Source organism: Pseudoglutamicibacter albus (genome assembly GCF_031458175.1).
Lineage (GTDB): Bacteria > Actinomycetota > Actinomycetes > Actinomycetales > Micrococcaceae > Pseudoglutamicibacter > Pseudoglutamicibacter albus.
The window spans coordinates 1,730,144-1,845,486 of the sequence record NZ_JAVDXX010000001.1; the positions used below are offsets into that span (position 1 = coordinate 1,730,144).

Below are 115,343 nucleotides of genomic sequence, written 5' to 3' on the forward strand. Positions count from 1 at the left end.
ATAACAACGCCCACGATTCCCTTGAGGCTACGATCGCTGAGCTTTTGCCTCGCTTGCGTGGCGCGTTCTCTCTTGTGTTCATGGATGAGCACACGCTGTATGCCGCGCGTGACCCGTGGGGTGTTCGCCCGCTGGTTTTGGGGCGTCTTGAGCGCGGCTGGGTTGTCGCGAGCGAGCAGGCCGCGCTGGCCACGGTGGGTGCCAGCGTGATCCGGGAGATCGAGCCGGGCGAGATGGTGGCGATTGACGCTAACGGTGTTCGCACGACCCGTTTCGCTGAAGCCGACCGTGCCGGTTGCATCTTCGAATACGTGTACCTCGCCCGCCCGGATGCGACCATCCAGGGGCGCAACGTGTATGAGTCCCGTGTTGAGATGGGCCGCGTTTTGGCGCGCGAGAACACCGCTGATGCCGACATCGTGATCCCGGTCCCGGACTCCGGAACCCCTGCCGCGATCGGTTACGCGGAAGCCTCCGGCATCCCGTTCGCGCACGGTTTTGTGAAGAACGCGTATGTGGGCCGGACTTTCATTCAGCCGACCCAGACGCTGCGTCAGCTGGGTATCAAGCTCAAGCTCAACGCGATGGAGTCTGTGATCCGCGGCAAACGCGTGGTGGTTGTGGATGATTCGATCGTGCGCGGCAACACACAACGCGCGGTGGTGCGTTCACTACGTGAAGCCGGTGCGGCGGAGGTCCACGTGAAGATCTCTTCCCCGCCGGTCAAGTGGCCGTGCTTCTACGGGATCGATTTCGCGACCCGCGCCGAGTTGATCGCGAACGGTGCCGATGAAAAACAGATCGCGCAATCGATCGGCGCTGACTCGCTAGCCTATATTTCAGAAGAAGGCATGATCGCCGCGACCGAACAGCCACGCGAACAGTTGTGCACCGCGTGCTTCACCGGCGAGTACCCCATCGCGCTTCCTGACTATAAAGACCTCGGCCCGGAGGTCAGCGAACGTGACCCGGGCCGCCACCCGGAAATCGCAGAGAAACGTGCGCAGGCTCGCGCGCAGGCCTAAGCCCTAGCCCTGAGCCCTACCCCAGAGCCCTAGCCGCCCTTCAAACAAAGGAACTGAAACCCCATGAGCTCCCTTGATCAGCAACCCATTACCTATGCCGATGCTGGTGTGGACGTTGAGGCCGGCGACCGTGCGGTCGAGCTGATGAAGGCCTCCGTCAAAGCGACCCACTCCCCTGCCGTAGTGGGCGGTGTAGGTGGTTTCGCGGGTATGTATGACGCCTCTGCTCTGTTGAAGTACAAGCGCCCACTGCTCGCTTCCTCGACCGACGGTGTGGGCACCAAGGTCGCTATCGCTCAGGCGATGGATAAGCATGACACGATCGGTTTCGACCTGGTCGGGATGGTTGTTGATGACATCGTGGTGGTCGGCGCTGAGCCGCTGGTCATGACTGATTACATCGCGTGCGGCAAGGTGGTTCCTGAGCGGATCGCGGCGATCGTATCCGGTATCGCGGAAGGCTGCCGCCTGGCTGGCACCTCGCTCGTGGGTGGCGAGACCGCTGAACATCCTGGCCTGCTGGGCCCGGATGAGTACGATGTGGCAGGTGCCGCAACCGGTGTTGTTGAGGCTGATGCGATGCTCGGCCCGGAACGGGTCAAGGCTGGCGACCGCGTGATCGCGATGGCTTCCTCCGGTATCCACTCCAACGGCTATTCGCTGGTACGCCGCGTGATCCACGCCGCTGGGTGGGACCTGAACCGTGAGGTCACCGAGCTCGGCCGCACCTTGGGCGAGGAGTTACTCGAGCCGACCCGTGTCTATGCCGGGGACTGCCTCTCGCTCATGCGTGCCCTCAACACCGAACCAGAGTCCCCAGAGGCGCCGTTGCGTGGCTTCTCCCACGTGACCGGCGGCGGCCTGGCAGCGAACCTCGCCCGTGTTCTACCAGCCGGGCTCGCCGCGACTGTGGACCGCGGGACGTGGCAGCTTCCGCCGATCTTCTCGCTCATCAGCGAGCTCGGCAAGGTTCCGCAGGATGACCTCGAACGCACCCTCAACGTCGGCGTCGGCATGGTCGCGATCGTCGCCCCCGACGCCGCGGCGGACGCGATCGCGCACCTCAACGCTCGCGGTGTGCAGGCGTGGGACACGGGTGAAGTCACCGAACTCACTGACGAGATCCGCGCGGATGAAGCCACCGTCCAGGGTGCTAAGGGCGTTGACGGCGGCGCAGTACGGCTCGTCGGCAACTACGCGGCCTGACTCACTCTTGTGAGCGCAACAGCCTAGCTTCGACCTCAAGCAAAGCCGGGGTGGCAAGCGTTCGCCACAGCACATCGACCTTGTCGTCGGCGCGGCCTGGGCCCGCGGTGATCGTCGCCGTGGGCTGGCCGCGCTTGATCGCATCAAGCACAAAACGGTATCCCGACATCACAGCCAGCGAGCTACCGACCACCAGCAACGCATCCGAGTCCGCTTTGAGCTCTTCAACCCGCTCGCGGCGCTCCTTCGGCACGTTCTCACCGAAATACACGACCGAAGGCTTCATCCTCTCCGCGCCGCACACAGCGCACGCAACCGTGGTGAAGCGAGCCACATCCGCATCGGACAACGTCACGTCACCGTCCGGGTTCACGTGCGCATCACGTACCGTGACCGTCTCCCGGTACCCAGGATTAGCCGCCTCCAAACGAACCTCATAGAGTTCGCGCGGCTCGGTGGCGCCACAGTCGAGGCATTCGACCTCGCTCATATCGCCGTGCAAAGCGATCACATCCGCGGCACCGGCTTGTTCGTGCAAGCCATCCACGTTCTGCGTCACGATCCCGGAGAGCAGACCACGGCGCTGCCATTCAGCTAGAACACGATGGCCCAGGTTCGGGCGGGCCTGATTCATCAAACGATGCCCAATGAAAGCCCTCGCCCAATACCGCTTCCGGGCCGCCGGGTCAGCGCGGAACTCCTGGACCGTCATAGGGCGGGTGCGGCGCAACGAACCCTGCGGGCCACGGTAATCCGGGATACCTGAATCAGTAGAGACACCAGCACCCGTCAGAACTAGGACCTTGCCGCCGCGGACCGTGCGCGTCACGGCCTCGCGGGCTTCAGCATCCGGGGTCGGCTCGGCGCTATGCCCCACGGCACGCTCAAGGGAACGCAACGCAGCCTTATGCGCATCCGCAACGCGAGGATTATCCGTAAACGCCGTCTGCTCCTCGCTCCAGCGAGGCAACGGCGTCACACCCCGAGGGCCAGCATGACCAGCGTTATCAGGCACTCAACCCTCCCTGCCTTTCAAACACGAAACGGGAACGCGAAAGGCCGCTGAACCCCAACGGGTTCCAGCGGCCTCTCACACGACGTGTACCCACTCACGAGCGGGAGCAACGATCAATATCGACGATCGTCCTCGTCTTCGTCATCATCATCAAAGGCGCCATAGCGGGCTGCAAGATCCGCGTATGGGTCATCCTCATACTGCTCTTCAAGCTCGTCCCGAGAGTTCTGAGAACCCCCGATACCTAGCTCGCGCTCGAGAGCACTCAAATCGGTGCCCGGGGTGAAGTACTTCATCTCCCGGGCCTGACGTGTTGCCTTAGCCTTCTGACGGCCGCGCCCCATGGCGTGACCCCCTCTTCCGCTCTTCACCTGGGGAAGTCCCGATAACTGGAAATCCAGCACGCGAGAGGCCCCAGTGGATGATCTACAAATGTTTCGTGAGACTGATTCTACACGTTCACCCCTATGCACTGCGAAGCGAGCCGCAGTGCATAGGGAGCGGGACGAAACAGTGCGGTTTAGCGTTCAGCCTCAACCGTGAGGCCATCGGCATCCTCAGCTGCACGATCCACGCGGACCGTCTCGCCATCGAGCACCTCACCGGCAAGGATCTTACGAGCCAACTGGTCGCCGATCTCCCGCTGAACCAAGCGGCGCAACGGGCGGGCACCATAAGCCGGGTCATAGCCCGTCAACGCAAGCCACTCACGAGCCGCAGGCGTGACATCGAGCGTCAAACGACGATCAGCCAACCGCTCATCCAACTGCCGCACCTGAAGATCAACAATCTTCGACAGATCCTCAAGCGAGAGCGGATCAAACATGATGACCTCATCAAGCCGGTTCAAGAACTCCGGCTTGAAGGAGGCCTCAACCACATCCATGACCGCCTTCTTCTGAGCCTCAGCCTCCATGGTCTGATCAACCAAGAACTGCGAACCCAGATTCGAGGTCATCACCAAGATCACGTTCCGGAAATCAACCGTGCGACCCTGGCCATCCGTGAGCCGGCCATCATCGAGGACCTGCAGCAAGATATCGAAAACCTCAGGGTGAGCCTTCTCAACCTCATCCAGCAAAACAACCGAATAAGGCCTACGGCGCACAGCCTCAGTCAGCTGGCCGCCCTCGTCATAGCCGACATAGCCAGGAGGAGCACCGACCAGGCGGGACACCGCATGCTTCTCGGAATACTCCGACATGTCGATGCGCACCATCGAACGCTCATCATCGAAGAGGAACTGAGCCAAAGACTTAGCAAGCTCAGTCTTACCCACACCCGTAGGCCCGAGGAACAAGAACGAACCCGTTGGACGGTTAGGGTCAGACAAGCCAGCACGGCTACGACGCACCGCATCAGAGACCACCGCGACAGCCTGCTTCTGGCCGATCAAACGCTTCCCAACGTTCTCTTCCATATGCAGCAGCTTCTGCGATTCACCCTCAAGCATGCGCCCGGCAGGAATACCGGTCCACGAAGAGATCACCTCAGCGACGTCATCGGCGGTAACCTCCTCAGAAACCATGCGGTCCTGACGGTCATGCTCAGCCTTCTCTTCGGCCTTGGCGAGCTTTGCCTCCAGTTGCGGGATCTCGCCGTAGAGAATCCGGGAGGCCTCCCCCAGATCCCCCTTACGTTGAGCCACGTCAGCCTGGCTGCGCAGATCATCGATCTGAGCGCGAATATCGCCCGCCTCGTTCAGGGAGGTCTTCTCCTCTTCCCATCGCAGAGTCAGCGCTTCGAGCTCTTCCTTCTGATCAGCCATCTCCTCACGCAGAGCAGCCAATCGTTCAACCGAGGCTGGGTCAGTCTCATCCTTGAGCGCCAGCTCCTCCATCGTCAAACGGTCAACCGAACGGCGCAGCACGTCGATCTCCTCCGGCGCGGAATCGATCTCCATACGCAGACGCGATGCCGCCTCATCCACAAGGTCGATCGCCTTATCAGGAAGGCGACGGCCCGTCAGATACCGGTCCGAAAGCGTTGCCGCGGCAACCAGCGCGGAGTCAGCGATCGCGACCTTATGGTGCGCCTCGTAGCGTTCCTTCAAGCCACGCAGGATCGCAATCGAATCATCAACCGACGGCTCACCCACGAAAACCTGCTGGAAGCGACGCTCCAGAGCAGCGTCCTTTTCGATGTTCTCGCGGTACTCATCCAGGGTCGTCGCACCGATCAAGCGCAACTCACCGCGGGCGAGCATCGGCTTGAGCATGTTGCCGGCGTCCATCGAGCCTTCGGAGGCACCAGCGCCGACCATCGTGTGAATCTCGTCGATGAACGTCACGATGCCGCCCTCAGCCTGCTTGATCTCCTCAAGCACAGCCTTGAGCCGCTCCTCGAACTCGCCACGGTACTTAGCGCCGGCGACCATCGCCCCAAGATCCAGGGAGATGAGCTTCTTGCCGCGCAAAGACTCCGGAACATCCCCGGCAACCATACGCAACGCAAGGCCTTCGACCACCGCGGTCTTACCCACGCCCGGTTCACCGATCAGAACCGGGTTGTTCTTGGTGCGGCGTGAAAGCACCTGAATCACGCGGCGGATCTCCTGGTCACGGCCAATCACCGGGTCAAGGTCACCCTTGCGGGCAACCTCCGTGAGGTCCGTACCGTACTTCTCAAGCGCCTGGAAGCTACCTTCCGGATCTTGGGAATCAACCTTCCGATCCCCGCGCACGCTCACCATCGCGGCCTTGAGCGCCTCAGTGGACGCGCCGTTATCACGCAACGCGACACCGGCCTCGCCAGCGTCCGCCGCCAAACCGAGCAACAGGTGCTCAGTCGAAACAAACTGATCCCCATTAGCCTGAGCCGCCTGCTGCGCCGCAGAAATAACCTGCAGCATCTGCCGCGAAGCCTGCGCCTGAGCAACCGAGGTGCCCGAGGCCTTCGGCAGCTTGCGGATCGCCGTCGATGCGGCAACCGAGACCGCATCAGGATCCGCCCCGGCCGACTTCAAAACGGCAACAGCCACCGAATCCCGCTGATCCATCAGCGCCTTCAAAAGGTGCACCGGCTCAAGATTCGGGTTACCGGCAGTCGCAGCGTTCATGCTCGCCGCAGAGACAGCCTCCTGGCTTTTAGTCGTCAAATTCGTGTCCATGCCCTACCCCTTTCCTACTCCTATAAGAGCCATTGAACTTAAAGTTGAGTCTACCTAACTCAACTTCTGTTGGGTAGAAATTATTCCCAGGGATGAACTCTTTTCTTGAATCTCTTGCTGTCCCCCAAGCAACAACCGGCCAGCGGGCCATTGCAACTGGCGCCCCCACTTGGTTTCGCACCTAACAGCGGCCGCAGATTAGGGTTAAAGACATGAGCCCCAAACCTCAGCCCCGCCCGGGCCTTGCAGAAACCGACCCAACGTACTTCCGCGCCGAACCCGTCTCATTCGTCCGCCGCGGAGAACGCATGACGAACGCCCAACAACGGGTTTGGGACACACTGCGCGAAACCATCCTGATTGACGTACCTCGCCACCACGCGGCAACCTCGATCCACCCGGACGCGACCATCGACGTCCCATCCCACTTCCCGCACCCTGAGCGCCCCCTCATCGTGGAGATCGGAACCGGGCTCGGCGAAGCCATCGCGCACGCGGCACACAACAACCCCGAGACGAACTTCCTCGCCGTAGAGGTCTACACCCCCGGGCTAGCCAAACTCATGGAACGGATCGAAAAACTCGAACTCACCAACGTTCGCGCAATCCAAGCGAACGCACCCGAAGTCCTCGATGTAGCGCTCACCCCGGAATCCGTGGACGAACTCTGGATCTTCTTCTCCGACCCGTGGCATAAAACCAAACACCACAAACGCCGCCTCATCACCGATGCTTTCGCCGAACGCGCCGCCCGCGTCCTCAAGCCAGGCGGAACCTGGCGGTTAGCGACCGACTGGTCCAACTACGCCGAACAAATGCGCGAGGTCATCGACAACAGCCCGCAGTTTGAAAACCTGCACGCCGGCGAGCGCAGCGGCGAAGAATCCCCGCTGACCGCGATCCGCCGCATCGATGCGGAAAAACACGAGGCAGATCCGGAGTTCACTGACACTCGCGGCGGGTGGGCTCCGCGTTTCGAAGGACGCACACTGACGAGCTTCGAAGCTAAAGCCCACAAGGTCGGACGCAAGATTTTCGACCTCGCCGCGCGCAAGATTTGATGACATTAACCACACATCGCGTCAGAATCGGGTAGCCTGTGAGGTTGCACATACGCAACCTAACTGAGGAACCGTTTTACGGATTTGGCATGAGTAATAAACCCAGCCCCGAAAATAACCAGCGTCCGAGTGAGGAAGCTTCCCCAGCGGACACTACCCAAACGGCCACCAAGAAAGCCCCGCAGAAACGAGGAAACCCCCTCACCCGCGGACGCTCCTCACACGTAGGCCTCTACCCTCACAACATCCACCCGGGGCTGGTTCCCGGAATCGGCGTTGACGAACAGCGTCACGTCTTCAAACTCGACAAGCTCGTCTTCGGCATCACCGCGGCCCTCATTGTCGCGTTCGTCGCGTGGGGCGTCATCAACCCGGCATCCGTTGGCGAGGTCTCCTCGGTAGCGTTCGCGTGGACCATGAAGAACATGGGCTGGCTGCTCAACATCACCGTCATGGTTTCGATCGGTGCGATGCTGTTCATCGCGTTCTCCCGCTACGGCCGCATTCGCCTCGGTAAAGACGGCGAAAAACCAGAGTTCAGCCGCTTCGCATGGGTCGCCATGATGTTCGGTGCCGGAATTGGCGTTGGTATCTTCTTCTTCGGTCCATCCGAGCCGCTCTACTACTTTGTGTCCCCGCCGCCGCAAACCGGTGTTGAAGCAGAAACCCCGGGCGCGATCCACATGGCCGTAGCCCAGTCCTCCTATCACTGGGGGCTCTCCGCGTGGGCGATGTACGCGCTCGTCGGCGGCGCTATGGCCTACTCGAGCTACCGCCGCGGCCGCGTAACCCTCATCTCAAGCGTGTTCCGTTCCCTGTTCGGCAAGCAGACTGACGGCTTCGCAGGACGCCTCGTGGACATGTTCGCGATCATCGCGACCCTCTTCGGTACCGCCGCTTCCCTCGGTCTTGCCGCGATCCAGCTCGGCAAAGGCGTGGAGATCGTATCCGGTGCTGGGCCCATCGCCAACAACGGGCTGATCATCATCCTCGCGATCCTGACCGCCGCGTTCATCATCTCCGCGGTCTCCGGTGTCTCCCGAGGCATCCGCTACCTCTCCACGACCAACATCGTGCTGACACTCAGCCTCGTATTGTTCGTGTTCTTCGCAGGACCAACCCTGTTCCTGCTGAACCTGTTGCCATCCGGTGTCACCGAATACGCCAACGAGTTCCTCGCCATGATGGGCAAGTCGCTGTCCTGGGGCGCTGACGTGGTTGAATTCCAGGCCGCATGGACCGCGTTCTACTTCGCATGGTGGGTCGCCTGGACCCCATTCGTTGGCGCGTTCATCGCCCGCATCTCCCGCGGCCGTACGCTGCGCGAATTCTGCCTCGTGGTGATCGCTGTTCCTACCGCGATCCTGATCTTCGCGTTCACGATCTTCGGTGGTGCCGCGATGTGGATGAAGCGCGCCGGTGTGGAAGGCATCAGCGCAGACGACTCGCCGCAGACGATTCTGTTCCACCTCTTCGACAAGTTACCGTTCGCTAACGTCACGCCGTTCCTCATCATGATCGCGCTCGCGATCTTCTTCGTGACCTCCGCGGATTCGGCATCCGTGATCATGGGTACGTTCTCCTCCCGCGGCAACCCAGCCCCAAGCAAGCTCATCGTGATCTTCTGGGGCCTGGCGATGATGGGCATCGCAACCGTGATGCTGCTCTCCGGCGGCGAGTCCTCGCTGACGGGCCTGCAGAACCTCACGATCCTGATTGCGATCCCGTTCTGCATCATCCTGTTGCTCATGATCGTCGCGTTCATCATGGACTTGCGCACCGACCCGGCCTCGATCCGCAGCGACTACGAATCCACGATGCTCTCCAACGCGGTGGTTCGCGGTATCGAGAAGTACGGCGACGACTTCGAGCTGACCGTGCGCCACTCCGGTGACGGACGCGGCGCAGGTGCGGACTTCGACTCCACCGCGGAGAAGGTCACCGAGTGGTATCAGCGCCACGACGAGACCGGCGCGGAAGTCGGCTACGACTACGAAACCGACACATGGGACGACGGCTACGAGCCAGAAACCCCAGGCCCAGTCACCGAGCCGAAGGTCGGCGAGCCAGGCGCTGGCGACAAAAAGCCTGCCGCCGATGCCGGCAAGAACGCTGACGGCGACGCTGAAGCCGACAAGGACACGGCACCGAAGGAATAGGCGCCTTGAGCAAGTGCGATTAAACGGTCGTGGGCCGGAGAAATGTTCTCCGGCCCACGACCGTTTAATCTCTCTGAAGCGGCTAGCCCCCAGTTGCACTAGCTCTCAGTTGGTCTAGTCCTCGGGTGGCATGAGCTGGAACTGTGCCCACGTCTGCATCGTGCGTTGTTGCAGACGGTCGGTATCGCGCCCCGTCCGGGTGATCGCGACCTCGCCTGACGCGCCGGCCGCGAAAATCCGCTGCGCCGCGATCGCGACACCTTCGGCACGGCCACGCCACCGCTCAACATCCTGCTCCAACTCAGCGACGCGTTCCATGAGCGTTTCTACACGTTTCTCCAAACCGATCATCCGGCGGATCCCCTCAAGTGAGACCCCCTCGGAAGACAGTTCCTGCACTCGCCGCAAACGGTCGATGTCCCGCTGCGAATAACGGCGATGCTTTCCCGCCTGACGCTTGGGCACAACCAAACCTAAACGGTCGTATTGCCTCAACGTCTGCGGATGCATCTGGGCAAGCTCAGCGGCAACGGAAATCACGAAAACAGGCGCGTCCCACTCGCCGTCCCGCCCGGAACCACGATCGAATCGTTTACTTGCTGATGCGTTCATCCACGCCTCCTTCCGTTACCTCGAAACATTCACCACAGCGCCGTGTTCAAAGCTGTGCCGTATCCAGGGCTTCGCAGTGTCTACAGTTTTGCTTGGGAAGCAATGCTAGCCCGCGGGTCCTCGCCGGCTGTAGCCTGCGCATAGTCCTCGATTGCTTTCTTCGCTTCCTCCGAGAGATCCTTAGGGACCACCACGTTGAGCACAACGTACATGTCGCCTGTGCGTTTAGACGTCTTCACGCCGCGGCCACGCAAACGCATCCGCTTGCCCGATGGGCTACCGGCTGGAACCTTCATCCGTACGTTCTCGCCGGAGATGGTTGGAACCGAGATCGTTGCACCTAAAGCGGCCTCGTTGAAGCTCACAGGGATCTCAACCGTGATGTCGTTGCCCTCACGCTTGAAGAACGGGTGTTCATTCACGCGCACCGTGACCATCAGGTCGCCGTTGCCGGCCGGGCCTGGTTCGCCCTTGCCTTTCGCGCGGATCGTCTGACCATCACGCACCCCGGCAGGTACGCGGATCTCGATCACTTCACCATCGCGGGTACGCAAACCGATCGTGGTGCCCTCAATGGATCCCTTGAAAGAAATCGTGGTCTCAGCCTTACGGTCGGCACCACGCTGCGGACGTTGCTGGAAGCCACCAAAGCCTCCGCCGCCGCCTCCGAACATGCCGCCGAGCAGATCCTCGAACCCGCCTGCGCCGCCACCGCCGGAGGAGTAACGGACTCGCTGCCCGCCACCGCCACCGAACACGTCCCCGAAGATGTCCTCGAATCCGCCGCCGGAACCACCGGCGCTAAAGCGAGCACCCGAGCCCATAGCGCGGATCGCATCGTACTCTTTACGCTGCTGCTCATCACTGAGCACCGCATAGGCTTCCGAGATGTCCTTGAACTTCTTCTCAGCCTCAGGGTTGTCCTTATTCGTATCCGGGTGATACTTGCGGGCCAACTTCCGGTAGGCCTTCTTAATATCGGCCTCACTGGCGTCCTTGGAGACGCCCAGCGCCGCGTAAAAGTCTTTTTCGACCCAGTCTTGACTGGCCATCGTGACGCCTCCTAGCCTCACTCAAAATCTATAAAAATCTATACCTACAACTATCGAAAACAGTCGACGGCGGGCTCAATAGACCTACCGTCTAGACCCGCCGCCGCACTGAATCATTTCACGCGATCATTTCCCGCGTTCACGTCACGTTTTATTCGCCGGTGGAAACCATGACCTGCGCTGCACGCAGAACACGGTCACCGCGTTTGAAACCGATCCTGAAGACCTGCCCCACGTGATCCTCCGGAACACCCTCAACGGGTTGGCGGAGCATCGCCTCGTGGATGGTTGGGTCAAACTCGACACCGGTTTGATCGATCCGTTCAAACCCGATGCTGGCCAGGGAACGCTCCAACTTATCGGCTATCGCCGCGAACGGTCCCTCTTCCAGATCACCGTGAGCACGAGCCGCATCGATATCATCCAGAACCGGAATCAAGCTAGCCACGGCCTTGTTGAGCCCCTCGTCGTGAGCGTTCTTCTTATCCCGCTCTACACGGCGGCGGTAGTTCGTGAACTCCGCCTGCAACCGTTGGAGGTCCTCTTTGTATTCGGCCGCGAGGCCCTCCGCATCCATGTCACCGGATGCGGAGGCCTCTTCGGCTCGTGCGGCGTCGTCGAGGATCTGCTGGGCTTGGCCCAATGCATCGGTGTCAGCGGTGCCTTCCTCCGGGGTGGCAGGGGCTTGTTCCTCGCCCGCTGCGTCTGGCCCGGTTTCTTCAGGCTGCTGATCGCCTAGGTTCTTCTCCTCGTTCGACATGTGCCACTACCTCACTTCTGGTCTTCGTCTTCGTCAACGACCTCGGCGTCTACAACGTCGTCATCATCCGAGCCGCCGGCGTCAGCCGCGCCTTCAGCGCCAGCCTCAGACTGAGCCTGTGCGTAGAGAGCCTCGCCCAGCTTGGTCTGGGACTGCTGCAGCTTCTCGAACTTGGCCTTGACCTCGTCGTCGTTGCCCTCAGGGGTTTCAAGTTCCTTCTTGAGCGCATCGACATCAGCCTGGACCTCGTTTTTGACGTCCTCCGGCAGCTTGTCAGCGTTGTCCTTGATGAGCTTGTCCACCGAGTAGGCCGCGGACTCTGCAGCGTTGCGGGTCTCGGCGGCCTCGCGGCGTGCCTTGTCCTCTGCAGCGTGCTCTTCAGCTTCCTTGACCATGCGGTCGATGTCCGACTGATCCAGCGAGGTGCCGCCGGTGATGGTCATGGACTGCTCGGTGCCGGTGCCCTTGTCCTTAGCGGAGACGTGCACGATGCCGTTGGCGTCGATGTCGAAGGTCACTTCGATCTGTGGCAGGCCGCGTGGTGCCGGGGCGATGCCGGTGAGTTCGAAGGTGCCCAGTGGTTTGTTGTCGCGAGTGAATTCGCGTTCGCCCTGGAAGACCTGAATCGACACGGATGGCTGGTTGTCTTCCGCGGTGGTGAAGGTCTCGGACCGCTTGGTTGGGATAGCGGTGTTGCGTTCGATCAGCTTGGTCATGACGCCGCCCTTGGTCTCGATACCGAGGGAGAGTGGGGTCACGTCGATCAGCAGAACGTCCTTACGTTCACCTGCGAGCACACCTGCCTGCAGTGCCGCGCCCATCGCGACAACCTCGTCTGGGTTGACGCCCTTGTTCGGCTCCTTGCCTGCCATTTCCTTCACGAGCTCTGCAACAGCTGGCATGCGGGTCGAGCCACCCACGAGAACGACGTGGGAGATGTCGCTGACCTTCACGCCGGCTTCCGCGATGACGTCATTGAATGGCTTGCGGGTCCGCTCAAGCAGATCTGCAGTCAGTTCCTGGAACCTAGCGCGGGAGAGGTGCTCGTCCAAGTGGACCGGACCCTCTGGGGTCACCGAGAGGTACTGCAGCGAGATATTGGTGCTGGTTGCCGAGGACAGCTCGCGCTTTGCCTGCTCTGCGGCTTCACGCAGACGCTGGAGAGCGATCTTGTCGTTGGACAGGTCAGCACCCTTGCTCTTGGCGGATTCGAGCAGCCAGTCGACGATGCGCTGGTCCCAGTCGTCACCACCGAGACGGTTGTCACCTGCGGTTGCGCGAACCTGAATGGTTGCGAAGCCGTCTTCATCCTTGCCAACTTCGAGCAGTGAGACGTCGAACGTACCGCCACCGAGGTCGTACACCAGAATGAGTTCGTCTTCCTTGCCCTTATCCAGGCCGTAAGCCAGGGCTGCCGCGGTTGGCTCGTTGACGATGCGGGACACCTTGAGGCCCGCGATCTCGCCGGCTTCCTTGGTTGCCTGACGCTCGGCGTCATTGAAGTATGCAGGGACCGTAATCACGGCGTCGGTGACCTTTTCACCGAGGTAATCTTCCGCATCGTGCTTGAGCTTCATCAAGATGCGTGCAGAGATTTCCTGCGCGGTGTACTTCTTGTCATCGATGTCGACGGTCCAGTCAGTGCCCATGTGGCGCTTGACGGAGAAGATGGTGCGGTCAACGTTGTTGACGGCCTGGCGCTTAGCAATGTCACCCACCAGGACCTCGCCACCCTTCGAGAAGGCAACCACAGATGGGGTGGTACGCGAACCTTCAGCGTTAGCGATCACGGTTGGCTCGCCAGCTTCAAGGATGGAGAGCACCGAGTTGGTAGTACCGAGGTCAATACCTACAGAACGTGCCATTGAATTCCTCTTTTCCGGCCGCTTGATCAACGGCCTTCATTTGTCTATTCGACTCAACGCTTGGGCTTCGTCCTTGATAGTTCACCGTCCGATGATTCACCAACCGAAGCCCCAAACCTGAGCCATCTGTACTCTAGTATGTAACATGAGCCGACTCTTGTCAACTTATCCTGAGTCACCTCAGCTCAACTTTGGTTTAGCTAGTCTGGACTCATGTTGGAAAACGACTCAACCACCGCCGGCCAGCCCGGCACCACAACGGAAAAGAACACCGCAGACCATGCCCCGTTCACAATCCTTGTGGTGTGCACCGGCAACATCTGCCGCTCCGCGATGGCCCACTACATGCTCCAAGACGCACTCGCCAACGCGGGCATCACCAACGTTCGCGTGGACTCTTGCGGCACATCGGATGAAGAAGCCGGCAACCCAGCCGACCCGCGCACCGAACAGATGCTCAACGAACTCGGCCTCACAGCGCAAGGGCACGTAGCCCGCCAACTCAACGACAACGACTGGGCAGCAACCGACCTGTTCCTCGCAGCCGACGTCCGCCACATCGAAACCCTGCGCGCACTCGCCCCGGCGGAAATCAACCGCTCCCGCATCCGCATGCTGCGCTCCTTCGAACCAGGCGCCACCCACCAAGACGAAACCAGCCTGCGCATGGCAGACCCCTGGTACGGCGACATCAGCGACTTCGAAATCACGCGCGAGCAAATCACCGCCGCGATCCCGGGAATCATCGAATGGGTACGCGAAGCAAGCCACTGATCCTCGCCCTCGACGGCCGCTCAGGGACAGGGAAAACACACCTGAGCTTGCGGTTGGCCGAATGGGCCCGGGACGCAGGGCTACACGGCGAGCGCCATAGCGTCGATGTGCTCCACCTCGACGAGCTCTACCCCGGCTGGGACGGCCTCGCCGCAGGCCTTGAAACCTACACGCAACAGGTCCTGCCCGCTCTCGTGCGCGACGGCAAGGCGATCTGGACACCCTGGAACTGGCACACCTCACGCCACGGTGCGCCCCGCACACTCGGGCCCGCGGACATCATCATCGTCGAAGGGGTCGGCGCCGGACACCCCGCCGCACGCCCCTTCCTCGCCGGAACACTCACACTCATGCTTGAGACCGCTGCCCGCAAAGAACGCGCACTCGCCCGCGACGGCGCAACCTACGCGCCCTACTGGGACACCTGGGCCGCTCAAGAAGAACAGCTACCCGCCGCAAGCGACGGCCCCAACGACATCAGCATCAGCGTCGATAACGGGAACGGCGACGTGCTCACCCAGGCCCGCACCTGGCTCACCGCGCTTACTGCACTCAGCTAACCAGCGCGCTACTGCACGACCGCAGTGAGGCGCGCTACGTTATCCAGCCAGCGTTCGATGCGTGAACGTGAAGCCCACGCTTCTTTCGTGAGTAGCTCCGATTCGGCTTTATACGAATCCATGATCTCGTTGAGAGAGGCCACACATTCACTGCCCAGCGTCAACACGGTGATCTCGTTGTTGAGACTGAAGGAGCGCATGTCCATGTTGGAGGAACCGAACACACCCACCGTGTCATCGACCGTGACGCACTTGGAGTGCAGGACATCCGGTGACGGGTACCGGTAAATCTCCACGCCCGCCTCCAACAGGGTGTCGTAGTAGGACTGTTGCGCGTGGTTGGTGATCTTGTTATCGCCCTCGCGGCACAGATACAGTTCCACATCCACCCCGGCTTGCGCGGCAGTCGTCAACGCATATAGCAACGAATCGTCCGGAACCAGGTATGGGGTCGTGATGCGCACCTGCCGTCTGGCGTTATAGATGAGCGTGTTGAACATGCGCAGATTGTTCTCCTGCGGATAGCCCGGCCCAGAAGGGATCATCTGCGCGAGCGTGTCCGCGGGGCGGTCGTGTTCGGCGAACTGGAGCTGATCGAACACTTTCTTACCGGATTCGAGATACCAGTCTGTAGCAAAGATGAGGTCGAGGTGGTCCACCATCGGGCCTTCGATGCGGGCCATCATGTCGATCCATTCGCGCCCCTTGCGGTGCGCGGAACGGCGCAGGTAACTTGGTTCGATCAGGTTGATCGAACCGGTCATGCCCACCCGGCCATCGACCACCAGGATCTTGCGGTGGTTACGTAGGTCCGGGCGGCGCCAACGCCACTTAGACGGCGCGATAGGCAGCATGCGGTACCACTCGACGCCCGCTTCCGTGAGGCGTTTCTTCATCTTCCGATAGCCAGGCAAACGCCAGCTGCCGATCTGGTCGAAGAGGAAACGCACCTTGACCCCACGAGCAGCAGCCCTCTCGAGCGCTTTGAACACCGGCTCCGTGTATTCCTGGTCAACACCGGCGATATAGAACTCGACGTGCACGTAGTCGTTGGCGGAGTCGATGTCCTCGGCCATCGTCTTCAGGATGTTCTTATAGTCGGCGTCGAAGCGGAAACGGTTACCACCAGCCAGGGGGTAGCCGGTCAGGTTCTGGTTGAGTTCGGAAACACTCGTGACCCAGCGCGGGAAATGGCCGGGAACTCTATCGAGCGGGTCCGGTCCGACCGCCGTCATGATCTCCCGGTTGACGGCCTCTTGGCGTTCACGCCTCGGCCTGTTGAGCCGGTGGGAGCCGAACAACAAGAAAATAATCAGGCCGACGTAGGGCAACAGGAAGATCGCAAGCAGCCACGCCATCGCGGTGGTGGGGCGGCGGCCACCAGGCACAATACCGAGCATCGCGATACGGATCAGCAAGTCCACCGTGAGCAACGTGTACGTGAGCCACTCAGGCCAATTCGCTGGCAAAAGCCAGATATCGCCCATCCGGGAGTCCTCTCGCGTTCGTTCCCTGTCGTCGCCGCATCAACCGGCCCGCATGTGAGCCGCCTCAATAAATACCGATACGTGTAACTCTATCTGTGAACGCGCTGTACACCGGTACGCTGAGACAATAATCCTTTGTGGCGGCCTACACGCGGAGGTCTCATGAGCCAGCAGAAGAAGCCGAATTCGATGGTCGCGGTGTGGATCGAACCCTGTACAGTAGCTGCGCCAGGGCGAGCAGCCTCCGATGCGCCGGCGGCTGTTGATGCGGGCGCGGGTTGGTCTGTTCGTTGCGTTGATCCTGCGGCGGGCTGGCTGCGGCTTGACGATGCGGGCGTGACCCGCGGTGACGGCGTATTCGAGACATTGCTGTACCGGCGCGGCAGGATCCGGTCTGTGATCGAACATTTGGCGCGGATGGAGCGCTCGGCAGCGGCGCTTGCTCTCGAGATTCCGCCGGCCGCAGTGTGGGAGCACGCAATCGCGCTGGGCCTGGATGCGTTCTTAGGTCAGGATGCGGATGGCGAACCCGAGGCGTCCATCCGTTGCGTCGCAACCCGCGGAGCTCCTGGCACAGGCCCCGCGTGCTTTGTGACTCTCTCCCCCGTCCCTGCGAGGGATCCGGACCCGAAACCGATCAAGGTTCTGACCCTTGATCGCGGATACGATTCGGGCGCGGCACAGCGCGCCCCGTGGCTGTTGTTGGGCGCTAAGACACTCTCTTATGCGGTCAATGTTGCCGCGTTGACGTACGCGAAGAAGCACGGCGCCGATGACGCGATCTTCGTGACCAGCGACGGTCTCGTCCTCGACGGCTTGACCGCCTCCGTGGTCGCCTCGTATCGCACCGACAACAGCAACGCTGGCCACACCATCGGCGGCAGCGGCAACAGCAACGATGGGGGCTCCGTAGTTCTCCGTACACCGAGCGTCGAGGCTGGTGGCCTCGCTGGCACAACGGTCGCGGCGGTTTCTGAGGCCGCCCGCGCCCTCGACTGGGAGGTCGAGGCGGTTCCGATGCGGCCTGCCGACCTGCTCACGGCGGATGCGTTGTGGCTTGCGAGCTCGGTCAAGATGCTACGCCCGGTCTCGCATGTGGATGGGGTTGAAGTCGGTGTGGATGCGCAATTACATCGGATTCTTTCCCACGCGCTCGAACAAACGCTGTAGTGTGGAACCCGTGAATGCTTTGAACAAGATTTTCGCGTCCATCTTTTCGCTCGTTGCGGGAATCGTGGGTTCCCGTGTTCTGGAGAACGTATGGGCCCAGGTCACTGGTGCCGACGCTCCAACGAAGAAGAACAAGGAAGCCCGCGAAGAAGCCTCCGCTACCCGCGTTGCCCTGTTTGCGGCGATCTCCGCTGGCATGATGGCTTTGATCCAGACCTCGATCGAGCAGGGCTCTAAGAAGGCCGCCAAGCGCTCTAAAGACAACCCGGAAGAAATCTAAACCCTCCCGGACAAAGATGCACTGCTCCCCATGAGTTGGGCTGTTGACACAGCCCAACTCATGGGGAGCAGTGCTCGTATCAGCGAAACCGCCGAGGCCCCAATACGTGTACGGAACGCCTAATTCGTCAGCAGTGACATCGACGCGAGGCCACTCAATATTGCTCTAGCGCTGTCAGTTGTGGCGGTCATATCCGCCTCGTGATCACTGCTCAACTCACTGATCACTGCCCTAGTGATGGCCGTCGACTTCCGCCTGGACAGCCGTCGGGTGATGCAACGCTTCACCTCGCGGCGTGCGGTGGTCTTCCGCGTCCTCGGCGGCCTTCACCACGGCCTCAAGGTCGTCCTCGATCAGCGTCGCCCGCTTCAGATGCTTAGAACGGTACGCGGCACGCCCCACCATGTGAGCCGAGACCGGGTTGGTCAGAAGCATCATGAGCCAGATCAACGCCAAAACCGGGATCCACTGCCACACCGTGGTCTTGATCGCTACCGCAAGCAGCATCATCAACAGCCCCAAAACCTGCGGTTTAGCCGCCGAGTGCATACGGGACAGCACGTCAGGGAACGTGAGCATACCGATCGCCGCAGACAAGCTCATGAGGCTACCGCCGATCATCAAGACCGCGGCGACGATGTCCCAAAACAGCATCCAGTTCACGCCGAATCACCCCGCTCAGCCGGCGCCTGCGCTGCCGGAGCCTGCGCTGCGCCCGGCGTCGCGTCCCCGGCGGCGTCCGTGCCCGTTCCTTCAACGGGCATCTGAGTCGCAGCAGAAGAGGCCGTGACGCGGGCGACCGTCACCGAACCTAAGAAGCCGATCACCGATGCCAAGAAGACCATCGGCAACGAAGAGAAATCACTCGATACTGCCATCCAAATCAACAGGCCGCACGAGATAATCACCAGCAAAACATCCGAGGCGATAATCCGGTCCAGAAGCGAAGGCCCCCGCACAATACGCACCACCGTCAAGATGGCGGCCAAACCCAATATGACCGCAGCCACCATCGCGGCCCAGCCGAACCAACCGTATTCAGTCCACCACATCATCGGGCGTCACCTCCCTTACCGCGCTGAGCATCGACTGCTACATCCACCGAATGCCAGCCATCAGCTTCACGACGCGCAGCGACCAGCTCACGCGCCACACGTAGCTCCTCTTTACGCAACAGATCCAGCTCCGCGCGCGAACCCATCACATAGATCAGCCGTCGCTCGATCTCCAGGACATCGGCCCGGAACCTGTTCGCGTCTTCCGTGTTCCTGATCCCCAAAACATGCAGGTACAGCGTCCCGTGGCGGCGATCAACATCCACCACGAGTGAGCCCGGGATCAGCGAAGCCACATGTCCCACCGCGGTCATCAGCAAGTCGTCACGGGTACGCAACGGAACCTCAACCACGGCGTTCGTGACGTCCTTGCCCTGCCTCCAGGAAACCCACGTGACCTGGAGCGAACCAGAGACAATCTGTCCCACAAACCAGCCGAGGAACGCTAACCCACGCACCGGCGAGAAACGGCCCGAAAGCACCACCGGCGGCAAACGGAAAACCCGGACGATCAGCAGCGAGAGCGCCAACCCGAACAGTATGTTCGCCAACGCGAAGGACTGCCACAGGATGCACCACAGCACCACGAGCCACACCAGCAGGGGTAGCTCGACCAGCAGGCGGCGCGTCATTTTCCCGAAACGCTTCACTTGCCTGCACCACCTTCACTGGATCGGTTGGCTTCACCGGACGGGTTCTCCAGCGTGCGCCGTTCACCATCTGTTGGGCCGCCGCGTTCCGGTTCGGCGCGATTCGAGGCCTCGTACACGGCCACGCGGTACTCCTTGCCCTCGAGCATCGCGGCTGATGCTTTATCAGTCAGCTGGAACAGTGGGCCCGCGAAGATCGTCAAAGACAACGATGCGCACACCAGCGCCGCTGTAGAACCGACCATGATGCCTGGCAGGACCTTGACATCGCCGCGGTCTGAATAACGCGAATCCGGGAACTGGGCTACCGCCTCGTAGGTGCGTACGCGGCGGAACTTCTTGTTCATCGCCTCAAGCAGCATCGGGTCCGCGTCCTCAGCGTCCTCAGCACGCCGCCAGAACGCACGGTTCCATACGCGAGCCACCGCGACCAGCGTCAGCAAGCTCGTCAGCAGCGAGGCAGCGATGTTGACCCACGCCATCGCCGTACCGTCCTCGACACCACCGATGACCAAGCCGACCTTGCCGATGAAGCCTGAGAACGGCGGGATACCGGCTAGGTTCATGGCTGGGATGAAATATAGGACCGCCAAGAACGGAGCGAGCTTAGCGAGCGAACCCAGCCTCTCGATGTTCGAGGTGCCGCCGCGCCGCTCAATCAACCCCACGACCATGAACAGCGAGGTCTGAACCAAAATATGGTGCGCCACATAATAGATTGCCGCCGCATAGCCGGTTTGTGTGCCCAGCGCGATACCGAAAACCATGTAGCCGATGTGGCTGGTGAGCGTAAACGAAAGCATACGTTTGATCTCGGTCTGGACCAGCGCACCCAGAATTCCGACGATCATCGTCAGCACCGCGACCCACATCAGAAGAGCCGAAAGATCGTTGTCCCGGAACAGCAGCGTCTCGGTACGCACAATCGCGTACACGCCCACCTTGGTGAGCAAGCCCGCGAACACCGCCGTGACCGGCGCCGGAGCGGTCGGATACGAGTCCGGCAGCCAGAAACTCAGCGGGAACACCGCCGCCTTGACACCGAACGCGATCAAAACCATCAGATGCAGCAACGTTTGGGTTGTCGGACCGAGCTGAGCGATCTTATCCGAAACATCCGCCATCGAAACCGTGCCCGTCGCGGCATAGATCACGCCGATCGAAATCAGGAACAGCATCGAAGACACAACCGAAACAACAACATAGGTTGTACCGGCGCGGACACGCTCAGCGGAACCACCCAGCGTGATCAACACGTAGGAGGCTGTCAGGAAGATCTCGAAACCCACATACAGGTTGAACAAGTCACCGGCGACAAACGCGTTAGAGACGCCCGCGACCAAGAACATGTAGGTCGGGTAGAAAACCGAGATCGGGCCATCACCGTTCTGGTCCGTATAGCCCTGTCCCGTCGCATAAATCAGCACCGCAAGCGAAACCACATTCGAGACCACCAGCATCAAGGCCGCGAACTCGTCCACCACCAGCGTGATGCCAAACGGTGGAGCCCAGCCACCCATCGTGACCGCGGCAGCACCCAACGAATAAGACCGCAACAGCAACACGAAACCGATCAGCAACGCAAGCGACAGCGTTGTGATCGAAACCAACCGTTGAGCACGCGGGGAACGCTGGAACACGAACGTCAACGCCGCGCCCAGGATCGGCAGCACAACCACCAGCGGAGTCAGCGAAACAACATCGAAAGGCAACGCTTCCCAATTCATCAGCGCTCACCCTTCTCTTGCTCTTCGCGTTCAGCTTCCCGCGCCTTCTCGGTCATGTATTCATCAACAACCCTGCGCGCCTCCGCACGTGTCCGCGCAGCCTGCGCCGGTGTGCAGTTCTCAGGGTCCTCACCCAGGCCGCCATCGTCATCGGAATCAACTTCATCCTGGGTCGCGAACTCCGAATCCTCAACGGGCATCTCGCCGTCCTCTTCAGGGTCGTGCACAATGCCTTCCTGCGAAACGCGCACGTCTTCGGCGTCGGCCTGGATCTCATCGGCACGCGAAAGCCACCACGAACGGTAGATCAAGCCCAGCAAGAAAGCCGTGACGGCGAAGGAAATCACGATCGCGGTGAGGATCATCGCTTGCGGGAGTGGATCCGAATAATCCTCCGCAGGCACTTCCCCACCTACCAGCGGGGCCAAGCCTCCCGGCCCGCCGGCCGTCAGAATCAAAACATTGACGCCATTGCCCAACAAGAGCGTGCCCAACAAAACCCGGGTCAGGGTGCGCTCAAGCATCAGATAGATGCCCGCGGAGACCAACACCGCGACCATCAACAGCATCGTCACATCGATCGTCATCGGGTCACCTCCGAACCTGCACCGGTACCCTCAGCTGAACCGTCGCCCAGCCCGCCTCGCATCATATTCTGGCCGCGGACCGCTTGCCCCTCGAAACCAACCAACGCTTGTTTCGCCTCACGTACGTGATGGATTTCGGCGTCCAAGCGCACATCGAGCTCCGAACCGAGGGATTCCACCACATCCAAAACCAAGCCCACCACGATGAGGTACACGCCGATATCGAAGACCGTTGAGGTCACAAAGTGGTGTTCACCGAAGAACGTGAAATCGATGACCGCGGATTGGAAGATCTGCCCGCCGAAGAACAGCGGCACAACGCCTGAGATGACCGCGAGCGTCAAACCCGTACCGAGCAGCGCGCCCGGACCCACACGGATCGCTTCTGCGAGCTCAACGCGGCCTCCGGCGAGGTAACGCAGCACGAGCGCAAGACCTGCGAGCAACCCGCCTGCGAAGCCACCGCCTGGCGAATTGTGGCCCGCGAACAGCAGATAGATCGAAAACAGAACGAACGCGTGGAAGATCAGGCGGGTGATGACCTCGATGATGATCGAGCGGCGCTCCGGCGCCAGCGTCCGGCCGGCCACGAGCCACGCCGAGGAGGATCCCGAGCGGTCATCGTCGAGGAACACGCTCGCGACACGCTGACGCACCGGCGAGGCATAGACCGTGCCGATCGAACCGGTGTCCACGCTGCCGACCCTCGTCCTATCCGCGCCGCGAGCCACCACGAAAATCAGCGATGCAACACCGGTTGCCGCGATCGCGAGCACCGTGATCTCACCAAAGGTATCCCACGCGCGAATGTCAACGAGCGTCACGTTCACGATGTTGTGGCCGTGCCCGCCATCGACTGCCAGCTGTGGATACTTCAACGAGATCGGGTCAGCGGTCCGGGCAGCCATCGCGAGCCCTCCGGCAACCGCAGTGAACACGCCGAACGCGACCGCAACCAGAAGTTGCATGCTGCGGCGTCTCCGCGGGCGAGCCTGCCACACCGAAGCCGGCAAAACACGCAAAGCGAGCAGGAACACGATCAACACGATCGTCTCAACCAAAAGCTGAGTCACAGCCAGGTCCGGTGCGCCGTGGAACGCGAACAAAGCAACCATGCCCGAGCCGGTCAGCGAAACCATGAGCACACCCATGAAACGCCGGCGAGACCGCATCGCAGCGACCGCGCCGACCGCCATCACAACAAGAATCAAAACGTTGACGAGCTTGGTTGTGAACACCAGGGTTGTGCTCTGTTCGCCGCGGTCGAAGGAGACGCCCCCGCCGATCAGGACCCCGACGGTCGGCACCAGTAGCGCAGTCGCGATGATCACGGTGAGGTAGTAGGAAAGCTGGCCGCGCTGCAGTGCGGCGGTCACGCGGTGAGCGGTCCAGTCGATCCCGCTGATGATGTAGCGGTAGGTGCGTTCACCGTCGATGAGCGCCGGTACGCGTGCCTGTAGCTTGGATACAGGTTCCCGGGCGAAGAACATGATCAAACCGAGCGCGACGATCCCTGCGGTGATCGCAAGCTCGATCGTGAACCCGTGCCATAGCTCAAGCGGCGCGGTGTGCGGTTCCGCTTCCGGGAAGACGTTGGCGGCTGGGCTCAGCAGCGCATCGGCAGGCCCTGGGAGGAACCCGAGTGCCGCGCTCGCAAGCGTCAAGACAGCGATGGGCACCGCCATGGTCGGTAGTGTCCAGCTGATCGGGGTTGGCTCAACCCCTGGCTTGGTAGCGAAGGAACCCCACACGAAGCGGGCGGCGTATGCGAAGGTGATGACCGCGCCAATCGCGAACACGAGGGTCACGAAAGTACTCGCGCTGGTTGGCGCATCGATGAGTGCGGCGAGCGCGGTTTCTTTAGCGATGAACCCGAACGTGACAGGAAGCCCAGCCATCGACCCCGCGGAGATCACGGCGCACACGAACAGGACGGGGCGTGCCTTCCACAGCCCGGAGAGGTTCCGTAGATCGCGGGTACCGGTTCCGTGGTCGATCGCACCGACAATGAGGAAGAGCGCGGATTTGAACAGACCGTGCCCGAGCATGAGGGCGAGCCCACCGAGCATCGCTGATGGGGTACCCATCCCGATGACCGCGATGATGAGGCCAAGCTGGGACACGGTCCCGTAGGCAAGGACGAGCTTGATGTCAGTTTGACGCAGTGCGCGCCAGCCACCCAGCAGCAACGTATAGAGACCGAAGCCGACGGTGAGCAGCGTCCAGCCCGGAACGTCCGAGAACCCGGGCGCCAATCGAGCCACTATATAGACGCCGGCTTTGACCATTGCGGCCGCGTGCAGGTAGGCAGAAACCGGGGTTGGAGCGGCCATAGCGCCCGGGAGCCAGAAGTGGAACGGGAACAGTGCGGACTTAGAGATCGCACCAACCAGGATCAGGATGATCGCCGCGGTGACTACAGCGTTGGATGGGGTGATGGGGTTGGGGCCGGTGAGGTCCCCGGTCATCATGAGGATCTCAGAGAGCCGGAAGGTTCCGGCCGTTACTCCGAGCATCACGAGCCCACCGAACATCGCAAGCCCACCAGCGGTGGTCACGATGAGCGCGGTGAGTGCGGAACGGCGTGCTGAGAGCCTCGAGCGGGCGTAACCGATCAGCAGATAGGACAAGATGGTGGTCATCTCCCAGAAAATAAAGAGGGAGATCAAGTCATCTGAGGTCACAAGGCCGAACATCGCGGCCGCGAACGCAGTCAGTTGGGCTGCGAACGGGCCGATCGAGGCGTCTTCAGATTTGAAATAGCGGGCGCAATACAACAACACGAGCGCGCCCACGCCGAGGATCAAAAAGCTCAGAACCGCAGCCAGCGGATCCAAGCGGAAAGCGAATTCCACATCGAACGTAGGAATCCACGTATATTCCTCTTGAGGAATAAGATCTTGCCCGACGGTTCCCGGGGCCAGCACCCCCAGTTTTCCGGGCATTCCACGCACAGCCACCACAGCGAGCCACACGAGGCCCGCTGCCGGAACAAGAGCCAAAAGATAGAAGGCATTCCTACCGATCCAGCGCACTAAAAACGGGGCTATAAACGCCGCTAGGAACAGTGCAAGCAGGACCGGAAGCACGGTTTCACCTTACATATAGAAGTGCGTTACACGCCGGGACTGCCCAACCAAACAATCCACAATGCTCTTTCATTCTACAGAACACCGCCATAGGCTCTTCACATGAACACAAGACCGGCTGCCCCATACACGTATGGCCAGGGGACTAAAAAACAGGTTTTCACGTGGTCCTTATGGGACTGGGGCGAGGGCGTCACCAACGCCATCATGCTCACGTTTGTGTTCACCGTTTACCTGACATCTTCGGCGTTTGGCGACCCGGATGCCAACGCGTCATCACTTGCGTTAGCGGTCGCGCTCACGGGCGCGGTGATCGCTCTCACGGCACCAGTCTTGGGGCAACGGGCCGACCGCAGCGGTAAACGCAAACACTGGCTTGGCTTCCACACTGCGGTAATTGTGCTCGCGACCGCCGCATGTTTCTTCATCAAGCCAGACCCTGCATACCTATGGCCGGGTATCTTCCTGATCTGTGTCGCGACGTTCTTCAGCGAGATCGCGAGCGTGAACTATTACGCAATCCTCCCCCAGATCGCACCGAAGGAAAAGATCGGCCGGATCTCCGGCATTGGCTGGGCTTTCGGCTACCTGGGCGGGATCGTATCCCTCGCCGTGGTCTTGTTCGTGTTCGTCCAGCCTGCGACCCCTTGGTTCGGTTCAAACCCCGACGAGGGCTTCAACATCCGCCTGGTCGCTGTATTTTGTGCCGTGTGGATGGCGGTGTTTTGCGCACCGATGTTCTTCACCATCCCGGAGATCCCCGCAACGCCGGGACCTAAAACGAGCTGGCGTGAGTCTTATGTATTACTGTGGCGCAGCATCAAGGGCTTGTGGCATAGGGACCGACCGACGTTGTGGTTCCTGTTGGCTTCTGCGGTGTACCGGGATGGTTTGGCGACTGTTTTCACGTTCGGCGGGATCATCGCGGGAACGGTGTTCGGGATGAGCACGGCCGAGGTGATCATGTTCGCGCTGGTTGGCAACATGGTCGCGGCAGCTGGCGCGTTCATTGGCGGTTGGCTCGACGACGTTGTGGGCCCGCGCGCGGTGATCATGACTGCGCTGTTCGGGCTGATCGGTGCCGGTCTGGGCGTGTTGTTCGCTCAGCACAGCTGGCAGTTCTGGATTTTCGGGCTCGTCCTGTGCCTCTTGGTAGGCCCGGCACAGTCCTCTTCCCGCGCGTTGCTCGCCCGCCGTACCACCGAACACACCGCGGGCGAACTCTTTGGTCTCTACGCGACCACGGGCCGCGCCGTCACTTTCCTCGGCCCGGCACTGTTCGGACTCTCAAGCTTCGTTGCGTCGAACATCATGGACAGCGCAGGTGTGACCGGTAGCGCTACCCGCTACGGCATCGTAGGCATCCTTGTGATTTTCGTGGTCGGGATCGTGTTGTTCTCGCTCGTGCCTGGCATCAAACGTGAAGACACCACTGTCCATGAGGACGCATCCGCGCGCGTTGCGAAATAGCCGGCACTAGGCGGCGCTAGGCGGCATGGAAACGCCGCGGGCTGCCTAGTATTCGATGCCGCCTAGTCTTCTATGTTGCCTAGTCTTCGATGCGGGTGCGGTGGAAGTTCAGGTGTGAACGCGAGGCTGTAGGGCCGCGCTGACCCTGGTAGCGGTTGAGGTATGGGCCGGTTCCGTATGCATGTTCGGCGGGTGAGGAGAGCTGGAAGAAGCACAGCTGCCCCACTTTGGAGCCGGGCCACAGCATGATCGGCAGGGTCGACATGTTGGATAGTTCCAAGGTGACGTGCCCGGAGAAGCCTGGGTCGATGAACCCTGCGGTCGAGTGGGTCAGCAGACCGAGCCTGCCGAGTGAGGATTTACCTTCGAGGCGGGCAGCGATATCGCCGGGGAGGGTCACTTTTTCGTACGTGGCGCCCAGCACGAATTCACCGGGGTGCAAGATGAACGGCTCGTCCGCATCAACTTCAACCAGGCGGGTCAGTTCCGCTTGCTCTGTTGAAGGGTCGATGTAGGGGTACTTGTGGTTGTCGAACAACCGGAAGTAGCGGTCCAGGCGCACATCCACGCTGGAAGGCTGGACCATGTCCTCGCCTCGTGGTTCGAGCGCGATCTTACCGGAATCTAGGGCCTTACGAATATCACCATCTGAGAGCAACACAGGCCCAGAATATCGCGTGTGCACGCTCCCCTGCGTGAGGGTTGCATTCCCGCGAGGAATTTCGGAACCTCGGCAACTGCATCGGCGGCATTAACCGGCGCCCTTTAATCTGACATAGTAAAGAGGTGCGTAGCGGGTGCGGCGTTTCCGACCGAACGCGTTCACGCTGCGCCCATTCAACCGGCACTAAACCAGCACTTAACCAGGAGGATCAGCTCGTGGTAGGCAGGCATGCTGCGGCGTCGACACAGCGCATCCCGCGCTGGGTTATTCCTGCGGGTGCGATGCTGGCTGTTCTCGCGCTGGTCTTGGTGTTCGTTCTCCCCCGCTTCACATCTGGCCCTACCAACGATGCTTCGGGCACCTCAACCGGGGCGTTCAGCGACACGAAGCAGCGGGCCGGAGCGAACGCATCGGGCACTGATAGTGATGGGCGTGGCGCTGACGATGATCGCGGCAGTATCGCAGGGCCGGAGGTCACCGCCCCGGCTTCAGAATCTGAGTCAAAAGAGCGCGAGAAGAAACAGAAGCGTTCAAAGAAGCCGAACGATAAGGACTCGAAAGACTCCGCGGGAGGCAGCCCGGAGATCCCGAGTGACCCCAAGAACATCGAGGTTCTGGCGAATAAGAAGCGCCCCATAGAGCCGTTGACGTACGCGCCGACCGACCTCGTGAGTATCGGTAGCGGGCAGAGCCTGCGTAGCGAGGCGGCGAAGGCGTATAAGAAGATGCGGGACGCCGCGGCAGCCACGGGCGTGAGGTTCCATCCCATCAGCGGTTACAGGTCATACAGCCAGCAGGCGGCCACATATAACCATTGGAAAGCGACATACGGGCAGCAACACGCGGATTCGGTTTCCGCAGCGCCCGGCACGAGCGAGCACCAACTAGGGCTGGCCGTGGACGTGACCGATGGGATCTGTAAACTGCGGCGATGCTTCGGCAACACCGAGGCCGGCCAGTGGGTCGCCAAAAACGCGCACAAATACGGTTTCGTGATTCGCTACCCGGAAGGTAAAACCGACATCACCGGTTACTGGCCCGAGCCGTGGCACCTGCGCTACGTAGGGGTGGACCTCGCTAAAGAGCTCACAACGAAAGGGCTAACACTCGAGGAACACTACAAATGGAAGCCTGATAAATAGTGCGTCGTTTGCTCACGGTGGGGTTGAGCTCCGGTAGGTTGGAACTATGAGCACACATGAGCCAGACTCACACGAGAACCAACAGCCTGAGCAGGTAGAACAGCCTGAACAGCTGGATCAGGTGACCCCGGCTGAACAGCCAGTGCAACAAGAAGAAGCCGAGCACGCTGAGGAAGCCGCGCAGACGGAAGAGTCCGTGCCAGCTGAAGCGGCCGCGCATGTTGAAGATGTTGAGCCGGTTGAGGATGCTGGGCTTGCTGAGGACACTGGGCTTGCTAAGGATGAGGAGCCGGCGGAGCAGCTCGAGGATACTGAGTCTGCCGAGCAGGCCGAACAGTTTCAGGGTGATGAGCACGCTGACGAGACGGAAGCTGCTGAACCTGAAGACGGTGAGCGTGTTCTGGATGCGAGCGAGCTTGAGCCGTTCAATGACATTGAGCGTGTGATTCTCGAGGGTTCTGAGGGCAAGCTGGCTAGCAACGAGGTGCTCTCCAAGATCGCCGCCGCGAACCTGTTCTTCCTCACCGAGGAAGAGGTTACGGATGAGCAGCAGGAAGTTCAGCCGCTGCTGTTGCAGGGCCCCGACGAGAAGACCGTGCTCGCGGTATTCACTCACCCTGCCCGTGTTGCCCAGCAGTTTGTTGACATGGCGCCGTACGCGGTCCGCATGCCGGGTTTGCAGGCGTTCCAGCAGGCTGTAGGCGTGGGTATCGCGATCAACCCTGGCCACCCCATCGGGCTCGTGCTGGATGCGGAGTCTGTTGAGAATATCCGCGAGGTCCTCAACAGCTAAGCGGCTACCGCAACACGTTTTGGAAAAACGACGTGTGGCGTGCCAGAATCGGAGAGTTCACCCAGCTGGGGTGAACACACGCGGGTGTAGCTTAATGGTAAAGCTCTTGCTTCCCAAGCAAGCGACGCGGGTTCGATTCCCGTCACCCGCTCTAGAAAACGCCGGCTTTTCAAAGCCGGCGTTTGCGTTAACGGATACTTCCTGCGGGAGGTAGTGTGTAGGTAATCGTTCAGCCCGCCTCGACTCCGGGTTAAGGGTCAAAATGTGTGTCTGGTTTGGGTGTGTTGCGGGGGTTAGATGTGGCCTTTTTGGATGCCGATTGAGTGTGTGTAGGTGGTGTCGATAGCGTTGTCGTAGAGGGCTGGTCGTCCTGTTTGGTGGTCGGCTTGGTTCTTGTTGTGGGTCAGGGCTGGTACTTTGGCGAGTTGGTTTTGGCCCCAGTTGGACTGCCTGGCGATTTCTGTTGGATCGTCAGGCAGTTCTGTTTTCTGGTAGAGCCACCATTCCAGCATTTTTCGTTGGTGTTCTCCGGTTCTGCCGCGGTGGGTGCGGGTGAGCAGTTTCAGTTCGGCGTTGATCGCGCCTTCAAGGCTGTTGGTGGTGGATTTGATGCGGTGCCGGTGCTGTAGTTCGGTCGGTGGGTTGAGGTAGGTGAACAGGAGGTTGTTACGCCATAGGTGTAGCAGGCTGTTGTAGGCCTTACGGGTGTTCGGGTGTGTCCAGGCCCAGTGGCGTTGTTGGGTGATTGGGTCTGTGGTGAAGGTTTTCTGGTTGAGCCATCTCCGGTAGAAGGTGCCGTATTCATGGAGTTGCCTCGCCCAGGTGGCTGCTTCATCCAGGGTGGTGATCCGGGTCAGGTTCCGTGCTAGTTGATAGATCGCTTTGCCCGCATCGGTACGCGGGTGTGAGGTGGTGTAGCGTCGTACAACTCGTTGTGCATGCACCAGGCAGCGTTGGATCACGGTGGCAGGCCAGCATTTCTTGATAGCGCTGGCGGCTCCTTGTCCTCCATCGATGACAGCGATCACTGGTGCGGGGATACGTTGAAGTAGTCGTTGGTAGTCCAGGCTGGTTTCACGCTTGCACCAGTGCCAGGCCAGGACATGATCGAAGGTGGCTGCCACGATAAGACACCCGGCACCGGTGTAGGTTCCATCGATAAAGATCTGGTCATAGATCGTCCCGGCGTGTTTGATCATCGGGTCGGGTACTTCAACCAGCCAGCACCAGCTAAACCGTCGCTTCAACGTCGAAGGGCTCACCCCGGCCTGTTGTGCGGTGTCTTTCAAGCTACGGGTCGAGGTGCAGTGAGCGATGAACTGCTTGAACACTGCTGCTTTGGTGATGTCAGTCCGGGTTTTGGTGCTTGAGGCTCCACAGAGTTTGCACCGCCACCTTGTCCTACCTTGTGTGGTGGTGCCATTGCGTTTCATATCGCCACCGCAGTGGCATCGTGGTCTGTTCTTCGGCATCCAGCCACCACACCACTAGCCGGTAGCACATCAAGGGCACCACACCGAGGAATGAACGCTCACACCACCGATATATGCCCAGCAGCCATATATATCCGCTGAAACCCGCGCCAACACAGCCGAAAACACCAACCCCAGACACACATTCTGACCCTTAACCCTCGACTCCGGTCGAGAGTGGGCTGGATCTTTTCTACCGAAAAGCCATCCCGGGACACGGTGGCGCGTTCCTTTAGGTCAGCTGTGTTTCTCCTCACGGTTTACTGCTAGCATTCTCGAAATACTCGTTCTTTTTCTTCTAGCCTCGAGGACGCACCATGGCTACACATCATGAGAATAGCGGCGACGCAGTTACCACCCCGGCGGGCAAGCCGCACCTGACAAAGGGCAACCTTACCGCGCTGATGGGCGCCATGTTCTTGATGGCGACCTCCGCCATCGGGCCAGGTTTCATCACTCAGACCACCAACTTCACGGTCCAACTGGGCGCTGCGTTCGCGTTCGCGATCCTCGTGTCCATCCTCGTGGACATCGCGGTGCAGTTGAACGTGTGGCGCATCATCGGCGTATCCGGCCTGCGCGCGCAAGAAATCGGCAACAAGGTCCTGCCCGGTGTGGGGTGGGTCCTCGCGATCCTCGTGTTCATCGGTGGACTCGTGTTCAACATCGGCAACATCGGCGGTACCGGCCTCGGCGTCAACGCGATGTTCGGCTGGGATCCGCGCATCGGCGGCGGGATTTCCGCGGCGATCGCGGTCCTCATCTTCCTCTCCAAGTGGGCCGGCATGGCCCTGGACCGCATCGTGGTGCTACTCGGCGCGATCATGATCCTGCTGATGCTCTACGTCGCGATCGTCTCCGCCCCACCCGTCGGCGAGGCCCTCAAGAACACCGTGATGCCTGAGCAAGTCGATTTCCTGGTCATCACCACTCTGATCGGCGGGACGGTGGGCGGCTACATCACGTTCTCGGGCGCGCACCGCATGATCGATTCCGGCATCAAAGGCCCCGACGCTGTACGGCAGATCTCCGTCAGCTCGGTGCTCGGCATCATCGTGACCGGTATTCTGCGCGTGCTGTTGTTCCTCGCGATCCTCGGCGTCGTCGCAACCGGCGTGACACTCGCGCAAGACAACACCGCGGCTGACGCGTTCTACCACGCGGCCGGGGAGATCGGTCTGCGGATGTTCGGCGTGATCCTGTGGGCGGCCGGCCTCACCTCCGTGATCGGCGCGTCCTACACCTCGGTCTCCTTCATCACCAAGCACGACTCCAGCCCGCGTCTACGCAACATCCTTACCGTCGCGTTCATCGCGGTGTGCGCGATCACCTACCTCATCATCAATCAGGCCCCACAAACCCTGCTGATCTTCGCTGGCGCGTTCAACGGCCTGATCCTCCCTATTTCGATGACGGTGCTGCTTTACGCTGTATGGCGCCGGAGCGATCTGCTCAACGGCTATAAATACCCGGCCTGGCTGTTAGCGACGGGCGTGGCCGCGTGGCTACTCACGCTGTTCCTCGGCTGGAATTCACTCGGCGGACTCGCGAAACTCTGGGCCTAAACAGCTAGGGCTTGATGCTTGACGCGCCGGGCCCTACGCGTGTAGCAAGCGGAGGAATAAGCAGGCGGACGAAGGAGAACACGATGAACCCCACGGCGGTGAACAGCGCTGACCCACACAACGGAGCCGGCGACGAAGTGGCACGCTTGACCCCGGTGGAAGCCCGCGCGCTCTTCCGCGAAGGTCTGCGGAGGCCAACCGCAGGTTTCAGTGACGGTTGGGCGCAAGCCAACCTGCTCATCGTGCCCAAGGACCTGGCGTTCGATGTTTTGCTGTTCGCGCAGCGCAACCCGAAGCCATGCCCTGTGCTCGGGGTTCTTGAGGCTGGCGCGACCACGGGGCCGCTGCTGGCCGGCGGCGATATCCGAACCGATGCGCCGTCCTACAGCGTGTACCGGGATGGCGAGCTCGTGGACACCCCGTCGGATGTTCTGGAGTATTGGCGCGATGACCTCGTGACGTTCATCATCGGGTGTTCGTTCACGTTCGAAGCGCCGCTTTTGGAGGCGGGAATCCCGGTGCAGCACATCGCGCAGGGCCGCAACGTGCCGATGTACCGCACGAACATCGCGTGCGAACCTGCAGGCCGGATGTCGGGGCCGCTCGTGGTTTCGATGCGACCTATCCCTGCGGACCGGGTGGCCGATGCGGTGCGGATCAGCTCCCGCTACCCGGGCGTGCACGGCGCGCCAGTGCACGTGGGGCATCCGGAAGCTATCGGTATCGAGGACCTTGGGGCGCCGGACTTCGGGGACCCCGTGGAGATCCCTGACGGCACGGTTCCGGTGTTCTGGGCGTGCGGTGTGACCCCGCAGGCGGCCGTGATGGCGTCGAAGCCGGAGTTCGCGATCGGCCACGGCCCAGGGCACATGCTCATCACCGACCTCAAGAACACAGACCTGCAAGTTCCCTAGTGGGCGGGGACCCGTAGTAGGCAGGAGTCCATCCGAGGCAGGAAACATAACCCCTGTCCCTCTGAGGACAAAAGTTTCGATCTCCAGTTTCGTCTCATTCATCCAATGGCTCATACGTTCTCAACGTACCGTGGATAAAACTGCACAACGTGCCCCTTGGACACCGCAGGCTTATGTTTGACACCGTTATATGCTCCTGAGTTCCACAACGCATGACGGATTGGCGGGGTCATTACATAAGTAGCTTGAGAACAGCTTGGGCTCCAACCACTCTCAGCCTCTGTTAGCTGGCAACCCAACAGGTCTAATAGTTATCCTTTCGCGGCGTAGCCCCGCTTCCAATACCCCATGAATGACACCTGATTTCTCGGAACTTGGCATTCCTTCACCAGTAGCCTCCGCATCCGAACCACCGCGGAAGATTCACCTGCAATCCAGAAGTAAGTCCCGGATAGCGTCGGATCTAGGGACTCTGTGTTGGCCTGGTCTTCACTTCTGCCATAGGAAATATCTTCACCGGACTGCGAAAAGCTTGGAGTCTCCCACACCAGAACGCTGGCGTCATTTTCGCCCGCCGGTATGGTGGTTGGCGATGCGTTCCTTTCGAGAACGTTTGACGGCGATTCTTGCGGGGCCTGGCTTGACGCATTGTCGACAATCTTCACCAGACTGGAGTACAGCTGCTCGCCCGAAGAGTCGCGCTCATCTTCCGCTCGCGCCAGCCACTGTACTGAGACTCCAGGCGGTACTTCTAGTTGCTGAGCATCGCTTGTACATGGAATCTCAACAAACACGTCTCCCTGTACTCCCTCAGGCCATTCCTCCAGAGTCTTGGCAATTGCCGGCAAGGCAGTTTCGTCTCCAAGCATCACGATGCGGCTACTAGTTCCAGGGGCGAATTCGATGCCGTGGCCGGACTCATCGTCTCGTGTCGGTGCGATGATGAGCAGCTCGTCACCGACCTGTGCCTTTGTAGCCCAAACAGACGCTGGTCCAGCGGCATGGGGGTGCAACACGAAATCGATGTCGAGTTCATCAGGAGTGTTGTTTGACAAGTCGCGTCGAAAAGCGCGGATTGAATACGTGCGGATATGACCGCGAGTTTGGGGGTCAAGGTCTTTCCATGCAGTGAGCCAGTTCTCCTCAGGCAGGTCTGGAAGCTGACCCTTGGTTGGGATAAGGACTTTGATACGGACGTCTCGAATCGTGTCCTTTGGCCCGACATTCTCCACGCCGTGAAGTGTTAAGCGCTGAAAGTGCGGGGAAATCTGTCGGGTGCGGGCAACGCGAACGCGATGTGGCTGGTATCCCATAGGAATCCTTAATCTGATGAGTTGTTTACGTCTACTGAGCTAGTTTTGAGTGATGTCGCCCAATGGGCGTAACCGTGGGTAGCCCTGAGACCGGATCGGTAATAATCCGCGATTCGAGGTCGAACGCTTCTCTGGTTAGCTCTTGTGTGAGCACGTCGACAGGCGCGCCTGCGGAATGCAGTCGGCCGTCGCGCATGGCGACGAGAACATCCGAATACCGGGCAGCCAGGTTGAGGTCGTGCAGCACCATGATGATGGTGGTGCCATGACGATGATTGAGATCAGTTAGTAAATCGAGGACTTCTAATTGGTGTTTTAGATCTAGGTAGGTTGTGGGTTCGTCGAGAAGCAGCACATCGGTTTGTTGCGCGAGTGCCATTGCGATCCATACACGCTGACGCTGGCCACCGGATAGCTCTTCGAGGCACCGCCCAGCGAGGTCTGAGACTCGGGTAGCTTCCATAGCTTCGGCGACGATGTCGTAGTCGGCTGAACTCCAGCGACCCAGAATTCCCTGGTACGGGGTTCGACCACGGCCGACTAAGTCTGCGACAGTGATGCCGTCAGGAGCGATGGGCGTCTGTGGAAGCAGCCCGAGCCGCTTTGCCAATTCCCGGGAGGAATAGGAACTTAGCTCCTTGCCATCCAGCTCAACGACTCCAGCTGATGGTCGAATCAATCGAGCTAGCGTCCGTAGAAACGTTGACTTGCCACAACCATTTGGCCCGACAATCGAAGTAATCTTTCCTGTCTCGAATGACAAAGTCAGGTCTTTCACGATGGGTTTTTCCCCATATCCAGAAGCAAGAGACTGAGCATTCAGTTGTGCGGCCACGGTGAGTGACTCCTTGATTTTTAGGTGATGCTGACAGGGATGGTTGCAGCCATCAATACGCCGGGAATGAAACGGTGTTCATGCAATGTGATGAACAAAGTAGAGCTATCGAGATGCTCTGACGAGCAGATAGATCAAAAAGGGGGCCCCGAATGCACCGGTAATAACGCCGACGGGGTAACGCGTACCGAAGAGGTATTGACCGGCTAAGTCCGCGGCAAGTACTAAGAGGGCTCCGACCAATCCTGATGGCACTATGAGGTTCGCGCCGGGCCTGAATATCCGAATCGCGATGGGGCCTGCCATGAATGCGACAAATGAGATTGGTCCGGTTGCGGATGTCGCCACTGCGATGAGCATGACGGCTCCGACAACTAGAGCCCCACGAAGCAAGTTCACGCGCAGTCCGAGTGAGGTGGCAACGTCGTCTCCAAGCTCCAAGATTGATAGCTTATGCGCGCCAATCAATAGCAACGGCGTCACGGCTAGAACCGTAATAACTAGCGGAAATCCGCGCTCCCAGGACATGTTATTCAACGACCCAGTCAACCAGCGTGTTGCCGTCGGCAGGTCCCACGCGGAAGCCTTCGACAGTACGTAGGTGGTCCACGCCTGCAACATCGCGGCAATGCCAATTCCCGTTAGAATCAGGCGGGTGCCAGTAAACCCCGATTTCAACGCCAGCAGGTAGGTCAGCGCAGCCACGCCTAACGACACCATTAGCGCCACCGTTGACACGGCCGCCTGAGAGGCATGAAATAGCACAATCATGGTCGAGCCGGCAGCGGCCGCACCAGCGGAAATACCGATAATGTCCGGTGAAGCTAACTGGTTTCGGAGCATCGTTTGGAAGATGATTCCTGATACGCCAAATGCAAAGCCGGCGACAATTGCAATCGTGGCGCGTGGTAGACGTAGTTCGCCCACTGCGAAGGATGCACCGGGAACAGTGTCACCCTTGATGACGCTGACGACGTCGGCAAGGGTATAGAAAGAATCTCCAAACATGAGACTCAGCATCCACAGCGCGGCCGTAACCGTTGCAAGAACCACTAATGTGAGCGTAAAACGAATTCGGGCTCTGCCACGTTGTTCTTGGATAGAGTTCGCTAGTTCGCTGACCCTATTCCGGGGGCACATGTCGGGAACGAGGTGTGTCATAGGTCCCGCATCCTTGTCTGTCGCACGATCCAAATAAACAGTGGGGCTCCGATGAGAGGCATGATGATGCCGACTGCGATTTCGGATTGGTCACCGACGAGGCGCCCAACAGTGTCAGCAAGCGTGAGTAATACTGCTCCTGTCAGGGCGCTTGCTGGGATGAGAACGCGGTGGCCGGTCCCAAGGACCATCCGTAGAACGTGGGGGACGATGAGACCGACGAAAGCAATCGGGCCAGTGACGGCAGTGGTGGTTGCGCAGAGCAGCACCGCCCCGAGTGTTGCCAGGACTCGCGTACGGGTTAAGTTGATGCCGAGGCTGGTGGCGACATCATCGCCAAGAGAGAGCGCGTTGAGCCCGCTGCTGGTTAAAGAGACGATGACGAATCCGAGACCAAGCAAAGGAAAGGCGATCTTCAGTGATTCCCACTGCGCACCGCTGACGGAGCCAATTTGCCAGTTGCGGAACGCGTCCATGACATCGGCTCGCGGCAACAGAATGGCACTGGTCAAGCTGGATAGGGCGGCGGCCGTGGCAGCTCCGGCAAGAGCTAGTTTGAGTGGAGTGGCTCCGCCGTGGCCGATTGATCCCACGCAGTAGACAAACACTGCAGCCGCGAATGCACCCATTGATGCAATCAGCATTGTCGGCATCGTGCGACTGATGTTGAAGAAGGTGATACCGATAACAACTGCTAATGAAGCGCCGGCAAGAACGCCGAATATTCCGGGGTCTGCGAGTGGGTTTCGAGTGACAGCTTGAAATGCTACGCCCGAGGTGGCCAGCGCTGCACCCGCGCACAGTGCTAGCACTGTGCGCGGGATGCGTGTCCATGCTGCTGCCTCTCCCGCGGTGTCGGTAGATCCACCTAAGGCGGAAAGCGCCTCGGTTAACGTAATACTGCGTACGCCAAACATCACCGAGACGACCACCGATATCAGTCCAAGTATCAGCAAAAAACCGAATACAGCTGACTTGGTGGTAATCGAAGGCCGGGGAACGGACTTTGCTGAAACAGCGTGGACAGAGGTTGGCACTGTTACTTCTTCAACCCTTCGTTAAGCGCTCCAAAGTAACGGTCGATGCCCCAAGGGATAGCGAGCGGTGAGGGGTTCGCGGAGGCTCCTAGTGGGCCATCTTCAAGGAAGGCAATGTTGCCGTTCTTCACCGCTGGAATCTTGGAAAGCAGTGGATCTGCCTGCATATCCTTGACCTTCTTTTCCTCCTCGGCTTTATCGCCCGAGGAGTAGGAGATGATGAGATCGACATCATCGAATTGCTCCGGGTTCTCAGTAGAGACTTCTACCCAGAAATTGTCGGCAGTCTTGGACTTTTCCTCGACGATCTTCGGCGCTGCAAGACCGTGGTCCATGAGGAATCCCATACGAGGATCTTCTGTGGAGTAGAAGCTAAGCTTGGATGGGTCTGAGCCGTTGCCGGGGGTGGCAAAGAGTGCCTTCTTACCCTTGAGGTTCGGGTATTTCTCAAGCGCGTCGGCGATAGTGGCATCCAGGTTCTCAGACAACTTCTTGCCTTCATCGGCCTTACCGATCGCCTTGGAGCTAATCAGAACCATGTCTTCCAATGATGTGCCCCATGCCATGTCTGGGTAGGCAATGACGGGTGCAATCTTGGAGAGTGTTTCGTAGTCCTCCTTCGAGATTCCGGAGTAAGTGGCAAGAATAATGTCGGGCTTTGTTTCTGCGACTTGTTCAAACGGAATGCCGTCGGTTTCATCGAAGAGCACCGGCTTCTTGTCGCCGGAGTCTGCGCCGAGTTCCTTCAGCTTGTCTTCAACCCATGGAAGGATGCCATTGTCGTCATCGTCGCCGTAGGTGGCCTTGGTCATACCAACGGGTACCTGTCCCAGAGCAAGTGGGACTTCTTGGTTCGCCCAGCCGACACACGCAATTCGCTGCGGAGCCTCTTTGATAGGGGTCTCCCCGAACCGGTGTTTGATGGTTATAGGGAACTGCGTGGTGGAATCCGAGGCGCTGACGCTACTGGTGTTGTTTTCGCTACTCGCCTCGTTGCTTCCGCAGGCTGTCATAGTGAATGCAATAGCACCGCTGGCCACCGCGGCCGTCAGGGTTTTAAAGATTTTCTTCACGTCGGTCCTTTGTTGTGTGCGGAGAGTTTCGGTGGGTGCCTCCGAGTCCAGCAGTTCGCTGTACTTCGGAAAGAGTAACATAAGGTTAGGCTAACCTAATAAGAGAAGCAACGTCGGACTTAAATTGTCGATATGTGTTGAAGTGACCCTTAGAGGTGCTGCAAAGCACGCCCACGTCAGACCTTCACCGCACGAACAACAAGTCTGAGCCTGCCTGGCGAAGGTCGGGGCCACTGGCTGTTTCGCTGCAAACAGATAGGTTTAGATGGGGCCTCCGCCGAGGCCTCACAGTGGATCTACCTGGCTGCCTGCGGAAGGAGACGCTGAATGGGCAACGTTTCGGCGATGCTTGGTGTACTGTCCGGCTTCACAGCTATCTGGGTTGTGATCGTGGTCGGCTACATTGCCGGAAGGCTCAACGTCTTGGGCCCCGAAGGCCGCTACGTCCTCAGCCGGCTCACGTTCCTCATCGCAAACCCTGCCCTACTGTTCCAAACGATCGCGCGAGCCGACATCTCCGTGATCTTCGGGCCGCAAGTGTTCATCGCCGCGATCGGCGCGTTCACCGTCATGGCCCTCTACGTGCTCATCGCACGCCTAGCCCTCAAACGAAAATCCGCTGAACTCACCGTCGGCGCGCTCTCAGCCTCCCAGGTGAACGCCGCTAACCTCGGCATCCCCATCGCGATCTTCGTGCTCGGCGACGCAACCTATTCAGTCCCCGTCCTGTTGTTCCAGCTCGCGATCCTTCAACCGCTGTCCCTCATATTCCTCGACGTTCAAACCCAACGGGTCAGCGCCGGAATCCTCGGTGTGCTCAAAGGCATCGCAACCAACCCGCTGATCCTCGCTTCACTCGCCGGTGTCATCGTAGCCACCACCGGAGTGAGCATCCCACAAACCGTGATGAACCCCATCGAAATCATCGGCGGAGCCGCCGTCCCGGCGATGCTCATGGCGTTCGGCATCTCCCTCGTGGGTTCCAAGCCGCTCCAGCACGGCAGCGGCCGCCGGGTCGACGTCGTGCTCGTGCTCACCTTCAAACTCATCGTGCACCCGTTGATCGCGTGGCTCCTGGCCGCCGTCGTGTTCCAGCTCGATTCCGCCGGCATCTTCATGGCCGTGATCCTCGGCGTGCTCCCCACCGCCCAGAATGTTCAGACCACCGATTTAGTAACGCCATGGTGAGGATCGAGTAACGCCCGGGTGAGTATCCAGTAACACCCGGGCGTTTGGGGGGTGGGCGGGGTTAGTGGGTTAGGCGCATGTTGTCTCCTTCTAGTGTGATGATCTCGGCGCCGAAGGCGAGCCGGTTGAGGATCGACTCAGCGATGACAGCGTCGGGGATGGACTTGCACCATTCGATGGGGGCGAACTGGGATGTCACGATGGTCGCTCCTCGGTTTTCTCGTTCCGCAATGATGGTCAACAGTTGGTGCGCGGTGGCTTCATTGATCGGGGTGGTGAGAAAGTCATCGAGTACGAGGACATCGGTGTTGTGAATGGCTTCGAGGAACTTCACGCGCTCAGGATCCGAGTGATGCAGCACGGCGAGTTGGTTGGCCAACGAGTCGGTGCGGAAGAACTTGGCGGAGTAATCCTTTCGGCACGCTGCATTGAGCAGTGCTTGGGCGAGGTAGGTCTTGCCAACGGAGGATTTGCCCAGGATGACGACGTTTTTCGAATCCTGGCACCATTGGCATTGAGCAAGTCGGGTGATTTGCTCTTTGTTGATGTTGCGGCTGGGCGTGTAAACGATGTCTTCAACACAAGCATCGGGGTTTGGCGATCGTGATGCTTTGAGCAGTTTGTTGACTCGTCTTTCGTGCCTGGCTGCGACTTCTTTATCGAGTGCGTAGAGGATTTTGTCTGAGAAGCTCCACTGGTCGAATGCTTGGTCCGCGGCAATGTCGATGACTGTGCGGCCGAAGGCGGTCATCCGTAGTTGTGTGAAGATGGGCAGTACTGATTCGTCTAAGAATCGTGCGGTTGTTGATGCTGGTTGTGGCGCATCCATGGGTTAGTTGTTTCCTTTCTTCGTGAGGTTTTCGATGCTGAACTGCTCCGCGCCGCCGAGGTACGCACCGCGCGTATCACGCGGGATAGGTGCTGCTGCAGTGTTGGTGGAGGTGGCAGCGGCATCTCGCGCGTTGGGGTCAGGCTGTGTGGTGGTGCGTACCGTGTCTTCTTTGCGTACGGCTGCCATCATGTTTTTCACGGCGGTGTAGGACACTGCCTGACGTCGGCCTTCAAGGTCGACGAGCCGCCGGCAAGCTTCTTCCAAGATGGGCTTGTTGTCGTGTTTTCCCATGGAAAGCACGTTGCGGCATGAGAAGAACGCTTGTGCTTTGATTGGGCGCGCATCCATAAGCTCAGCGATGACCCGGCGGGTGTGCGGCCCTACCCTGGCAGCTTCGCGTAGGAAGTATTCACAGGTCCAAAGCCCATGGGTGTTGGCCATCTGCGGCGGGATATGGTCGGTGTCGGTGACGAAGGTGCCGCGTTGGTGCGCAAGCGTATGTACTGCTTGTCGCTCGCCGGCATCGAAAACCGTAAGCGTGTTGCCGGTGATACGTACATCAACAGTGCGGCCGACAAGTGTGTAGGGCACGGAGTAATGCACGCTGCCGACGACGATATGGAAGTCGGGAGCGACTTTGGCCCGCTTCCATTCCGTGCGCTGCCACCGCTGTTTGGGAAGGTCAGTGAGCAAATCAGCCTCAAAGTCTTCAAACAGCTGCCGCCGACTGATGGTGTTGCCGCGAAACGGGGTGTGCGCATTAATCGCGTCAACTCGTTTGAGTATGCGACTGTTGAGCTCATCAAGGCTGACGCACTGGTGGTCGTCAAGGGCATGGATGACCTTTTGGGTCACAATCTTGACCGCTGCCTCAACATTGGCCTTGTCTTTCGGCCGTCTTGCCCGCGCTGGCAGCGCAGCGGTGTTGTAGTGCTCCAGAAACTCCTCGTACGTGGTGTTGACACGACGATTGCGATCGGCAGCGCTTATCGCGTTCGATGCCGTCGAGGCGTTGTCCGGGACGATGACCTCTGCCACCCCGCCGAAGTACTCAAACGCCTGCATATGCGCGTCCAGCCACGCTTGTTGGCGTTCATTGCTACACGCACAAGCAAACAGCATCCCGGAATACGGTAGCGAAGCGACAAACACACTGAGCTTGCTTGGACGGCCCCCGGTGGGGTCAAACAGGCGCATCTTCGTTCCTGCCCAGTCCACCTGCATTGTGTGAGCTGGTGCGTGCACGATCCGGGCGGTTACCCCGGTGGCATCAACATGCTGTGCGACAAGCTGGCGAAACCGCTCGTAGCTGTAGTACCGCTGCCCGGGCAGCGCTGGCGTTGAGGTGTACTTGCCCCACAGGACCTGCAGCGTGGTCTTATGTCTTCCGGTCCGTGCTTTCACCACGGAATCGAAATCGATCGGGACGAACACACCCTGACCTGTGGATCTTCCGTCATGAAACAGCACAGCTACGGCTTCATCATTAAGCCCAGCAATCTGGGCCGTGGTCGTGATCTGCTCTGCTTGCAGCACTTTACGAACTTTTTGCACCGTGGAATGCGAGCATCCCATCGTCGCTGTGATCTGGCGAACGGACCAGCCTTTGAGCACGAGGTCCATCACCGCCCTGTAGTCAGTCACAATCGGACTCCTTTGGCAATGCCGCGTGCCCTGAAGTCACGCGGTCACCAAAGAGTTTCCCCGAAAACAGCAGTGTTACTCGATACTCACCATCGCGTTACCCGATACTCACCACGGTGTTACTAAATGCACGCGCGCAATAGTCAAAGCGCGCGCAATCACAAGCAAGTCCCGGCCAGCGGCTGTTTTGGGTCGTTGTGTAGTGAACTGGGTGACCCGTCTTGAAGCATGCACCAAACAGCGTTGATGTTTCGTGTCAGGCCACTGAGTACGTAAAGCTTTCGCGAAACCAGTCCCGCCGTCAGACACGACCATATAAGGAGCCGCGATCCGCTTCATCAGCCCCTGGTACGCCCCGGAGTGCTCAGTCTTAGCGAGATACCAGCCGAGGACGTGCTGAGGTGCAGACGCAATCAAAACAACAGCTTGACGCCCCAGGTAAATACCATCGATAAACACCACAGGGTGAACTTCATCAACGGTTGGGAACACCGGCCACAAGTCCCAACACCAGGCAGTGTGACGACGGAAGGTACGTCCTCCGCCAGGCATATCCCGCATCAAAGTACGACCCAGCAGCCATTTCATGAATTGTTTGAACTGGTGCGTACGCTTGTCGATTTGTTGCACTTGAGAAATGCCACAAACCCGGCAACGCCAACGGGTTTTACCAGAACTGGTGTGACCGCCACGATGCAAACGACGACGACAAAAAGGGCAGTGAGGAACGTTCATTCAGCCAGACTGGCAAAAATGAAACCTTAAACACGGGTAATGCGCGTAAACACGGGCAACGAACGCTATTTATGCCACACATTTTGTCCAGGTAACAAGTTTTGTGGGTAAAAGATGAAACCCGATTCTGCCGCGTAAACACAGGGGAAAACCGGGATTTTTGCCACACATTCTGACCTATAACCCCAACAGGAGCATGACGGCTAGATCGAGAAAAACAAAGACCGGCCCTGGGCTCCCACCAAAATGGGTAGCGGTACCGGTCATGTTGGTATTCAGGCTAGGCGATGACACCTAGCTGTGCAACGGTGAGGGCTCGACAAGCCACTCGATAATGTTTTTGTGTTGGATCCCGTCGCGGCTCATGTCGAACTGGTCCATGCTCAGCACGGTTTTCGGGAAGTTGTCGGTAACCCCGCGAAGGGCACCGAACTCGCGGTCGACGGTGTTTTGGCTGCCGAGCAGGTAACTCACCTGGAAGTACTCGGTGTCGGAACCTTTGCGGGCGATGAAGTCAATCTCGCGCGCGCCGGCTCTTCCGACACTTACCTCGTACCCGCGCGCAAGCAGCTCCACGCACACGATGTTTTCGAGGGTCAGCTCAATGTCGGCCTGGTTCGAAAGGCCGAGCGTTTCACGAAAACCGTGATCCACCGCATAGTACTTCTCAGTTGCCCGAAGCCTCGCCTTCCCCGCAATCTCAAAGCGCGGAACCCGATAAATCAAGAAAGCGTTCACGCAAAACTCAAGGTAGTTCAACACGGTATCAACCGAAACGGTGCGCCCCTCGCTTTTGAAAAAACGCACCAGTGACTGCGCCGAGAAGGTTTTTCCAATATTTGCGAAGCAGTAACCGACGATGCGGTGAAAAATGTCGACGTCGCGGATCTGGTGATACTCAATCACGTCTTTGAGCACAACCGAGTTGTACACCGAGTCAAGGTAGTCGAGCGAGGGTTCCCGGTCGAGGTTGAAGTATTTCAACGCCGGGAAACCGCCGAACTGCACAAAGTGCTGGAAGTGTTCGCTCAGTGTGCGGTCGCTTTGGCGGTGCAGCTCGACAAATTCCGCAAACGAAAACGGTTGGATCAAGAACTCAACGTAGCGACCGGCAAGATGTGTGGCGAGATCACCGGAAAGCATGCGCGAATTCGACCCGGTGACATAGATATCTGCGTCATAGTCGACGCGGATCGCGTTGATGGCTTTCTCCCAGTCGGCGACCTGCTGAATTTCGTCAAAGAAGAAATACGCGCGGGTGTTTTTGTTGAGGTTTTCGGCTTCGATGCGCCGTAGCAGCGCCGCTGCGTCTGTGATGTGAAGCCCGTCAGCGGACTCAAAATTCATCGCAAACACTTGTGGATCAGCGCTGCCCGCGCGAATCACTTCTTGCAGCTGCTGCAGAATCGTAGATTTGCCGCAGCGACGCACACCGGTGAGCACCTTCACGAGGGGTTTGTCGATAAAGGGCTGGATCCGCGAAAAGTATCTCGGGCGTTCAATGATTCTGTCCACCACAAACCTCCCTGTTTTGTCGAGTATAGTCGACAAGCTGCTACTTTGCGGAGGTTTTGTCGATCTTAGTCGACAAGAATCGCGCTGGCTCGGGCACAAAACAGCGCACCGCGGGAAGGTTGCCGGCGTGTGCCAGCGTCCAACCCGCGGTGCGCTATTCGGACGGTGCGGCCCGAATCGAGCCGCTGAGCCCTCGAGCCGTTAAGCCCTTGAGCCTAGAAGTCCCAGTCGTCGTCGGTGGTGTCTTCGCCCTTACCGATGATGTAGCTCGATCCTGATCCACTGAAGAAGTCGTGGTTTTCGTTGCTGCCAGGTGACAGCGCCGCGAGAATCTCAGGGTTCACTTCGGTCTCTTCAGCGGTAAACCGCGACGGGTAACCGAGGTTCATCAGCGCCTTGTTCGCGTTGTAACGCACGAACACGGCAACGTCGTCCATCAGGCCGAGCGGCTCGTACAGCTCACCCGAGTACTGCAGCTCAAGCTCGTAGAGCTCTTCCAGCAGGTCGAAGGTGAACTTGCGCATCTCTTCCTGACGCTCTTTGCTCTGCGTCTCGAGTCCGCGCTGGTACTTGTAACCCGAGTAGTAACCATGCACTGCCTTGTCACGCAGAATCAGGCGGATCATGTCTGCGGTGTTCGTCAGCGTCGCGTGCACCGAGAAGTGCAGCGGCAGGTAGAACCCTGCGTACAGCAGCAGCGACGACAGCAGCGTCGAAGACACTTTACGCTTGAGCGGATCATCGCCGTAGTAGTGGTGCAGCACCTTCTTGCAGCGTTCCTGCAGCAGATCGTTGGCAACTGCCCAGCGGTAGGCGTCGTCGATTTCCGGGGTACTCGTCAGCGTTGAGAACACCGAGGAGTACGAGCGGGCGTGCACCGACTGCATGAACGCAATGTTGGTGTAGACGGCCTCTTCGTGTTCGGTGCGGGAGTCTTGGATCTGCACGATCTCACCGACAGTTGCCTGCACGGTGTCGAGCATGGTCAGACCGGTGAAGACGCGCATCGTGAGGGTGCGCTCTTCCTGGGTCATTTTCTGCCACGCGGGGATGTCGTTTGACAGCGGCACCTTCTCTGGCAGCCAGAAGTTCGCGGTCAGACGGTTCCACACCTCGAGGTCTTTGTCGTCGGTGACGCGGTTCCAGTTAATGGGGCGCAGCCGGGCTGTCGGGTCGTGGCGGTACGACGGCGGGGTGACCGAGATCTCTTGCAGCGGGCGGTCGGTGTTCAACGGATCAGTCATAGTTCAATAAAGCTCTTTCACTAATGGTGTCTGGTGGTCAGTGCGCGGAGTGCGCGGACGGCGCGCGGTGCGCCCGCGCGCGCAGCACGGGCGCACACGCGGGCGCGAACGCGACTACAGCGCGCAGGAAACGCAGCCTTCGATCTCGGTTCCCTCGAGCGCGGGCTGGCGCAGGCGGATGTAGTACAGCGTCTTGATGCCCTTGCGCCACGCGTAGATCTGCGCGCGGTTGATGTCGCGAGTGGTCGCCTCGTCTTTAAAGAACAGCGTGAGCGACAGACCCTGATCCACGTGCTTGGTCGCAGCAGCGTAGGTGTCGATGATCTTCTCGGCGCCGATTTCGTAAGCGTCTTCGAAGAACTCGAGGTTGTCGTTTGTCATGTGCGGAGCCGGGTAGTACACGCGGCCGAGCTTGCCCTCTTTACGAATCTCAATCTTCGAGGCGATCGGGTGGATCGAAGCCGTCGAGTTGTTCACGTAGCTAATCGACCCGGTCGGTGGCACCGCCTGCAGGTACGCGTTGTAGATACCGTGTTCGCGGATCGACTCGCGCAGCTGTTCCCAGTCCGCAACCGTCGGCAGCGCAACTCCAGCCTCGGCGAAGAGCTCACGCACCCGCGCGGTTTCTGGCACCCACTCCTCGGCCGTGTAACGGTCGAAGTAGCTGCCGTCAGCGTAGTCGCTCTTCTCGAAGCCCGCGAAGGTCGCACCGCGGTCAATCGCCAGCTGGTTCGAAGCGCGCAGCGCGTGGTAGGTCACCGTGCGGAAGTACGCGTCGGTGAAGTCAATTCCCTCTTCGCTGCCGTAGTGGATGCGCTGCGAAGCGAGGTAGCCATGCAGGTTCATCTGGCCGAGGCCGATGGCGTGTGACGCACGGTTACCCTCGGCAATTGACGGCACCGCCTGAATGTCGGTCTGATCCGACACACTCGTCAGCGCCCGCACCGCAATCTCAACGGTTGCGCCGAAGTCCGGGCTGGCCATTGCCTGCGCAATGTTCAGCGAGCCGAGGTTGCACGAAATGTCGTGACCGATCGTCTCGTACCCGATTGCGGCGTCGTACTCAGAGGCGGTGTTCACCTGCAGAATCTCCGAGCACAGGTTCGACATGTTGATGTGCCCCTCGAGCGGGTTCGCACGGTTCACAGTGTCTTCGAACAGCACGTACGGGTAGCCCGACTCGAACTGCAGCTCAGCGAGGGTCTTGAAGAACTCGCGCGCGCTGATCGTGGTCTTGCGGATCCGCGGGTTCGCGACGAACTCGTCGTAGCGCTCGGTGATTGACTGATCCGAAAGCGGAATACCGGTTTCGCGAAGCACATCGTAGGGGCTAAACAGGTGCATATCTTTGTTCTGCTTAGCCAGTTCGAAGGTCACATCCGGAATCACAACCCCAACCGACAGGGTCTTAATGCGGATCTTCTCGTCAGCGTTTTCACGCTTCGTGTCGAGGAACCGCATAATGTCGGGGTGGTGCGCGTGCAGGTACGCAGCGCCTGCGCCCTGGCGAGCGCCGAGCTGGTTCGCGTAGCTGAAGCTGTCTTCGAGGATCTTCATCACGGGAACAACACCGGAAGCCTGGTTCTCGACCTGCTTAATCGGGGCACCCGCCTCGCGGAGGTTTGACAGCAGCAGCGCCACACCGCCGCCGCGCTTGGACAGCTGCAGCGCAGAGTTAACGCTGCGGCCAATCGATTCGAGATTGTCTTCAACGCGCAGCAGGAAGCACGACACGAGCTCGCCGCGCTGTTTCTTACCCGCGTTCAAGAACGTCGGAGTTGCCGGCTGGAAACGGCCCGAGAGGATCTCGGTGACCGTCTTCGAAGCCAGTTCCTCGTCACCCTGACCGAGGAACAGCGCCGTGGCAACAACTCGCTGCTCGAAGTTTTCGAGGAAGAGGCTGCCGTCGAAGGTTTTCAGCGCGTAGGAGGTGAAGAACTTAAACGCACCGAGGAAGGTCTGGAACTTGTGCCCGAAAGCGTCGGCCTGTTCGTGGAGGCGCTCGACGAAGTCCTTGTCGTAGGCGCGCAGGTATTCGGCTTCGTAGTACTCGTTTTCGATCAGCCACTCCAGGCGTTCCCACACCGAAGCGAACTGCTTCGTGTTCGGGATGACCTGCTGGTTCAGGTAGGCCTCCGCCGCTTCGTGATCCTTGTCAAACTGGATCGACCCGTCCGCCGCAAACAGGTTCAGCTGGGCGTTGAGCGCGTGGTAGTCCTTCCGCTCGCCGACCCCGCCAACCCGTGCAGTGTTGGGGGTGGTTGTTTCTGATGGTGTGGCGATCGTCATGCGACGTCCTCCTCATTTGCTTCTGCTTCTAATGTGTTCTGTCGTGCCCAAAATTCGTCTAAACCAGCCTTGACTCGAGCAACGTCGCGGTTGGTGCCAAGAAGTTCAAAGCGGTACAGCTCAGGAACTTTGCACTTGGCTGAGATGATCGGTCCTGCGATGCAGTAGTGCTCACCGAAGTTGGTGTTCCCCGCGGTAATCACGCCGCGGATCAGCGCGCGGTTTGCAGGATCGTTCAGGAACGTAATCACCTGCCGCGGCACCGCCCCGGCCTGCGCTCCGCCGCCGTAGGTCGGAACCACGAGCACGTAGGGCCTGGTCACTCGGATCATTCCCTCTGTGCGCGGTCGGAGTGGGATCCGCACCGCCGGGCGCTCGAGCTTCTCGACGAAGCGGAGGGTGTTCTCCGAAACGCTCGAGAAAAACACCAGGTCAGGTGAATCTTGCCCCTCGAGCACTCGCACCTCCGCGACGCTTCGTGTTCGGCCTTCCCTGCGTTCACTCATCAGCATGTTCTCCTCTCAGCATTTGCACCTCAGCAATCCCACCCCTACATCTAGTCCTGACCCACATTGCGGGCACAACATATAGTGTTTAGCACGAATACTCTCACAAATCTACGACACGCCGAAGTGCAGACTACGTCGTACCGAACCCAAGACTCAAAGGGGATACTTATGGTGCTGTCAGACTCGACGTACTACGGTAGAGAGCACAAGTGAGACCCGGAAACTAAAGAATGAATGAGGGCGCCTGATGACCGCATCAAAGCAATTTCAAGTTCCTCCAGAGATTCACGTGGAAAGCGTTCGCGCTTTTGTGAGCGAGTGGGCAGAGATCACCAATCCTGAAAAGATCGAGCTCGTCTCAGCAGCGGATGACGCCAGGCTGCTCGAAGAGGCCATCGCCGCCGGCGAAATGCTCCGCGCAGGCAAAGGTCGCTACTACTCACGGTCACACCCGAAAGACACCGCCCGCACCGAAGAGCGCACCTTTGTCGCCACGGCTGACGAGGCGGATCGCGGGCGCTACAACAACTGGCGCCACTCAAGCGAGGTCAAACCGCTGCTGACGAGCCGCATGCGCGGCGCTTCGGCGGGTAAAACCATGTACGTGGTGCCGTACCTGATGGCCCCTCCCGGCACCCCGCTTGCGAACTTCGCGCTCGGAGTTGAGCTCACCGACGACCGCAACGTGGTGCTGCAGATGATCCGCATGGCCCGCGTCGGAATTGAGCACTTCGACGGTGTCAGCGACCAGGACTTCTTCGTGCGCGGTGTGCACCTCACCGGTGACCTTACCGCGCTGCAGCAGGGCACCGACGCCGACGAGCGGATGTTTGTGACCGTCGCAGACGAGCGCACCATTTTGCACTTCGGCTCCGCGTACGGCGGCAACGCGCTGCTTGGTAAAATCGCCCACGGTCTGCGCCAGGCGTCCTACGACGGTTACGCCTCAGGGAAGTTCCTCGCGGAGCAGTTCCTGCTGCTTGGGATCCACGACCGTGAAACCGGCGTCACCACGCACGTGTGCGGCGGCTTCCCGAGCGCGTCAGGGAAAACCAACCTCGCGATGACGCTGCCGCCAAACGGACTCGGCGACCGCTACCGCGTTGATTTTTACGGCGACGACATCGCCTGGATGTGGGTTGACGACGAAGGGAAACTCCGTGCCATCAACCCCGAAAACGGTGCCTTCGGTGTCGCAAAAGACACCAACGAGGGTTCCAACCCCACCGCGATGGCGGCAATCGCTGAGGGATCGGGCACGATCTTCACCAACACCGCCTACAACGAAGTCACCGGCGAGGTGTGGTGGGAGGGTCTCACCCCCGAACCCCCGGCCGACCCGGCAGGGTGGCTCGACTGGACCGGCGCGAAAATCACCGACCGCACCGCCGAGCAGCAAAACGAACCGTGGGCGCACCCGAACAGCCGCTTCACTATTCCGCTGGAGCGCATCCCGAACCTCGCCGAAGACGTCTCCAAACCCGAGGGCGTGGTCGTTGACGCGATTATCTTCGGTGGCCGCACCCGCGATCGTGAACCGCTGATCCGCGCAATCGACAACCTTGTTGATGGCGTCTACGACGGGCTGACACTCGGCGCCGAGGCGACTTTCGCAGCGGACGGGCTTGACGGGCAGCTGCGTTACGACCCGATGTCGATGCGTCCGTTCTTCTCGTACTCCGAGGGTCGCTACGCCGAACACTGGCTTAAAGTGCTCGGGCAGCTGAAAGAGATGCCGATGTTTGCCCACGTCAACTGGTTCCAGCGCGAACCCGAAACCGGTCGTTACCTGTGGCCGGGCTTCCGCGAGAACCTGCGCGCGCTGAACTGGCTCACACAGTACCGCGACGGCAAAGTCAAGGGACGCAAAACCCCGATCGGCGTGCTCCCGCTTGTTGAAGAGCTCGACTTTACCGGTCTCGAAATCGACGCGGCGGATCTCGACAAACTGCTGCGGGTTGACGTTGAACGCTGGCTACAGGAAACCGATCACCGCGCTGAGCACCTGCGCGAGCTGCCCGATATGCCGCGCGAAATCTGGGACGCACACGAGGCGCTTGTCGAGGCGTTGCGGGCCGAGGCGGCAACTGACGCAGGGGGCGCAGACAGCTAGCGCCTGCGCCACCGCGCGGCCGCGGCGACACAAAACTGCCACACAACAAACGAGGGGGAAACCGAAACGTGTTCGGTTTCCCCCTCGCCTTTGGGTTACGCGCCCGCGAAAACTAATCGCGGCTGGTTTTTTCGATCAGCTCAGCGAAGCGGTCAATGTATTTCTGCAGGAACTCAACGGTTGACTCGCGGGTGATCTTATCCCCGTCACCGAAAAGCTCAGGCGACTGCGACAGGAACACCTCGGGCTGGCCAAGCGTTGGCATGTCGAAGTAGGAAAGCGCAAGGCGCAGGTTCTTCTGCGACGAGTACCCGCCCATGCGTCCAACAGAGTGGCTCACAATTCCCGCCGGGAGTCCCTTCCACGCAACGTCGGCGTTGGGTTTCGACCCAATATCCACCGCGTTTTTCAGGCACGCCGGGATGGTGCGGTTGTTCTCCGGGGTCACAAACAGCACCCCGTCAGAGGCCTTAATCGTCTCGCGGAACTCCGTGTACTCCGCCGGCACCGGCTTGTCGGTGACCTCTGGGTCGTCGTAGTCGAAATCGTACAGCGGCAGGTCGCGGATCTCCACGATCTTCGCCTCGTACCCCTCAGGGAACATCGGAATCAGGTTGTGCGCAATCTTACGGGCAAAGGAGCCACGACGCAGGCTCCCAACAATCACACTCACGCGCTTCGTCATACATTTCACTCTCTTTTCTCTATTTCAACTGTGGATCATGCACCGCGATCCGCGCCCTCATACGCCACAGACTCGCGCGGCGCGAGCTGCCGGTCGCTGCCCCAAGCCGAGCAGAACCGGCACTCGCTCACGAGGTCAAGCCTATGTTAACAATTCCGCCATTGCGAACCTCATGAGTAACCGAAGCTCCGAGCACCAAGCGCGGCCTGGTGCTCCCGGAACTTGCGGGGATCCAAGCCACTGGCTTTCAACTGTTCCACACAATCGCGCGAGCCGACGTCGCTGTCATCTTCGGGCCGCAAGTGTTCATCGCCGCGATCAGCGCGTTCACCGTCATGACGCTCTACGTGCTGATCGCATGCCTAGCCCTCAAACGCAGGTCAGCTGAACTTACCGTGGGCGCGCTTTCAGCCGGCATGGTCAACTCGGCTAACCTCGGCATCCCCATCGCGATCTTCGTGCTCGGCGACGCCACCTACTCCGTGCCGGTCCTGCTGTTCCAGCTCGCGATCCTCCAGCCGCTCTCCCTCATCTGCCTCGATGTTCAGACCCAACGTGTCGGCTCCGGCGTGGTCGGCGCGCTCAAAGGCATCGCAACCAACCCGCTGATCCTCGCCTCACTCGCCGGCGTCATCGTAGCCACCACCGGAGCCACCATCCCAGAAACCGTCATGAACCCCATCGAAATCCTCGGTGGCGCCGCGGTCCCGGCGATGCTCATGGCGTTCGGAATCTCGCTCGTGGGTTCCAAGCCGCTCCAGCACGGCAGCGGCCGCCGCACCGATGTGTTGCTCGCACTCACGTTCAAGCTCATCGTGCACCCGCTCATCGCGTGGTTGCTGGCCGCCGTCGTGTTCCAGCTCGATTCCGCCGGCATCTTCATGGCCGTGATCCTCGGCGTACTTCCCACCGCGCAGAACGTGTTTGTGACCGCAACCCACTACAACCAAGACATGGTCACCGCGAAAGACACCGTGTTGCTCTCAACCCTGCTCGGGGTGCCGCTCATGTTCATCTGCGCGATGATATTCGGGTGAAAGCTGCCCGCCCCACGCAAGCAGCGTACGATGCGGTAGCTGCCAAGCAGCGCCTGTAACGGTTGTCTACCGGCCCGTGAAGCGGACGCGGATGCGGCGCACACGGCGCCGCAACTCGCCCTGCGGCGCGTGCCTATTCCAGTACCACAAGCCCCACAGGCCAGCCACGAGCGAAATCAGACCCGCGATGCAGAGTGACATCCGCGCGCCCAGAACTTCGGCAAGCCACCCCATCAAAGGTGAACCGAGCGGCGTTCCGCCCATAACCAAAACCATGTACAACGCCATCACGCGGCCGCGATACCTCGGGTCCACCGTCATCTGTAGCGTCACGTTGCACGAATTCAAGAACGTCACCGCTGCCCAGCCGGTCGGGATCAGCATGATCGCATACAGCCACAGCCACGGGACCGCACACGCGGCGATCACCGTGATACCGAAACCGATCGTTCCACCCACCACGAACTTTAGCCGCGAACCCTGCCGCCTGGCCGCCATCAACGCACCCGCCAACGTGCCGCACGCCTGGATTGTGCCGAGCAGACCGAACACCTCGGCATCCGCATCGAACACCGTTGTAGCCATGACCGCGTTGAACACCGGGAAATTCAACCCGAACGTACCCACCACGAACGCAAGCACCATGATCATGATGAGCGTAGGCCTACGCGCAACATACTTGATGCCCTCAACAACCTGGCCACGCTTACGCGGAACCCGCGGCTGACTGTTAGCCGGAATGTTCCGGGAAATCACGAACAGCGAAACCAGTACGCCCGCGAAACTCGCTGCGTTGATCAAGAAAACCCAGCCCGTACCGACCGCGGCAATCAACAGGCCAGAAACACCCGGTCCGATCAGCCGCGCCGAATTGAAGCTCGTCGAATTCAAGGACACCGCGTTCGGTACCAACTTGGACGGCACCAAATCATTCACCAAAGCCTGGCGTGCTGGCGCATCGAACGCCGCCCCGATACCTAACAAGGTCGCCAAGATGTACACATGCCACAGCTCAACCGTGCCCGTGAGCACCAAAACACCCAAGATCACCGCGAGCACACCCATGAACGCCTGCGCGATCTGCACGATCCGTAACCGCGGGTACCGGTCAGCGATCACGCCCGCATAGGCAGACAAAAACAGGATCGGCAGAAACTGAAGCCCCATCACGAGGCCCACCGCGGTCCCTGAATTATCGGTCAGCTCAGTCAGAACCAGCCAGTCCTGCGCGATGCGCTGCATCCACGTCCCGATGTTCGAAACCAAGCCGCCGAAAAACCACCACCGGTAATTCTTGATCTGCAGCGAGGCGAACATGCGGGACATGAATAGGCGGCCTCCTCAACGGCGCAGAAACCGGTGGGGTAATACAAAACGGGACCCCGGCGTAGATTGAACTGTAGATTCAACCCTACGCCTAGGGTCCGGCCTTGTTAAGAGTTGCCGCGCTGACGTGGCGCCGCTGGCACGGCGGCATGCCAGCCAAGCTGACGCTATGCCGACGTTAGTTTAGGCCGCGGCCGCACTAGTTCAGGCCGCGCAGGTCGAGTTCGAGGTGGTCCTCCCCCGCCTCATCCAGCTGCACTGGGATACCCCAGTCCTGCTGGTATAGATGGCAGGCGGCGTGGTCCGGGATCTCCTGGCCTTCCTCACCATCGCAGGCTGCAGCACGCGCGGTGATATGCAGAACGCCGTGCACAATCTCCGGGTTGAGGACGAGCTCACGCGTGAGCCCTTGGCTCGTGCCAGCGCCTTCTAGGATGAGTTCTTCAGGGGACGCAGAAACCTGTAGCTGGGTTGGGTCACCCCAACGGTAGTCGAGCTTCTGGCCCGCAGGAGCGGTGAAGCGTGCGGTCAGCTTGTGGGTGCCGGGCTTCACCAGGGTCTTTGGGCGCTGGGTCTGGGATGCGCCACGGTCAACCGTGGTCGCTTCCTTCGGCAGCGGGACCCGCACGAGCTGATGCCGGTTCGTTTCGACCACCAACAGGACCGGATCTCCACCAACGCTGTGGTCCACGAGCACTTCCGCCGGTTCCTGTAGGCCCTCGGCGAGCGTTCCGACCGTATGGGTCGCGGGGTCATAGCGGCGCACCGCACCGTTATAGGTATCAGCGATCGCAACCGAGCCATCCGGCAGAACCGAAACACCCAACGGGTGCTGCAGACGCGCCTCATCGGCCGGACCGTCGCGGAAGCCGAAATCGAACAGCCCCAGGCCTGTCGCGGTCTCAACCTTGGCGACCGTGCCGTCCTCACCCAGGCGCAGCATACGCACCGCGGAGGTCTCCGAATCGGCAATCCACACGTCCCCGTTCGCATCCACATCCACACCGGAAGGCTGCGCGAACATCGCGACATCCGCAGTACCGTCATCCAAGCCTTCGATGCCGGAGCCAGCCTCCAGCGTGACCTCGGCCTTGACGGGGTCGAAACCGAAGATCTGGTGGGTTCCCGCCATAGCGACGATGAACCGGCCAGCCTTCTCTGCCCACGCAAGGTCCCACGGGGATGAGAGCGAAAGCTCGGTAGCGTTCTCCCCCAGCTCACGCGACCAACCGGCGTCCTGCAGGCGGGCGCGTTCGGCATCGAGCAGGCGCTGCACACCGTTACCGGCAACAGTCGTGACCTCGCCCGTGGCCGTGTTAACGCCACGCAGGCGGTGGTTCACGGTGTCAGCAACCAGGACGTCGTAGCCCACCTTCTCCGCGATGTGGCCGGGAACGACCGCGGCACCCTGCGGCTCGTTGAAGCGCGCGGTGTCCGCGGAGCCGTCCGCGAAGCCGCGCTCCCCAGTGCCGATCTGACCGACCTTGGTCACGAGGTCCGTGTCCATGATCGTGAGCCGGTGGTGGCCCGAATCCACGACGAGGAACTGGCCGTTCGGCAGGTCGATCGCCGAACCTGGGAAGCGGAGGTCCCCTTCGCGTGCCGGCGGGGCGACGTACGGGCCGTCACCGCGGTGCAAGGTGCCCTTCCCATCGTGCTCTTCGATGAGCTCTTCAACCAAAGATTCAAGACCGGCCGCGTGCCCCTCACCTGAGAGATGCGCAACGATGTAGCCTTCCGGGTCCAGGACCACGAGCGTGGGCCAGGCACGTGCCGTATAGGCCTGCCACGTCAGCAGCTCGGGGTCATCCAGGACCGGGTGTTCGATCTCGTAGCGTTCAACCGCGGCCTCGAGCGCTTCCTTCTTGGCCTCGTGCTCAAACTTGGGGCTGTGCACACCGATCGTGACCAGCACGTCGTTGTATCTCTCCTCGAGTGGGCGCAGCTCGTCGAGCACGTGCAGGCAGTTGATGCAGCAGAACGTCCAGAAATCCAGGATCACGATCTTGCCGCGAAGGCTCGCAAGGTCAAGGTCCTTACCGCCGGTGTTCATCCAGCCGCGGCCACGAAGCTCACTCGCGCGCAAACGGACGCCGGTACGAAGTGCATCAGACTCAGCAGACACCTTAACTCCTGGTTTCAGACGGGGCTTGACATGGGGTTTTCACTCGCCACGCCGAGGGCGGGGCGGATTGTGTCCATTCTAGAAGTTCGCCTCATGCCAACGCTTTTGGCGCGTAACATCACGCTTTATGCCCGCGGCGTATCGTCGCGGCCCTCCGCTTCGTCCTTGCCCTCCGGTGCTTCGGCCTCGTCCTCCGGTAAGCCTTCTGCCGGCAGGCCCGCACGGATGCGGGCTGCGCGGCGGGCTTCTTCGAGGCCGTCGGCCTGGGCGCCCTGCAGCTGCTGCAGCATCTGGTTGTAGTCGCGCAGTTCGCGGTTTCCGGTACGTTCGGCAACGCGTTCGTCGCGGCGGGCTATCCGTTCATCGGAGCGGGACCATGCAACGGCCACGCCCACGGCGAGCATGAGCGTCGGTACTTCGCCGATGCCCCACATGACACCGGCGCCTATTCGTTGATCTTCGATCGCGCTCGGGCCCCAATCGCGGCCCTGGTTGCCGAACCAGTCCGGCTGGATCAAAACGTCGGTGCCCATGATGCTGGTCGCGTAGAACGCGTGGAAGATCATGGTGATCAGCAGGATCACGAGCCGCACAAAGTATGGGGCGCGGTTCGGCAGCGGGTCCAGCCCGATCATGTTGACGGCCAAGACGTAGCCGGTCAGCAGGAAGTGGAAGTTCATGAACTCGTGGCCTAAGTGGTATTTCATGGAGAACCACATGAGGTCAGTCGAGTAGAAGATCACGATCGAGGCCGTGAAGTTCACGGCCGCGACAATCGGGTGCGTGACGCCTTTAGCCCACTTGGAGTGCAGGAACACCAGGGTCCATTCGCGGGGGCCGCGGGTGCCGTCACGCCGGGCGGGGATCGCTTTGAGGGCCAGCGCGATCGGGGACCCGACCACCAGGAAGAACGGCGCGACCATGGTGAGCGCCATGTGGGCGACCATGTGCATCGAGAACAGGTTCTGCCCGTACACCGCGATGGGCCCGGATGTGATGTAGAACAGGAAGATCAGGCCCACATAGAAGCTGAGGGTGCGCCACCAGTCCCAGTGCCCGCCTTTAGCGTGGACGCGATAGGCCCAGCGGCCGTAGGCGATCGCGAGGAAGATGATGATCGCTACCCACAGCCAGTCGAAGCGCCACACGCTCGCCCACGATGAGATGGTGAGCTCGGGTGGTAGCTCGTAGCCGGAGAGGCGGCGGGCCGGGGACATGACTTCCGGCGGCGCGGTGGATACCGGCGGTTGGGTGCGGGCGAGCACCACGGCGATCGCCGATACGGCGGACATGATCGCTACTTCAACACCGATGATGCGCCACGCGGCTTTGCGTGCGGTGAGGTCGCCGTTTTTCAGTCGCGGAATGATGTTGGAGCGGTGGATGATCCCGAGGAAGCCCAGGATCACCGAGAGGAAGGCTTTGAAGATGAGGAACAGACCGTATTGGGTTCCGAAGAGCTGCTGAAGGGTGTGGACGCGGATCGCTCCTGCCGCTACGCCGGAGAGCACAACCAGGAAGAACGATGCGCCAGCTAGGTGCGAGAATCGTTGCAGGACTTCCGCCGCGGCGGGGTTGGTGTCAGGGCCGGTGATGTTCTTTTGCGCTCCGCCAAGCAACCCGGAGACGACGGCGAGGGCTACGAGCCCGCCACCCCACGCGACGACGCCGAGTAGGTGCAGGCCCATCGAGTTCACCGCACCCCAGTGGTCGTCACCGCCGGCGGCGTGGCCGAGCAGCGCCAGCGGCACGAGGGCAACACCTGCGAAGCCTGCGGCCCAGCCGAGCGCGTTGGCGCTGCGGGCGGCGATCATGGTGGTGCTCGTGATGATCGCGAGGGAAACGACCACGGCCCAGCTTCGGCCGAAGTCGAAGTTCAGCATGTAGTCGAAGATGCCGTCAGTGAAAGATTTGTCTGCGGTGACGGGGAGCGCGGCGGCATCCGAATAGCTGAGAACGAGCGTGGACATCGCAGCGAACGCCCACACGATCGCTGCGACGGATCCGACGGTAACGAGCCGGTTGAACGCTTTGGTGAATTCCCCACCGTCAGTGGAACCTGCGGCCCGAGTGGTGCGCTGTGGCCGGGTGGTACGCGGGATGATCGCGCACACGAAGATGAGCGTGCCGAGCGTGATCGAGAAGCTGATGTCGTGAACCCAGCGCGCGATCGGCAGGCCGTAGCGGGTCACCACGCCCGGGTCACCGAGTAGAACGGAGAGCGCTGTACCGGAGTACGAGAGCGCGAGGAAGAGGGTTATGAGCCCGATGGGCGCGGAAATCCAGGTGAGCGCGTATGCGACTCGAGGGTTGTCTGCCGCGAGCCTCGCGTTTTTCGCGGAAGGGTCCTCGCTTCCGCGGGCGGGCTCGGCGGAGGCACGCTTGGACGTTGCAACCTGCGAGTGCGACATGGGCGCCTTTCCTGAGGGCATTTCTTCAGAGGAGGTTCACGTGAGCGGAGCTCATCAGATCCAGTTTAGGCGGTGCCGCTGTGGGAAGCGGTGCCCCGCTTGTGTTTAAAAAGTAAACCCACTCCAACCTGCGTGGTTGGGGCGGGTTTACTGCTCAGCTTGCGCTGTAAGACTTACTTATTGGAAACAGCAGCCTTCAGCTTGGAGCCAGCGGAGAGCTTAACGGAGTGACCAGCAGGGATCTGGATGGTCTCGCCGGTCTGTGGGTTGCGACCCTGGCGTGCGGCACGGTTGGTGCGCTCGAAGGACATCCAGCCTGGGATGGAGACCTTGTTGCCCTGGGAGATCTGCTCGGTCACGGTCTGGAAGAGGGCATCCAGTACGTCGTTAACCGTGGTCTGGGTCTGGCCGGTGTTGTTCGCGATAGCGCTCACAAGCTCACTGCGGTTCATTACTTGTCCTCCTGGACTCGGATACTCCCCAACCAGTGAGGGCTGAGGATTGCCCCAGGTTTCGGGGCCTGGATATGAAACTAACAGGTTTTCCCAGAATTTCGCGTGTTTCGGGGCGGATTTTCCGCGTTGAGTGAGAATTTACCCAGATTTTTGGCTGATTAGAGCTTCTTAGAGCGGTTTCTGGCGGCGAAAACACGAACGGAGCGGCCTAAACCTGCTTAAACGCGGACGTCCCGGCGCCTCGCTGATGTTCTTTTCAGCTGGGGCCGGGACGTCCGTGACAGCGTGCGATGCTTGTGTGTGCCGCTGTTGACGCTATGTGTTCCTCACAGTGGTGAGGAAGCGTGAGCGATTACCAGGACGACTTGGTGATGCCTGGCAGCTCGCCCTTGTGAGCCATTTCGCGGAAACGCACACGCGAGATACCGAACTTCTGGAAGGTACCGCGTGGGCGGCCGTCGATGGAGTCACGGTTGCGAACGCGAACTGGAGAGGCGTCACGTGGGAGCTTCTGCAGACCGACGCGTGCTGCCTCGCGGGCTTCGTCGGTTGCGTTCGGGTCGATCAGGGTCTTCTTGAGCTCGGCGCGGCGCTCGGCGTAGCGAGCCACGATCACCTTGCGCTGCTCGTTCTTGGCGATCTTCGACTTCTTAGCCATGCTTACCGCTCCTCACGGAAATCGACGTGCTTGCGAACCACTGGATCGTACTTCTTGAGCACGATGCGGTCCGGGTTGTTGCGGCGGTTCTTGCGGGTCACGTAGGTGTAACCGGTGCCTGCCGTGGACTTGAGCTTGATGATTGGGCGAACATCCTGTGCTTTTGCCATCAGAACTTCTCTCCCTTCGCCTTAAGCTCAGCGACTACGGCTTCGATGCCGCGCGCGTCGATCGTCTTGATGCCCTTGGTGGACAGATTCAGGGTGATCGTCCGGCCGAGGGATGGTACGTAGTACCGCTTCTTCTGAATGTTCAGGTCCCACCGACGCTTGGTGCGGCGGTGCGAGTGCGAGATGCTGTGTCCGAATCCGGGCACTGCACCGGTCACCTGGCAACGCTGTGCCATGTTCACTCCTCCAGTGTTGGTCAGTTGTGCTGCGGTCCCTTGCCGCCTGGCTGTGGTGTTGGCTCGCCTGGAGTCAGGTGAGCGCAGCCGATGACGATGCGAGGTCCCGCTACCCAGTTGGGGACACCGTGCTTACAACGCTGGAGGGCCTAAAGCAGCTGGGTGAGATCCAGCCAGTGGTTGACCATCAGACAGGTTTCAAACAACGGTGGTCCGGGTGAAGCGTGGGCATTTGCTTACCCACTGTTCACCTTCTCTTCCGTGTCACGGGCTGTTGGGCACGCAAAGATTAACGCGTGGCAACAGAACGCCTATCTATCTTAGGCAATCCCCCATCTTTGGGGCAAATCATGGTAAGCGAGTTTGGCCACACTCGCACCGGGGCCTCCACCCAGCCGGCCGGCGCCCGGCGCGCGCCATATGGCAAATTGTGTGCCGCATCGTTTTCTTGGCTAGTCTTGTACTGAATCGACAGGGGAGCGCTAACCGAGCGCTGAGAGTGCCGATGTGGCAGACCCTCGAACCTGATCCGGTTAGTACCGGTGTAGGGAGTTCGAATCTTCTCTCGTGGGCACACGTGGGCCACCCCCTTTCATGAACTGGAAGGTTGTTGTGGCAGATATGCGTAGAAACCCTCTTATGGCGGCTACCGCGGTGCTCTCCGTTGCGGGCTTGGCGTTGAGCGGTTGTTCGATCGCGGCTCAGCAGGAGGATGCGGAGTCGAAAGAGAAGACGGTCACGATCATCACGCATGATTCTTTTGAGTTGACCAAGGAACAGGTCAAGAAGTTCGAGACCGAGACCGGCTATAAGCTCAAGACGACCTCCCCAGGTGACGCGTCTTCTGTGGTCAATCAGCTGATCCTGGCTGAAGGTAAGGCGTCCGCGGACGGTTTCTATGGCGTGGATAACCTCCAGGCCGGCGCGCTGACGGAGAAGGGCGTGGTCGAGGACTATGTTCCGGAGAAACTGCCGGAGGCTGCGAAGAAGCTGACTAACAGTGACGCGTTGACTCCGATCGATCAAGGCCAGGTGTGCATTAACGCTGACGCGGGCTGGTTCAAGAAGAACAAGGTTGATTTGCCGAAGAGCATCAACGACCTCACCAAACCTGAATACGCCAAGCTGCTGGTAGCCCAAGACCCGGCGCAGTCCTCCCCTGGCTTCGCGTTCATGGTCGCCACGATGCACAAGACTAAGGACTGGAAGAAGGCGTGGGAGGACATGCTGGCTGGCGGCACCAAGGTCGTCTCTTCATGGTCTAACGCGTACAACACGGACTTCTCCGGTTCTGAAGGCAAAGGTAAGTACCCTCTGGTGGTCTCCTACTCCTCCTCCCCCGCTTTTGAGGGCGGTAAGACCGTGAACATCGATGACACCTGCATCGACCAGGTCGAATACGCCGGAGTGCTGAAGAACGCTAAGAACCCTGATGGTGCCAAGGCCTTCGTGGACTTCATGCTCAGCGAGGATATGCAGAACGCTATCCCTGAGCAGATGTACATGTACCCGGTGAACCCCGATGTGAAACTTCCGAAAGACTGGGCCGCTCACGCGCCGCTGTCGAAGACGTCGGTCACCCCGGACCCGAGCGAGATCGCCCAGAAACGCGAGGAGTGGATCAAGCAGTTCCGCGAGCTCAGCAAGAACGCTAAATAGGTGCGTTCCTGAGACGAACACTGGGTAGAAGAACGCCGGGTAGAAGAAGCAGGTCGGGTACCTGATGCATAAGCAGAGCCGCTCTCACAGCGAGCTGAGGCGCCGGCGCCGCATCGTGACCATTGTGTGGTCTGTTGCGGCGCTGGCGTTGCCTGCCGTGTTCTTGGCTTTCTTCTTCGTGTGGCCGGTCGCGGCGATGATCGGCCGCGGCGTGACCCCGCCCGAAGGCAGTGAAGGTACGTGGTGGGGGCCGCTCGTTGCCGTGTTGTTCGATGGGTGGACCTGGAGGCTCATCGCGCAAACACTCGGGCTCGCGTTGGGTGGCACACTCGGCTCGATCGTTCTGGGGCTTTTCGGCGCCCACATTCTCTCGACCCGTTCTTTCCGTGGGCGCGGGGTCATCCGCGCGGTCGCGACCATCCCGTTCGTTTTGCCGACCGTGGTGGTGGGTGTCGCGTTCCGTGCCTTGCTCGCCGAGAACGGCCCGTTAGGTTTCTTGGGCCTGGATCAGACCACGGCCGCAGTCATCCTCGCGATGATCTTCTTCAACTTCTCGGTTGTTGTCCGTCAGGTCGGGGCTGTGTGGGCGGACCTTGACCCGCGCCAAGCCGAGGCCGCAAGGACCCTCGGGGCGAGCCGCTTACGGGCCTTCCTAACGGTGACCCTCCCGGCGCTCAAACCCTCGATCTGGTCCGCGGCTTCGCTCATTTTCTTGTACTGCTCTACCGCGTACGGGTTGATGATGACGCTCGGTAAACCAGGTTTCGGAACCTTGGAAACCGAGATCTATATCCAGACCGAGACGTTCCTGGACCTCCCCCAGGCGGCAGCGCTCTCGATCCTACAGCTGGCGATTGTGCTCGCTTCGCTCGCGGTATCGCAACGCGCGCGCTCTAAATCTGAGACGGCTCTGCGACTATCGCAACCCCGCTTACGGCCGCTGACCCGAGCTGACTGGTTCTCCGCAATAATCGCTTTCGGCACCGTCACTGCACTCATTGTGGCCCCACTGCTGGCGTTGCTGTTGCGTTCGTTCTCGACCCCGCACGGCTGGAGCCTCAACAACTACCGGCTTCTAGCTACCAGCTCGGGCACCGGCTTCGGCGGCGGCTCGACCCCGTTAGAGACGCTCCGCAATTCGCTTTTGACCGCATCGGACGCCATGTGGATCACCCTCATCGCGGGCCTCCCGTTGGCGTGGTGGCTCTCCCGCCACGCACGCACCGCCGCGTTCGGGCGGGCGCAGAAGATTGTGGATGCGGCCGTGATGTTGCCGGTCGGGGTCTCAGGGGTCACGATCGGTTTCGGTTTCATCGTGTCCTTACAGATCGCGTTCCCGGAGCTTGCGCGTTCAGGCTCGCTCGTGCCGTTCGCCCAAGCCGTGGTCGCGCTGCCCGTGGTGGTGCGCATGATCATCCCGATCCTGCGCTCGGTCGACCCGAAACTCAGGGAGGCCGCCGCGACCCTGGGCGCGAGCCCACTGCGGGTCGCGCTGACCGTGGATGGCCCGATGGTCGCCCGCGGTATCGGATTCGCCGCGGGGCTGTCCTTTGCGATCGCGCTCGGTGAGTTCGGCGCCACGAGCTTCCTGGCGTCTGCGGACTTCCAGACCCTGCCGGTCACGATCGTGCGGCTTATGAACCGACCCGGCGCCGATAACTACGGAATGGGTATGGCGGCCTCCGTGATCCTCGCGCTGGTTGCGGCAACCGCGATGGCGGTGTGCGAATGGCTCGCCGAACGCTCCACACGCTCCGCGAAACTCGCCTCAACATCCGCCCGTCTCGGCGCTGTTTCCGACAGTTCCGCTCCACGCAGCGCAGATACCGCTCCAGCTCAGGAGGACTAAATATGTCTACTGCTTCATATGCCCTTGAGGCGCGCGATGTGGACGTCACCTATCCCGACGGCACCGTTGCTGTCCGCGGTGTCAGCGTGGGCGTGGAACCGGGCTCGGTTTTGAGCCTGTTGGGCGCTTCTGGCTCCGGTAAGTCCACGCTCTTGCGCGGAATCGCAGGCCTTGAAGACGTCACGGCTGGCGAGGTTCTGCTCGATGGCGTCGATGTTGCCGGTGTTCCGGTCCACCGGCGCGGCATCGGGATGGTGTTCCAGGACGGGCAACTGTTCCCGCACCGCACTGTGGGCCGCAACATCAGTTATGGCCTCGAGATGGCAGGGGTCGCGAAAGAGCAACGCAAGGCCAGGGTCGAGGCGATGCTTTCGCTCGTGGACTTGGACGGTTACGCCGAGCGCCCCATCCGCTCGCTTTCGGGAGGTCAGGCCCAACGTGTCGCGCTCGCACGCACGCTCGCGCCGGAACCGAAGGTCGTTTTGCTTGACGAGCCGTTTTCGGCTCTGGACCGCGGCCTGCGCGCAACGCTCGCGCCGCACGTGCGGGAAATCCTCGCCCGCACCAGCACGACCGCCGTGCACGTGACCCACGACCACACCGAAGCCCGTGCGCTCGCAACTCATGTGGCGATCCTCGATCACGGCAAGCTCATCGCCCACGGAACCTGGGAAGAGATCGACCAAGCGGCGGCAACAGACGCGCGCATCGAACGCCTGCTGGGCTAGCGCGGGCCGGGCCGTTCCAGTTCGAACCGCTCCCCTGCTAACCTGAGCCTCGGCCATGCCAGCGCGGTGGGCGTCAGCATTCGACGACGTTGACGGCGAGGCCGCCGCGGGCTGTCTCCTTGTATTTATCGAGCATGTCTTGGCCGGTGTCCCACATCGTCTTGATGACCTCATCGAGGCTGACTTTCTGTGTGCCGTCCCCCATCATCGCCATGCGGGCGGCGTTGACAGCCTTCGTTGCGGCGAGCGCGTTGCGTTCGATGCACGGGATTTGGACGAGGCCGCCGATGGGATCGCATGTGAGGCCGAGGTTGTGTTCCATCGCGATCTCCGCGGCGACTTCTACTTGCCAGGGTTCGCCACCGAGGACTTCTGCGAGTCCCGCTGCGGCCATCGAGGAGGCGGATCCGACTTCGCCTTGACAGCCGACCTCGGCCCCTGAGATAGAGGCTTGTTTCTTATACAGGTTGCCGATCGCGGCCGCGGTGAGCAGATAGCGGCGCACTTGTTCCGCGATGACCTCGGGGGCTTGGCCGCGGCACGCGCGGGCGTAGTGGGTCACGTAGAAGCCGACCGCCGGAATGATGCCGGCCGCGCCGTTGGTTGGGGCGGTCACGATGCGCCCGCCGGAGGCGTTCTCTTCGTTCACGGCGAGCGCTGCGAGGTTGACCCACTCTTGCCAGTATTCGAAGGAGCGGTCTGTGTCGCGGGCGTAGAGTTCCTTGTGCCAGCGTGGTGCGCGGCGTGAAACGTTGAGCCCGCCGGGGAGGACGCCGGTGCGTTCGATCGCGGAGTTCTTGCAGTCCTCCATGACCTGCCATAGATGGTCGATGCCGTCCAGGACTTCTTGGCGGTCGCGGATCGCTTCCTCGTTAGCTAGCGCGACCTGCCATATGGCGAGGTCGTTGTCCTTGCACTGTTGCAGAAGCTCGGCACCCGTATCGAAGGGGTACGGGACGTCGATGTCCACGTGTGCCGCCGCGTCTTCATCGCCAGCTCGTTCGATGAATCCGCCGCCGATCGAGAAATAGGTCTCTTCGGCGATGACTCCCCCAGCGGATTCGAGGGCCGCGATCTTCAGTCCGTTCGTGTGCCGCGGCAAGATGGTGAGCGGGCGCTGCGTCATGTCCTCAACACCGAACGCGAGCTCAACGGTCTCCACGCCATCGAGCGCGGAGCCCACCGCGAGCTTCTCCCCGCGATCCCACGCGGCATAACGAGCCTCGGCCTGCTCGGGCAAAACCGTCTCCGGCGCATAGCCCTCAAGGCCCAACAAGAGTGCCGTGAACGTCCCATGCCCTTGTCCCGTGGCAGCCAGCGAGCCATACACATCAACACGTAAGCCAGCCAGCCGGCCATACGCTGACGGGTTAGCGGCAAGACGCTGCACGAAGTCCCGGCCGGCACGCAACGGGCCGACCGTGTGGGAGCTCGAAGGCCCCAAACCCACGGAGAAAAGATCAAAAATACTCAGGTACATTCGCACTCCTGAAAACTTTCGCCGGCACGCTCTCCCTCAAGGTGGGCGTGCCGGCGAAGGTCTATATGTCCCTGCGGCGAGGCGCCCTGCCTGGCCCCGCCACTACGGTGAAACGCGTCAAGCGACGCTCTAGACGAGGTTGCCGCCATTCGCGGAAGCGTAATCCTCAGCGGAGAGCAGCTCACCTTCCGAGGTCACCTCTACAGTGAAAAGCCAACCGGCACCGTATGGGTCCGAGTTCAACAGTGCAGGATCATCGATCACGGCCTGGTTGATCTCAACGATCGTGCCGCTGACCGGCGCGTACAGGTCAGAAACCGACTTGGTGGACTCGACCTCGCCGCACGTCTCACCAGCGGTAACCTCGCTGCCGGCCTCTGGCAGGTCTACGTAGACGACGTCACCCAGGGCGTCAGCCGCAACCTGGGAAATGCCAACCTTCACCGGGTTGGAGTCATCCACCCACTCGTGCTCGGCGGAATAACGGAGGTTCTTCTTCACATCGGACATGGTCTCTCCTTGATGATCAGGCCAGGAATCCGGCCGTACATGTGAATCTAAAACTGCGAAGCTAGATGCGTGAATCTAGTTGTGTGTGACTTTAGTTGGAACGACGATAGAACGGGAGAGGCACCACCGTAAACCCGAGCATCTTGCCCCGGATATCCACGGCCAGCTCGGTGCCTTCCTCAGCGTGGGCAACATCGACCATCGCCAATGCGACCGGATAACCCAGCGTCGGGGACGGCTGGCCGCTGGTCACTTGCCCCACCTCAGCGCCATCGAGCATCACGGTGTATCCGCCGCGGGCGGCGCGACGCTCAAGGCCTTTCAAACCCACCAAGCGGCGGCCACTCGTGACACCCAGCCCGGATTCTTTGGCGGCCTCGAACGCGTCCCGGCCCACAAAACGCTCATTCTTCTTCAACGAAACCACCGGACCCAAACCGGCCTCGAGTGGCGACGTCTCAGCCGATAGTTCGTTGCCATACAGCGGCATACCGGCCTCCAGACGCAGCGAATCACGCGCAGCCAGGCCGCACGGAAGCAAACCATCCGCAGCGCCAGCGTGAATCACCGCATCCCACACGGCCTTCGCATCGGCGTTAGCGATATAGATCTCGTAGCCGTCCTCGCCCGTGTAGCCTGTGCGAGCAACCAACGCATCCACACCAGCCACCGTGGCGGGCACCGCCGAATAGAAACGCAGATCAACCACGGCATCGCGGTCAGCGCCCTCGGTCACGGCCGCGAGGATCTTCTCCGCATTCGGGCCCTGAACCGCAACCAGCGCGGTCTCATCAGACTCATCGGCAACCACAACATCGAAACCCAGAGCGCGTTCCTTGAGGGCCTCAAGCACCGCTGGGGTGTTGGAGGCGTTCGGGACCACCAGGAACTCGGTCTCATCTAAGCGGTAGACGATCAAGTCATCGATGATCCCGCCGTCGGCGTTCATAAGCAGCGAATACTTAGCCCGACCCACAGCGACCGCCGCGAGATTCCCCGCAAGAGCCGTGTTGAGGTAGCTCGCCGCATCAGGCCCGCTCACCCGAACCTCACCCATGTGGGAGAGATCGAATACGCCCGCTGCCTCACGCACCGCCTTATGCTCGGCAAGCTCGGAACCGTAACGCAACGGCATATCCCAGCCGCCAAAATCGGTGAAGGATGCACCCAGCGCCTCATGAACCTCATGAAGCGGAGTGTGACGAGACGTTATATGCATGTTCGTTGGAACCCTTTCGTGCAGGGTCGGCGAAACGCCGGTGCTATCTGGATGGTGGGGTGAGTTATGAGCCACGGGCCAGTCCTCTTGATCGTGGAAGAAACTAGTCCTCTAAGAAACTAGTCCTCGAACGCGGTCAGCGGCGGGCATTCGCACATCAGGTTGCGGTCGCCGTAGGCCTGGTCGATGCGGCTGACCGGGGTGAAGTACTTGTCCGTGACCGAGGTCTGGCCCGGGAATACGCCCTGCTGGCGGGAGTAGGTGCGGTCCCAATCAGTGCGAGTCACGACTTCCGCGGTGTGCGGCGCGTTACGCAACGGCGAGCCTTCGAGGGAATGGATGCCGTCTGCGATCTCGTCGATCTCTTCGCGGATGGTCAGCATCGCGTCGATGAACCGGTCCAGTTCCGCAAGGTCCTCGGATTCGGTTGGCTCAACCATGAGGGTGCCTGCCACCGGGAACGCGAGCGTTGGCGCGTGGAACCCGAAGTCCATGAGCCGCTTGGTCACATCCTCTGCGGTGACACCCGTCTTGTTGGTGAGTTCCCGCAGGTCGAGGATGCATTCGTGCGCAACCAGCCCGGCGTTACCCGTGTAGAGAATCGGGAATGCCTGCTTCAAGCGGGCCGCGATGTAGTTGGCGCCCAACAACGCATGCTTGGTCGCTTGCGTGAGGCCAGCCGGGCCCATCATCGCGATGTAGGCCCACGAGATCGGCAGCACTCCGGCGGAACCGAAGCTCGCCGCGGTGATCGGCGCGCCATCGCGGCCGCCCAGGCCCTCATCGTCGCGGTCCTCAAGTGCCGGGCCTGGCAGGAACGGACGAAGATGCTCAGCGACAGCAACCGGACCCACGCCCGGGCCGCCGCCACCGTGCGGGATGCAGAACGTCTTATGCAGGTTCAGGTGGGAAACGTCGCCGCCGAACTTGCCCGGCTGAGCCAGCCCGACCATCGCGTTCATGTTCGCGCCATCGATATAAACCTGGCCGCCGGCCTCGTGGACCGCGTTGCACACCTCAACCACCTGCGCGTCAAACACGCCGTGGGTGGACGGGTAGGTGATCATGATCGCGGCGACCTTACCCTGATTCGCTTCGATCTTCGCGGCAAGATCGCCCTCGTCGATCGAACCGTCATCAGCGGTCTTGACAACCACCACGCGCAGGCCCGCCAAGACAGCCGAGGCCGCGTTCGTGCCGTGCGCGGAGGCGGGGATGAGGCACACATCGCGGTCAGCCTCGCCACGGGACTGATGGTATTGGCGGATAGCGAGCAAGCCCGCGTATTCACCCTGGGAACCGGCGTTCGGTTGGATCGAAACCCCGGCGTAACCGGTGATCGCTTCAAGCCGCTGTTCAAGATCAGCGATCAGCTCACGCCAACCGCGGGTCTGGGTTACCGGAGCGAACGGGTGGATGCCCGCGAATTCAGGCCACGTGATGGCCTCCATCTCCGCCGCCGAGTTCAGTTTCATGGTGCACGAACCCAGCGGGATCATCGTCCGATCCAACGCGAGGTCGCGGTTCGCCAGCCGGGTTAGGTACCGCATCATCTGCGTTTCAGAGCGCACCGAGTTGAAGATCGGGTGCGTCATGAACTCAGATTCACGCACCAGGCCCGCGCTCCGCCCGTACACGCCGTCGCAGGATTCGCGTGCTTCGCGGGCCGCTGCGATCGCGTCGTCAGCGTTGGCGATGAGCGCCTTGCATACCGCGGCGATCACGGTCTCGACGTGTTCGTCGGTGGTGGTTTCGTCTGTGGAAACCGAAATCGTGTCCGCATCCACGCGGCGAACGTTGATGCCTGCGGAATCCGCGGCGTCCACGATCGAATCCGCCGCCCCGTCGGTTACGAAACGCACGGTGTCAAAGAACGATGCGGTGGCTAGCTTCGCACCGGCGGCTTCAACGCCTGCGGCGAGCGCGCACGCGTGGGCGTGGGTGCGGCGGGCGATGTTCTTGAGGCCTTCCGGGCCGTGATAAACCCCGTACATTGAGGCGACAACGGCGAGCAGAGCCTGGGCGGTACAGATGTTGGAGGTCGCCTTCTCGCGACGGATGTGCTGCTCGCGGGTCTGGAGCGAAAGCCGGTAGGCGGGGCGGCCATCGGTGTCATAGGAGACACCCACGAGGCGGCCTGGCAGGTTGCGTTCCAGGCCCTTGGTCACGGCCATGAAGGCGGCGTGCGGGCCGCCGAAGAACAGTGGGACACCGAAACGCTGGGAGCTACCGACCGCGATGTCAGCACCCTGTTCGCCCGGGGATCTCAGGTGGGTGAGCGCGAGCAGGTCGGTTGCGATCGTGACTTTCGCGCCGCGTTCCTTTGCTTCCGCGATGATCTCGGCGTGGTTGACGATCGCGCCCGAATCGCCTGGCTGTTGCAGCACGATGCCCGAAATCGGGCCCTCCGGAAGGCCTTCGGCGGCGAAGTCACGCACCTCAAGAGGGATCCCGAGCGCTTCAGCGCGGCCGCGAACCACGTTGAGGGTCTGCGGGAACATGTCCGCATCCACCACCGTGACCGCGTCGTCTTTCGCGCGGGTTGCGCGGCGCATCAAGAGGATCGCCTCTGCCACGGCCGAGGCCTCATCAAGTAGCGATGCGTTAGCGATCGCGAGCCCGGTGAGGTCAGCGACCATCGTCTGGAAGTTCAACAGCGCCTCGAGGCGGCCTTGGGAAATCTCTGGCTGATACGGGGTGTAGGCGGTGTACCAGCCCGGGTTCTCAACGATGTTGCGGCGGATCACCGCCGGGGTGTGGGTGTCATAGAAACCCTGGCCGATCATCTGAACACGCAGCGTGTTCTTCTGCGCCAACGCCCGCAACGCAGCAAGCGCTTCCTCTTCTGAGAGCCCCTCCGGGATATCTAGTGGCTCTTCCATGCGGATCGTGGACGGGACCGCGACATCAACAAGAGCGTCCAGGGACGCATAGCCAACGGTTTCCAGCATGTGTTCGGTCTCGGCGCCGCGTGGACCGATGTGGCGGGAAACGAATGCGGACATATCGGAGCGTGTCATAACGTGCTCGGCTCTTCTCGGCTCGGGATTCGACTCAGGGTTCGATTCAAAGAGTTCGGATCGGGGTCGGATCGGGATTCGATTGTCCTCCCCGCCCTGTCTTGGAACCTGAGAGCTTCCGCGCCGTTGACGGTTCGTCCTGCGCTTGCACCATCGGTGGGAACCAGCCTGTTGTGGCGAGGTTCCGCTTTCCAGGGTCGCCTGTACCTAGCGGTGCGGTTGCCTGAGAGTTTCCCGGGGAGGGTTTGCTCCTACGGCGCCTCGCTGGGGAGGTCTCTCCCGCTAAGCGTGGTCGGCGGTGCCATCAACCCGCGTCCCGCTGAGTGCAGGCGCGTGGTCCACAGCACGTGTCAGTCTACCGGGGCTTGCGTGATCCTGTGAAGAGGTGCCGCCGCATCGGCAACCGTGGCGGCCACCGCATCGCCCACCGTGGCGGCCACCGGGTAGGCGCCGCCTCAGGCGCGGCTTCAGGCCTGGCATCAGATAACGGCTCCAGACCCAGCCTTAGGCCTGGTTCTCTGGCGCTTCGAGGCGCACGTATTCGGGATACCGCGGGCTGAGGGTGTCACCGGAAGAGACGCGTTTGATGCGTCGGCGGACCCACGGGCCAGCGTGTTCGCGGACCCATTCGGCGTTGGTGCGGGCGCGTTGAAGTTTGGACAGTTCCGGTAGCTCGAGTGGTTCGACGTCGAATCCGCCGACGTCGTAGCCGAGTACATCCAGAGTTTTGCGGGCGGTGAATTCGTGGCCGCGGCTGTTCATGTGGAGGCGGTCCTCGGACCAGTAGCCGGGGTCTTGTAGCTCTCGCCAGCGCCAGTAATCGGCGATGATCGCGCCGGTGTCGTCTGCGATCTCGCGGAGGCGCTCGTTATAGAGTGCGGCGCGCCCGGCGAGCGCCCGGTAGAGCGGGCTCTTGGAAACATCGAGGCTTGTGAACAGCACAACCTTGGCCCCGACGCCGCGCAGCTCGGAGACCATGTGGTGCACTCCCCCTGCGATGTAATCGATGTCTACACGTGGGCGCATGATGTCGTTGCCACCCATACACACGGTCGCGAGTGTCGGGTTGAGCTCTAGTGCTGGTTCGAGCTGTTCGGCCATGATCTGGGGTACTTTTTTGCCGCGGATCGCGAGGTTCGCATACCCGAAGTTCGGATGTTCACGGCACAGCCGTTCTGCTACACGGTCGGCCCAGCCGCGCACACCGTTGGGGCGGTTGAGCTCGACATCGCCCACGCCTTCCGTGAAGGAATCACCGATGGCCACGTAGCGCTGTTGATACGGCGGGTTGGTTTCGCTCATATTCGCTGACGATGTTGGCACGTTGTGTTCCTCGTTGCGTTGACTCACACATGCGATCCTACGAGGTTAGCCCGCAATCGCGAACCCCCGTGCCGCGTCGCGTCGCCTTACACGTTGATGTGCGCGGTTTCTTGCCGGAAGAAACACTGCCACCGTTGCGTGCCTGCTTGCCCTGCGTCCCCGGTGAGGCGCCACCATGACAGCACCACGGCATCGGCGGTTGAGGCCCGCTGCGCACGGTAGGCGACGTAGGCGATGTCCTGGCTGACGCGTTCGGTGGTGATGACCTCGAGGTTGGTGATCGGGTCTTGGCCGCGCAGGCCATCGATCCCGTGGAGGGCGCCGTGGGCGGAGACGCCGCGGAAGTCTTCGGTGAGCAGGTAGCGCAGGGTTGGTTCGTCGTCCTGGTCGATGCTGTCGAGCAGGTCCGCTTCAGCAGCGGCTAGGAGCTCGCGGATGTCAGTGCTCGCCTGCCCGGCGTCAACCGCAGCGGGCATCGCGCTGGGCTGGGTTACCGTGCTGGGCTGGGTTGCGGCGTTACCTTGCCCCGCATCGTTGTTCTGTCCATCGTTGCTTTGACTCGGGGTGCCGCTATAGCCAGGGCCTTCCTCGGGAGCCTCGCCGTCTTTGTAGGCTTGCGCGCATGCGCGGGCGCGATCGTCGGCGGCTTCGTTGAGCTCGTGGCCTGTGTGGCCGCGCACCCACTCGAATTCGACCTTCCGGCCGGCCAGTGCGGCATCGAGCGCTTTCATGAGTTCGGCGTTTTGGACTGGTTTGCCGTCAGCTTTCTTCCAGCCGCGTTTCTTCCACCCAAAGCGCCATTTGGTGAGCGAGTTGATGACGTACTGGGAATCGCACAGAACCTTCAGCGGCGCGCCCGCGGCCTCGGTTGCTTGCAGCAGTTCAAGGACGGCCTGTAGTTCGCCCTGGTTGTTGGTGCCTTTGGGCCAGCCGCCTGCGGCCCACTGGTTTTCGTCGATGTACCACGCCCACCCCGCGGGGCCGGGGTTGCCGAGGGCGGAACCGTCCGCTGCGGCAATGATCACCGGAGCGTCAGTGGTCTTGGGAGCGTCAGTGGTCTTCGGTACGTCCGGATTCCCTGACGCGTGGGCTCCGGATGCCTTGGCGGTGCGTTGTCGTGCAGAACTCATAGTCCTATCCCATCACGAACCTCTCCGATGCGCTGGTGACGGTGCATTACTTGATTCGGGGTTGGTTGGTTGCCGGGAACATGTGACGATTGATAGATCAAGTGCATGGAGTGTTTGAGATGAACCACCAACTGGACCCTGAAACGAACATTGAGCAGGGTGAGCCGCACAGTGACGTGCGGTGGCTGAACGCTGAGGAAGCTGATCTTTGGTACACGTTGCGTGAGTTCATTTGGGGTTTCCCATCCACGCTGGACCGTCAGTTGCTTCACGATTCCGCGCTGTCCTCGGGCGAGTATTCGGTGATGGCTACCATCTCAGATTCCCCGGAGCATCGGGTGCGCACCGGTGAGCTTGCCTCCGCACTTGGGTGGGAACGGTCGCGGCTCTCACACTTATTGCGGCGCATGGAGGATCGCGACCTTGTGGAACGTGCCCCTTCTGAGGGACGTGACCGCCGCGCCCAGGATGTGCTCCTGACCCCGCACGGGTGGGATGTCCTTCGTGCCGCGGCTCCGGACCATGTCACGTTTGTGCGCGAGACCGTGTTTGATCCTCTCACCGGCGAAGAGCAAGCACTTTTGGCGGACATACTGACCCGCATCAACAGGGCCTGTGATGAACAGAATGCGCGCCGCAAAAACTAGAGCTCTGTTCAAGGCAACTCTCAGGTAGTCACAACACCACAGAAACAGCGATTTCTCAGGCATCGCATACCATCCCGAGGTTCTTTCGACAGCCGTTTCTTAGGCATTTCACACCTGTCCGGGGTCTCGGACGGAGGGTGCGTTGACGCTAGGACAACGTGGTGGTCTTCGCTATTGTCACTGTCGCTTCAGCATCCGTAGGCGGCAAGTTCACCTATAAAAGCTGTGAGCCTTCAATCTAAGACCAGGTGTAAACCGGGTGTTATTCGATGCGAGAAAACGTTGATTCCGAAGGGGTAAATCGCGCGTGTTCACCATAAAGAAACCTGCTAAGTATGCAGTGGTCCCGTTGGCGTTGGGACTCGTTCTCCCAACTTCTGTTGCAGTAGGAGCCCATGCTGCTCCCGCTCCTACCGCAGTGGAGACGAAGGCCGGCCCTCCAGAGATCTCCCATGACAGCGGACGGTTTGAGACTGACTACAAGTTCGACACGATCGAATTCTCTGGTCAGGACTGGGCTATTCGCGGCAAGAACGATGTGATGGGTTGGGGCGGTCCTCAGGCTCCGCACCCGAGCGATGGCGAAGGTAAGTGGGTCAGCGGCGCTCACGTCAACGACAAGGGTGAGCTTGTTGTTGAGAACCAGGGCATCAACGGTGGCGTTGAGCTCATTGCTACCAAGTCCACCGGTTACGGCACGTACGAGTTCAGCTACACCGCTGACTTCGACAAGATGGACCCGAACAACGTTCTTGGCATCTTCACCTATGACACCGCCGAGGTCGCTATTGACGGCACCCCTGGCATGAAGAAGCACGTCAACATGAAGGGCCTCACGGAGATCGACTTCATCGAGGTTTCCCGCTGGGGTAGCCAGGATCTCCCTAAGACCTTCGGCATGGTCACTGTCTACCCGGATGACCTGAAGAACTTCCGCGACCGCGTATCCCACAAGCGCTTCGACATCCCTAAGGGTGTTCAGACCCTCAAGACTAAAGCGATCTGGGATAAGGATTACCTGCGTGTGATCACCTCGCTGGAAAACGGCAAGGTCCTCTCGGACGACACCCAGACCAAGCGCGTCCCTAAGGACAACGGAACCCAGCAGCTGCGCATCAACCTGTGGACCACCAAGGCCAACCGCGCTAACTTCGAGAACGCTCAGGGCGACACGATCGTCTTTGATGACGCGACCTTCACCCCTGCAGGCGAGAAACGTCCAGCCGAGGACAAGCCTAAGGATAAGAAGGACAAGAAGAAGTCCAAGAAGAAGAAGGATTCCAAGAAGTCCAAGGATAAGAAGGCTAAGGACAAGAAGAAGTCCAAGAAGTCTAAGGATTCGAAGAAGAAGGACTCTAAGAAGAAGAATTCGAAGAAGTCCAAGGACGCTAAGAAGAAAAAGAACTCGAAGAATACTCTGAGGACTCCGGACCACATCAGGAAAGCCATCCCGCGTGACTTCCACGGGGACCTCGACGAGTTCGAGAAGACCGTCAACGAGTTCGTGACCACGCTCGCTGGCAAGACCAAGTAAGCGAGCTAACCCTCGCGACACCGCGGTTGCCGCGTAAGAAGAGAAACACTCTGCGAAGAGAAAACCCTGAGATAGGGAAACGCTCTAGAAGCGGCACAACATGAGTAGCGGTTACACCCCATAGAGAAAGCCCTCGTCGCCAAGCGACGGGGGCCTTCTTGTGCACTGTCAGCGCTGAGGTCAGAGGCAGAGGTCAGCAGCAAAGGTCGCGGTGTTCGCGTTGAGTAGTGCCGCAAATAATTAGTGGCGGTGCATTCCAGTCTTCTTGAGGGTCACCTGCAAGATGAGACCGATCACTACGAGCACTAGGAATGCGGCGCCCACAATCCACATGATGGTTGTGGTGTCAGCCGTGGATTCCGGCGTCACCGCCTTCGCCTGAGCAGACGCAGAGTCTTCCGTATTTGCTGCCGCGGCATCGGAGCCCTTGGAACCCTGCCCGTCCTCGCTACCCTTGCCGGAGCCTGCTTCGCCGTCATCGGAGTTGCCACCCTGGGACTTCTCCCACGCCTCGATGTCCTTCTTCGAGGCACCTTCGGTCACGGTGAAGGAATAGTTGCCGTCGCCCTGGATCCGGTGGCCGTCCGAGGAAAGCGCGGACCACTTGACGTCATACGTGCCTTCCGGAAGCGGCTGCATAGCCCGCGAAACCTTAGTCCCTTTAACTGTGACGTCGCCGTAAGTCAGCTCGTTGCCGTCGCGGTCTTGAACAATGATCTGGTTGGCTTCACCACCTGAAACCTGCCGGATCTCACCCGAGAACGTCAGCGTGATCTTCTCCGGCGCTTTCGCGATCGCGTTGCCCGAGGGCGGGTCGCCGGCAATGAGCTGATCATGCGCAAACGCCTTCTGGGCACCAAATCCCGCGAACAAACCAGCGAACAGCAGCATGGACGCCGCCAACACAGCGACCATGGGCTTCGACAAACGAGCACGTACCTGCACAGTTCAATCCTTACCGTTGATGATTCGCATTGAGGACACCGCTTGCAGATATTCGTTACGTCACGCTTCCAGCGGGTCACTGCGATAAGTTTAGGCGCTCACCTTCCCAACCGGGCGCCCAAACCCGGAAACTATCAGGCTCTGTCCAGAAACCGTCAGGGGGGTTCCTGCATACTGGAGTGCATGAACGCGAGCGAGAACAACCCTCACGCCCACGGCATGCACGATGCGGCTGCTGGCCCAGGCGGCGCTGTCCCGGTCTCTACAGGCGACGCCGCCCCGGACGCTGTAGACACGGCCCCGGCCGGCGCGGTTGCCACACCTGTCGAGGGCGTGTGGATGGTGCAGCAGGACAATCCGGGCCCTATGACGTTGGATGGCACGCAGAGCTACTGGATCCCCAGCCAGCGCGGTGCGATCGTTGTGGACCCAGGTGAGGACGATGCGCAGCACCAGGCCGCGCTCGCCTCGCACAAGGTCGCGCTGATCCTGGTTACGCATCGACACCCTGACCACGCGGGTGGATTAGAAGGCCTACGGGGCCTCACGGGCGCGCCGAGCCGCGCGCTCAGCAGCGACTACTGCAGCGAAGGACAAGAACCACTCACAGACGGAGAGATCATCGATGTGCCTGGCGCCGGGCTTCAGTTGAGGGTCCTTGCCACGCCGGGCCACACATCGGACTCCATCAGCATCGTCATCGAATCCACGCCCGAGGCCCGGCCGCTCGGGGTTCTGACCGCGGACACGATCCTGGGGCGTGGCACCACGATCATCGACCACCCGGACGGTCGGCTCACCAACTACCTGGACTCGCTCGAGAAACTTGAAACGCTCGGTAACATCCCGGCACTTCCCGCACATGCAGGTTTCCTCCCCTCGGTTGCGGAGACCGCGCGCAAATACCTCGCGCACCGCCGCGAACGCCTCGAACAAGTCCGCGCCGCCGTGCATACCCTGCAGGAACGCGGCGAAGATGCCACCGTCAGCAACGTGACCGACATCGTCTATGCTGACGTCGATGCCGGGGTCAGGCCCGCCGCCGAACACACCGTGAGCGCCCAACTAGCCGCACTCGAAGACGGCGCATAAACGCAACATCAAGACGCCAGCCCCACCGAAGGACTACTGTTTCAGTATGGACACCACCCCAGCCCCACTAAACGCACCTCACCGAACAGCGCTGATCACTGGGGCAACCGCAGGGATCGGCGAAGAATTCGCAGAACAACTCGCCGCGCAAGGCAGGCACCTCGTGCTGTGCGCCCGCGACGCCGAAGCACTCGCGGAAGTAGCTCACCGGCTTGAGAGCCGTTACGCCGTCCACGTTGAAACCCTCATCGGCGATCTGCTGACTGAAAAAGGGGCCGCGGCGGTCGAGAAACGTCTCGCCTCCGACATCGACCCCGTGGAGCTGTTAGTCAACAACGCTGGTTTCGGGCTCATCAAGGGGTTCACATCCAGCGAGTGGCAGGATGAGCAGGACCACTGGCGCATCCACACCGAAATCCCTCTGCGCTTCATGCACACCGCGATCCCCGCGATGATCAAACGCGGCGGCGGGCGCATCATCAATATCGCCTCCATCGCCGCGTTCACGGGTGTCAGCACCTATTCCGCCGCTAAGCACGCGATGGTTGAATTCTCCGAATACGCTTCCCGCAGGTATCAAGACCGCGGTGTGTCCGTGACCGCGGTGTGCCCCGGGATGACCCGCACCTCATTCCATGAACGCATGAACATGAACGTGAGCCGTGTCCCTAAGATCGCGTGGCTCAAGCCCGAGCAAGTGGTGCGGGAATCCCTCCTGGCGTCCGCGACAGGCAAGGCCCTGTGCATCCCGTCCCGCCGCTACCGCCTAGTGCGCTTCCTCCTGCGTTTCCTTCCTGCACGCACCGTGCAGAAAGTCACGACGAACGCGGCAAGTTCAACCAACGATTAGGGCAAGTTCGACCAACGATTAGCCCGCGCGCACCCCAGCCACACCCCAGCCACACCCCTGGACGCCGCCTGCCTGGAACGCACCTCGTCTTGTAACCTGGCTCACAAGTAAGTAGCTACTCGAGCGCCGTTGGGCGCGGAACTTCAACGTTCCGCGCCCAACGGCGCTTTTGTGTAAAGGAACACGTACTTGCATCTTGCAGATAGGATCGCCTAACCTCATAGGCAGATGATTACGAAACATAAATGTTTGCTAATCAATCGCCTTGTCAAACAGAGCGGTAGCTGGGGCATCCGAGCCACCCTCCACGGAACAGATAGAACGAGAGAAACCCATGAAGCGTACCCGCCTCGCAACCCGGCTCACCGCCGTCGTTGCCGCCGCAGCCCTCGCGCTGACCGGTTGCTCCGGCAACGGAGACAACAACAAGGGCTCGTCGGAGACCATCGAGATCAAGCACGCGCAGGGCACCACCCAGGTCCCTAAGAGCCCGAAGAAAATCTTCAGTTACGACCTCGCTGCTACTGACACTCTCAAGAGTCTCGGCACCGACGTCGCAGGCGTCGCCAAGTTCGTCTACCCAGAGCAGATGAAGTACCTCGAGGACGACAAGTACACCAAGATCGGCGGACCAAAGGAGCCAGACCTCGAGAAGGTTGCCGCTGAAAAGCCAGACCTCATCATCATCTCCGGCCGCACCGCAGACGCCTACAAGGACCTCAGTGAGATCGCACCGACCATCGACATGTCGGTTGATGCCGCCAAGCCGCTGGACTCCTTCGAGGAAAACACTCGTTCCCTCGCCAAGATCGTCGACAAGGAAAAAGAAGCTGACGAAAAGCTGGGAGAGCTCGAAAAGCGCATTGACGAGGTCAAGGCTCGCGCTGAAAAGTCCGGCCTGACCACCATGACCCTCATGGTTTCCGGCGGCAAGCTCACCGCTTACGCTAAGGGCTCCCGCTTCGGAATCATCAACGACATCCTTGGCTTCAAGCCAGCCGCTGACGTGAAGGCATCTGGCCCTCATGGCGAGTCGGTTTCCTTCGAATTCGTCAAGGACAAGAACCCTGGCGCAATCTTCGCTATCGACCGCGATCAGGCCATCGGTGAGACCTCCGGCGAGTCCGCAAAGCAGGTTCTCGATAACAAGCTCGTCAACAAGACCGATGCAGCTAAGAACAACAAGATCATCTACCTCGATGCGGCTAACTGGTACCTGGTCGGCTACGGCCTGACCACGGTTCCGAAGATGATCGACGAAGTTGAAAAGGCACTCGACTAGCCTGTAAAGCTCGAAGGGTGGGGCGTCCCCGTGACGCCCCACCCTTACGCGCCTCACACATTGAGTTGCCGGCTCACCAGTTGGGTCGAAGACTCTACAGGTGAGCGCATCTGGGACATCACTCCAGTGTTGAACCACGAATATCGGTGTTAACCATGACTAAAACAACTACAAGCATCCCGCCCCGGGCGAAGCACGAGTCTTCACCGGGGCCTCGCCGTGTCACTTTCGGTCCAGCTGATCAGTCTCTGGCGACCCGATGGTGGGTCTTATTGCTCGCTCTTTTCGCGGTTCTTGGCCTCGCGGCCCTCTCGCTCTTCGTTGGCGCGTCCTCACTGTCTCTATCTGACCTGCTTGCCGGGAAGCAGGAAGCCGAGGAGGTCTTCTGGATCTCGCGCGTCCCCCGCACCGTAGCGGCCCTGCTTGCTGGCGCTGCGGTAGCGATCTCCGGTCTCATCATGCAGCAGCTGGCACGCAACCGTTTTGTTGAACCGCACATGGTCGGCTCAACCGAATCCGCGATGCTAGGTATCCTCGCTGTCACGATCTTTGTTCCGGCCATGCCAGTGATCGGCAAAATGGGTGTCGCCACCATCTTCTCTCTGGTCGGCACCGCTCTGTTCCTCGCGATCATCAACAACCTCCCAACCCGCGCAACGCTGCTGATCCCGTTGGTTGGCATCATGCTCGGCGGCGTGATCTCCGCAGCCGCAACGTTTGTGGCTTACCGCAACGACCTCCTCCAGACCTTGAACGCCTGGATGATCGGAGACCTCTCCGGCATCATCCAAGGCCGTTATGAGCTGCTGTGGATCGTCGCGGTCGTCGGCCTCGTGGGCTATATCGCGGCAGACCGTTTCACCGCCGCGGGCCTTGGTAGCGACTTCTGCACCTCGATCGGCATGAACTACAAGGTCACAGTCCGCCTCGGTATGGCGGTCGTCGCGCTCATCTCCGCGGTGAGCGTCACCACCGTAGGCGCACTCCCCTTCCTGGGGCTTGTGGTCCCGAACATCGTCTCCGCCATCGTGGGCGACCACCTGCGCCGTGCAGTCCCCTGGACCGCGCTCTTGGGCGCCGGCATGGTGCTGGCCTGCGACATCGCCGGCCGGCTCATCCGCATCCCGTACGAAATCCCGGTGGGCATGATCATGTCCGTATTGGGTTCCATCGTGTTCCTCAGCATGATCATCCACCAGCGCTACCAGAACGTCCCGCCGTCCTCGAAGAAGCGCGCCCGCCAGGCCGCTAAGAAAGCCCTGGCGATGCGCAAGCGCGCCGAACAGGAGGCTGCAGGTGCCTAATCAACACACAGCAACTCATGACAACGCAGCAGCTCATGACAAAACAGCGGCTACGCAACAGCTGGCCTCTGCTTCGAGCGCCACGACCCTGGATGAACTGATTGCCGAAGGTATCAAAGCTGAACGGCGCGACGCGCGGCGCGGCTGGATCTGGATCGCCGCACTGAGCGCCGGACTGCTGATTGCAGTTGCGGTGTTCCTCACGTGGGATCTGATGGGTGCGCTCGAATTCGCGCTGAAGCTGCGCGGAACCCGTGTGGGCGCGATGCTCGTATGTGCTGTCGCTATCGCGGTTTCCACCGTCGCGTTCCAGACCGTCACCGCCAACAGGATCCTGACCCCATCCATCATGGGTATGGATGCGCTCTATATCCTGCTGCAGACCACCGCGGTATTCGTTCTGGGTGGTACCGCATGGATGACCGCTTCCCCACTGCTGCGTTTCGGCATCGAGTTGGGGCTCATGGTCCTGTTCGCTGTGTTGCTCTACCGGTGGATGTTCACTGGGCGTACCGCCAACCTGCACCTCATGCTGCTGGTGGGTATCGTGTTGGGGACCCTGTTCCGCGGCATCTCGGCTCTCCTGCAGAAACTGCTGGATCCAAGCGAGTTCACGCAGCTTCAGGACCTGTTCTTCGCGTCCTTCAACCGTGTTGACCCTAACCTTCTGACTGCCGCGGCGATCGTGGTGGGGGTCGCGGTGTTCTTCGCGTGGCGTATGCGCCACACACTGGATGCGATGGCGCTGGGCCGCGACATGGCAACCAGCTTAGGCATCAACCACCAACGGGTCACCACCATCGTGCTGATCTTGTCTGCCGTGATGGTTGCAACCTGTACCGCGCTGGTTGGGCCGATCACGTTCTTCGGCCTGCTCGTGGTCTCGCTCGCCTACCAAGCGCTACCGGGCGCGGGCCACGGGACCCTGTTCATTGTGTCCTCGCTGATCGGTGCGTTCGCTTTGGTTGTGGGTCAGTTCATTGTTGAGCGGCTCGCGGGTCATTCGACCACGCTGTCTGTTGTGATTGAGTTTGCCGGTGGCATTGTGTTCATCGCGCTGTTGCTGAAGGGATCGTTGAAGTCATGATTGAAATCAATAAGGTTTCCAAGCAGTATGGCGCCACCACAGTGGTCGATGAGGTCACCACAGTGATCCCGGCTGGCGGGCTCACGAGCATCATCGGCCCTAACGGCGCCGGTAAGTCCACGCTGCTTTCGATGGTGTCCCGCCTGATCCCGATGGAGGAGGGCAGCGTCAAAGTCGATGGCTTGGATGTGTCCACGACGCCGTCGAAAACGTTGGCGAAGAAGCTCGCTATTTTGCGGCAGGACAACCACGTTTCGCTCCGGTTGCGTGTGCGCGACCTCGTGGGTTTCGGTCGCTTCCCGCATAACGGCGGCCAGGCCACGCGTGAGGACCGCGCGATCATCGCTCAAGCGATGCAGGAAATGGACATCACACCGCTAGCGTTCAAATACCTCGACGAGCTATCAGGCGGCCAGCGTCAGCGCGCGTTCATCGCAATGGTTTTGGCGCAAGACACCGACTACATCCTGTTGGATGAGCCGCTGAACAACCTGGATATGCGGCATTCGGTCGAGATGATGAAGCTGATGCGCCGCCTTGTTGATGAGCAAGGTAAGACGGTGGTTGTGGTGATGCACGACATCAACTTCGCCTCCGTGTATTCGGACACGATCGTGGCAATGCGCGATGGCCGCTTGGTTCAGCAGAGCAGCCCGGAAGAACTCATGACCACCGAACGGCTCGCTGAGGTGTACCAGATGCAGATCCCGATCCACGAGATCGACGGTAAACGCATCGGCGTCTACTACGGCTAGGTTGCTTTTGGGCTAGCTCCGGTTCCGCCGGTGAGCTCCGGTTCCGCCGGTGAGCTTTGGCTACGCTGGCTCAGGCTGGCGGCTGGGCACAACTTTCGGGAGGGCGTCCGGGTATTTCTGCATGACTTCGTCTACGAGGTGTTCGCGGATGTAGTTTTTCAGATCCCAGAGGTCGCCCGGGTTGCGGGCGCTCACCACGACGGTGAGTTGCATGTTGCCACCGGCCGCGTTGGTCACGACGGTCTCGCTGAAGCGGCCGTCCCACAGCTCGGTTGCATCCAGTAGCTGTTCAACGCGTTTACGCAGTGCCGCAACGGGTGCATCCCACGAGAGGTCCAGGACCACCGAGCCCTTGATTTCTTCCCCGCCTCGCGACCAGTTTTCAAACGGCGTGGTGGTGAAGTAGGTAGACGGCAGAATCATTTTGCGGCCGTCCACGAGCTTGACCACAACGTATGTCAGCGTGATCTCTTTGACGTTGCCGCGTTGGCCTTCCACCACCACGATGTCTTCAACACGGATCGCGTCCGAGAACGCGAGCTGCAAGCCAGCGAACACGTTGGTCAGCACTCCCTGAACCGCGAGGCCTGCAACCACGGAGATCAAACCGGCGGACGCGAGCACGGTTGCGCCCATCGCGCGCACGCTCGGGATCATGAGCAGCACCGCACCCACGCCGAGCACAAGCACGATCGCGGTCACGAGCCGCCGCATCAACGTCATCTGGGTACGCAGCTTGGCTACCTGCCGCGGGTCCCCGGATTCCTCATAGTGCACAATCACGGAGATTTCGACCACCGAAAGCACCGTGACCGCAAGCCACGTGATCGAAGCGACGGCCGCGACTTTGAGGATCACAGCCAACGGGATCGATATTTCTTCATCCCGGAACACCCCCGGGGTCCCGAACATGAGTCCCACCGAAAGCAGGAGGCAGAACACAGGGATTTGGAGGCGGCCTAGCTGCTCCTTGACCCGCGGGCGCTTACGCAGAATCCGCGCGAAGATGAACCACACGAGCCATGTGATGACTAACGATGCGACGATCGGAATGCCGAACGCGAGCCACGGCCGCACCACATTCGGTGCGCTCTCGACGATCGGCTCGAGCCCGGGAAGCGTCGGCTTGTCCGGATCAGGCTCCAGGAAGCCGCTCGGGCTTGAGCTTGGATCCTTGCTGGGGTCTGTTGAGGACGGGTCGCTTGAGGGCTTCCCAAATTCCGATGCGCCAGGTTCCTCAGACGGTTTTGGAGATTCCGATTCACCGGGGCTCTGACCATCGCTGGGGCTCGCTTTTTCTGCAGGCAAGGCCGTCAACAAGGTTGCTAGGAATCTCATAACTGTCAGCGTTTCACAAGTTTCTGATGGATTCCTTGAAGCACAAGGGCATTGCGCGAGAGCGTGTGAGGCACTGCGTCATGAGGCACGGCGTTGTGAGGCAGGGCGTCATGAGGCGCTGCGTCATAAGGCAGAGCGGGGTGGAGTGCGCCGGCGGCAGGCCTAGCCCTAGTCAGATGAACGCGCGAACGTTAGGCTGGTCACATTAGGTTACTTGGGGGTAACTGCCGGCCGTGCGGCATAGCCGCTGCTGTTGCCGTTGCCCTCCGCTCACGTCTTCGTTTCAGGAGTTCTCATGACTGACGCTTCCACTTCCCCACCGCAGCCAACATCGTCGCAGCCAGCACCGCAGCCGTCCGCATCGCGCCCTGCTTCGCTCACGGAGCCGGATTACGATCTGTACGCGGCCGGCCCTGACGCGCCGAACGCTGATCCGGCGGGGGTTTTCAAAGATTTACCTGAGAGTGCGCGTGCCGTGCGGGAGCGGGCGCGCGCTTTCGCGCTCGAGAAGGTCGCGCCGGTGATCGATGACTACTGGCACCGCGGCGAGTATCCGGCGCATCTGACCAAGGAACTCGGCGAGGCTGATCTGCTGCGCGACGGCATCGCGGTGGATGGCCGTGAAGGCTGGAGCCGGCTTGAGGCCGCGATGGTCGGCATGGAGCTGGGCCGCGTAGACCTCTCGGTGTCCACCATCGTGGGCGTCCAGGGTGGCTTGGCTCTGCGTTCGATCGACCTGTGCGGCTCCGAGGAACAGAAGCAGAAGTGGGGCCCGGCACTTGCCGAAGGCAGTGTTGCTGGCGCGTTCGCCCTGACAGAGCCAACCCACGGCTCGGATTCGATCGGCCTGGAGACCATGGCTACTAAGGTCGATGGCGGGTGGCGCATCACTGGCGCCAAGAAGTGGATCGGTAATGGGGCGATCGGCCCGGAGTTCGGTGCGCCAGCCATTTCGGTCGTGTGGGCTCGTGATACCGATGACGGCCAGGTCAAAGGCTTCATTGTTCCGCAGGACTCGGAAGGCTACAGCGCGTTCCATTTGAAGGAAAAAATCGCTCTGCGTTGCTTGTGGCAGGCCGAAATTGATCTGCAGGATGTGTTCGTTCCGGAGGAGAACGTGCTGCCGGGCGCGCAGTCCTTCAAGAACACGGCGCAGGTTTTGTTCGCTACCCGCCTCGGTGTTGCGTGGGCCGCCGTGGGTGCGGCGATGGGCGCCTACGAGGTCGCCGCGCAGTACGCGAGCAAGCGCATGCAGTTCGGCCGCCCGCTGGCTCATTCCCAGATTGTGAACGAGCGTTTGGCGCGCATGCAGTCCACGCTCGTTCAGGCGCAGCTTTTGGCTCTGCACTGCACCGAGTTGGAGGACCGCGGTGAGCTCTCCGGCGAGCTCGCATCGCTGGCTAAGTTCACGTCCACGCGTGCGGCCCGTTCGATTGCCGCCGATGCTCGTGACCTTTTGGGTGGCAACGGCATCCTGATCAAGAACCGGGTGGCACGCCACTTCGCTGACATCGAGGCGCTGCACACCTATGAAGGCACCGAAACTGTGCAGGCGTTGCTGATCGGGCGCGGCGTGACCGGCAAGTCCACTTTCACCGGCTAGTTGCTCCGGGGCAACGTGGGGCGCCGGGCATCGCGGGATGCCGGGCATCGTGGGGCGCCGGGCATCGCGCAGGCTAGCCCCGCCTGTATCAACCCGGGCTAACTCAGCCCAGGGTAGTTCTTATCTAGGAACGGTTTGATGACGGCGAGGTTGTCTTGCGCATAGAACAAGGTTCCCGCGTGGTTGCGTCCAGGCAGTGGATGGAACGTGCAATTCTGAGCGAGCTGTGCTTCATCTTGTGAGTCTGCGTAACGGCGCGGGTCCTTGTCTCCGGCCATCGTGAGCACGGGTGCGCTGACCTGGGCGATGAGCGTGTCCGGGATGGTTTTCTCTGCTGTTTCCATCTCGGTGAACATCGCGTAGAGCGCGAGCGGGTCGTTAGCTTTGAACGCGAGCGCGGTGGCGTGGTCTAGTCCTGGCCCGAAGCCCGCGACGAACGCGTCGATGTCTCCGGCACGCAAGGTTTCGAGGTAGCCGGGGAAGAAGATGTTTTGGACTTCACCGGTCTGCTTCCGGTGGCTTCCCCCGAGCGCAACGAAGGTCGTGAATCGGGTTGGTGCGGTGGTCATGAGCTGCCAGCCGGTGCGCGCCCCGAGCGAGTAACCGACCAGGCCCGCGGTAGCGATCTGTTCAGCATCCATCACGGCGAGCACGTCTTCAGCCATGCGCTCCATCGCATAGGCCTGCGGTTCGTGGGGTTTATCTGACTTGCCGTGGCCGCGCGCGTCGATGCGGATGTGGGTGTAGCCCGGCAGCCCCTTGAGGTAGCCCAGCCCACGCCAAATGACCCGCGATAAAGCTGATCCGTGCAGGAAGATCAGGACGGGCCCATCGCCGGTCACCTCGTAGTAGATCCGGGTTCCGTCCGTGGGGTTGATTGCATAGCTCACGAGTGTGGATTCTAGCTAACGGCCTGTTTCGGTGCGCACCGTGCCAAGATAGAAAGCATGGATCAGCAAGAAAGCACCGGTCAACAAGAAGGCTCAGGTCAACTAGCAGGCACGCCTCAGCGCGAAACCCGCACTCATATTCCTGCCGCGGCGCAGAAGCCTGCCCCGGTTTCCGGTAGCACGGAGGCAAACACGTCGAATCATATGCCGAGCGTGCGTGACCTTCCGAACCCGTGGAAGGACCGTTGGGGCCGCGCGGGTGCACGTAGCGCGCAAGTGCTGCTCATTATCGCGCTGGCCTCCGTCCTGGTGTATGGGCTGATCCAGGTTTCGGTTCTCGTCATCCCTGTTTTGTTGGCGACCATCCTCGCGTGTGCAGCGTGGCCTGCGATCGAGTGGTTGCGCCAACGCATGTCTGATACGTGGGCCGCCGTGGTGGTTGTGGTTGCCGCGGTGCTGGTGCTCGGCGGCATTATTGGCGGTATCACCGCGACGGTCGTCTCCCAGTGGAGCGGGCTGGTTGATAACGCGGTGCAGGGCTTCAACCAGACGCGTGAGATGGCGAACAAGATGGGCATCGAGATCAGCTCGAGCCAGGTGGATGAAGGGATCGAGCAAGTCAAGAAGTTCTTGACGAGCTCGACCTTCAGCACGGGCGCGGCCGCCGGGTTGTCTTCTGCGAGCATGTTCTTTGCGGGCATGGGTACGTTCATTGTCACGATCGCGATCTTCTTGCGTGATGGCGACAAGATCTGGTCTTTCCTTCACTCGTGGGTTCCTGAGTCGGCTCAGCCTACGTGGCATACGGCTGCGGTGCGTGCCCGTGACACGTTCGGCGGTTATGTGCGTGGCACCGCGGTGATCGCAGCGGTCGATGCGGCAGGCATCGCCCTGGTGATGCTCGTCTTCGGTGTGCAGTTGTGGTTCCCGCTGGCGGTCATCGTGTTCATCGGCGGCTTCATCCCGATCATGGGTGCGTTGGTCAGCTCGATCCTCGCCGCCCTCGTCGCTTTGGTGACCAACGGTTGGCTTCCAGCGCTGGCGATCATTATCGGTTCGATTGTGGTGAACCAGCTTGAAGGCAACCTCCTGCAGCCGCTCGTGATGGGTTCGGCTCTGCGGGTTCACGCACTCGTCGTGTTGTTCGCCCTGACCGCTGGGACGGTTCTTGCCGGCATCATCGGTGCACTGCTCGCCGTTCCGCTAACGGCTGCCGCTTGGGCCGCGGTCAAGGTCTTCACCGGGAGGGAAACCAAGGTGGATGATCTCGAATACCGCAAGCGGAAGAAACGCATCCGAAAGATTGCGAAGAAACGGGCCAAGCGGGTCAAGCATCTCGCTTAACGCGTGGCCAGCAGCAGGCCTGCGCTGGCCCGCAACAGGCCTGCGCTAGTCTGCAACAAGCCCAGGCTGATCTGCTCCTCCCCTACCCAAACTCCGTACTGCATGTGAGGGTTCGTTCATGAAAGCTCGTATCGATGCGTGGTTGTGGTCCGTGCGTGTGTATAAGACGCGTTCGGAGGCGACCACGGCGTGCAGGGCGGGACATATTCGGGTCAATGATGAACCGGTCAAGGCGGCATATGCGATCAAGCCGGGCGATAACGTGCGCATCCGCCGGCATGGTTTCGATCGGCACCTGCAGGTTGTGAAGCCGCTCGCCAAGCGCGTCTCAGCGCAGGTCGCGGCCACCGCATACGTCGACCACACACCTGAACGGGTCAAGCCCGCGATCCCGCAGGTGCCGGTCCGTCCGCGCGGCTCTGGCCGGCCCACCAAGAAGGAGCGCCGGCAGATGGATCAGCTGCGCGCATCGTGGGTTCCAACCGTTGAGAACATCGAGGATCTGGACCTCAATTCCGGCCCTTGACAGCGCCCTGAACCTAAGCCCTAGCTGAGCTTCTCATGTGAGCCGATATGAATGCGCTGTGAGTTTATCGCCCCGCTAGAGTAATTCGTTCCGAGACGGTAGCGTGAAAGCTACGTCTGTGCATATGCAGGCAGATCTTGTTCGCCGAAAGCAGTCCGGCACCGGTCAGCACACCGCGAGTCAAGGTAGTAGAACCGCCCACGCGTGGGCATAGGCCCGGCTTAACCGCTGGGTGTAGAAAGGACAAGGGCTCGTATGGCTTCTGGAACCGTCAAATGGTTCAACCCAGACAAGGGTTTCGGCTTCATCGCTCCGGATGATTCTTCTGATGACCTCTTCGCTCACTTCAGCGCAATCCAGACTACTGGCTTCCGCACCCTCGAAGAGGGCCAGCGCGTTGAATTCGTTGTAGCTGAGGGCCCGAAGGGTCTGCAGGCAACCGAGATCACCCCGCTGTAAGCGCACGCTACAACAGCGCATAATTACATAACATTCTTAACCCCAACGTGGTAGCCCCAGCATGGCGACCCCGATGCGGTAACCCTAGTCGGTAGCCCCGTTAGGCCGTCCACGTTGCGGTAGCCCCCGATGCGGCGAAAGCGAGCAGTAATCTGTTCAGCTTTCGCCGCATCGTACATTGAGGCGATAATCTGGGAACACCTCACCTCGCCAACAAGGGGAAGACTGTGGCAAACAAGAAGCTTAAGAAGCGTACGTGGGCTGCGATCGGTGCCGCTGCTGCCGTGAGTGGTGTGGCCGTTCGTGATCTACTCCAGAAGAAGAACGCGGTTCTGCGTAACTATCCGGTGCTGGGGCATGCGCGGTATCAGCTGGAGAAGATCCGCCCGATGATCCAGCAGTACTTCATTGAACGTGACTGGGATGGCCGCCCGTTCGACAAGACGACCCGAGACCTCATCAACGCGCGCGCCGACGGCAAGAAGGCCGAGGAGGCTTTCGGCACGTTAGCAGAAGTCAACGAGGTCGGTTTCGAGTGGATGGTTCACTCGATGAACCCGCTCGAGCCGCCACAGACCCCGCCGCGTGTTGAGATCGGCGGACCGGACTGTAAGCAGCCGTATTCGATGTCGTTGCTGAACATTTCCGCGATGAGCTTCGGTTCCCTCTCAGGTAACGCGATCACGGCCCTGAATAAGGGTGCGCGGATGGGCAATTTCGCGCACGATACCGGTGAGGGTGGGTTCACGCCGTACCACCAGCAGGGTGGCGACCTGATCCTCGAGGTCGGTACGGGTTATTTCGGTGTCCGCGATCAAAACGGCACGTTTGATCCCGAGCGTTTCCGTGATGTCTCGAGCAACGAGCAGATCAAGGCCGTTGAGATCAAGCTGTCCCAGGGCGCTAAGCCCGGTCTTGGTGGTGTTCTTCCTGGCCCGAAGGTGACTAAAGAGATCGCGGAGATCCGCGGCATCCCTGAGGGCGTGAAGTGTGTTTCCCCTCCGGGACATTCGGCGTTCAAAACCCCGACCGAACTGATCGAGTTCATCGCTAAGACCCGCGAGCTCTCGGGTGGTAAGCCGACCGGCTACAAGCTGTGCGTGACGTCGGTGGATGACGTCTTGGCGATGTGCAAGGCGATGATCGAGGTTGGCACGGCGCCAGACTTCATTGTGGTCGATGGCGCTGAAGGCGGTACTGGTGCCGCCCCGGTTGAGTTCGAAACCCACATGGGTATGCCTCTGACCCAGGGTCTCATGATTGTGCATAACGCTCTGGTGGGTGCCGGTTTGCGCGATAAGGTCAAGATCGGTGCTTCCGGCAAGATCGCTGAGGGTAACGCTATCGTCAAGCGCCTGATTCAGGGCGCTGACTTCACGAACTCAGCGCGCGGGATGATGCTCGCGCTGGGTTGCATCCAGTCTCTGCGTTGCGCTGAAGGTACCTGCCCTGTGGGTGTCGCGACCCAGAACCCGCGCCTTGAGCGCGGCCTGGACGTGGATGTGAAGGCTAATCGGGTCTATAACTTCCACCAGGCAACCGTTGCCCAGGCGGTCAAGATCATGGCTTCGATGGGCGTGACGCGCCCTGAGGACCTCTCCCCTGCGATGTTGCGCCGCAACGTCTCCCCAGACAACAACGATTCCTTCGCTCGCCTGTTCACGTGGCTTGAACCAGGTGAACTGCTGAGCGATTCCCCACGCATGTGGAAGGAACACTGGGCGAACGCGAGCTCGAGCCGCTACGGGCTCGGCAACGCGACAACCGCCCGCGCATAGCAGGGAGGCAGGCGCGGCGCTCGGGGCAAACGCGCCTGGCGTGAATGTGGGTTGCGCCCGGCCCGCACCGGGCCCATACGTGGCCCGGGCCGGAATATTTCGTTTGAGGGCACCGTTGAAATTGCTAATGGCTACTTCAACGGTGTCCTCTTCACAGTCAACTGACCACCCCACTGCGCCAGCGCTTTCGATGCTGGATCTGGTTCCTGCGCGCCGTAACGATGGTCCGCAGCAGCCGTTTCTCAACGCGGTTGAGCTCGCCCAGGCCGCGGAACGTACCGGCTACCAGACCATGTACTACGCCGAGCATCACAACATGCCTGAGATCGCATCGACCGCTACCGCGGTTTTGATGGGGCACGTCGCCGCCCGCACCGAGACGTTGGGTGTGGGTGCAGCAGGCGTGATGCTGACGAACCACGCCCCGCTCGTGGTGGCTGAGCAGTTCAAGATGCTCGAGGCGCTCTACCCTGGACGCATCCAGCTCGGTCTGGGCCGGGCCCCTGGTACGGATCAGGCGACGGTGCGCGCTCTGCGCCGCTCCCCTGAGGCCGCGGAGCATTTCCCTTCTGACGTCATGGAGCTGCTCGGGTATTTGGATGGCCCGTCGCGCATCCCTGGGGTCGAGGCGTTCCCGGCCACACCGGATGCCAGGATCCCGGTCACTATCCTGGGGTCTTCGCTCTACGGCGCGCAGCTGGCCGCCAAACTCGGGCTCCCCTACTCTTTCGCCTCGCACTTCGCGCCAACCCACTTGCAGGAGGCGCTTGAGGTGTACCGCAGCGAGTTCAAACCATCCGAGCGGCTGGAGAAGCCTCGCGTCACCGTGGCTGTGGGCGTTGTGGCCGCACCGACCGTGTCTGAGGCGAACCAGCAGTTCCAGCACGCGCTACGCCGCCGCGTGCAGTCCATGCTGGGCAGGCATCGTCCGCAGCCTTTCACCGAGGCTGAGATCGACCAGATCCTGCAGATGCCAGCGGGTAACCAGGTGCGGAACATGATGAGCTATTCCGCTGTGGGCACGCCGGATCGTGTGGTTGAACAGCTCAAGAGTATGGCCGAGGAAACGCAGGCCGATGAGCTGATTCTCGCCCACCAAGCCGTGGCGCACGAAGACCGGCTCGCCTCCGTCATCGCAACCGGCGAGGCCTGGCAGAAGTAACGGGAAGGATCCATGCAGATGCAAACTCACCTCGTGCACGCCAGCGTTCACCAAGGCTTGGGCCTCATCCGTCTCAACCGGCCTGAAAAGCTCAACGCTTTGACCCCTGAGATGGTCGATGCGGTCCACACTTCCCTCCGTACATGGCGGTATAACGGGGACGTCAAGGCCGTGGTTTTGCTGGGTGAGGGCGAACGTGGGTTCAGTGCGGGCGGTGACCTGCCGAATTTTCGCCGCATGCTCATGGCGGGCGAGGCCACGCAGATGCTGGGCATCTTGGCCGCCGAGTTCGAGCTGGCGGCCGCGATCCAGACCTACCCTAAGCCGGTGATCGCGTTCATGACCGGGGTCACGATGGGCGCAGGCTTCGGGCTGGCATCGGCGGCTTCGGTGCGGATTGTGACCCCGGATTCGCAGCTTGCGATGCCGGAGGTGCGCATCGGCTATGTTCCGGATGTGGGTGGTTCGCTGTGGCTGGGCCGGGCGCCGGGCCGGATCGGCGAACACATGGCGTTGACTGGAGATGCGGTGGGTGCCGGGGACGCTGTCGAGTTCGGTCTTGCTGATTTCTGCATCGAGCAGGATGCCGTGGATGACGTGCTCACCTCGATCGCTGACCTGTGTGCTTTGCCTGGTCAGGATTTGGCGGTGGGCTTGCACATCATGCATGGTGCGCCGCAGCGTTCTGAGCTGAATGTTCAGCGGGCCTGGATCGATGAGGCGTATTCCGGCAGTGATGTCGCTCAGATCCTGAAGAATCTGGGTGCCTCCCCGTGGCCGGCGGCCGCGAAGGCTGCTGAGCGGATTCGCGCTAACGCGCCGATCGCGTGTGAGATTGCGTTGCAGCTCGTGCGTGAGTCCCGCGCCGAAGACGAGCTGCGGGGCGCGCTCGAACGTGAGCACCGCGCGGCGTCCTACGTCATGGACACCCCCAATGTTGTTGAGGGGATCCGTGCGCTGCTGATCGATAAAGACAAATCACCGCGGTGGTCGGTGACCCGCGCCGAGGATGTCGATACAGACCGGGTTGCCCGCATGCTCGAACCCCAGGACGATGAGCTCGGCCTGTGGGACGACGGCGAAGACGGCGACTGGTAGCGCCGGCACTGACACCCGCCCGACGCTGTCCCGCCCCTGTTGCCTACTCACCAGCATTGACACTTGTGGCCCGCTCGAAACATTCGAGCGGGCCACAGTACTTCATCCCCTAGGCGCTATTCTGAGGCGCTACTTGCGGGTGACGTCGCCGAGTGCTTCGCTGGCGAGCTTGTTGACGGTGCCGTAGCGGTGCGCGGTCATGGTCACGGACTGTTCGCGCACGAATGGCAGCATTTCGATGCGGCCCGAACGTGTGACCGGGTGCGCGTTGACTGCGAGGTCCGGGGCTTGGGTCGTGGCCTCGCGGGTCGCCTGAACCAGCGCGTCCATCTCTTCTGTTCCTTCGCGGCCGATGAGGCGCACACGGCTTCCGTCCGGGTTCGCGGACAGCTGCCGGCAGGTTTCGAGCCAGGCTTCTTCGTCTTCGATGACGACCGCTGCACCCAGCTGACGGTAGGCATCGGCGATACCGATGGGTGCCTCGTCTGGCAGTGAGACTTCCATGCGCTGTTTAGCGCCGGTTCCTACGCGGTCGGTCACAGAGCGCAGTACGCGCCAGCCTGCGGCAACCACGCGTGCGAGCAGCACGAGGTCGGCTTCTTCGATGGTTGCCACGCGGATGCGTACCTTGACGGGACGGTAGCGCAGGCCGTTGACCTCAACGTCGAGGCCTGTGGCGTCTTGGAGGCCTTCGAAGAACTCACTGTCCTTGGCGTCCTGCGCGAGTGCTTTTTCGAGCCAGGCGCGTGGTTCTTCGTTGAAGGTGTGGACCAGCATCGAGTAGTGCGGCGTGGATACGATGACCTCGCGATCTGCTGGGCCGAGGCCGTGTTCGGAGTCTTCCCAGCGCAGCATCGACGGGACGTAGTTCGGGCCGCCGGCCTTGGTTCCGGTGCCGACCGCGGACTTCTTCCAGCCGCCGAACGGTTGACGCTGAACGATCGCGCCGGTGATACCGCGGTTGATGTAGAGGTTGCCGGCCTCGATGTGTTGCTGCCAGTACCGGATTTCCTCGGCATCGAGTGAGTGGATGCCGCTGGTGAGGCCGTAGTCGATCTGGTTGACCCACTGGACGGCTTCTTCGAGGCTTTCGGCGTGCATGATGCCGGTGACGGGCCCGAAGTATTCGGTCAGGTGGAACTCGGAGCCGGGCTTCACGCCGGCGCGGATGCCTGGCGAGAACAGCTTGCCGGAGTCATCGAGCGGCTCCGGTTTGAGGACCCAGTTCTGCCCTGGCTCAAGCTGGGTGAGTCCGCGGCGTAGCTTCTCCCCTGGTTCTTCGATGACTGGCCCCATGATCGATTCGGGTTTCTCCGGATAGCCGACCACAAGCGAGTTCGCGGCGTCGACGATCTGGCGGTAGAGGCGCTCGGAGCGGGCTGCCTGGCCAACCAGGATCACCAGCGAGGCGGCCGAGCACTTCTGTCCGGCGTGGCCGAATGCGGAGTCGACGATGTCTTTCGCGGCGAGGTCGTAGTCCGCGGATGGGGTCACGATGATCGCGTTCTTGCCTGAGGTTTCTGCGAACAGCGGCAGGCCTGGGCGCATCTCGTGGAAGGCCTGAGCGGTTTCGTACGCGCCGGTGAGGATCACGCGGCCCACGCGTTCGTCGGTGATCATCGCGTCGCCGAGGTCGCGGGAGGAGGCGTCGATGAGTTGCAGGATCTCGCGTGGGAGCCCGGCTTCATCGAGCGCTTCCCAAATGCATTCGGTGAGCACTGCACCGCAGCGGATGGATGCGCGGGCTGGCTTGATCACTACCGCGCTGCCCGCGGCGAGCGCGGAGATGGTTGAGCCGGTTGGGATGGCTACGGGGAAGTTCCATGGCGGGGTCACGAGCGTGACTTTGTCCATGACGGGTTCTGCGCCGGCGATTGTGCCGAGGTTGCGTGCTTGTTCAGCGTAATAGTTGCAGAAGTCGATGGCTTCGGAGACTTCCGGGTCGCCTTGAGCCAACGTCTTGCCGGCTTCGGAGCCCATGACTTCGAGTAGGTCGGCGCGGCGGGACTTCATTTTGTCGCCGGCGCGGTGGAGCACGTCGGCGCGCTGGTCGGGGGTGAGGCCTTGCCACACGTCGGCGGCTTTTTGGGCGGCGTCATAGACCTCGTTGAGGCGTGCGGTGTCTTTGACTTTCGCTGCGGCTACGGTGTCTTTGCCGAGGGTGCTGGTTGGGATGTTCTTGAGGATGTCTCCGCCCCAGAGGCGGTTCCAGGCCAGGTCCGGGTCGGTGTCCGGTTCGTTGGTGAAGGTGCCGCCCCAGGTTGGTTGGGTGAAGTCTTCTTTGTTGCGGTCCTGGAAGCGGCGCGGTACGGGCGCCTGACTCCATTCTGACAGGATGCTGACAGATTCGCGGAAGCGTTCCTCTTCCTGCTTGAACGCGGCAGGGTCTTCGTCGAGGTTGAAGACCTCGGACATGAAGTTGTCTTCAGTCGCGCCCTCTTCGAGGCGACGCACGAGGTATGAGATCGCAACATCGAACTCATCCGGCTTGACCACCGGCGTGTAGAGCAGAAGCCTGCCCACATCCTGCCGAACCGCTTGGGCTTGCTGGCTTGCCATGCCCAGCAGCATCTCGAATTCGACGTCCTTGCCACCCGGTTCGATGCCGCGGGCACGCATCAGATGCAGGTGCAGCGCGATGTCGAAGAGGTTGTGGCCTGCGATGCCTAGGCGCACGTTCTTGACGTGCTCTTGGGTCAGTGCGTAGTCGAGGATCGCTTTATAGTTCGCGTCAGTGAGCTGCTTGGTGGACCACACGGTCTGGGTCCAGCCGCGCATCTGTGCTTCGACTTGTTCCATGGGCAGGTTCGCACCCTTGACCAGGCGCACCTTGATAGGGGCCCCACCGTTGGCGACGCGCTCTGCGGCAAAGCGCTGGAGGCGCTTCATGGCAGCGTAGGAGTCCGGCAGGTAGGCCTGCAGCACGATCCCGGCCTCGGTGTTTGTGAACTCCTCCTCGCTCAACAGCTCAGTGAACACGGCGAGGGTGAGGTCGAGGTCTTTGTATTCCTCCATGTCAAGGTTGATGAAGGTGCGTGGGCTGGAGTTGTTGGCCGCGCGATACAGCGGGCGCAGGTGCTCCACGATGTCGGTCACGGCTTCGTCGAAGGCCCACGGACTGTGTGGCGCCACGGTCGCGGAGACCTTGATGGATACATAGTCCACGTCGGAGCGTTCGATGAGCTCCTTGGTGCCCTTGACGCGGTGCGCGGCCTGGTCTTCGCCGAGGATCGCCTCGCCCAGCAGGTTGATGTTGAGGTCGATGCCCTCTGTGCGCAGCTCCTCGATCGCTTTGGTGAGCTTGTCTGGGCGGGCATCCACGATGAGGTGGGAGACCATGTTACGAAGTGCGGCGCGGGCGGCCGGGATCACGACGCGTGGGGCGAGCTTACCCAGGGTTCCACCAGCTTTGACTGCGCTTTGCAGGTACCACGGCAAGAACGCGGGGACCTTCGCTGCGATCTCGTTGAGGGCCTTCGCGGCTGCCGCTGGGTCCTCGGTGCGGATCACGCGGTCCACGAACCCGACCGTGAAGTCGAGGCCGTCTGGGTCAGAGAGCACGCCGGCGAGCTGTTGGGCCGCCTTATCGACGGGGTAATCGCGGGCTGCGGTGAGCCAGTCACGAACCTGCTGTACGGCTTCGTCTGTGAGGTCCCATGGGCGGATGAGTCCTTCCATGTCTGGCCCGTGCCAAGCGATGGGCCGGCGGGTGATTGATTCAGCCGTGTGGCGTCCCGTCATGCGTACGCACTCCTAACTTTCGTGTCAATAACTAACGTGTTTCCGTGGAAAATCTAGCTGACTTTCAGAATGCTCTCAGCGTAATTTGAGCTTTCTCCTGGCTATATCTCTATTTTGCCGTAGGGTTGTAAGCAGAAGGCATCCTCAACGTGTGGGTGCTGTTTTATTCTGAAAGGCGGTGTTGGCTTTGGGTATTCTAGGTTGGATTCTAGTAGGTCTGATTGCTGGCGCTATTGGTAAGGCGATCATGGGCGACTCGATGGGAATCATCCCAACGCTCGTCGTCGGTGTCGTTGGTGGTCTTCTTGGTGGTTGGCTCGGTTCCGTTATCTTCGGTAAGGGAACCGGCGGTTTCTTCGAGTTGAGCACGTGGATCTGCGCGATCGCAGGTACCTGCATCCTGCTGGGTATCTTGGGAATCTTCTCCCGCGGCTCCGCACGCGCTAAGTAATAGACCTAGCTCTATACAACGGTTTCTAGACAGCGGTGCCCCTCCAGGTTTGACCTGGAGGGGCACCGTTCTTTAAGTCCGCTGGTTACTGGGCACCGCGTGTTTATTTGGCGTCGCGGGGTGTGCGCAGGCCGAAGTACACGGCGATGGATACCGCGAGGGCCAGCACCCCTGCGACCGTGGCGGTCACGGTGACGCCTGAGTCGAAGGCGTGCGATGCTGCCTGCAAGAGTTCTGCCGCGCGTTCGTGCGGGAGGCCGGCAGCCACATCGTGCGCTGCAGCGAGCGAAGAGGCTGCTTGTTCACCCTGGGCCTGGCTCAGGGCCGCAGGCGGCACGAGGTGCGCGGTGTAGAGGGCGTTGAGTAGCCCACCCAGAACGGCGGCCCCCATGACGGTGCCGAATTCGTACGCGGTTTCAGACATCGCGGACGCGGCGCCGGCTTTTTCGGAGGGCACGGCGGTGAGCACAAAGTCGTTCGAGAGGGTCTCCGCCATGCCAGCGCCAGCACCAATGAGGAGGAACGCGACCATCGGAACCCAGTCGCCTCGTCCCACGAACACCGCGAGGATCCCGTACGCGAGCGCACTGCACAGAAGACCTGCGACCATCGCGGCGACCGGGCCCGTTTTCCGGGCCACCGGAACAACGCCGAGACCAGCGACCACCGTCATGACCATGCCGGGCAGCATGAACAGCGCGGCCTCCGCTGGGCTGCGGCCCTCGATGAGCTGTAGATGCTGGGAGAGGTAGTAGAGGAAGCCCACGAGCGAGAACATCGCGAGCAGGTTGATGATCAGTGGAAGCGCGAACGCCTTGCGAGAGAGCAATCGGACGTCCAGGAACGGAATGTCCGCACCCAGTTGGCGGCGCACGAAAACGAAGCCGACAGCCAGCGCGAACGCGATAGCGGCCAGGCCGACCCACAGCTGTTGTGGCAGGGTCTTGATCCCGTACGTGAGAGGAAGCAGGCTTGCCATAGCGAGCGCGATGCTCACAACATCGAGCGGGCCCGGGTTCGGGTCCTTCGACTCCGGCAGCAACAGAGGCGCGCCGATCAGGAACGGGAGCAGGATCGGGACCGCCATGAGCAGGACGGAACCCCACCAGAAGAAGTTCAGCAGCAGTCCGCCGATGATCGGTCCGAGTGCCGCACCCGCCGAGAACGTAGCCGCCCAGATAGCGACAGCGGTGGTGCGTTCACGCGGGTCGGGGAAGATGTTGCGGATCAAAGACAGCGTGGCGGGCATGAGTGCCGCACCGAAAACGGCCTGCAGGGCACGGAACACGATGAGCATCATCGGGCTCACAGAGAACGCAGCGACACCGGAGACCACCGCGAAACCGACCGCGCCGATCATCATGATGCGGCGGCGACCAATCCGGTCACCCAGGTTCCCCATCGGGACCAAGAGCCCCGCCAAAACCAGCGGGTAAATGTCCAAGACCCACAGTTGCTCGGTTGCGTTCGCGTGCAGTTCAACAGCGATCTCCGGCAGTGCCAGCACCATCACGGAGTTATCGACAGAAACCAGCAGGACAACAATCATGAGCAGCGCCAGCGCGGCCCAACGCCTGCGGGCGCTCGGGATCAGCTGCTCGTATTTACCGTATTGGGGGGACATAAACTTTCTCGAAAAACAACAAATAACGGGAGCACAGATGCGCTCGGGCTAGCCGCGGAGGATGGCTTTGCGTTCCCTCCAGGCGCGGGCTTTGCGTTCCGATAGCGGCATCGGCTGTTCATCCTCAGGGAGCGCGGAGTCCGCGGGGACCGCGATGAAGGTGTTGAGCCATCGCGCGTTCGGGTCGGAATCGATGAGGAAGGATTTTAGCAGCAGCGTTGCCGGCAGTGCCAGGAGGGCTCCGAGTGGGCCGAGGACCCAGACCCAGAACAGCAGGGACAGGAAGGACACGGTTGGGGTGACGCCCACGGATTCGCCGGCGAACTTCGGTTGGATGATCGATTGGATCACGAAGTTCAGGACCGAGTACGCGACGATCACGGCAACCGCCGAACCCCAGCCCTTCTCGAGGAAAGCCAGCAGGGCGGGTGGGATGAGACCGATGAAGAACCCGACGTTGGGGATGTAGTTGGTGATGAAGGAGAGGATGCCCCACACCCACACCAGCGGGATGCCGAGCAGCCAGAGCGCGCCGACGTCGGCGATCGCGACGATGAGGCCGAACACGGTGGTGACCAGCCAGTAGCGGCGCACGCCGTAGGCGAAGTCGTTGGTGACGATGAGGGCGCGCGGCTTGGTGATGCGCAGCAACTGCTGGCGGGCATGCAGGCCAGCGGAGTCCATCGCGAGGAACAGGGTCGCGATCACCAGGGTGGTCAGCAGCGCAAGGATTGAGGAGACGTTGGAGAACAGTGGCGCCAGCAGCGACATGACGTCGTTCGGCTGGATGGATTGCAGTGACTTGGTGATTTCGCTGAAGTCCAGGTTGAGGTCGAGCGCGGTCTTCTGGATCCACTGCCACGCTTCAACGAACTGTTCGTTATAGGACGGCATGAGTTGGATCAACGCGAGTAGCGACCACACGATGAGCCACACGAACAGCACCAGGATCACGAGCACCAGCAAGAGCGAGACCATCGCACCCACGAATGGTGGTACCCAGCGTTGCAGGAATTTCTGGACCGGATACACCACGATCATGAGGTTCAGACCGAGGAAGACCGGCGCGATGATGTCTTGCAGATCGCGCACGAACATGAGGATGATGCAGGTGGCGGCGAGCCCGAGCGTCACCTTGATGAACCGAGGCATACCGGCTTGTTGGTCTTCGCCCCACTTGCGGGCCTTACCGGCGGAGGCAGAGAACTCCTCCTTGGGTTTGCCGGCGTCATCCAGCGGGATCACTCCGATGCTGCGGGCTGGCTTGAACTCGTCCGCGTCGGTGGCGGTGTCACGTGGCTCTTCCTGCAAGGCGGAGGTGGAGGTGGAGGCGCCTACCGCATCGTTCGTTGCGTCTTCGGGTTTCGGGGCTTTGGATTGCGGGGCTTCAGTTTGGGTGTCCGCGGGTTCGGCGTCTTCTGGTTTGGCGCCGTCTGGGTTTTCGGGGGTGGGGACGATGGGGATTTCGCCGGTCACAGCATCGTTCGAGTCTGCTGTGTATTCATCTGACGATTCTTGACGTTCAGACATACGCCTCTCCCCTAGGTTTAACGGATACTTCGGCTCATTCGCACACCATTCTATGGCGCGATGACGGTTGCGCGGCGAGTGTTGCGCTCCGGCGTCGAACGGGAGTGTTTTCGGGTTGAGTTTGGGTTAGGAGCGGGTGGGGCACGGGCTGGCTTCGGGCCGGGTTTGGGTTCGGTTTGGGTTCGTCTATTGGGCGTGGTATGGTTTCATCTGTTCGCCGCGGCGCGGTCCAGTGAGGATCTGCGGGCAGAGCGGACAGCGCAGGAAATATAAGTGAATTATTGTGGTTTCTGCTTTGCGGGGGTATGGCGCAGTTGGTAGCGCGTCTCCATGGCATGGAGAAGGTCAGGGGTTCGAATCCCCTTACCTCCACCCTGTAATGTGTCGGGACATCGTTCACACGGTGTCCCGACATTTTTTTATGTCTGGGGGCTTTGATGTGTAGCGTCATCGTTCCGGTTTTGGGTGCGACCAAGGCGGACGAAAGTCCGACTCTTCGTCATTGAAGCGCGTCTTCAGAAGCCAGCCGCGCATAAACGAGGGTGTCGGTCCATTCGCCTTTGCTGAACCAGTCCTGGACGTGATGTGCTTCGAGCCGGAGCCCGACACGACGAGCCAGTGCTGCCGAGGCGCTGTTGCGGGCATCCATCTGCGCGGTGATGCGATGGAGCCGGTAGTGGTCAAACCCGAGGGCGAGTACTGCTCGGACGGCTTCGCTGGCGAACCCTTCCCCACCGTACGCCGGGTCGAGGACCCACCCGATCTCGCCTTGCCGGTGCTCACTATCGGTGAGCCACAGCGTGACACTCCCGATCGCGACGCCGTCATGCTCGATGACCAGCGCAAGCGCCCCACTCTCACCATCGATATCAGTCTTCGCTAGCCGTTCGGTGAGCTTGTCACGGGTGACTTCTACAGTCCATGGCTCGCCCGGCAGGTAGCGGGCAACATCTGGCCGCGAGTACAGCTTCTAAAGCCAATCGGCATCGTCGGCGTTATAGTGACGGAGCCGAAGCCGCTCCGTCACCATTAGGCCACCGGGCGCTGGGCACGAGATCGCACCGGTAGTGGATCAACTCCTCGCGCCGTCCTGCAGGTGTGGTTCCGACGCCCCGTTCCACTTCACGGAAACCTGCGTTCGTCAAGCATCGCTGAGAGGCGTGGTTCTCTGAAAGCGTGCGTGCTGTCAAGGTTCGCAGTCCACTGTTGCGTGCGAAACACGATGCCAACTCCAGACCCCGATGAGCGTGCCCCGCTCCCCGCGCATCCGGATGAATCCAGAACCCGACCTCGGCAGTCTCGGAGCTGACGTCGAAGAGCACCAAAGAGCCCACAAACCGGTCCGTCTCGGTGTCAGCAAGTGCGAGGACTGCCAGCGTGCCGGTCGACAGGTCCACAGCGGCCTCTTCACGGATCATCCGTCGCACGGAGTCGGGAGTGTAGTCGGGCTCAGGCAGGTGGCCGAAGCGCCGCACAGCTTCGTCCTTGGTTCCGGATGCATACGCTTCTGCATCCCAGTCGGACAGGGCGCGTAGGCGAGTGTTCTCAAAGGTGATCGGGAGGGTGGTAGTATCCAGCATGCGCTAAACCTAACATAGAATGGATAGCTAACTGAAGCATGTTTGGTTAGGCTGGTGGGGTGAGCTACTGGGAACACCGCAAACCTGTGCAACGTCTCCGCGCAGTGGACATCGGGGAGGTTGCGAGGGCATCGGTAGGGTTACTGGACGAAGGCGGGTTGAGGGCCCTCACACTGCGCTCTGTGGCGCAACAGGTGGGTGTCGCTCCAGCCAGCCTGTACTCCCGCGTCGAATCCGTCGACGATCTGTTCGACCTCGCCCTCGACACAGCGCTTGAAGACGATCCGGTCATGTCCGACTCGATCCGTAACGCTGACCTTCCTGCCCTGATGCAGGCCTTCTTCGCGCACCTGACAGCCCACCGGTGGGCCGGTCGGGTCATCGGTATGCGCGCTCCCAGGGGCCCGGCGTACCTGACCCTTTCTGAGCGAATGTGCGTCCTACTCGAACAAACAGGCACCCCGGACCCGCTCGGCACTGCCTACCGACTATCCAATTTGGTGATCGGTTCCGCTCTAACTGCTCCGATGGCGCCTGACGAGAAGCATGTCACCATCGACCCTGAGCAAGCTCCGACCTACGCGCGACTCCACGCGCAGCACCACATCAGCCCGCAGGAGATCCTTGCCGACGGAATCAGCGCTCTCCTCGCCTCGCCCTCCAAGCCGGGTGCGCTTTGAGGGCGAGGCGAGGGAATGCCCGCAAGACCCCTAAAGATTAGTGGGGTCGGTGGCGCAGACGCGGAGGCGGTGCCCGTCGGGGTCAGTGGCGACGAACGTGTAGCCGAACTCCAGGGTGGTGGGTTCCAGCGCGATCGGAAAGCCGAGGGTTGTCCAATCGTGGTAAAGCTGGTCGACATCATCGTGGGTGGCGTAGCTCATGGATAGTTCGACGCTGCCTGGTGTGCCGGTGGCGGCGGGGTCGATCTGGTCGCGGGTCTGCAGACCGATGATGACATTGTCGGTGAGGGCGAACACTGCGAAGTCTTTGAAGGTCTCGATGGGCTCCTTATTCAGGGCTTGACGGTAGAAGATGGTGCTGGCCTCGACGTCGGTGACGTAGAGGATCACGCTAGTGGGTGCGAAGGCGGTCATAGCTTCTCTCTCTGTGAGCGCCCCTTTTGGGGACGATTTTGTCGTTACGCTTACGAAGCTACGGGTGATAGGTGACATCTTCTGTCATGTATCTGTGCGAGTATTGGGGCATGCGAGCGGATCGGTTGTTGTCGATGATCTGGCTGCTGCGTACCCATGGCGGGCTTTCGACGGCAGAGTTGGCGCAGCGCCTGGAGGTGTCGCGTCGTACCGTGCTGCGGGATGTGGAGGCACTTTCGGCTGCTGGGGTGCCGGTGTACTGCGAGCGCGGCCCCCACGGCGGTGTCCGCCTGATGCCGGGCTACCGCACCGATGTCACAGCGCTATCTGAGGACGAGAGCCGCGCGCTGTTCTCCGCGATCTCATCGTGGGGCCCTGATTCGATTGGCTTGGGTGACGCGTTCGCCTCGGGGGTGCGTAAGCTGCTGGCTGCGGTTCCCGACGCCCATCGTAACCAGAGCCTGGAGGTTGCGTCGCGGATCGTGATTGATCCTCAGGGCTGGTTGCCGCAACCTGATGCGCTGCAACCCGGGGAGGCATTCGCAACCCTCGAAGCCTGCGTGTTCGCCCGTCAGCGGTTGCAGCTGACCTATCGCTCACGCCAAGCCACAGGTGCACAAGAGCTGATCGTGGAGCCGCATGGTCTGGTGTCGGCCGGCAGCGACTGGTATCTATGCGCCAGCACCGAGGGAACGGTGCGGTTCTTCAAGGCAGTCCGTATCGAGCACGCCGCCCCGTTGGCTGAACCGTGCTCCGGACCTGACCTGGATGTGGCCCAAGCATGGCGAGAGCACCGCGGCCGGTTTCTCGACCAGTTCACTCCTGTGAGTGTTGATGCCTGGCTCCGGGCCGCGCGGTGGGACGACGCGCGCGAGTGGAGTATCCGCACCAAGCCGATGGATGCGTCCGGGAGCCCACCGGGTGAGGGGTGGCGGCCCGTGAGCCTGGAGTTCATGGACGACCTGCACGCGGTCACCGTCCTGCTACGCCTCGGCTCGGACGTGCGCATCGAAGCCCCCGACGACATCAAAGCCAAGCTCCTGGACCACATCGATCAGGTCGCCACGCTCTACCGCTCGTGATCCTGCTCCGTACAGGGGCCTCTGAGCACCCTGATCTCAGCCAGCTGTAGCCACCATCTGGAGCTGCCAGGCCCCTTGCAGATCGAGGTTAGGAGGCTCCGGCTCACCTGTGTGATGGCCAGGTGAGGGGTGGTTTGGCTGACGATGTCGATGCGGGTGATGTCGGCTGGTGATGGCTACAAGTACTTGCTGCGGACTGTAATGTGTCGGGACATCGTTCCGCTGAACTGCTTCCCATTAGTTGGACTGAGAAATCAGTTACCGACTAGTGGGGAGCAGTTCATCAACGAACAGGCCCTTTAAGCGAGACGGAGAAATGTGAGCGTATTGAGCAAGCTCGGCGAGAGTCCACTTATGTGAAAGATCTCTGCGCATCTCTGTGATGGCGGAATGCACCTCAATTCGTTGCGTCCCATGATCTGTTTTGAATGTCATGGGACAGCACGTGTGTAGGCGAGCGAAATGATTGCCATGATCCCGAAAGCTGCAGCTGTGAGAGGGAGAGCTCCGATACCAGCGGTTGAGAGGATGCTGCCCCCAACCGCGGCTCCGATGGCAACCCCGAGGTAAGTGCCGGAAGTGTTCAGCGCCAGCGCTTGGCCCGAGACGGGACCGGCGAGGTGGTGCAGGCGGGCTTGGATTGCTGGGGAGGTCCAGAACGCCATGCCGCCCCACAGCGTCGCGACGACCAGCACGAGCGGCAGTGGAGCGGGTCTCGCTGTCCAGAGCACCCAAAGGACGATCATCGTGGCGACGATCGTGCCGATACCGATCAGCAGGGTTCGATTCGCGCCGAGGCGGTCGGTAGCGATCCCGCCGAGCCAGATGCCTCCAATGCCGGCGATCCCGGAGAGGCTGAAGGCGAGTGCGCGTTCTTCGATGCCTGCTGTTGTGGTCTCGGCCAGGTAGGGGGCGAGATATGTGAGCATCATCATCGAGTCGGTCATGAGCAGGCAGTTCGCCATCAATCCGAGCGAGATCGGAGCTCGCCGCAGGATGCGGAACTGATCGGCCAGGCGTGGAGTGTCGTCGGTTTCCTCGGAGCGGGGCAGGGTGCTGAGCACGAGGAGGAAGACGAGAGCCCCTGCGATGGCCATCGTCGCGAAGGTCGCTCGCCAGCCGAGGACGCCGCCGATCCAGGTGCCAAGCGGCACTCCGGCTGAGATCGATCCAGTGACGCCGAGCGAGACGATGGCGAGGTACCTGCCGACCTTCTGCGCTGGTGCGTGACGGGCGGTGAACGCGAACAGCGCCGGGGTCATCGCCGCAGCCGTCAACGCAGCGGCAACGCGCAGCGCCGTCAACACCGCAAACGAATCAGTGGCCGCGGCGGCGAGGTTTGCGGCCATGAAGACAGGCAACGCGGTCGTGAACAGTCTCCGCCGTGACACCGCCGCGAGAACGACTGCCGCGACCGGTGCGGTGAGGGCGACGGTCAGGGAGAACATGGTGACCAGTTGTCCGGCCTGGCCCTCGGTGACCCCAAGATCGGCCGCGAGTTCAGGCAGGATTCCGGCGATCACGTAGTCGTCGGTGTAGAGCACGAACGCAGCGGCCAGCAACGTGAACAACCAAGCAGGCATACGCATCACCCGTGACGCGCGTTCGCGAGCAGCATCCGCAGATGTGCCCGCAGGACGGCTCGCAAGCGTTCGACGCTCAGACCGCCGTGTGGCGTCACGGTGTCCAGAGTCAGCCCGCCGATCACGGCGGAGAGCTGCGCCGCAGCGAGGTCAGCGTCCGGCACGTCGAGGGAGTCGAGTGCGTCGCGCAGGACCGCGTGAAGGTCGGCGGCCATGCGCGCGGACATCACGCGGAACACCGGCATCGTTCGGGAGGCCATGATCAGTTCGACCACCACGATCGCCTCGTCCCGCCGTGGCTCATCGACCGGCATGACGGTCTCGACCAAGGTTTGCAGGGCGTCGAGCGCCGCCTCACGTGTGAGCCCGCGCAGTCCTTCGGCCGGATGGGCGGCAAGACGGCGACCCATCCGGGCACCCGCCTCCTCCGCCGCAGCAGTGAGCAGATCGTGATGTCCGTCGAAGTAGTGTCGCACCGAGCCGATGTTCAAACCGGACTCGTCAGCGACCTTCCTCAGCGACACGCCCTCCATGCCTTCGGCCACCACGAGGCGGAATGCCGCCTCGATGACCTGCTGACGACGCTGCTCCGGGTCGATCCGTGCGGGCATGACGCTTACTTCCTCTCCCTGATGACGCCGGCCTCGTCCCACACGGGCTCGCTGCTCTCGTAGACGTCTCCGTCGGCTCCGAAGACGAGATAGCGATCGAAGTCTCGGGCAAACCAACGATCATGAGTTACGGCCAGAACCGTGCCCTCAAACGCCCTGAGTGCGTGCTGGAGAGCCTCGGCGGAAACAAGATCGAGGTTGTCGGTCGGTTCGTCCAGCAGCAGCATCGTCGCTCCGCCGAGTTCCAGCAGCAGTACCTGGAACCTTGCCTGTTGCCCGCCCGAGAGCGAGTCGAAGAGTTGCTCTGCGGACTTCGCCAGCCCGTAGCGCGCGAGTACCCGCGAGGCGTCCTCTCGCGGAAGGCCAGTACGGTGCTCATCACCGCGGTGCAGGATGTCCAGCAGTGTGCGGCTGGCGAGGTCGGGCCGGCTGCGATTCTGAGCAAACCATCCCGGCCGTACCCTCGCACCGAGCCGTGCTGTGCCGCCGTGCGGCACGGGTTCGATCCTCGCATCGGTCACGGGCTCCTGGCCCGGTGCGGGCTCAGTGCCCCCGGCCGCGAGCAGGCGCAGGAAGTGCGACTTGCCCGACCCGTTCGAGCCGAGCACCCCTACTCGATCACCGAAGTACGCCTCGAAGTCGAACGCGCGCATCAGGCCCGTCAGCTCCAGCGCCTCGCAGGTCACAACACGCTTCCCGGTCCGCCCACCGTGCAGCCGGATCTGAAGGCGTTGCTCGCGAGGCTGTTCTTGCGGAGGCCCGGCCTCCTCGAACCGGGTCAGCCGGGTCTGCGCTGCCCGATACCGGGAGGCCATGTCGGAGTTGTAAGCGGCCTTCTGCTTGTACATGAGCATGAGCGAGCGCAGTTTCGCGTGCTCTTCGTCCCAGCGGCGGCGCAGCTCGTCCAACCGCTGGAACCGCTGTCCCCGCGCACGGTAGTAGGTATCGAACCCGCCAGGATGCGTCCATGTGGTGTTGCCCGCCGCGCCGAGTTCCAGCGTCACGAGCGAGGTCGCCGTCCGGGCCAGCAGCTCACGGTCGTGGCTCACGTAGAGCACGCCCTTGCCCGTCGCGCGCAACCGCTCTTCCACCCAGCGTTTGCCCGGCACGTCCAGGGAGTTGTCCGGCTCATCCAGCAGCAGCAGATCGTCCGGGCCTCGCAGCAGCGCCTCCAGCGCGAGCCGCTTTTGCTCACCACCAGACAATGTTGACAACGACCGGTGGCGACACCGCTCGAAGGGCACCCCGAGAGCGGCGACCGTGCAGACGTCCCACAACACCTCGGCGTCATAGCCGCCCACCTCGCCCCATGCTGCGACTGCCGACGCGTACGCTATCTGCGATTGAGTGGTGCCCTGCTCCTTCATCAGGGCCTCAGAGCGTGCGAGCTGTACGGCAGCATCGCGGATCGCAGGCTGTGCGACCGACAACAGGAGTTTGCCGACTGTTGAGCCGGTGACGAACTGGCGCATCACACCCAAGCTTCCGTCACGGGTTACCGTGCCGGAGTCCGGCGAAAGTTCGCCAGTTACGATCCGCAGCAGCGTACTCTTCCCGGCGCCGTTCGCGCCGATCAGGGCCACCCGCTCGCCCCCGCTCACTGCCAGCGAGGTATCGCGCAGCAGCGGTCGACCATCGGCCAGCGTGTACGTCACAGACGCGACATCAAGATGAACCATGACCCAATACTATCACACCTGTGATAAATACCGGTTGGGCCTGCCAGCCTGCTCACGTGATCAGGTGCTTCTCGTAGTGAGGCTCAGGACGCGCGCATCCGCACCTCGGAGTTGCCACACGTCTTTCAAGCGAGGCCCGAGCAACGTCACCCTGGGCTGAGACTGGGCTCCAGCGTCTCCAGCAGCGCACCTGACCGATGCGAACCCGTCCCGCGGGGACGGGACCAGGGAGGAGCTGGCCGCATGAGAGTTCTGTCATTGGATCGCGCTGAGCGATCCGCGGTCGCGCACGAGATCCGCCGCTACCAGGACTATCGAGTGCGTATCGGTGACGACCTACACGCCTCCCATGTGCTGGTGGGGCATGGAGAGACCGATCCTCCCGATATTACGCCGCAGGTCGTCTGACCCTTAACCCACTTTTTCGGTGGACGTGCCAGGACATCGTTCCACCTTTTTGGGTGCGGCCATAGCTGAGCTGGGCCCCATTAGTTGGACTGAGAAATCAGTTACCGACTAGTGGGGAGCATTTCATGTTCGCGAGGGCCTTCGATCATGAGCTTGGCTCCGCCGGCGCACCACAGGACGCCTTTGAGGTAGTGGTCGTACTTCTGGGGTGGTCGTTCGCCGCGGGCGTTGTTGGCTTCGAGGTTGGTTTGGACTCGCAGCCTGGTCTCGGCGTCGACGAAGGGCCGGTGGTCAGGCCGTGTCTTCCTCACGGTGGTTGGTGCGTCTGGTCGCGAGGCCGACGCCACCCAGGACGACCGCAAGCCCAATCCACTGCAGGAGCGAGGGCTGCTGGCCGAAGAAGGACCACGCCCACAGCATTGTGACCGGTGCAGTCAGGTAGAGCAGAGTGCTGGTCCTGGTGGCTCCCACCTGGCGTAGGCACCAGATGAACGTGGCGTAGCCGCCGAGGCCAGACAGGAGAACCAGCCAGCTGATTGCCAGCACCAGTACCCCCGTGACCTGCACTGCAAGCCCGTCGGTCAGGAGGGCTATGCCGCTGAAGATCACGGCCGCAACGCTCACTTGCACGGTCAGGCTGGTCACCACGGGCACCTGGGGCTTCCACGAGCGTTCCAGCAATGAGGCCATGGACAGTCCCAGCAGGCTCACTACCACCAGGCCCACGCCTCCCACCCCCGCTGCGCTGATGCCTCCCACGCTCAAAGCGACGCCAACCAGAGCGATGAGCAGGCCAACCCACTGGAGGATGCTGACTCGGTCACCGAAGAAAATGCGCCCCGCCGCGGTCACGAGCAGCGGCTGGAGTGCACACACCAGCGCAGACACGCCGGCATCAAGCCCCTGTTCAGCAGCCAGGAACACACCGCCCAGGAAGAACACGTGAGACAAGACGGCCAGGACGACCTGCTGCCACACCTCGCGTCGGCTCAGCGCGCGGAAAGAATCACGCACCGAAGGAACCAGGAGACACCCGACGACCAGTAGAAGGGCCGTCATCAGATAGCGCCAGGCCAGCAGGGACCACGCCCCCAGGCCTGTCCGGTCCGCCAACGTCGCCCCGACAAACCCGGAACTCCACGCCACCACGAACGCCACACACATAAACCATCGCATGCGAACAGCTAAACATACCGGTCGGTATACTGTCAGTGCACCACAGCCGAATGGGGGACGGATCATGCACATCGACCTCGAGGTCTTCGAGCCTGTCGACACCACACCGGTCGGCCACAGGGTTCTCGATGCTGCCTCGGAACTCTTCCGCGACCACGGAATCAGGGCCACCGGTGTTGACAGCATCGTCGAACGCGCTGAGACCACGAAGAGGACCTTGTATCAGCGCTACGGGTCCAAGGATCGGCTGGTCGCCTGTTACCTCCAACAACGCGCGCACGTCTGGCAGGGCAAACTCCTGGAAGCCTTGACCGGCGCCTCCCCAGCCGAAGCCCTGGAGGTCGTCTACCGGCACACTGCTCGGTGGGCGACCGGCACCCCTCGCGGTTGTGCCTTCGTGAACGCTTGGGCCGAGATCGGTGCCAGCGAGCATGAGGCAGGCGATTTCGTTCGGGCGGAGAAGGCCTGGATGTTGGCCTTGTTCACGCAGATCGCCGGTGGCGATGAGAACACCGGCGCCCTCCTGCACCTGCTCCATGAAGGTGCCCAGGTCACCGCGTCGATCCAGGGCGACCCACGGGTGTTCGCTCAAGCCTGCGCCGCATCACAGGAACTCTTGGCCCAACGGTGAGGAGTCCCTCTCACAGCAAGCTCGAGTCGCGTTGCGCTCTTCAACCAACCTCTCCGGGCAGTACGCTTAGTGAGACAGGGCTCGATCACTGCGCAGGAGGAGGGCGATGCCCATGAACCCGACAAGGCATGCAGCCGCTGCGAAGCCAGTGAAACCTGGTACCCACAGCTCCGCGGCAGGGTTCACGGGCCATGAACGCCGCGTAGATGCCGCCTAGCAACGTGACGGAGATCAGGCTGTCGAACTCGTATGACACTTCCTCGACGCCCGAGGGCGAGTACAGCTCGTGAAGCCATTCGGCATCGTCGGCGTTATGCGGACGGAGCCGAAGCCGCAACGCCACGTTGCAACCTTCGCTGACAAGCCATTGATGCCCAACCTAGCTTGACATTCTGAAGCCTTCACGGGTCGCCGTGGTCGCGGCGAACATGCACTAACCCGAGGGCGGGGCTGCAGGCGGTCGAGTCGTTACGGGTGCTGGCTGACACGTTGGAGTTGCGGCAGATCGAGCTGGACCGGACGCACGGGATGGCGGCACCTGGTCGGTGTCCCGCTGCCTCCATTGCAGAAATTCATGGTCTGGTTTAGCCTGTTCCAGACCGGTAGCGCCACTAGCCGGGCGTTCCGCTAACCCGCATCGAAGATGATCACGAAAGACACCATGAACGTCTCTGAATCTCCGAGTAACGGCATCGACGACGCGAAGTCGGGCAACGCTGCGGTCCCGTTCCGGGAAGGTATCGCGCTGTTGTGGTCGTACTCGCGCCCACATCTTCGAACCCTCATCATTGGTGTGTTGCTGGGGTTGTTCGCAACGGCGATCGCGCTCGCGACACCGATGGTCACCAAGTGGGTGCTCGACTCGCTCGGCACTAATCTCGATCTCACAGGTCCAGTCACGGTCCTGGTGCTGATCCTGATCGTCGGAGTCATCGCGAACCTCGCCCAGAGCGTGCTACTGGGTAGGCTCTCAGAGCGCATCGTGCTAGATGCTCGCCGTGGCCTGGTCAGTCGATTCTTGCTGGCGAAGCTGGAGCAGATTCAGCGCTTCCGGTCCGGCGAACTCGTCACCCGCGTCACCAGCGACACGCTGCTTTTGCGGGAGGCGACGACGAATAGTCTCGTGCAACTCATCAACGGCCTGGTATCCCTGGTCGGAACCATTGTGTTGATGGCGATCCTCGATTGGCCTCTCCTGCTGGCCACGCTCCTCGCGCTGGTCGTGGTCGGCGTCTTGTTCGGTGTGCTCGTTCCGCAGATCGGTAAAGCTGACAAACGCGCACAGGACGCCATCGGAGATCTTGGTGCGACGTTGGAGGGCGGGGTGCGAGCCTTGCGTACCGTGAAATCCAGCCGCGCCGAGCACCGCGAGATCGCACGGGTGAACGCAAAAGCCGAAGAATCTGCCCGGCACGCGATCCGATCGGTCTGGTTCTCGGCACTGGCGTGGTCGGTCGCGGGCGGCGGGGTGCAGCTGGCGATCATCGTCATCCTCGGCCTCGGCGCAGGACGAGTCGCGCTCGGCGAGCTTGCCGTGTCCACTCTTGTCGCATTCCTCATGTATGCCTTCAACATCGTTGACCCGATCACCTCACTGGCCGGGGCATTCTCCACCCTCCAGAGTGGCCTCGCCGCCGCCGCACGCATTCGCGAAACCGAACACCTCGAACTCGAAGACACGCACGCTCGCCCCGCCGATGCACCTGCTCCTGTGAGCCATCCTGATACCCCGGTGCTTACGCTCCGTGCGGTCACAGCAGGCTACGCCGACGCAGAAACCCCCGCGCTGCGCGACATTACTCTCGCCATCCCGCGCAAGGGGCACATCGCACTCGTCGGCCCGTCCGGAGCGGGAAAGACCACCGTCTTCTCACTACTACTCCGTTTCATCGACCCCACCTCAGGGCGACTCGAACTGAACGGTGTCCCGTACGAGCACTTGAGCATCGATGATGTCAGGTCAGGCATCGCCTACGTCGAACAAGAAACCCCTGTGATCCCCGGCACCGTTCGTGACAACGTGCTCTTCCGTGTGCCCGACGCCACCGATGACGAAGCATGGGAAGCACTTGCCTCGGTACGCCTCGATCAGAAGATTCGATCCCTCAATGGCGGGCTGGACACTAACGTTGCCGAGACCAGTCTCTCCGGTGGGGAGCGTCAACGCCTTGCCGTCGCACGAGCCCTGGTTCGCCGCCCGAACGTGCTCCTGCTGGATGAGGCTACCGCCCAGCTCGACGCGACTACCGAAGCGGCCATCCAGAACCTCATCGCCACCGCTTCACGGGAAGGCGCGGTCGTCACCATCGCACACCGCTTATCCACCGTGCTCGATGCAGACCAGATCATCGTCCTCGAAAACGGTCAGGTGCGAGACGCAGGAACCCACCGCGACCTCCTCAGTCGTGACACCCTCTACCAAGAGTTCATCTCCGCACTACACATTCACACAAGCGCCGACCTTCCCCCGGCCGAAACGTAAAGCGAGCCCGACCCAGTTCTCCGGACACTGATCGTGGACGCTCTAGTTCCGTGTGACCTCCCCGCCGCGTCGCCAGTAAATCCCAGCTAACCGCCACCTTGAGCGCGCACGGACAAAGGCCGGTCCGTCATCTCGACAGGCAAGCTCCTCATTCCGTTAGATACCCCAGATAAAGTTCTTGACCACCAGTTCTAGAACATCTATTCTGAAACTATGGCAAGACCACGGGAGTTTGATACCGCGGCTCTCCTGCAGCAGGCGGGTGAGTTGTTCATTAGGCGGGGTTTCACGGCGACCTCGATCGACGAGGTCGTAAAAACCACAGGGGTGGTGAGGGGCAGCCTGTATTCGATCTTCGGTTCGAAGCAAGGCATTTTCGTTGCGGCCCTCAAGCATGCGGCAGGAGAACACAGCGATGGCGACAGCTCGGCTCCTGAGGTGTTGCTTGACCTGCTCAACGTCGCTGTTTTTGAGATCGCACCCCACAACCGTGACGTCGCGGATTTGGTTCAGCGCATCATCGACGCCAATGGGATTACAGCTCAAGCGCTTGGTCAGCGAGCGCTCGAGCGGGCTTGCCTCACCGAGGCAACCGGCTAGGTCTATAGGTTTTGAAGAAGGAGAAACGCATGGCTCGCAACAAGGTTGAAATTCAGGACGGGGAGCTCATCGTCACCCCGCGCGGCTTAGACAAGATGTGGTCATTCAAGAGGGAAATCCGTGTGCCGCTGGCACTTGTTCGCGGGGCTACGTTCGACCCGGGTGTGGTGACGGAACCGAAGGGCATCCGTTCACCGGGGCTGAATACGGGGGGTAAGAAGGTGTCGGCGACGTACCGCAAGGACGGGGAACGCCACTATTGGAACGTGACCGGCGCATCGGATGTGCTCGTGATCGAACTGGACCCGACGTTTGAATACAGCCGCCTCATTCTTTCCGTTGATGATCCGGTTGGTTTGGAACGGCGCATTGACGAGACTGTCCGCGACCGCACACAATGAACGATGGCGGCCGCGGACAGATTTGAGGCAGGTGCGGGCTACTCGTTGAATGGGACGACGTCGAAGCCGAGCAGTTCCACGCTCATGCCGCGCTGCTCATCGTCGCCGTGATCGCGGGCCGGGCGCGCATCAAGCCATGCCTGGAAGTGCTCGCGGGTTTCCCAACGGGTCACAACAAAGTAGCGGTCCTCCCCGATCTGCGGACGCAACAGTTCAAACCCTTGGAAACCTTCAGCGGTGTCCACAGCTTTCTTCCGTGCAGCGAAACGCTGCTCGATCTCGGCTTCGGCCCCTTCAGGGTATGTGAGTGCCGTGATGTTGACGAACGTCATCTGAACCTCCCTAGACGGCGGCGGTGTTACGCGCCGCGATGTGATTCAACCTTTTAAACAAGGCTACCGATGTTTCCTGGGGTTTCGCCGAGTGGTACCCGCGGCCCTGCCCCGGTTCCGGCCTGGGGCTGGGTGTGGACTGTTGGATGCACAGGGAGCGCGGTTTAGTACTTCTCGTAGGTCCCTACCAAGTGTGGAAACTCGGGGAGTTTGCCGCCGTCTCGGATGAAGGTGCACAAGATAAGAGCGGTGTCGTCGATTTTTGCGCCTCCGCTACTGTCCCCATCTTTTGTGGGTTCCCCGTAGAGGTAACAGCCTTCAGGGGTGTACTGAACTTCGTTGCGGTAGTAGAATATGCCCTTCTCTGGCCCGCGCTTAGCCGGCTTGAAGCAAAGAGTTTGGGCGTAGCCGCAGCCGTCCGGGATGTCCTCATTGGAGATCTGTACGAAAGCCTGCTCATCCTTTGCCGCCAATTCCTGAATTTCTTCTAGCGCCCACCTGATCTGCCCGTAAGACGTAACCGGTATAAAATCGAAATCCTTAAAAGAGATATAGATGCCCCACCCTTCGGGGACTCGCGCGGCGTAGTCGAATTCGGGCACTGGGATCGGCGGGGCGGCCTCAGGAGCCTCCTGCGCGACATGCTCTTGCTCATCCTGCTTTGTGGTGCTGAATATTTTCTTGAGGAAGGAGAACATGGTGACCTCTCTGTCATTGTTCGACCCTTGCCACACTAACCCAGACAGCTAGCGACTAAGTTTCCCTTATAAGGGTTAGGGACAACCACTCCAACGCACGCATATTCGGTACCCACATTGACCATCCCATTGAGACCAGCTGTCTACAGGGTTCGAATCACGAGCATTGTGACTCTTAAGCCACTTCAAAGAGTGCCCCGGAAGCATCGGACACTTATCGACGTGTTAGATCACGAGACGCCGAACATATTTCACATTTCCCGCTAATCGATCAGGCCCATCGATATGGGGTCACAACAGGTGACACATCGACACAGCTCTAAGGTCAAGCTAACGCACGGCTGAGCGTCGACCTTATGGCTAATCACCGACGTTCTTGGACGGCCTCCGCGCATCTTGAGCTGTATGGCTTATGGCCACTGTAAAGCTACGGTGCCTCATACACCTGAGAAGCACACCGACACGCGCTCTATTTCCACTTCATCTGACTGGTTCGCGGTCTACACATCAGGTCATCAGAGAAACTGATTGCGAGAAACTAAGGCAAACGGCGTGGCCAGACAGAGCCAATGACTCATGTAGAGAATCTCAGGAGATGGTGGCACCCCCGCAGGAACTAACGTTGGCCGAAGTGTTCTTATGTCAAAAGGCCTCACTGTACCGGGTAGACAAACTACTCATAGCAGTATGCTCATTGTCGAACGCATCCGCAGATTAATCAGCTGACGCCGTAACAACCGCAATCCCGAAAATGTGACGGCACCGACGTGAAAGGTTCCCCATGCGCACCGAAGAGACTACACGCACTTTTGAATTATCAGATGAAGGTAGCCACTTCTATCGGACAGATTTTCAAGTGCACACTCCCCGCGACGGTCAATGGGATGGAACACGCCCAAACGATCGTGACAAATGGGCTGACAGCTTCGTCGCCGCAGCGCGAAAGAAGGGATTAAACGCTGTCGCGATATCCGACCATCATGATTTTGCTTATTTTCCCCACATTAAGAAGGCGGCCGCTCGCGAAAAACTTCCTGATGGCACAAATCTTCGAGACGAAAACCGCTTGATCGTCTTTCCAGCGCTAGAACTCACCCTCGAGGTTCCCGGTCAGGCAATCATGATCCTAGACGCCGACTTTCCCGAAAACCGCCTTGACGACGTCCTAAGAGCC

General features: G+C 61.0%; 101 protein-coding genes, 2 tRNA genes and 3 riboswitches (2 of these 106 running past the window's edge). Of the genes, 45 read left to right on the top strand and 58 right to left on the bottom strand.

Annotated features, from left to right (window positions below; genetic code table 11):
- Together purF and purM are read left to right on the top strand one after the other, a co-directional pair.
- Positions 1-1,025 carry the 3' portion of an amidophosphoribosyltransferase gene (gene purF / locus J2S67_RS07640; RefSeq protein WP_310247777.1) on the top strand. It extends 493 nt beyond the left edge of the window, so 1,025 of the gene's 1,518 nt are visible here — the last part of the coding sequence; its start codon lies beyond the left edge, outside the window; the stop codon is at positions 1,023-1,025.
- 63 nt (positions 1,026-1,088) lie between these two features.
- Positions 1,089-2,231, top strand: a complete 1,143-nt coding sequence (purM, locus tag J2S67_RS07645; protein WP_310247778.1) for a phosphoribosylformylglycinamidine cyclo-ligase — start codon at positions 1,089-1,091, stop codon at positions 2,229-2,231.
- A 1-nt stretch (position 2,232) separates the two neighbouring features.
- Here the strand turns inward: purM and J2S67_RS07650 are convergent, their stop codons facing one another.
- The 3 genes from J2S67_RS07650 to clpB all read right to left on the bottom strand — a co-directional run bounded on the left by J2S67_RS07650 (position 2,233) and on the right by clpB (position 6,355).
- Positions 2,233-3,246, bottom strand: a complete 1,014-nt coding sequence (locus J2S67_RS07650; RefSeq protein WP_310247781.1) for a Sir2 family NAD-dependent protein deacetylase — start codon at positions 3,244-3,246, stop codon at positions 2,233-2,235.
- A 113-nt stretch (positions 3,247-3,359) separates the two neighbouring features.
- The gene (locus J2S67_RS07655) at positions 3,360-3,590 is read right to left on the bottom strand and encodes a DUF3073 domain-containing protein (protein ID WP_035757799.1); all 231 of its coding nucleotides are present in this window, start codon (positions 3,588-3,590) and stop codon (positions 3,360-3,362) included.
- Between the two features lie 176 nt (positions 3,591-3,766).
- Positions 3,767-6,355 (bottom strand): ATP-dependent chaperone ClpB, encoded by a 2,589-nt coding sequence (gene clpB / locus J2S67_RS07660; RefSeq protein ID WP_310247785.1) that lies wholly within the window; start codon positions 6,353-6,355, stop codon positions 3,767-3,769.
- Between the two features lie 212 nt (positions 6,356-6,567).
- Here clpB and trmB point away from each other — a divergent pair, with 212 nt between their 5' ends.
- Both trmB and J2S67_RS07670 read left to right on the top strand, forming a co-directional pair.
- Positions 6,568-7,416, top strand: a complete 849-nt coding sequence (gene trmB / locus J2S67_RS07665; RefSeq protein ID WP_035757793.1) for a tRNA (guanosine(46)-N7)-methyltransferase TrmB — start codon at positions 6,568-6,570, stop codon at positions 7,414-7,416.
- 89 nt (positions 7,417-7,505) lie between these two features.
- Positions 7,506-9,575: a BCCT family transporter gene (locus J2S67_RS07670; RefSeq protein WP_310247788.1), complete on the top strand. Its 2,070-nt coding sequence runs from the start codon at positions 7,506-7,508 to the stop codon at positions 9,573-9,575.
- Between the two features lie 114 nt (positions 9,576-9,689).
- Here the strand turns inward: J2S67_RS07670 and J2S67_RS07675 are convergent, their stop codons facing one another.
- The 4 genes from J2S67_RS07675 to dnaK all read right to left on the bottom strand — a co-directional run bounded on the left by J2S67_RS07675 (position 9,690) and on the right by dnaK (position 13,864).
- Complete coding sequence (locus J2S67_RS07675; RefSeq protein ID WP_052048727.1) at positions 9,690-10,187, bottom strand: heat shock protein transcriptional repressor HspR; 498 nt, start codon at positions 10,185-10,187, stop codon at positions 9,690-9,692.
- 80 nt (positions 10,188-10,267) lie between these two features.
- Positions 10,268-11,239, bottom strand: a complete 972-nt coding sequence (locus J2S67_RS07680; protein ID WP_035757791.1) for a DnaJ C-terminal domain-containing protein — start codon at positions 11,237-11,239, stop codon at positions 10,268-10,270.
- A 151-nt stretch (positions 11,240-11,390) separates the two neighbouring features.
- Positions 11,391-11,999 (bottom strand): nucleotide exchange factor GrpE, encoded by a 609-nt coding sequence (locus J2S67_RS07685; protein WP_310247797.1) that lies wholly within the window; start codon positions 11,997-11,999, stop codon positions 11,391-11,393.
- An 11-nt stretch (positions 12,000-12,010) separates the two neighbouring features.
- Complete coding sequence (gene dnaK, locus J2S67_RS07690; RefSeq protein ID WP_310247801.1) at positions 12,011-13,864, bottom strand: molecular chaperone DnaK; 1,854 nt, start codon at positions 13,862-13,864, stop codon at positions 12,011-12,013.
- Positions 13,865-14,077: 213 nt separating this feature from the next.
- On the opposite strand from dnaK, the gene J2S67_RS07695 reads away from it, so the two are divergent.
- Complete coding sequence (locus tag J2S67_RS07695; protein WP_310247804.1) at positions 14,078-14,638, top strand: low molecular weight protein-tyrosine-phosphatase; 561 nt, start codon at positions 14,078-14,080, stop codon at positions 14,636-14,638.
- Positions 14,614-15,198, top strand: coding sequence for a nucleoside/nucleotide kinase family protein (locus J2S67_RS07700; RefSeq protein ID WP_310247806.1), 585 nt, complete (start codon positions 14,614-14,616; stop codon positions 15,196-15,198). Before J2S67_RS07695 ends, J2S67_RS07700 begins: the two co-directional genes overlap by 25 nt.
- Before the next feature lie 8 nt (positions 15,199-15,206).
- Here the strand turns inward: J2S67_RS07700 and cls are convergent, their stop codons facing one another.
- A complete protein-coding gene (cls, locus tag J2S67_RS07705) occupies positions 15,207-16,685 on the bottom strand; it encodes a cardiolipin synthase (protein ID WP_310247808.1) in 1,479 nt (492 codons plus the stop codon).
- Positions 16,686-16,847: 162 nt separating this feature from the next.
- Between cls and J2S67_RS07710 the strand changes: the two genes are divergently transcribed.
- Both J2S67_RS07710 and J2S67_RS07715 read left to right on the top strand, forming a co-directional pair.
- Positions 16,848-17,855 carry an aminotransferase class IV gene (locus J2S67_RS07710; RefSeq protein ID WP_310247811.1) on the top strand — a complete coding sequence of 336 codons (1,008 nt, stop codon included), beginning with the start codon at positions 16,848-16,850 and terminating at the stop codon, positions 17,853-17,855.
- 10 nt (positions 17,856-17,865) lie between these two features.
- Complete coding sequence (locus tag J2S67_RS07715; RefSeq protein WP_070491942.1) at positions 17,866-18,135, top strand: DUF4235 domain-containing protein; 270 nt, start codon at positions 17,866-17,868, stop codon at positions 18,133-18,135.
- A 231-nt stretch (positions 18,136-18,366) separates the two neighbouring features.
- Here J2S67_RS07715 and mnhG read toward each other — a convergent pair whose 3' ends face one another.
- The 6 genes from mnhG to J2S67_RS07745 are packed head-to-tail and all read right to left on the bottom strand — an operon-like array spanning position 18,367 to position 25,243.
- Complete coding sequence (gene mnhG / locus J2S67_RS07720) at positions 18,367-18,789, bottom strand: monovalent cation/H(+) antiporter subunit G (protein WP_052048780.1); 423 nt, start codon at positions 18,787-18,789, stop codon at positions 18,367-18,369.
- Positions 18,790-18,794: 5 nt separating this feature from the next.
- The gene (locus tag J2S67_RS07725; protein ID WP_070507265.1) at positions 18,795-19,190 is read right to left on the bottom strand and encodes a monovalent cation/H+ antiporter complex subunit F; all 396 of its coding nucleotides are present in this window, start codon (positions 19,188-19,190) and stop codon (positions 18,795-18,797) included.
- Entirely contained in the window at positions 19,187-19,840 is a 654-nt protein-coding gene (locus J2S67_RS07730; RefSeq protein WP_310247817.1) for a Na+/H+ antiporter subunit E, read from the bottom strand. Before J2S67_RS07730 ends, J2S67_RS07725 begins: the two co-directional genes overlap by 4 nt.
- On the bottom strand, positions 19,837-21,567 hold the full coding sequence (locus J2S67_RS07735) for a Na+/H+ antiporter subunit D (RefSeq protein ID WP_310247819.1): 1,731 nt from the start codon (positions 21,565-21,567) through the stop codon (positions 19,837-19,839). The genes J2S67_RS07730 and J2S67_RS07735 overlap by 4 nt, the downstream gene beginning before the upstream one ends.
- On the bottom strand, positions 21,567-22,154 hold the full coding sequence (locus J2S67_RS07740; RefSeq protein ID WP_310247821.1) for a Na(+)/H(+) antiporter subunit C: 588 nt from the start codon (positions 22,152-22,154) through the stop codon (positions 21,567-21,569). The genes J2S67_RS07735 and J2S67_RS07740 overlap by 1 nt, the downstream gene beginning before the upstream one ends.
- Entirely contained in the window at positions 22,151-25,243 is a 3,093-nt protein-coding gene (locus J2S67_RS07745; RefSeq protein WP_310247827.1) for a Na+/H+ antiporter subunit A, read from the bottom strand. Before J2S67_RS07745 ends, J2S67_RS07740 begins: the two co-directional genes overlap by 4 nt.
- Before the next feature lie 102 nt (positions 25,244-25,345).
- Between J2S67_RS07745 and J2S67_RS07750 the strand changes: the two genes are divergently transcribed.
- Complete coding sequence (locus J2S67_RS07750; protein WP_310247829.1) at positions 25,346-26,713, top strand: MFS transporter; 1,368 nt, start codon at positions 25,346-25,348, stop codon at positions 26,711-26,713.
- Positions 26,714-26,792: 79 nt separating this feature from the next.
- Here J2S67_RS07750 and dcd read toward each other — a convergent pair whose 3' ends face one another.
- Positions 26,793-27,374: a dCTP deaminase gene (gene dcd, locus J2S67_RS07755; protein WP_070491920.1), complete on the bottom strand. Its 582-nt coding sequence runs from the start codon at positions 27,372-27,374 to the stop codon at positions 26,793-26,795.
- A 218-nt stretch (positions 27,375-27,592) separates the two neighbouring features.
- Here dcd and J2S67_RS07760 point away from each other — a divergent pair, with 218 nt between their 5' ends.
- The 3 genes from J2S67_RS07760 to J2S67_RS07770 all read left to right on the top strand — a co-directional run bounded on the left by J2S67_RS07760 (position 27,593) and on the right by J2S67_RS07770 (position 29,463).
- Positions 27,593-28,519, top strand: a complete 927-nt coding sequence (locus J2S67_RS07760; RefSeq protein WP_310247833.1) for a M15 family metallopeptidase — start codon at positions 27,593-27,595, stop codon at positions 28,517-28,519.
- Positions 28,520-28,565: 46 nt separating this feature from the next.
- Positions 28,566-29,312 (top strand): SseB family protein, encoded by a 747-nt coding sequence (locus J2S67_RS07765; protein WP_310247836.1) that lies wholly within the window; start codon positions 28,566-28,568, stop codon positions 29,310-29,312.
- 80 nt (positions 29,313-29,392) lie between these two features.
- Positions 29,393-29,463 (top strand) — tRNA-Gly (locus J2S67_RS07770).
- 142 nt (positions 29,464-29,605) lie between these two features.
- On the opposite strand, the gene J2S67_RS07775 is transcribed toward J2S67_RS07770, so the two are convergent.
- Entirely contained in the window at positions 29,606-30,784 is a 1,179-nt protein-coding gene (locus J2S67_RS07775; RefSeq protein WP_310245177.1) for an IS1249 family transposase, read from the bottom strand.
- Positions 30,785-31,101: 317 nt separating this feature from the next.
- On the opposite strand from J2S67_RS07775, the gene J2S67_RS07780 reads away from it, so the two are divergent.
- Together J2S67_RS07780 and J2S67_RS07785 are read left to right on the top strand one after the other, a co-directional pair.
- Positions 31,102-32,349: an NRAMP family divalent metal transporter gene (locus tag J2S67_RS07780; protein WP_377649152.1), complete on the top strand. Its 1,248-nt coding sequence runs from the start codon at positions 31,102-31,104 to the stop codon at positions 32,347-32,349.
- 83 nt (positions 32,350-32,432) lie between these two features.
- The gene (locus J2S67_RS07785; protein WP_310247838.1) at positions 32,433-33,263 is read left to right on the top strand and encodes a putative hydro-lyase; all 831 of its coding nucleotides are present in this window, start codon (positions 32,433-32,435) and stop codon (positions 33,261-33,263) included.
- Between the two features lie 311 nt (positions 33,264-33,574).
- On the opposite strand, the gene J2S67_RS07790 is transcribed toward J2S67_RS07785, so the two are convergent.
- The 5 genes from J2S67_RS07790 to J2S67_RS07810 form a co-directional block, all read right to left on the bottom strand.
- Positions 33,575-34,576, bottom strand: a complete 1,002-nt coding sequence (locus tag J2S67_RS07790) for a siderophore-interacting protein (RefSeq protein ID WP_310247841.1) — start codon at positions 34,574-34,576, stop codon at positions 33,575-33,577.
- Between the two features lie 31 nt (positions 34,577-34,607).
- On the bottom strand, positions 34,608-35,411 hold the full coding sequence (locus J2S67_RS07795) for an ABC transporter ATP-binding protein (protein WP_070491727.1): 804 nt from the start codon (positions 35,409-35,411) through the stop codon (positions 34,608-34,610).
- Between the two features lie 105 nt (positions 35,412-35,516).
- Positions 35,517-36,464: a FecCD family ABC transporter permease gene (locus tag J2S67_RS07800; protein ID WP_310247846.1), complete on the bottom strand. Its 948-nt coding sequence runs from the start codon at positions 36,462-36,464 to the stop codon at positions 35,517-35,519.
- Between the two features lie 104 nt (positions 36,465-36,568).
- Complete coding sequence (locus tag J2S67_RS07805) at positions 36,569-37,609, bottom strand: FecCD family ABC transporter permease (RefSeq protein WP_310247848.1); 1,041 nt, start codon at positions 37,607-37,609, stop codon at positions 36,569-36,571.
- Positions 37,610-37,611: 2 nt separating this feature from the next.
- Positions 37,612-38,682, bottom strand: coding sequence for an iron-siderophore ABC transporter substrate-binding protein (locus J2S67_RS07810; RefSeq protein WP_310247850.1), 1,071 nt, complete (start codon positions 38,680-38,682; stop codon positions 37,612-37,614).
- Between the two features lie 327 nt (positions 38,683-39,009).
- Here J2S67_RS07810 and J2S67_RS07815 point away from each other — a divergent pair, with 327 nt between their 5' ends.
- Entirely contained in the window at positions 39,010-39,870 is an 861-nt protein-coding gene (locus tag J2S67_RS07815) for an AEC family transporter (RefSeq protein WP_310247851.1), read from the top strand.
- A gap of 61 nt (positions 39,871-39,931) precedes the next feature.
- On the opposite strand, the gene J2S67_RS07820 is transcribed toward J2S67_RS07815, so the two are convergent.
- The 7 genes from J2S67_RS07820 to nrdI form a co-directional block, all read right to left on the bottom strand.
- Positions 39,932-40,699: an ATP-binding protein gene (locus J2S67_RS07820; protein ID WP_310247853.1), complete on the bottom strand. Its 768-nt coding sequence runs from the start codon at positions 40,697-40,699 to the stop codon at positions 39,932-39,934.
- A gap of 3 nt (positions 40,700-40,702) precedes the next feature.
- Positions 40,703-42,346, bottom strand: coding sequence for an IS21 family transposase (istA, locus tag J2S67_RS07825; protein ID WP_052048583.1), 1,644 nt, complete (start codon positions 42,344-42,346; stop codon positions 40,703-40,705).
- 108 nt (positions 42,347-42,454) lie between these two features.
- Entirely contained in the window at positions 42,455-43,081 is a 627-nt protein-coding gene (locus J2S67_RS07830; RefSeq protein ID WP_141742505.1) for a transposase, read from the bottom strand.
- A gap of 294 nt (positions 43,082-43,375) precedes the next feature.
- Positions 43,376-44,632, bottom strand: a complete 1,257-nt coding sequence (locus J2S67_RS07835) for an ATP-binding protein (RefSeq protein WP_310247857.1) — start codon at positions 44,630-44,632, stop codon at positions 43,376-43,378.
- A gap of 179 nt (positions 44,633-44,811) precedes the next feature.
- A complete protein-coding gene (gene nrdF / locus J2S67_RS07840; protein ID WP_082784698.1) occupies positions 44,812-45,840 on the bottom strand; it encodes a class 1b ribonucleoside-diphosphate reductase subunit beta in 1,029 nt (342 codons plus the stop codon).
- Positions 45,841-45,954: 114 nt separating this feature from the next.
- Positions 45,955-48,129: a class 1b ribonucleoside-diphosphate reductase subunit alpha gene (gene nrdE, locus J2S67_RS07845; protein ID WP_016664110.1), complete on the bottom strand. Its 2,175-nt coding sequence runs from the start codon at positions 48,127-48,129 to the stop codon at positions 45,955-45,957.
- A complete protein-coding gene (gene nrdI / locus J2S67_RS07850; RefSeq protein WP_019174207.1) occupies positions 48,126-48,641 on the bottom strand; it encodes a class Ib ribonucleoside-diphosphate reductase assembly flavoprotein NrdI in 516 nt (171 codons plus the stop codon). Before nrdI ends, nrdE begins: the two co-directional genes overlap by 4 nt.
- Before the next feature lie 244 nt (positions 48,642-48,885).
- Between nrdI and J2S67_RS07855 the strand changes: the two genes are divergently transcribed.
- Positions 48,886-50,751, top strand: coding sequence for a phosphoenolpyruvate carboxykinase (GTP) (locus tag J2S67_RS07855; protein ID WP_070491708.1), 1,866 nt, complete (start codon positions 48,886-48,888; stop codon positions 50,749-50,751).
- A gap of 112 nt (positions 50,752-50,863) precedes the next feature.
- Here the strand turns inward: J2S67_RS07855 and J2S67_RS07860 are convergent, their stop codons facing one another.
- Positions 50,864-51,436 (bottom strand): NADPH-dependent FMN reductase, encoded by a 573-nt coding sequence (locus J2S67_RS07860; RefSeq protein WP_019174205.1) that lies wholly within the window; start codon positions 51,434-51,436, stop codon positions 50,864-50,866.
- 209 nt (positions 51,437-51,645) lie between these two features.
- Here J2S67_RS07860 and J2S67_RS07865 point away from each other — a divergent pair, with 209 nt between their 5' ends.
- On the top strand, positions 51,646-52,473 hold the full coding sequence (locus tag J2S67_RS07865; RefSeq protein WP_310247891.1) for an AEC family transporter: 828 nt from the start codon (positions 51,646-51,648) through the stop codon (positions 52,471-52,473).
- A gap of 66 nt (positions 52,474-52,539) precedes the next feature.
- Here the strand turns inward: J2S67_RS07865 and J2S67_RS07870 are convergent, their stop codons facing one another.
- From J2S67_RS07870 to rpmB, 7 genes are all read right to left on the bottom strand, one after another.
- Positions 52,540-53,799 (bottom strand): MFS transporter, encoded by a 1,260-nt coding sequence (locus J2S67_RS07870; RefSeq protein ID WP_239445972.1) that lies wholly within the window; start codon positions 53,797-53,799, stop codon positions 52,540-52,542.
- A gap of 199 nt (positions 53,800-53,998) precedes the next feature.
- Positions 53,999-55,924, bottom strand: coding sequence for an NHL domain-containing thioredoxin family protein (locus J2S67_RS07875; protein WP_310247896.1), 1,926 nt, complete (start codon positions 55,922-55,924; stop codon positions 53,999-54,001).
- A gap of 125 nt (positions 55,925-56,049) precedes the next feature.
- Positions 56,050-58,335 carry a cytochrome c oxidase assembly protein gene (locus J2S67_RS07880; RefSeq protein ID WP_052048472.1) on the bottom strand — a complete coding sequence of 762 codons (2,286 nt, stop codon included), beginning with the start codon at positions 58,333-58,335 and terminating at the stop codon, positions 56,050-56,052.
- A 173-nt stretch (positions 58,336-58,508) separates the two neighbouring features.
- On the bottom strand, positions 58,509-58,787 hold the full coding sequence (locus tag J2S67_RS07885; protein WP_035756287.1) for an HU family DNA-binding protein: 279 nt from the start codon (positions 58,785-58,787) through the stop codon (positions 58,509-58,511).
- Positions 58,788-59,142: 355 nt separating this feature from the next.
- A complete protein-coding gene (gene rpsN, locus J2S67_RS07890) occupies positions 59,143-59,448 on the bottom strand; it encodes a 30S ribosomal protein S14 (RefSeq protein ID WP_035756285.1) in 306 nt (101 codons plus the stop codon).
- A 2-nt stretch (positions 59,449-59,450) separates the two neighbouring features.
- Complete coding sequence (gene rpmG, locus J2S67_RS07895) at positions 59,451-59,618, bottom strand: 50S ribosomal protein L33 (protein ID WP_035756283.1); 168 nt, start codon at positions 59,616-59,618, stop codon at positions 59,451-59,453.
- Complete coding sequence (gene rpmB / locus J2S67_RS07900; RefSeq protein WP_035756281.1) at positions 59,618-59,854, bottom strand: 50S ribosomal protein L28; 237 nt, start codon at positions 59,852-59,854, stop codon at positions 59,618-59,620. The genes rpmG and rpmB overlap by 1 nt, the downstream gene beginning before the upstream one ends.
- Positions 59,855-60,317: 463 nt before the next feature.
- A riboswitch (TPP riboswitch) is annotated at positions 60,318-60,423 on the top strand.
- 52 nt (positions 60,424-60,475) lie between these two features.
- On the opposite strand from rpmB, the gene J2S67_RS07905 reads away from it, so the two are divergent.
- The 3 genes from J2S67_RS07905 (at position 60,476) to J2S67_RS07915 (ending at position 64,090) form a co-directional block, all read left to right on the top strand.
- Positions 60,476-61,513, top strand: coding sequence for a thiamine ABC transporter substrate-binding protein (locus J2S67_RS07905; protein WP_035756329.1), 1,038 nt, complete (start codon positions 60,476-60,478; stop codon positions 61,511-61,513).
- A gap of 64 nt (positions 61,514-61,577) precedes the next feature.
- Positions 61,578-63,362, top strand: a complete 1,785-nt coding sequence (locus J2S67_RS07910) for an ABC transporter permease (protein ID WP_084590426.1) — start codon at positions 61,578-61,580, stop codon at positions 63,360-63,362.
- 2 nt (positions 63,363-63,364) lie between these two features.
- Positions 63,365-64,090: an ABC transporter ATP-binding protein gene (locus J2S67_RS07915; protein WP_310247910.1), complete on the top strand. Its 726-nt coding sequence runs from the start codon at positions 63,365-63,367 to the stop codon at positions 64,088-64,090.
- Between the two features lie 73 nt (positions 64,091-64,163).
- On the opposite strand, the gene J2S67_RS07920 is transcribed toward J2S67_RS07915, so the two are convergent.
- From J2S67_RS07920 to J2S67_RS07945, 6 genes are all read right to left on the bottom strand, one after another.
- Entirely contained in the window at positions 64,164-65,570 is a 1,407-nt protein-coding gene (locus tag J2S67_RS07920; RefSeq protein ID WP_035756277.1) for an L-serine ammonia-lyase, read from the bottom strand.
- Between the two features lie 129 nt (positions 65,571-65,699).
- A complete protein-coding gene (gcvH, locus tag J2S67_RS07925) occupies positions 65,700-66,080 on the bottom strand; it encodes a glycine cleavage system protein GcvH (RefSeq protein ID WP_310247915.1) in 381 nt (126 codons plus the stop codon).
- A 91-nt stretch (positions 66,081-66,171) separates the two neighbouring features.
- Complete coding sequence (gene gcvT, locus J2S67_RS07930) at positions 66,172-67,299, bottom strand: glycine cleavage system aminomethyltransferase GcvT (RefSeq protein ID WP_310247918.1); 1,128 nt, start codon at positions 67,297-67,299, stop codon at positions 66,172-66,174.
- Between the two features lie 119 nt (positions 67,300-67,418).
- Complete coding sequence (gene gcvP, locus J2S67_RS07935; protein ID WP_310247921.1) at positions 67,419-70,319, bottom strand: aminomethyl-transferring glycine dehydrogenase; 2,901 nt, start codon at positions 70,317-70,319, stop codon at positions 67,419-67,421.
- Between the two features lie 86 nt (positions 70,320-70,405).
- Positions 70,406-70,520: riboswitch (glycine riboswitch) on the bottom strand.
- Positions 70,521-70,611: riboswitch (glycine riboswitch) on the bottom strand.
- Positions 70,612-70,823: 212 nt separating this feature from the next.
- Positions 70,824-71,669 (bottom strand): SGNH/GDSL hydrolase family protein, encoded by an 846-nt coding sequence (locus J2S67_RS07940; RefSeq protein WP_310247924.1) that lies wholly within the window; start codon positions 71,667-71,669, stop codon positions 70,824-70,826.
- A gap of 59 nt (positions 71,670-71,728) precedes the next feature.
- On the bottom strand, positions 71,729-72,772 hold the full coding sequence (locus J2S67_RS07945; RefSeq protein WP_310247928.1) for a ribonuclease H family protein: 1,044 nt from the start codon (positions 72,770-72,772) through the stop codon (positions 71,729-71,731).
- Between the two features lie 119 nt (positions 72,773-72,891).
- Between J2S67_RS07945 and J2S67_RS07950 the strand changes: the two genes are divergently transcribed.
- Both J2S67_RS07950 and J2S67_RS07955 read left to right on the top strand, forming a co-directional pair.
- Entirely contained in the window at positions 72,892-73,419 is a 528-nt protein-coding gene (locus J2S67_RS07950; RefSeq protein WP_052048471.1) for a MarR family winged helix-turn-helix transcriptional regulator, read from the top strand.
- Between the two features lie 307 nt (positions 73,420-73,726).
- Positions 73,727-74,953 carry a hypothetical protein gene (locus J2S67_RS07955; RefSeq protein WP_310247931.1) on the top strand — a complete coding sequence of 409 codons (1,227 nt, stop codon included), beginning with the start codon at positions 73,727-73,729 and terminating at the stop codon, positions 74,951-74,953.
- A 240-nt stretch (positions 74,954-75,193) separates the two neighbouring features.
- Here J2S67_RS07955 and J2S67_RS07960 read toward each other — a convergent pair whose 3' ends face one another.
- Complete coding sequence (locus tag J2S67_RS07960) at positions 75,194-75,898, bottom strand: copper resistance CopC family protein (RefSeq protein ID WP_310247933.1); 705 nt, start codon at positions 75,896-75,898, stop codon at positions 75,194-75,196.
- Between the two features lie 183 nt (positions 75,899-76,081).
- Here J2S67_RS07960 and J2S67_RS07965 point away from each other — a divergent pair, with 183 nt between their 5' ends.
- From J2S67_RS07965 to J2S67_RS07990, 6 genes are all read left to right on the top strand, one after another.
- Positions 76,082-76,990 (top strand): MBL fold metallo-hydrolase, encoded by a 909-nt coding sequence (locus J2S67_RS07965; protein ID WP_310247935.1) that lies wholly within the window; start codon positions 76,082-76,084, stop codon positions 76,988-76,990.
- A gap of 46 nt (positions 76,991-77,036) precedes the next feature.
- Positions 77,037-77,840, top strand: a complete 804-nt coding sequence (locus tag J2S67_RS07970) for an SDR family NAD(P)-dependent oxidoreductase (RefSeq protein WP_070507314.1) — start codon at positions 77,037-77,039, stop codon at positions 77,838-77,840.
- Positions 77,841-78,174: 334 nt separating this feature from the next.
- Positions 78,175-79,122: a siderophore ABC transporter substrate-binding protein gene (locus J2S67_RS07975; protein WP_310247940.1), complete on the top strand. Its 948-nt coding sequence runs from the start codon at positions 78,175-78,177 to the stop codon at positions 79,120-79,122.
- Between the two features lie 155 nt (positions 79,123-79,277).
- A complete protein-coding gene (locus J2S67_RS07980) occupies positions 79,278-80,426 on the top strand; it encodes an ABC transporter permease (RefSeq protein WP_310247943.1) in 1,149 nt (382 codons plus the stop codon).
- Entirely contained in the window at positions 80,419-81,513 is a 1,095-nt protein-coding gene (locus tag J2S67_RS07985) for an iron chelate uptake ABC transporter family permease subunit (RefSeq protein WP_256173978.1), read from the top strand. The genes J2S67_RS07980 and J2S67_RS07985 overlap by 8 nt, the downstream gene beginning before the upstream one ends.
- Positions 81,510-82,268, top strand: coding sequence for an iron ABC transporter ATP-binding protein (locus J2S67_RS07990; RefSeq protein WP_310247950.1), 759 nt, complete (start codon positions 81,510-81,512; stop codon positions 82,266-82,268). Before J2S67_RS07985 ends, J2S67_RS07990 begins: the two co-directional genes overlap by 4 nt.
- Before the next feature lie 60 nt (positions 82,269-82,328).
- On the opposite strand, the gene J2S67_RS07995 is transcribed toward J2S67_RS07990, so the two are convergent.
- The gene (locus tag J2S67_RS07995; protein ID WP_310247952.1) at positions 82,329-83,606 is read right to left on the bottom strand and encodes a mechanosensitive ion channel family protein; all 1,278 of its coding nucleotides are present in this window, start codon (positions 83,604-83,606) and stop codon (positions 82,329-82,331) included.
- Between the two features lie 295 nt (positions 83,607-83,901).
- Here J2S67_RS07995 and J2S67_RS08000 point away from each other — a divergent pair, with 295 nt between their 5' ends.
- On the top strand, positions 83,902-85,209 hold the full coding sequence (locus J2S67_RS08000) for an acyl-CoA dehydrogenase family protein (protein ID WP_310247955.1): 1,308 nt from the start codon (positions 83,902-83,904) through the stop codon (positions 85,207-85,209).
- 98 nt (positions 85,210-85,307) lie between these two features.
- Here J2S67_RS08000 and J2S67_RS08005 read toward each other — a convergent pair whose 3' ends face one another.
- Positions 85,308-86,099, bottom strand: coding sequence for an alpha/beta fold hydrolase (locus tag J2S67_RS08005; RefSeq protein WP_310247957.1), 792 nt, complete (start codon positions 86,097-86,099; stop codon positions 85,308-85,310).
- Between the two features lie 57 nt (positions 86,100-86,156).
- On the opposite strand from J2S67_RS08005, the gene J2S67_RS08010 reads away from it, so the two are divergent.
- The 6 genes from J2S67_RS08010 (at position 86,157) to J2S67_RS08035 (ending at position 92,466) form a co-directional block, all read left to right on the top strand.
- Positions 86,157-87,443, top strand: a complete 1,287-nt coding sequence (locus J2S67_RS08010) for an AI-2E family transporter (protein ID WP_310247960.1) — start codon at positions 86,157-86,159, stop codon at positions 87,441-87,443.
- Positions 87,444-87,561: 118 nt separating this feature from the next.
- Positions 87,562-87,969, top strand: coding sequence for an RNA-binding S4 domain-containing protein (locus J2S67_RS08015; protein ID WP_310247962.1), 408 nt, complete (start codon positions 87,562-87,564; stop codon positions 87,967-87,969).
- Positions 87,970-88,224: 255 nt separating this feature from the next.
- The gene (locus J2S67_RS08020) at positions 88,225-88,428 is read left to right on the top strand and encodes a cold-shock protein (protein WP_035756264.1); all 204 of its coding nucleotides are present in this window, start codon (positions 88,225-88,227) and stop codon (positions 88,426-88,428) included.
- A gap of 227 nt (positions 88,429-88,655) precedes the next feature.
- Positions 88,656-90,206, top strand: a complete 1,551-nt coding sequence (locus J2S67_RS08025) for an FMN-binding glutamate synthase family protein (protein ID WP_070507319.1) — start codon at positions 88,656-88,658, stop codon at positions 90,204-90,206.
- A 127-nt stretch (positions 90,207-90,333) separates the two neighbouring features.
- Positions 90,334-91,368, top strand: a complete 1,035-nt coding sequence (locus J2S67_RS08030; protein ID WP_310247972.1) for an LLM class flavin-dependent oxidoreductase — start codon at positions 90,334-90,336, stop codon at positions 91,366-91,368.
- A 12-nt stretch (positions 91,369-91,380) separates the two neighbouring features.
- The gene (locus J2S67_RS08035) at positions 91,381-92,466 is read left to right on the top strand and encodes an enoyl-CoA hydratase/isomerase family protein (RefSeq protein ID WP_310247975.1); all 1,086 of its coding nucleotides are present in this window, start codon (positions 91,381-91,383) and stop codon (positions 92,464-92,466) included.
- Between the two features lie 129 nt (positions 92,467-92,595).
- Here the strand turns inward: J2S67_RS08035 and J2S67_RS08040 are convergent, their stop codons facing one another.
- On the bottom strand, positions 92,596-96,207 hold the full coding sequence (locus tag J2S67_RS08040; protein ID WP_310247977.1) for a bifunctional proline dehydrogenase/L-glutamate gamma-semialdehyde dehydrogenase: 3,612 nt from the start codon (positions 96,205-96,207) through the stop codon (positions 92,596-92,598).
- A gap of 181 nt (positions 96,208-96,388) precedes the next feature.
- Between J2S67_RS08040 and J2S67_RS08045 the strand changes: the two genes are divergently transcribed.
- A complete protein-coding gene (locus J2S67_RS08045; protein WP_310247979.1) occupies positions 96,389-96,658 on the top strand; it encodes a GlsB/YeaQ/YmgE family stress response membrane protein in 270 nt (89 codons plus the stop codon).
- Positions 96,659-96,761: 103 nt separating this feature from the next.
- On the opposite strand, the gene J2S67_RS08050 is transcribed toward J2S67_RS08045, so the two are convergent.
- Positions 96,762-98,282 (bottom strand): MFS transporter, encoded by a 1,521-nt coding sequence (locus tag J2S67_RS08050; RefSeq protein WP_310247982.1) that lies wholly within the window; start codon positions 98,280-98,282, stop codon positions 96,762-96,764.
- 48 nt (positions 98,283-98,330) lie between these two features.
- The gene (locus J2S67_RS08055) at positions 98,331-99,812 is read right to left on the bottom strand and encodes an AI-2E family transporter (RefSeq protein WP_310247986.1); all 1,482 of its coding nucleotides are present in this window, start codon (positions 99,810-99,812) and stop codon (positions 98,331-98,333) included.
- Between the two features lie 299 nt (positions 99,813-100,111).
- On the opposite strand from J2S67_RS08055, the gene J2S67_RS08060 reads away from it, so the two are divergent.
- Positions 100,112-100,184, top strand: a tRNA-Ala gene (locus J2S67_RS08060).
- 127 nt (positions 100,185-100,311) lie between these two features.
- On the opposite strand, the gene J2S67_RS08065 is transcribed toward J2S67_RS08060, so the two are convergent.
- Both J2S67_RS08065 and J2S67_RS08070 read right to left on the bottom strand, forming a co-directional pair.
- Complete coding sequence (locus tag J2S67_RS08065; RefSeq protein WP_310248799.1) at positions 100,312-100,779, bottom strand: GNAT family N-acetyltransferase; 468 nt, start codon at positions 100,777-100,779, stop codon at positions 100,312-100,314.
- Positions 100,780-100,807: 28 nt separating this feature from the next.
- Positions 100,808-101,392, bottom strand: a complete 585-nt coding sequence (locus J2S67_RS08070; RefSeq protein WP_310247989.1) for a GNAT family N-acetyltransferase — start codon at positions 101,390-101,392, stop codon at positions 100,808-100,810.
- A gap of 59 nt (positions 101,393-101,451) precedes the next feature.
- Between J2S67_RS08070 and J2S67_RS08075 the strand changes: the two genes are divergently transcribed.
- Complete coding sequence (locus J2S67_RS08075) at positions 101,452-102,072, top strand: TetR/AcrR family transcriptional regulator (RefSeq protein WP_310247991.1); 621 nt, start codon at positions 101,452-101,454, stop codon at positions 102,070-102,072.
- Between the two features lie 30 nt (positions 102,073-102,102).
- Here the strand turns inward: J2S67_RS08075 and J2S67_RS08080 are convergent, their stop codons facing one another.
- The gene (locus tag J2S67_RS08080) at positions 102,103-102,486 is read right to left on the bottom strand and encodes a VOC family protein (protein ID WP_035756255.1); all 384 of its coding nucleotides are present in this window, start codon (positions 102,484-102,486) and stop codon (positions 102,103-102,105) included.
- Between the two features lie 110 nt (positions 102,487-102,596).
- Here J2S67_RS08080 and J2S67_RS08085 point away from each other — a divergent pair, with 110 nt between their 5' ends.
- Positions 102,597-103,568: a helix-turn-helix transcriptional regulator gene (locus J2S67_RS08085; protein ID WP_310247994.1), complete on the top strand. Its 972-nt coding sequence runs from the start codon at positions 102,597-102,599 to the stop codon at positions 103,566-103,568.
- A gap of 431 nt (positions 103,569-103,999) precedes the next feature.
- On the opposite strand, the gene J2S67_RS08090 is transcribed toward J2S67_RS08085, so the two are convergent.
- From J2S67_RS08090 to J2S67_RS08100, 3 genes are read right to left on the bottom strand one after another with little or no spacing between them, the layout of a single operon-like run.
- Positions 104,000-105,151 (bottom strand): MFS transporter, encoded by a 1,152-nt coding sequence (locus tag J2S67_RS08090; protein WP_070507417.1) that lies wholly within the window; start codon positions 105,149-105,151, stop codon positions 104,000-104,002.
- Positions 105,152-105,156: 5 nt separating this feature from the next.
- Positions 105,157-105,762 carry a TetR/AcrR family transcriptional regulator gene (locus tag J2S67_RS08095; protein ID WP_070507336.1) on the bottom strand — a complete coding sequence of 202 codons (606 nt, stop codon included), beginning with the start codon at positions 105,760-105,762 and terminating at the stop codon, positions 105,157-105,159.
- A gap of 5 nt (positions 105,763-105,767) precedes the next feature.
- The gene (locus J2S67_RS08100) at positions 105,768-107,441 is read right to left on the bottom strand and encodes an ATP-binding cassette domain-containing protein (protein WP_310248000.1); all 1,674 of its coding nucleotides are present in this window, start codon (positions 107,439-107,441) and stop codon (positions 105,768-105,770) included.
- A 243-nt stretch (positions 107,442-107,684) separates the two neighbouring features.
- Between J2S67_RS08100 and J2S67_RS08105 the strand changes: the two genes are divergently transcribed.
- Positions 107,685-107,849 carry a hypothetical protein gene (locus tag J2S67_RS08105; protein ID WP_176744704.1) on the top strand — a complete coding sequence of 55 codons (165 nt, stop codon included), beginning with the start codon at positions 107,685-107,687 and terminating at the stop codon, positions 107,847-107,849.
- A gap of 101 nt (positions 107,850-107,950) precedes the next feature.
- Here J2S67_RS08105 and J2S67_RS08110 read toward each other — a convergent pair whose 3' ends face one another.
- Both J2S67_RS08110 and J2S67_RS08115 read right to left on the bottom strand, forming a co-directional pair.
- On the bottom strand, positions 107,951-108,160 hold the full coding sequence (locus J2S67_RS08110; RefSeq protein WP_310248005.1) for a hypothetical protein: 210 nt from the start codon (positions 108,158-108,160) through the stop codon (positions 107,951-107,953).
- Positions 108,141-109,025, bottom strand: a complete 885-nt coding sequence (locus tag J2S67_RS08115) for a DMT family transporter (RefSeq protein ID WP_310248008.1) — start codon at positions 109,023-109,025, stop codon at positions 108,141-108,143. The genes J2S67_RS08110 and J2S67_RS08115 overlap by 20 nt, the downstream gene beginning before the upstream one ends.
- Before the next feature lie 64 nt (positions 109,026-109,089).
- Here J2S67_RS08115 and J2S67_RS08120 point away from each other — a divergent pair, with 64 nt between their 5' ends.
- The 4 genes from J2S67_RS08120 (at position 109,090) to J2S67_RS08135 (ending at position 113,139) form a co-directional block, all read left to right on the top strand.
- A complete protein-coding gene (locus J2S67_RS08120; RefSeq protein ID WP_070507341.1) occupies positions 109,090-109,656 on the top strand; it encodes a TetR/AcrR family transcriptional regulator in 567 nt (188 codons plus the stop codon).
- Positions 109,657-110,317: 661 nt separating this feature from the next.
- Positions 110,318-112,138 carry an ABC transporter ATP-binding protein gene (locus tag J2S67_RS08125; protein WP_310248010.1) on the top strand — a complete coding sequence of 607 codons (1,821 nt, stop codon included), beginning with the start codon at positions 110,318-110,320 and terminating at the stop codon, positions 112,136-112,138.
- 213 nt (positions 112,139-112,351) lie between these two features.
- Positions 112,352-112,738, top strand: coding sequence for a TetR/AcrR family transcriptional regulator (locus J2S67_RS08130; RefSeq protein WP_310248012.1), 387 nt, complete (start codon positions 112,352-112,354; stop codon positions 112,736-112,738).
- A 29-nt stretch (positions 112,739-112,767) separates the two neighbouring features.
- On the top strand, positions 112,768-113,139 hold the full coding sequence (locus tag J2S67_RS08135) for a hypothetical protein (RefSeq protein WP_310248014.1): 372 nt from the start codon (positions 112,768-112,770) through the stop codon (positions 113,137-113,139).
- Positions 113,140-113,177: 38 nt separating this feature from the next.
- On the opposite strand, the gene J2S67_RS08140 is transcribed toward J2S67_RS08135, so the two are convergent.
- Positions 113,178-113,471, bottom strand: coding sequence for an antibiotic biosynthesis monooxygenase family protein (locus J2S67_RS08140; protein WP_070507348.1), 294 nt, complete (start codon positions 113,469-113,471; stop codon positions 113,178-113,180).
- Between the two features lie 164 nt (positions 113,472-113,635).
- The gene (locus J2S67_RS08145; protein ID WP_310248017.1) at positions 113,636-114,169 is read right to left on the bottom strand and encodes a hypothetical protein; all 534 of its coding nucleotides are present in this window, start codon (positions 114,167-114,169) and stop codon (positions 113,636-113,638) included.
- 781 nt (positions 114,170-114,950) lie between these two features.
- Between J2S67_RS08145 and J2S67_RS08150 the strand changes: the two genes are divergently transcribed.
- Positions 114,951-115,343, top strand: partial view of an AAA family ATPase gene (locus J2S67_RS08150; RefSeq protein WP_310248019.1) — the beginning only. Its footprint extends 1,863 nt past the window's final position; only the first 393 of its 2,256 coding nucleotides appear in the window; its start codon is at positions 114,951-114,953; its stop codon lies off the right edge, out of view.

Bases quoted from the DNA above. Each gene is read 5' to 3' on its own strand.
- J2S67_RS07765 (WP_310247836.1), top strand. From the start codon at position 28,566: ATGAGCACACATGAGCCAGACTCACACGAGAACCAACAGCCTGAGCAG.
- nrdE (WP_016664110.1), bottom strand. From the start codon at position 48,129: ATGACGATCGCCACACCATCAGAAACAACCACCCCCAACACTGCACGG.
- mnhG (WP_052048780.1), bottom strand. From the start codon at position 18,789: ATGCTGTTTTGGGACATCGTCGCCGCGGTCTTGATGATCGGCGGTAGC.
- J2S67_RS08085 (WP_310247994.1), top strand. From the start codon at position 102,597: ATGCGAGCGGATCGGTTGTTGTCGATGATCTGGCTGCTGCGTACCCAT.
- J2S67_RS07700 (WP_310247806.1), top strand. From the start codon at position 14,614: ATGGGTACGCGAAGCAAGCCACTGATCCTCGCCCTCGACGGCCGCTCA.
- J2S67_RS08100 (WP_310248000.1), bottom strand. From the start codon at position 107,441: ATGGTTCATCTTGATGTCGCGTCTGTGACGTACACGCTGGCCGATGGT.
- J2S67_RS08000 (WP_310247955.1), top strand. From the start codon at position 83,902: ATGACTGACGCTTCCACTTCCCCACCGCAGCCAACATCGTCGCAGCCA.
- nrdI (WP_019174207.1), bottom strand. From the start codon at position 48,641: ATGCTGATGAGTGAACGCAGGGAAGGCCGAACACGAAGCGTCGCGGAG.
- J2S67_RS07980 (WP_310247943.1), top strand. From the start codon at position 79,278: ATGACTAAAACAACTACAAGCATCCCGCCCCGGGCGAAGCACGAGTCT.
- J2S67_RS08030 (WP_310247972.1), top strand. From the start codon at position 90,334: ATGGCTACTTCAACGGTGTCCTCTTCACAGTCAACTGACCACCCCACT.
- gcvH (WP_310247915.1), bottom strand. From the start codon at position 66,080: ATGTCCGATGTGAAGAAGAACCTCCGTTATTCCGCCGAGCACGAGTGG.
- rpmG (WP_035756283.1), bottom strand. From the start codon at position 59,618: ATGGCAAAAGCACAGGATGTTCGCCCAATCATCAAGCTCAAGTCCACG.
- J2S67_RS07885 (WP_035756287.1), bottom strand. From the start codon at position 58,787: ATGAACCGCAGTGAGCTTGTGAGCGCTATCGCGAACAACACCGGCCAG.
- J2S67_RS08130 (WP_310248012.1), top strand. From the start codon at position 112,352: ATGGCAAGACCACGGGAGTTTGATACCGCGGCTCTCCTGCAGCAGGCG.
- J2S67_RS08050 (WP_310247982.1), bottom strand. From the start codon at position 98,282: ATGTCCCCCCAATACGGTAAATACGAGCAGCTGATCCCGAGCGCCCGC.
- nrdF (WP_082784698.1), bottom strand. From the start codon at position 45,840: ATGACTGATCCGTTGAACACCGACCGCCCGCTGCAAGAGATCTCGGTC.
- J2S67_RS07725 (WP_070507265.1), bottom strand. From the start codon at position 19,190: ATGATGTGGTGGACTGAATACGGTTGGTTCGGCTGGGCCGCGATGGTG.
- J2S67_RS07860 (WP_019174205.1), bottom strand. From the start codon at position 51,436: ATGACGAAGCGCGTGAGTGTGATTGTTGGGAGCCTGCGTCGTGGCTCC.
- J2S67_RS07735 (WP_310247819.1), bottom strand. From the start codon at position 21,567: ATGAATTGGGAAGCGTTGCCTTTCGATGTTGTTTCGCTGACTCCGCTG.
- J2S67_RS07815 (WP_310247851.1), top strand. From the start codon at position 39,010: ATGGGCAACGTTTCGGCGATGCTTGGTGTACTGTCCGGCTTCACAGCT.
- J2S67_RS07995 (WP_310247952.1), bottom strand. From the start codon at position 83,606: ATGAGATTCCTAGCAACCTTGTTGACGGCCTTGCCTGCAGAAAAAGCG.
- J2S67_RS07670 (WP_310247788.1), top strand. From the start codon at position 7,506: ATGAGTAATAAACCCAGCCCCGAAAATAACCAGCGTCCGAGTGAGGAA.
- J2S67_RS07990 (WP_310247950.1), top strand. From the start codon at position 81,510: ATGATTGAAATCAATAAGGTTTCCAAGCAGTATGGCGCCACCACAGTG.
- J2S67_RS07695 (WP_310247804.1), top strand. From the start codon at position 14,078: ATGTTGGAAAACGACTCAACCACCGCCGGCCAGCCCGGCACCACAACG.
- J2S67_RS08115 (WP_310248008.1), bottom strand. From the start codon at position 109,025: ATGCGATGGTTTATGTGTGTGGCGTTCGTGGTGGCGTGGAGTTCCGGG.
- J2S67_RS07950 (WP_052048471.1), top strand. From the start codon at position 72,892: ATGAACCACCAACTGGACCCTGAAACGAACATTGAGCAGGGTGAGCCG.
- J2S67_RS08125 (WP_310248010.1), top strand. From the start codon at position 110,318: ATGAACGTCTCTGAATCTCCGAGTAACGGCATCGACGACGCGAAGTCG.
- J2S67_RS07710 (WP_310247811.1), top strand. From the start codon at position 16,848: ATGAGCCAGCAGAAGAAGCCGAATTCGATGGTCGCGGTGTGGATCGAA.
- J2S67_RS07790 (WP_310247841.1), bottom strand. From the start codon at position 34,576: ATGGGATACCAGCCACATCGCGTTCGCGTTGCCCGCACCCGACAGATT.
- J2S67_RS07780 (WP_377649152.1), top strand. From the start codon at position 31,102: ATGGCTACACATCATGAGAATAGCGGCGACGCAGTTACCACCCCGGCG.
- J2S67_RS08145 (WP_310248017.1), bottom strand. From the start codon at position 114,169: ATGTTCTCCTTCCTCAAGAAAATATTCAGCACCACAAAGCAGGATGAG.
- J2S67_RS07870 (WP_239445972.1), bottom strand. From the start codon at position 53,799: ATGTCCCGCATGTTCGCCTCGCTGCAGATCAAGAATTACCGGTGGTGG.
- J2S67_RS07655 (WP_035757799.1), bottom strand. From the start codon at position 3,590: ATGGGGCGCGGCCGTCAGAAGGCTAAGGCAACACGTCAGGCCCGGGAG.
- J2S67_RS08090 (WP_070507417.1), bottom strand. From the start codon at position 105,151: ATGCCTGCTTGGTTGTTCACGTTGCTGGCCGCTGCGTTCGTGCTCTAC.
- J2S67_RS07910 (WP_084590426.1), top strand. From the start codon at position 61,578: ATGCATAAGCAGAGCCGCTCTCACAGCGAGCTGAGGCGCCGGCGCCGC.
- gcvT (WP_310247918.1), bottom strand. From the start codon at position 67,299: ATGCATATAACGTCTCGTCACACTCCGCTTCATGAGGTTCATGAGGCG.
- J2S67_RS07915 (WP_310247910.1), top strand. From the start codon at position 63,365: ATGTCTACTGCTTCATATGCCCTTGAGGCGCGCGATGTGGACGTCACC.
- clpB (WP_310247785.1), bottom strand. From the start codon at position 6,355: ATGGACACGAATTTGACGACTAAAAGCCAGGAGGCTGTCTCTGCGGCG.
- J2S67_RS07750 (WP_310247829.1), top strand. From the start codon at position 25,346: ATGAACACAAGACCGGCTGCCCCATACACGTATGGCCAGGGGACTAAA.
- J2S67_RS07880 (WP_052048472.1), bottom strand. From the start codon at position 58,335: ATGTCGCACTCGCAGGTTGCAACGTCCAAGCGTGCCTCCGCCGAGCCC.
- trmB (WP_035757793.1), top strand. From the start codon at position 6,568: ATGAGCCCCAAACCTCAGCCCCGCCCGGGCCTTGCAGAAACCGACCCA.
- J2S67_RS07975 (WP_310247940.1), top strand. From the start codon at position 78,175: ATGAAGCGTACCCGCCTCGCAACCCGGCTCACCGCCGTCGTTGCCGCC.
- J2S67_RS08055 (WP_310247986.1), bottom strand. From the start codon at position 99,812: ATGTCTGAACGTCAAGAATCGTCAGATGAATACACAGCAGACTCGAAC.
- J2S67_RS07740 (WP_310247821.1), bottom strand. From the start codon at position 22,154: ATGACGATCGATGTGACGATGCTGTTGATGGTCGCGGTGTTGGTCTCC.
- J2S67_RS07785 (WP_310247838.1), top strand. From the start codon at position 32,433: ATGAACCCCACGGCGGTGAACAGCGCTGACCCACACAACGGAGCCGGC.
- dnaK (WP_310247801.1), bottom strand. From the start codon at position 13,864: ATGGCACGTTCTGTAGGTATTGACCTCGGTACTACCAACTCGGTGCTC.
- J2S67_RS08010 (WP_310247960.1), top strand. From the start codon at position 86,157: ATGGATCAGCAAGAAAGCACCGGTCAACAAGAAGGCTCAGGTCAACTA.
- J2S67_RS07855 (WP_070491708.1), top strand. From the start codon at position 48,886: ATGACCGCATCAAAGCAATTTCAAGTTCCTCCAGAGATTCACGTGGAA.
- J2S67_RS07920 (WP_035756277.1), bottom strand. From the start codon at position 65,570: ATGTACCTGAGTATTTTTGATCTTTTCTCCGTGGGTTTGGGGCCTTCG.
- J2S67_RS08095 (WP_070507336.1), bottom strand. From the start codon at position 105,762: ATGCCCGCACGGATCGACCCGGAGCAGCGTCGTCAGCAGGTCATCGAG.
- J2S67_RS08015 (WP_310247962.1), top strand. From the start codon at position 87,562: ATGAAAGCTCGTATCGATGCGTGGTTGTGGTCCGTGCGTGTGTATAAG.
- J2S67_RS08105 (WP_176744704.1), top strand. From the start codon at position 107,685: ATGAGAGTTCTGTCATTGGATCGCGCTGAGCGATCCGCGGTCGCGCAC.
- J2S67_RS07675 (WP_052048727.1), bottom strand. From the start codon at position 10,187: ATGAACGCATCAGCAAGTAAACGATTCGATCGTGGTTCCGGGCGGGAC.
- J2S67_RS08080 (WP_035756255.1), bottom strand. From the start codon at position 102,486: ATGACCGCCTTCGCACCCACTAGCGTGATCCTCTACGTCACCGACGTC.
- J2S67_RS08070 (WP_310247989.1), bottom strand. From the start codon at position 101,392: ATGCTGGATACTACCACCCTCCCGATCACCTTTGAGAACACTCGCCTA.
- J2S67_RS07965 (WP_310247935.1), top strand. From the start codon at position 76,082: ATGAACGCGAGCGAGAACAACCCTCACGCCCACGGCATGCACGATGCG.
- cls (WP_310247808.1), bottom strand. From the start codon at position 16,685: ATGGGCGATATCTGGCTTTTGCCAGCGAATTGGCCTGAGTGGCTCACG.
- J2S67_RS08120 (WP_070507341.1), top strand. From the start codon at position 109,090: ATGCACATCGACCTCGAGGTCTTCGAGCCTGTCGACACCACACCGGTC.
- purM (WP_310247778.1), top strand. From the start codon at position 1,089: ATGAGCTCCCTTGATCAGCAACCCATTACCTATGCCGATGCTGGTGTG.
- gcvP (WP_310247921.1), bottom strand. From the start codon at position 70,319: ATGACACGCTCCGATATGTCCGCATTCGTTTCCCGCCACATCGGTCCA.
- J2S67_RS07775 (WP_310245177.1), bottom strand. From the start codon at position 30,784: ATGCCGAAGAACAGACCACGATGCCACTGCGGTGGCGATATGAAACGC.
- rpsN (WP_035756285.1), bottom strand. From the start codon at position 59,448: ATGGCTAAGAAGTCGAAGATCGCCAAGAACGAGCAGCGCAAGGTGATC.
- J2S67_RS07680 (WP_035757791.1), bottom strand. From the start codon at position 11,239: ATGGCCAGTCAAGACTGGGTCGAAAAAGACTTTTACGCGGCGCTGGGC.
- J2S67_RS07820 (WP_310247853.1), bottom strand. From the start codon at position 40,699: ATGGATGCGCCACAACCAGCATCAACAACCGCACGATTCTTAGACGAA.
- J2S67_RS08135 (WP_310248014.1), top strand. From the start codon at position 112,768: ATGGCTCGCAACAAGGTTGAAATTCAGGACGGGGAGCTCATCGTCACC.
- J2S67_RS07905 (WP_035756329.1), top strand. From the start codon at position 60,476: ATGCGTAGAAACCCTCTTATGGCGGCTACCGCGGTGCTCTCCGTTGCG.
- rpmB (WP_035756281.1), bottom strand. From the start codon at position 59,854: ATGGCACAGCGTTGCCAGGTGACCGGTGCAGTGCCCGGATTCGGACAC.
- J2S67_RS08040 (WP_310247977.1), bottom strand. From the start codon at position 96,207: ATGACGGGACGCCACACGGCTGAATCAATCACCCGCCGGCCCATCGCT.
- J2S67_RS08140 (WP_070507348.1), bottom strand. From the start codon at position 113,471: ATGACGTTCGTCAACATCACGGCACTCACATACCCTGAAGGGGCCGAA.
- J2S67_RS07830 (WP_141742505.1), bottom strand. From the start codon at position 43,081: ATGAACGTTCCTCACTGCCCTTTTTGTCGTCGTCGTTTGCATCGTGGC.
- J2S67_RS08035 (WP_310247975.1), top strand. From the start codon at position 91,381: ATGCAGATGCAAACTCACCTCGTGCACGCCAGCGTTCACCAAGGCTTG.
- J2S67_RS08020 (WP_035756264.1), top strand. From the start codon at position 88,225: ATGGCTTCTGGAACCGTCAAATGGTTCAACCCAGACAAGGGTTTCGGC.
- J2S67_RS07685 (WP_310247797.1), bottom strand. From the start codon at position 11,999: ATGTCGAACGAGGAGAAGAACCTAGGCGATCAGCAGCCTGAAGAAACC.
- J2S67_RS07970 (WP_070507314.1), top strand. From the start codon at position 77,037: ATGGACACCACCCCAGCCCCACTAAACGCACCTCACCGAACAGCGCTG.
- J2S67_RS07945 (WP_310247928.1), bottom strand. From the start codon at position 72,772: ATGAGTTCTGCACGACAACGCACCGCCAAGGCATCCGGAGCCCACGCG.